General features: G+C 65.7%; 100 protein-coding genes, 2 tRNA genes and 1 other RNA gene (2 of these 103 cut by a window edge). 51 read left to right on the top strand and 52 right to left on the bottom strand.

The window, feature by feature from the left end:
- From F579_RS0107900 to F579_RS0107875, 6 genes are all read right to left on the bottom strand, one after another.
- Nucleotides 1-578, bottom strand: the 5' portion of a protein-coding gene (locus F579_RS0107900; RefSeq protein ID WP_017926208.1) for an SPOR domain-containing protein. The gene continues 7 nt to the left of window position 1, outside the view; the window shows 578 of its 585 coding nt (coding positions 1-578); it begins with the start codon at nucleotides 576-578; its stop codon lies off the left edge, out of view.
- A 3-nt stretch (nucleotides 579-581) separates the two neighbouring features.
- Nucleotides 582-2345, bottom strand: coding sequence for an arginine--tRNA ligase (argS, locus tag F579_RS0107895; RefSeq protein WP_019023680.1), 1764 nt, complete (start codon nucleotides 2343-2345; stop codon nucleotides 582-584).
- 75 nt (nucleotides 2346-2420) lie between these two features.
- Nucleotides 2421-4616: a primosomal protein N' gene (locus tag F579_RS0107890; protein ID WP_019023681.1), complete on the bottom strand. Its 2196-nt coding sequence runs from the start codon at nucleotides 4614-4616 to the stop codon at nucleotides 2421-2423.
- 377 nt (nucleotides 4617-4993) lie between these two features.
- On the bottom strand, nucleotides 4994-6382 hold the full coding sequence (locus tag F579_RS0107885) for an NAD(P)(+) transhydrogenase (Re/Si-specific) subunit beta (RefSeq protein WP_019023682.1): 1389 nt from the start codon (nucleotides 6380-6382) through the stop codon (nucleotides 4994-4996).
- On the bottom strand, nucleotides 6379-6690 hold the full coding sequence (locus tag F579_RS0107880; protein WP_012981664.1) for an NAD(P) transhydrogenase subunit alpha: 312 nt from the start codon (nucleotides 6688-6690) through the stop codon (nucleotides 6379-6381). Before F579_RS0107880 ends, F579_RS0107885 begins: the two co-directional genes overlap by 4 nt.
- Nucleotides 6687-7820 (bottom strand): NAD(P) transhydrogenase subunit alpha, encoded by a 1134-nt coding sequence (locus F579_RS0107875; RefSeq protein WP_019023683.1) that lies wholly within the window; start codon nucleotides 7818-7820, stop codon nucleotides 6687-6689. The genes F579_RS0107880 and F579_RS0107875 overlap by 4 nt, the downstream gene beginning before the upstream one ends.
- Nucleotides 7821-8211: 391 nt before the next feature.
- On the opposite strand from F579_RS0107875, the gene F579_RS0107870 reads away from it, so the two are divergent.
- The 6 genes from F579_RS0107870 to F579_RS0107845 all read left to right on the top strand — a co-directional run bounded on the left by F579_RS0107870 (nucleotide 8212) and on the right by F579_RS0107845 (nucleotide 14570).
- Entirely contained in the window at nucleotides 8212-8793 is a 582-nt protein-coding gene (locus F579_RS0107870; RefSeq protein ID WP_012981666.1) for an HNH endonuclease, read from the top strand.
- A gap of 109 nt (nucleotides 8794-8902) precedes the next feature.
- A complete protein-coding gene (hemH, locus tag F579_RS0107865; RefSeq protein ID WP_019023684.1) occupies nucleotides 8903-9997 on the top strand; it encodes a ferrochelatase in 1095 nt (364 codons plus the stop codon).
- 6 nt (nucleotides 9998-10003) lie between these two features.
- Nucleotides 10004-10783 carry a molybdopterin-binding protein gene (locus tag F579_RS0107860; RefSeq protein ID WP_019023685.1) on the top strand — a complete coding sequence of 260 codons (780 nt, stop codon included), beginning with the start codon at nucleotides 10004-10006 and terminating at the stop codon, nucleotides 10781-10783.
- Nucleotides 10784-10898: 115 nt separating this feature from the next.
- Nucleotides 10899-11618, top strand: a complete 720-nt coding sequence (locus F579_RS0107855; protein WP_019023686.1) for a 2OG-Fe(II) oxygenase — start codon at nucleotides 10899-10901, stop codon at nucleotides 11616-11618.
- 98 nt (nucleotides 11619-11716) lie between these two features.
- Nucleotides 11717-13852: an adenosylcobalamin-dependent ribonucleoside-diphosphate reductase gene (locus F579_RS0107850; RefSeq protein ID WP_019025603.1), complete on the top strand. Its 2136-nt coding sequence runs from the start codon at nucleotides 11717-11719 to the stop codon at nucleotides 13850-13852.
- A 19-nt stretch (nucleotides 13853-13871) separates the two neighbouring features.
- On the top strand, nucleotides 13872-14570 hold the full coding sequence (locus tag F579_RS0107845; RefSeq protein WP_019023688.1) for a hypothetical protein: 699 nt from the start codon (nucleotides 13872-13874) through the stop codon (nucleotides 14568-14570).
- Between the two features lie 21 nt (nucleotides 14571-14591).
- Here the strand turns inward: F579_RS0107845 and ddaH are convergent, their stop codons facing one another.
- Nucleotides 14592-15404: a dimethylargininase gene (gene ddaH / locus F579_RS0107840; RefSeq protein ID WP_369699490.1), complete on the bottom strand. Its 813-nt coding sequence runs from the start codon at nucleotides 15402-15404 to the stop codon at nucleotides 14592-14594.
- 251 nt (nucleotides 15405-15655) lie between these two features.
- Here ddaH and F579_RS0107835 point away from each other — a divergent pair, with 251 nt between their 5' ends.
- Nucleotides 15656-16084: a hypothetical protein gene (locus F579_RS0107835; protein WP_019023690.1), complete on the top strand. Its 429-nt coding sequence runs from the start codon at nucleotides 15656-15658 to the stop codon at nucleotides 16082-16084.
- Between the two features lie 175 nt (nucleotides 16085-16259).
- Here F579_RS0107835 and F579_RS0107830 read toward each other — a convergent pair.
- The 7 genes from F579_RS0107830 to aroB form a co-directional block, all read right to left on the bottom strand.
- A tRNA-Ile gene (locus F579_RS0107830) sits at nucleotides 16260-16336 on the bottom strand.
- Nucleotides 16337-16440: 104 nt separating this feature from the next.
- Complete coding sequence (rpoD, locus tag F579_RS0107825) at nucleotides 16441-18330, bottom strand: RNA polymerase sigma factor RpoD (protein WP_019023691.1); 1890 nt, start codon at nucleotides 18328-18330, stop codon at nucleotides 16441-16443.
- 200 nt (nucleotides 18331-18530) lie between these two features.
- Entirely contained in the window at nucleotides 18531-20315 is a 1785-nt protein-coding gene (gene dnaG / locus F579_RS0107820; protein WP_019023692.1) for a DNA primase, read from the bottom strand.
- Between the two features lie 236 nt (nucleotides 20316-20551).
- Nucleotides 20552-25015 (bottom strand): glutamate synthase large subunit, encoded by a 4464-nt coding sequence (gltB, locus tag F579_RS0107815; protein WP_019023693.1) that lies wholly within the window; start codon nucleotides 25013-25015, stop codon nucleotides 20552-20554.
- Nucleotides 25016-25176: 161 nt separating this feature from the next.
- Nucleotides 25177-27003, bottom strand: coding sequence for an SPOR domain-containing protein (locus tag F579_RS0107810; RefSeq protein WP_019023694.1), 1827 nt, complete (start codon nucleotides 27001-27003; stop codon nucleotides 25177-25179).
- A gap of 11 nt (nucleotides 27004-27014) precedes the next feature.
- Nucleotides 27015-28205: a deoxyguanosinetriphosphate triphosphohydrolase gene (locus F579_RS0107805; protein ID WP_019023695.1), complete on the bottom strand. Its 1191-nt coding sequence runs from the start codon at nucleotides 28203-28205 to the stop codon at nucleotides 27015-27017.
- On the bottom strand, nucleotides 28195-29319 hold the full coding sequence (aroB, locus tag F579_RS0107800) for a 3-dehydroquinate synthase (protein ID WP_019025602.1): 1125 nt from the start codon (nucleotides 29317-29319) through the stop codon (nucleotides 28195-28197). The genes F579_RS0107805 and aroB overlap by 11 nt, the downstream gene beginning before the upstream one ends.
- A gap of 176 nt (nucleotides 29320-29495) precedes the next feature.
- Here aroB and rpsU point away from each other — a divergent pair, with 176 nt between their 5' ends.
- The 4 genes from rpsU to hemE all read left to right on the top strand — a co-directional run bounded on the left by rpsU (nucleotide 29496) and on the right by hemE (nucleotide 33056).
- Entirely contained in the window at nucleotides 29496-29711 is a 216-nt protein-coding gene (gene rpsU, locus F579_RS0107795) for a 30S ribosomal protein S21 (RefSeq protein ID WP_012981683.1), read from the top strand.
- 42 nt (nucleotides 29712-29753) lie between these two features.
- Entirely contained in the window at nucleotides 29754-30197 is a 444-nt protein-coding gene (locus tag F579_RS0107790; RefSeq protein ID WP_019023697.1) for a GatB/YqeY domain-containing protein, read from the top strand.
- Between the two features lie 388 nt (nucleotides 30198-30585).
- Nucleotides 30586-31989, top strand: a complete 1404-nt coding sequence (locus tag F579_RS0107785; RefSeq protein ID WP_019023698.1) for an FAD-dependent oxidoreductase — start codon at nucleotides 30586-30588, stop codon at nucleotides 31987-31989.
- Between the two features lie 8 nt (nucleotides 31990-31997).
- The gene (hemE, locus tag F579_RS0107780; RefSeq protein WP_019023699.1) at nucleotides 31998-33056 is read left to right on the top strand and encodes a uroporphyrinogen decarboxylase; all 1059 of its coding nucleotides are present in this window, start codon (nucleotides 31998-32000) and stop codon (nucleotides 33054-33056) included.
- Nucleotides 33057-33077: 21 nt separating this feature from the next.
- On the opposite strand, the gene F579_RS0107775 is transcribed toward hemE, so the two are convergent.
- Both F579_RS0107775 and F579_RS0107770 read right to left on the bottom strand, forming a co-directional pair.
- Nucleotides 33078-33707, bottom strand: coding sequence for a hypothetical protein (locus F579_RS0107775; RefSeq protein WP_019023700.1), 630 nt, complete (start codon nucleotides 33705-33707; stop codon nucleotides 33078-33080).
- Nucleotides 33707-36079 (bottom strand): penicillin-binding protein 1A, encoded by a 2373-nt coding sequence (locus F579_RS0107770; RefSeq protein ID WP_019023701.1) that lies wholly within the window; start codon nucleotides 36077-36079, stop codon nucleotides 33707-33709. The genes F579_RS0107775 and F579_RS0107770 overlap by 1 nt, the downstream gene beginning before the upstream one ends.
- Before the next feature lie 143 nt (nucleotides 36080-36222).
- On the opposite strand from F579_RS0107770, the gene F579_RS0107765 reads away from it, so the two are divergent.
- The 6 genes from F579_RS0107765 to F579_RS0107740 all read left to right on the top strand — a co-directional run bounded on the left by F579_RS0107765 (nucleotide 36223) and on the right by F579_RS0107740 (nucleotide 41749).
- Nucleotides 36223-37290, top strand: a complete 1068-nt coding sequence (locus F579_RS0107765; protein ID WP_019023702.1) for a pilus assembly protein PilM — start codon at nucleotides 36223-36225, stop codon at nucleotides 37288-37290.
- A complete protein-coding gene (locus tag F579_RS0107760; protein WP_019023703.1) occupies nucleotides 37287-37850 on the top strand; it encodes a PilN domain-containing protein in 564 nt (187 codons plus the stop codon). The genes F579_RS0107765 and F579_RS0107760 overlap by 4 nt, the downstream gene beginning before the upstream one ends.
- Nucleotides 37850-38431: a type 4a pilus biogenesis protein PilO gene (locus F579_RS0107755; RefSeq protein WP_019023704.1), complete on the top strand. Its 582-nt coding sequence runs from the start codon at nucleotides 37850-37852 to the stop codon at nucleotides 38429-38431. The genes F579_RS0107760 and F579_RS0107755 overlap by 1 nt, the downstream gene beginning before the upstream one ends.
- Entirely contained in the window at nucleotides 38431-38973 is a 543-nt protein-coding gene (locus F579_RS0107750) for a pilus assembly protein PilP (RefSeq protein ID WP_019023705.1), read from the top strand. Before F579_RS0107755 ends, F579_RS0107750 begins: the two co-directional genes overlap by 1 nt.
- Nucleotides 38974-39004: 31 nt before the next feature.
- Nucleotides 39005-41125 carry a type IV pilus secretin PilQ gene (gene pilQ, locus F579_RS0107745; protein WP_196800379.1) on the top strand — a complete coding sequence of 707 codons (2121 nt, stop codon included), beginning with the start codon at nucleotides 39005-39007 and terminating at the stop codon, nucleotides 41123-41125.
- Nucleotides 41126-41206: 81 nt separating this feature from the next.
- Nucleotides 41207-41749, top strand: coding sequence for a shikimate kinase (locus tag F579_RS0107740; protein WP_019023707.1), 543 nt, complete (start codon nucleotides 41207-41209; stop codon nucleotides 41747-41749).
- A gap of 27 nt (nucleotides 41750-41776) precedes the next feature.
- Here F579_RS0107740 and F579_RS0107735 read toward each other — a convergent pair whose 3' ends face one another.
- Together F579_RS0107735 and F579_RS0107730 are read right to left on the bottom strand one after the other, a co-directional pair.
- Nucleotides 41777-42214, bottom strand: a complete 438-nt coding sequence (locus F579_RS0107735) for a nuclear transport factor 2 family protein (RefSeq protein WP_019023708.1) — start codon at nucleotides 42212-42214, stop codon at nucleotides 41777-41779.
- Nucleotides 42214-42624: a nuclear transport factor 2 family protein gene (locus tag F579_RS0107730; protein ID WP_019023709.1), complete on the bottom strand. Its 411-nt coding sequence runs from the start codon at nucleotides 42622-42624 to the stop codon at nucleotides 42214-42216. The genes F579_RS0107735 and F579_RS0107730 overlap by 1 nt, the downstream gene beginning before the upstream one ends.
- 115 nt (nucleotides 42625-42739) lie before the next feature.
- Here F579_RS0107730 and F579_RS0107725 point away from each other — a divergent pair, with 115 nt between their 5' ends.
- Nucleotides 42740-43618: a PfkB family carbohydrate kinase gene (locus F579_RS0107725; protein WP_019023710.1), complete on the top strand. Its 879-nt coding sequence runs from the start codon at nucleotides 42740-42742 to the stop codon at nucleotides 43616-43618.
- Here F579_RS0107725 and F579_RS0107720 read toward each other — a convergent pair.
- The 6 genes from F579_RS0107720 to F579_RS0107695 all read right to left on the bottom strand — a co-directional run bounded on the left by F579_RS0107720 (nucleotide 43615) and on the right by F579_RS0107695 (nucleotide 49720).
- On the bottom strand, nucleotides 43615-44181 hold the full coding sequence (locus F579_RS0107720; protein WP_019023711.1) for a TlpA disulfide reductase family protein: 567 nt from the start codon (nucleotides 44179-44181) through the stop codon (nucleotides 43615-43617). The genes F579_RS0107725 and F579_RS0107720 overlap by 4 nt on opposite strands.
- Nucleotides 44178-46547 carry a protein-disulfide reductase DsbD gene (dsbD, locus tag F579_RS0107715; RefSeq protein ID WP_019023712.1) on the bottom strand — a complete coding sequence of 790 codons (2370 nt, stop codon included), beginning with the start codon at nucleotides 46545-46547 and terminating at the stop codon, nucleotides 44178-44180. The genes F579_RS0107720 and dsbD overlap by 4 nt, the downstream gene beginning before the upstream one ends.
- Nucleotides 46535-46882: a divalent-cation tolerance protein CutA gene (gene cutA, locus F579_RS0107710; RefSeq protein WP_019023713.1), complete on the bottom strand. Its 348-nt coding sequence runs from the start codon at nucleotides 46880-46882 to the stop codon at nucleotides 46535-46537. Before cutA ends, dsbD begins: the two co-directional genes overlap by 13 nt.
- Nucleotides 46883-46895: 13 nt before the next feature.
- Nucleotides 46896-47723 (bottom strand): efflux RND transporter periplasmic adaptor subunit, encoded by an 828-nt coding sequence (locus F579_RS0107705; protein WP_038029811.1) that lies wholly within the window; start codon nucleotides 47721-47723, stop codon nucleotides 46896-46898.
- Nucleotides 47724-47762: 39 nt separating this feature from the next.
- A complete protein-coding gene (locus F579_RS0107700; protein ID WP_019023715.1) occupies nucleotides 47763-49025 on the bottom strand; it encodes a TolC family protein in 1263 nt (420 codons plus the stop codon).
- Nucleotides 49026-49165: 140 nt separating this feature from the next.
- Nucleotides 49166-49720, bottom strand: coding sequence for a thioredoxin family protein (locus tag F579_RS0107695; protein ID WP_019023716.1), 555 nt, complete (start codon nucleotides 49718-49720; stop codon nucleotides 49166-49168).
- A gap of 190 nt (nucleotides 49721-49910) precedes the next feature.
- Between F579_RS0107695 and F579_RS0107690 the strand changes: the two genes are divergently transcribed.
- The 5 genes from F579_RS0107690 to F579_RS0107670 all read left to right on the top strand — a co-directional run bounded on the left by F579_RS0107690 (nucleotide 49911) and on the right by F579_RS0107670 (nucleotide 54280).
- The gene (locus F579_RS0107690) at nucleotides 49911-50396 is read left to right on the top strand and encodes an FxsA family protein (protein WP_018139057.1); all 486 of its coding nucleotides are present in this window, start codon (nucleotides 49911-49913) and stop codon (nucleotides 50394-50396) included.
- Between the two features lie 136 nt (nucleotides 50397-50532).
- A complete protein-coding gene (gene groES / locus F579_RS0107685) occupies nucleotides 50533-50823 on the top strand; it encodes a co-chaperone GroES (RefSeq protein WP_018139058.1) in 291 nt (96 codons plus the stop codon).
- A gap of 52 nt (nucleotides 50824-50875) precedes the next feature.
- Nucleotides 50876-52534, top strand: a complete 1659-nt coding sequence (gene groL / locus F579_RS0107680) for a chaperonin GroEL (protein ID WP_019023717.1) — start codon at nucleotides 50876-50878, stop codon at nucleotides 52532-52534.
- A 412-nt stretch (nucleotides 52535-52946) separates the two neighbouring features.
- Nucleotides 52947-53588, top strand: a complete 642-nt coding sequence (locus F579_RS0107675; RefSeq protein WP_038029815.1) for an OmpA family protein — start codon at nucleotides 52947-52949, stop codon at nucleotides 53586-53588.
- 191 nt (nucleotides 53589-53779) lie between these two features.
- The gene (locus F579_RS0107670) at nucleotides 53780-54280 is read left to right on the top strand and encodes a thioredoxin fold domain-containing protein (protein WP_019023719.1); all 501 of its coding nucleotides are present in this window, start codon (nucleotides 53780-53782) and stop codon (nucleotides 54278-54280) included.
- Between the two features lie 73 nt (nucleotides 54281-54353).
- Here F579_RS0107670 and F579_RS0107665 read toward each other — a convergent pair whose 3' ends face one another.
- The 5 genes from F579_RS0107665 to F579_RS0107645 all read right to left on the bottom strand — a co-directional run bounded on the left by F579_RS0107665 (nucleotide 54354) and on the right by F579_RS0107645 (nucleotide 64434).
- Entirely contained in the window at nucleotides 54354-58502 is a 4149-nt protein-coding gene (locus F579_RS0107665) for a translocation/assembly module TamB domain-containing protein (RefSeq protein ID WP_019023720.1), read from the bottom strand.
- Complete coding sequence (locus F579_RS0107660) at nucleotides 58499-60289, bottom strand: autotransporter assembly complex family protein (RefSeq protein WP_051076685.1); 1791 nt, start codon at nucleotides 60287-60289, stop codon at nucleotides 58499-58501. The genes F579_RS0107665 and F579_RS0107660 overlap by 4 nt, the downstream gene beginning before the upstream one ends.
- Before the next feature lie 93 nt (nucleotides 60290-60382).
- Nucleotides 60383-61498, bottom strand: coding sequence for an ABC transporter ATP-binding protein (locus F579_RS0107655; protein ID WP_019023722.1), 1116 nt, complete (start codon nucleotides 61496-61498; stop codon nucleotides 60383-60385).
- 1 nt (nucleotide 61499) lies between these two features.
- Entirely contained in the window at nucleotides 61500-63269 is a 1770-nt protein-coding gene (locus F579_RS0107650; RefSeq protein WP_038029734.1) for an iron ABC transporter permease, read from the bottom strand.
- A gap of 127 nt (nucleotides 63270-63396) precedes the next feature.
- Nucleotides 63397-64434: a Fe(3+) ABC transporter substrate-binding protein gene (locus F579_RS0107645; protein WP_019023724.1), complete on the bottom strand. Its 1038-nt coding sequence runs from the start codon at nucleotides 64432-64434 to the stop codon at nucleotides 63397-63399.
- Between the two features lie 430 nt (nucleotides 64435-64864).
- Between F579_RS0107645 and glnE the strand changes: the two genes are divergently transcribed.
- From glnE to F579_RS0107610, 7 genes are all read left to right on the top strand, one after another.
- Nucleotides 64865-67792, top strand: a complete 2928-nt coding sequence (gene glnE / locus F579_RS0107640; RefSeq protein WP_019023725.1) for a bifunctional [glutamate--ammonia ligase]-adenylyl-L-tyrosine phosphorylase/[glutamate--ammonia-ligase] adenylyltransferase — start codon at nucleotides 64865-64867, stop codon at nucleotides 67790-67792.
- A gap of 13 nt (nucleotides 67793-67805) precedes the next feature.
- Nucleotides 67806-68726, top strand: coding sequence for a branched-chain amino acid transaminase (locus F579_RS0107635; RefSeq protein ID WP_019023726.1), 921 nt, complete (start codon nucleotides 67806-67808; stop codon nucleotides 68724-68726).
- Between the two features lie 302 nt (nucleotides 68727-69028).
- On the top strand, nucleotides 69029-69253 hold the full coding sequence (locus F579_RS0107630) for a zinc-finger domain-containing protein (RefSeq protein ID WP_019023727.1): 225 nt from the start codon (nucleotides 69029-69031) through the stop codon (nucleotides 69251-69253).
- A gap of 76 nt (nucleotides 69254-69329) precedes the next feature.
- Nucleotides 69330-70763, top strand: coding sequence for a bifunctional D-glycero-beta-D-manno-heptose-7-phosphate kinase/D-glycero-beta-D-manno-heptose 1-phosphate adenylyltransferase HldE (hldE, locus tag F579_RS0107625; RefSeq protein WP_019023728.1), 1434 nt, complete (start codon nucleotides 69330-69332; stop codon nucleotides 70761-70763).
- A gap of 87 nt (nucleotides 70764-70850) precedes the next feature.
- Nucleotides 70851-71804, top strand: coding sequence for an ADP-glyceromanno-heptose 6-epimerase (gene rfaD, locus F579_RS0107620; RefSeq protein ID WP_019023729.1), 954 nt, complete (start codon nucleotides 70851-70853; stop codon nucleotides 71802-71804).
- Nucleotides 71805-71819: 15 nt separating this feature from the next.
- Nucleotides 71820-72740 (top strand): Kdo hydroxylase family protein, encoded by a 921-nt coding sequence (locus F579_RS0107615; protein WP_019023730.1) that lies wholly within the window; start codon nucleotides 71820-71822, stop codon nucleotides 72738-72740.
- 2 nt (nucleotides 72741-72742) lie between these two features.
- A complete protein-coding gene (locus F579_RS0107610) occupies nucleotides 72743-73486 on the top strand; it encodes a 3-deoxy-D-manno-octulosonic acid kinase (RefSeq protein WP_019023731.1) in 744 nt (247 codons plus the stop codon).
- Here the strand turns inward: F579_RS0107610 and F579_RS0107605 are convergent.
- The 3 genes from F579_RS0107605 to msbA all read right to left on the bottom strand — a co-directional run bounded on the left by F579_RS0107605 (nucleotide 73456) and on the right by msbA (nucleotide 77445).
- Entirely contained in the window at nucleotides 73456-74574 is a 1119-nt protein-coding gene (locus tag F579_RS0107605; protein WP_018993479.1) for a glycosyltransferase family 9 protein, read from the bottom strand. The two genes, F579_RS0107610 and F579_RS0107605, sit on opposite strands and share 31 nt — an antisense overlap.
- 12 nt (nucleotides 74575-74586) lie before the next feature.
- Complete coding sequence (locus F579_RS0107600) at nucleotides 74587-75549, bottom strand: lipid A biosynthesis acyltransferase (protein ID WP_026296409.1); 963 nt, start codon at nucleotides 75547-75549, stop codon at nucleotides 74587-74589.
- Nucleotides 75550-75651: 102 nt separating this feature from the next.
- A complete protein-coding gene (gene msbA, locus F579_RS0107595) occupies nucleotides 75652-77445 on the bottom strand; it encodes a lipid A export permease/ATP-binding protein MsbA (RefSeq protein WP_019023732.1) in 1794 nt (597 codons plus the stop codon).
- 233 nt (nucleotides 77446-77678) lie between these two features.
- Between msbA and F579_RS0107590 the strand changes: the two genes are divergently transcribed.
- Nucleotides 77679-78518, top strand: a complete 840-nt coding sequence (locus F579_RS0107590) for a glycosyltransferase (RefSeq protein ID WP_018993482.1) — start codon at nucleotides 77679-77681, stop codon at nucleotides 78516-78518.
- Nucleotides 78519-78553: 35 nt separating this feature from the next.
- A complete protein-coding gene (locus F579_RS0107585; protein WP_196800376.1) occupies nucleotides 78554-79804 on the top strand; it encodes an O-antigen ligase in 1251 nt (416 codons plus the stop codon).
- Here the strand turns inward: F579_RS0107585 and F579_RS15045 are convergent.
- From F579_RS15045 to F579_RS0107565, 4 genes are all read right to left on the bottom strand, one after another.
- Nucleotides 79695-80561, bottom strand: coding sequence for a sulfotransferase family 2 domain-containing protein (locus tag F579_RS15045; RefSeq protein ID WP_081616911.1), 867 nt, complete (start codon nucleotides 80559-80561; stop codon nucleotides 79695-79697). The two genes, F579_RS0107585 and F579_RS15045, sit on opposite strands and share 110 nt — an antisense overlap.
- Nucleotides 80562-80576: 15 nt before the next feature.
- Nucleotides 80577-81254: a sulfotransferase family 2 domain-containing protein gene (locus F579_RS0107580; protein ID WP_019023734.1), complete on the bottom strand. Its 678-nt coding sequence runs from the start codon at nucleotides 81252-81254 to the stop codon at nucleotides 80577-80579.
- A gap of 165 nt (nucleotides 81255-81419) precedes the next feature.
- Complete coding sequence (locus F579_RS15040) at nucleotides 81420-82661, bottom strand: glycosyltransferase (RefSeq protein WP_155996899.1); 1242 nt, start codon at nucleotides 82659-82661, stop codon at nucleotides 81420-81422.
- A gap of 38 nt (nucleotides 82662-82699) precedes the next feature.
- Complete coding sequence (locus tag F579_RS0107565; protein ID WP_019023736.1) at nucleotides 82700-83878, bottom strand: glycosyltransferase; 1179 nt, start codon at nucleotides 83876-83878, stop codon at nucleotides 82700-82702.
- A gap of 180 nt (nucleotides 83879-84058) precedes the next feature.
- Here F579_RS0107565 and F579_RS15035 point away from each other — a divergent pair, with 180 nt between their 5' ends.
- The gene (locus tag F579_RS15035) at nucleotides 84059-84799 is read left to right on the top strand and encodes a hypothetical protein (protein WP_231365762.1); all 741 of its coding nucleotides are present in this window, start codon (nucleotides 84059-84061) and stop codon (nucleotides 84797-84799) included.
- Between the two features lie 11 nt (nucleotides 84800-84810).
- Here F579_RS15035 and F579_RS15030 read toward each other — a convergent pair whose 3' ends face one another.
- The 6 genes from F579_RS15030 to waaF are packed head-to-tail and all read right to left on the bottom strand — an operon-like array spanning nucleotide 84811 to nucleotide 90488.
- Nucleotides 84811-85848, bottom strand: coding sequence for a glycosyltransferase family 9 protein (locus F579_RS15030; protein ID WP_231365763.1), 1038 nt, complete (start codon nucleotides 85846-85848; stop codon nucleotides 84811-84813).
- Between the two features lie 3 nt (nucleotides 85849-85851).
- Nucleotides 85852-86643, bottom strand: a complete 792-nt coding sequence (locus F579_RS15025) for a lipopolysaccharide kinase InaA family protein (RefSeq protein ID WP_081616909.1) — start codon at nucleotides 86641-86643, stop codon at nucleotides 85852-85854.
- Between the two features lie 2 nt (nucleotides 86644-86645).
- Nucleotides 86646-87467, bottom strand: a complete 822-nt coding sequence (locus F579_RS15020; protein ID WP_081616908.1) for a lipopolysaccharide kinase InaA family protein — start codon at nucleotides 87465-87467, stop codon at nucleotides 86646-86648.
- Nucleotides 87455-88312: a lipopolysaccharide core heptose(I) kinase RfaP gene (gene rfaP, locus F579_RS0107540; RefSeq protein ID WP_026300997.1), complete on the bottom strand. Its 858-nt coding sequence runs from the start codon at nucleotides 88310-88312 to the stop codon at nucleotides 87455-87457. Before rfaP ends, F579_RS15020 begins: the two co-directional genes overlap by 13 nt.
- Complete coding sequence (locus F579_RS0107535; protein WP_019023741.1) at nucleotides 88309-89445, bottom strand: glycosyltransferase family 4 protein; 1137 nt, start codon at nucleotides 89443-89445, stop codon at nucleotides 88309-88311. The genes rfaP and F579_RS0107535 overlap by 4 nt, the downstream gene beginning before the upstream one ends.
- On the bottom strand, nucleotides 89445-90488 hold the full coding sequence (gene waaF, locus F579_RS0107530) for a lipopolysaccharide heptosyltransferase II (RefSeq protein ID WP_026300998.1): 1044 nt from the start codon (nucleotides 90486-90488) through the stop codon (nucleotides 89445-89447). Before waaF ends, F579_RS0107535 begins: the two co-directional genes overlap by 1 nt.
- Before the next feature lie 280 nt (nucleotides 90489-90768).
- On the opposite strand from waaF, the gene F579_RS0107525 reads away from it, so the two are divergent.
- The 3 genes from F579_RS0107525 to waaA are packed head-to-tail and all read left to right on the top strand — an operon-like array spanning nucleotide 90769 to nucleotide 93189.
- The gene (locus F579_RS0107525; protein WP_019023743.1) at nucleotides 90769-91368 is read left to right on the top strand and encodes a D-sedoheptulose 7-phosphate isomerase; all 600 of its coding nucleotides are present in this window, start codon (nucleotides 90769-90771) and stop codon (nucleotides 91366-91368) included.
- On the top strand, nucleotides 91365-91910 hold the full coding sequence (locus tag F579_RS0107520; protein ID WP_019023744.1) for a D-glycero-beta-D-manno-heptose 1,7-bisphosphate 7-phosphatase: 546 nt from the start codon (nucleotides 91365-91367) through the stop codon (nucleotides 91908-91910). The genes F579_RS0107525 and F579_RS0107520 overlap by 4 nt, the downstream gene beginning before the upstream one ends.
- 13 nt (nucleotides 91911-91923) lie before the next feature.
- The gene (gene waaA, locus F579_RS0107515; RefSeq protein ID WP_019023745.1) at nucleotides 91924-93189 is read left to right on the top strand and encodes a lipid IV(A) 3-deoxy-D-manno-octulosonic acid transferase; all 1266 of its coding nucleotides are present in this window, start codon (nucleotides 91924-91926) and stop codon (nucleotides 93187-93189) included.
- A 27-nt stretch (nucleotides 93190-93216) separates the two neighbouring features.
- Here waaA and F579_RS15015 read toward each other — a convergent pair whose 3' ends face one another.
- A complete protein-coding gene (locus tag F579_RS15015; RefSeq protein WP_081616907.1) occupies nucleotides 93217-93807 on the bottom strand; it encodes a SprT-like domain-containing protein in 591 nt (196 codons plus the stop codon).
- Between the two features lie 28 nt (nucleotides 93808-93835).
- On the opposite strand from F579_RS15015, the gene F579_RS0107510 reads away from it, so the two are divergent.
- On the top strand, nucleotides 93836-94273 hold the full coding sequence (locus F579_RS0107510) for a hypothetical protein (RefSeq protein ID WP_018137963.1): 438 nt from the start codon (nucleotides 93836-93838) through the stop codon (nucleotides 94271-94273).
- 30 nt (nucleotides 94274-94303) lie between these two features.
- Here F579_RS0107510 and rnd read toward each other — a convergent pair whose 3' ends face one another.
- From rnd to F579_RS0107485, 5 genes are all read right to left on the bottom strand, one after another.
- Nucleotides 94304-95482, bottom strand: a complete 1179-nt coding sequence (gene rnd / locus F579_RS0107505) for a ribonuclease D (RefSeq protein WP_019023746.1) — start codon at nucleotides 95480-95482, stop codon at nucleotides 94304-94306.
- On the bottom strand, nucleotides 95475-95777 hold the full coding sequence (locus tag F579_RS0107500) for a DUF1244 domain-containing protein (RefSeq protein ID WP_019023747.1): 303 nt from the start codon (nucleotides 95775-95777) through the stop codon (nucleotides 95475-95477). The genes rnd and F579_RS0107500 overlap by 8 nt, the downstream gene beginning before the upstream one ends.
- Before the next feature lie 97 nt (nucleotides 95778-95874).
- On the bottom strand, nucleotides 95875-96366 hold the full coding sequence (gene mreD / locus F579_RS0107495; protein WP_019023748.1) for a rod shape-determining protein MreD: 492 nt from the start codon (nucleotides 96364-96366) through the stop codon (nucleotides 95875-95877).
- Nucleotides 96363-97295: a rod shape-determining protein MreC gene (mreC, locus tag F579_RS0107490; RefSeq protein WP_155984985.1), complete on the bottom strand. Its 933-nt coding sequence runs from the start codon at nucleotides 97293-97295 to the stop codon at nucleotides 96363-96365. Before mreC ends, mreD begins: the two co-directional genes overlap by 4 nt.
- 128 nt (nucleotides 97296-97423) lie before the next feature.
- Complete coding sequence (locus F579_RS0107485; RefSeq protein ID WP_012981744.1) at nucleotides 97424-98470, bottom strand: rod shape-determining protein; 1047 nt, start codon at nucleotides 98468-98470, stop codon at nucleotides 97424-97426.
- Between the two features lie 143 nt (nucleotides 98471-98613).
- Between F579_RS0107485 and gatC the strand changes: the two genes are divergently transcribed.
- The 5 genes from gatC to F579_RS0107460 all read left to right on the top strand — a co-directional run bounded on the left by gatC (nucleotide 98614) and on the right by F579_RS0107460 (nucleotide 103298).
- On the top strand, nucleotides 98614-98901 hold the full coding sequence (gene gatC, locus F579_RS0107480) for an Asp-tRNA(Asn)/Glu-tRNA(Gln) amidotransferase subunit GatC (RefSeq protein WP_019023750.1): 288 nt from the start codon (nucleotides 98614-98616) through the stop codon (nucleotides 98899-98901).
- A 69-nt stretch (nucleotides 98902-98970) separates the two neighbouring features.
- Nucleotides 98971-100422 (top strand): Asp-tRNA(Asn)/Glu-tRNA(Gln) amidotransferase subunit GatA, encoded by a 1452-nt coding sequence (gatA, locus tag F579_RS0107475; RefSeq protein ID WP_019023751.1) that lies wholly within the window; start codon nucleotides 98971-98973, stop codon nucleotides 100420-100422.
- A 10-nt stretch (nucleotides 100423-100432) separates the two neighbouring features.
- Nucleotides 100433-101866 carry an Asp-tRNA(Asn)/Glu-tRNA(Gln) amidotransferase subunit GatB gene (gene gatB, locus F579_RS0107470; protein ID WP_019023752.1) on the top strand — a complete coding sequence of 478 codons (1434 nt, stop codon included), beginning with the start codon at nucleotides 100433-100435 and terminating at the stop codon, nucleotides 101864-101866.
- Nucleotides 101867-101884: 18 nt separating this feature from the next.
- Nucleotides 101885-102781 carry an Hsp33 family molecular chaperone HslO gene (hslO, locus tag F579_RS0107465; protein ID WP_019023753.1) on the top strand — a complete coding sequence of 299 codons (897 nt, stop codon included), beginning with the start codon at nucleotides 101885-101887 and terminating at the stop codon, nucleotides 102779-102781.
- 100 nt (nucleotides 102782-102881) lie between these two features.
- Complete coding sequence (locus tag F579_RS0107460) at nucleotides 102882-103298, top strand: hypothetical protein (protein ID WP_019023754.1); 417 nt, start codon at nucleotides 102882-102884, stop codon at nucleotides 103296-103298.
- 13 nt (nucleotides 103299-103311) lie between these two features.
- Here F579_RS0107460 and F579_RS0107455 read toward each other — a convergent pair whose 3' ends face one another.
- Complete coding sequence (locus tag F579_RS0107455) at nucleotides 103312-104067, bottom strand: molybdopterin-synthase adenylyltransferase MoeB (protein ID WP_019023755.1); 756 nt, start codon at nucleotides 104065-104067, stop codon at nucleotides 103312-103314.
- Between the two features lie 163 nt (nucleotides 104068-104230).
- Between F579_RS0107455 and F579_RS0107450 the strand changes: the two genes are divergently transcribed.
- On the top strand, nucleotides 104231-104590 hold the full coding sequence (locus F579_RS0107450) for a hypothetical protein (RefSeq protein WP_019025597.1): 360 nt from the start codon (nucleotides 104231-104233) through the stop codon (nucleotides 104588-104590).
- Nucleotides 104591-104647: 57 nt separating this feature from the next.
- Here F579_RS0107450 and prmC read toward each other — a convergent pair whose 3' ends face one another.
- The 3 genes from prmC to hemA are packed head-to-tail and all read right to left on the bottom strand — an operon-like array spanning nucleotide 104648 to nucleotide 107885.
- Complete coding sequence (prmC, locus tag F579_RS0107445; RefSeq protein ID WP_019023757.1) at nucleotides 104648-105505, bottom strand: peptide chain release factor N(5)-glutamine methyltransferase; 858 nt, start codon at nucleotides 105503-105505, stop codon at nucleotides 104648-104650.
- Nucleotides 105505-106590, bottom strand: a complete 1086-nt coding sequence (gene prfA / locus F579_RS0107440) for a peptide chain release factor 1 (protein ID WP_019023758.1) — start codon at nucleotides 106588-106590, stop codon at nucleotides 105505-105507. Before prfA ends, prmC begins: the two co-directional genes overlap by 1 nt.
- The gene (hemA, locus tag F579_RS0107435; RefSeq protein WP_018993506.1) at nucleotides 106587-107885 is read right to left on the bottom strand and encodes a glutamyl-tRNA reductase; all 1299 of its coding nucleotides are present in this window, start codon (nucleotides 107883-107885) and stop codon (nucleotides 106587-106589) included. The genes prfA and hemA overlap by 4 nt, the downstream gene beginning before the upstream one ends.
- Before the next feature lie 528 nt (nucleotides 107886-108413).
- Here hemA and F579_RS0107430 point away from each other — a divergent pair.
- The 8 genes from F579_RS0107430 to pth form a co-directional block, all read left to right on the top strand.
- Nucleotides 108414-110132, top strand: a complete 1719-nt coding sequence (locus tag F579_RS0107430; RefSeq protein ID WP_019023760.1) for a tetratricopeptide repeat protein — start codon at nucleotides 108414-108416, stop codon at nucleotides 110130-110132.
- Between the two features lie 44 nt (nucleotides 110133-110176).
- Nucleotides 110177-110782 carry a lipoprotein insertase outer membrane protein LolB gene (gene lolB, locus F579_RS0107425; protein WP_019023761.1) on the top strand — a complete coding sequence of 202 codons (606 nt, stop codon included), beginning with the start codon at nucleotides 110177-110179 and terminating at the stop codon, nucleotides 110780-110782.
- The gene (gene ispE / locus F579_RS15005) at nucleotides 110779-111672 is read left to right on the top strand and encodes a 4-(cytidine 5'-diphospho)-2-C-methyl-D-erythritol kinase (RefSeq protein ID WP_026301000.1); all 894 of its coding nucleotides are present in this window, start codon (nucleotides 110779-110781) and stop codon (nucleotides 111670-111672) included. The genes lolB and ispE overlap by 4 nt, the downstream gene beginning before the upstream one ends.
- A gap of 206 nt (nucleotides 111673-111878) precedes the next feature.
- A tRNA-Gln gene (locus F579_RS0107410) sits at nucleotides 111879-111953 on the top strand.
- A gap of 33 nt (nucleotides 111954-111986) precedes the next feature.
- Nucleotides 111987-112111: non-coding RNA, RtT sRNA (locus F579_RS15000), on the top strand.
- A gap of 90 nt (nucleotides 112112-112201) precedes the next feature.
- Nucleotides 112202-113158, top strand: a complete 957-nt coding sequence (locus F579_RS0107405; protein WP_026148173.1) for a ribose-phosphate diphosphokinase — start codon at nucleotides 112202-112204, stop codon at nucleotides 113156-113158.
- 124 nt (nucleotides 113159-113282) lie between these two features.
- Nucleotides 113283-113984: a 50S ribosomal protein L25/general stress protein Ctc gene (locus F579_RS0107400; RefSeq protein ID WP_019023762.1), complete on the top strand. Its 702-nt coding sequence runs from the start codon at nucleotides 113283-113285 to the stop codon at nucleotides 113982-113984.
- Nucleotides 113985-114016: 32 nt separating this feature from the next.
- Nucleotides 114017-114190 carry the 5' end (the start) of an aminoacyl-tRNA hydrolase gene (gene pth, locus F579_RS0107395; protein WP_019023763.1) on the top strand. 438 nt of this gene lie beyond the right edge of the window, so only the first 174 of its 612 coding nucleotides appear in the window; it begins with the start codon at nucleotides 114017-114019; its stop codon lies beyond the right edge, outside the window.

Below are 114190 nucleotides of genomic sequence, written 5' to 3'. Positions count from 1 at the left end.
TCCCGGTGACGCAGGCGCAGGGCCTCGATGTTCTCCGAGCGCAGGCGGTCCAGGGCGCGGTTGACGTCGTCCTCCTGGGTGAAGGGGCCGACAAAGACCCGGTGCCAGGTCTCGCCCTCGACCTGGACCTCGTGGACCTGCGGGCTCAGGCCCAGCAGGGAGATGCGCGCCTTCATCTCGTCGGCCTGTTCGAACCGCCGGAACGACCCGATCTGCAGGATCACTGGATCGCCCTCGGCCGGGGAAGCGGGGGGCGGGATCACCTGGTCTTGCGGGACTTCACGTTCGCCCCGAGGGACGCGGACCTCGTCTTCGGGTAGCAGCTCGTAGTAGCGAAACCGCGGCTCGTCATCGGTGGGCAGACGCTCCGGCTCCGCCGCGGGCGCCCGCTCGGCCGGGGGCTCCGGTTCGCCGAACAGGGCGCCGATGTCGGGCGAGCGATCGGCCCCCTGGAGATAGAGCACGGCGGCGATCCCGAGCCCGATCAGCAGGCCGGCGAACATCCATACCCAGCCCGGGATCGGTCGCGAGGAGCGGGCGGGGGTCGTCTTGCGGCGCTTGCGGCGGGCCTGGGCCATGGGCTACATCCGTTCGGGGGCGGTGACGCCGAGCAGGCGCAGCCCATTGTGCAGCACCTGCTTGATGCCGGTCAGTAGCGCCAGGCGTGCGCCGATCACGGTGGCATCCTCCGCGTTCAGGAACGGGACGGCGTTGTAGTAGGTATGGAAGCCGGCGGCCAGCTCGCGCAGGTACTGGGCAATCTGGTGCGGTTCGCAGGCCTCGGCGGCCGCCGCGATCACCTCGGGGAAGCGGTCGAGGCGGTCCAGCAGGTCGTCTTCCTGCGGCTCGGTCAGGCGTGCGGACAGCCCGGTGTCGTCCAGCGCGCTGGCGGTATGGCCGCGCTCGGCAGCGGTGCGCAGCACGCTGGCGATACGCGCGTGGGCGTACTGGATGTAGTACATCGGGTTGTCGTTGGACTGCGACTTGGCCAGGTCCAGGTCGAAGTCCAGGTGCTGGTCGCAGCGGCGCTGTACATAGAAGAAGCGCGCGGCATCCGAGCCGACCTCGTCGCGCAGCTCGCGCAGGGTGACGAACTGCCCGGCGCGGGTGGACATCGGCAGGCGTTCGCCCCCGCGATAGAGGATCGCGAACTGCACCAGCAGCACGTCCAGGCGGTCGTCCTCCAGGCCCAGGGCCTGCAGCGCGGCGCGCACGCGCGGGACGTAGCCGTGGTGGTCGGCGCCCCAGATGTTGATCACGCGCTCGAAGCCGCGCTGGAATTTCTCGCGGTGGTAGGCGATGTCGGAGGCGAAGTAGGTGTAGTCGCCGTTCTCGCGGCGCACCACGCGGTCCTTGTCGTCGCCGTAATCGGTGGAGCGGAACCACAGGGCCCCGTCCTTCTCGTACAGTGCGCCGTGCGTCTCGAGGTCCTGCACCGCGGCGTCGATCGCGCCGGAGTCGGCCAGGCTGCGCTCGGAGAACCAGCACTGGTATTCAATCCCGAACTCGCGCAGGTCGTCGCGGATGTCTTCGAGGATCGCGTTCAGGCCGCAGTCGAACACCGTGCGGTACAGCTCCGGACCCAGCAGCTCGCGGGCACGGGCGATCACCGCGTCGATGTAGACCTCCTTGTCGCCGCCGGCCGGCTCGTCCGGCGGCAGGTCGCGGGTCACGGCCGCGGCCGGGTGCACGGCCTGTTCGCCGATCTGCGCGGTGAGGGATTCGGCGACCGGGTAGATGTAGTCGCCCTGGTAGCCGTTGGCGGGGAACGGAACCTGTACGCCGTGCTGTTCCAGGTAACGCAGCCAGACGCTGGCGGCGAGGATGTTCATCTGCCGCCCGGCGTCGTTCACGTAGTACTCGCGGGTGACGTCGAAGCCACAGAAATCCAGCAGGTCGGCGACGGTGGCGCCGAAGGCCGCGCCGCGGCCGTGGCCGACATGCAGCGGACCGGTGGGGTTGGCGGAGACGAACTCCACCTGCACCGGACGGCCGTTGCCCACGCTGGAGCGGCCAAAGTCGGCGCCCTGGGTGGCGATGCGGCCCAGCACCTGGGTGCGGGCATCCGCGGCCAGGCGGAAGTTGATGAAGCCGGGGCCGGCGATCTCGGTGCCGGCCAGGCCGGGCACCTCGGGCATCGCGGCGCACAGGGCCTCGGCCAGGTCGCGGGGCTTGGTCTTCGCCGGGCGTGCGAGCTGCATCGCCAGGTTGCTGGCAAAGTCGCCGTGCTCGCGGTCGCGGGCACGCGTGACCTGCACCTCGACACCGTGATCGGCGGGTACACGGCCATCGGCCACCAGGGTCTCCAGGGCGGCCTCAAGGGCCTGGGTAAGGGCGTCTTTCAAGGGAACCGAGTCCGTCGTCTCAAAAGCCCGGCATTCTAACCAGAATGCCGGGCCGATGCCTGTTCTGCGCGGGTTTCAGGCGAGCGAGACCGGGTCCACGTCGATCGCGATGCGAACACCGCGCGGCAGATCTTCGGTCTGCCAGGCATGTCGTGCTTGCGCGAGCGTTCGGTGCAGGGCCTGCCGCTCGGCCGCGCGCAGCAGGATCTGCTCGCGGAAACGCCGATTCACGCGATGGCGCGGGGCGGGGGCCGGACCCAGCACGCGCAGGTCTCCGTGCCGTGCCGCGAGCAGGTATCCCGCGACGGTCTCCGCGTGGCGATGCGCCGCCGCGGCCTCGGCGGCCTCGACGCGGACCAGGGCCAGGTGCCCGTACGGCGGCAGCCCGGCCGCCTCGCGTTCGCCCAGCAGGGGTTCCAGCATCGCCGGATAGTTACCGGCATCCAGCCCCCGCATCAGGGGGTGATCGGGGTGGCCGGTCTGCAGCAGGACGCGCCCGCCACCGTCACCCCGGCCCGCACGACCGGCGGCCTGCACGATCAGTTGCAGGGTGTGTTCGGTGGCCCTCAGATCCACGCTGAACAGCCCCTGATCGACGTCGATCACACCGACCAGTCCGACGCGCGGGAAGTCGTGACCCTTGGCCAGCATCTGGGTGCCGACGACGATCGCGGCGTCCAGCTGCCGGATGCGATCGAGTGCGGCCTCCAGGGCCCCCTTGTGGCGCACGCTGTCACGGTCGAGACGGATGATCGGTGTCTGCGGGAAGTGCCGGGCCAGCGCCTGTTCCAGACGCTGGGTGCCCAGCCCGCGATGGGCCAGGGCCTCGCCGCATTCCGGGCAGCGTTCGGCGCGGGACTCCTGGTGCCCGCACAGGTGGCAGATCGCGCGGCGATCATGGGCATGCACGGTCAGGTGAGCATCGCAGTCCGGACAGTCGGCGACCCAGCCGCATGTCTCGCAGGTCAGCACTCGGGCAAAGCCGCGCCGGTTGAGCAGGACAAAGCACTGCTGGCCTTCGGTCAGGGTCTGCTGCATCGCATCCAGCAGCGGTGCGGTCAGGCCCTCGTCCGGGCTGTGCACGCGGGTATCGATGGTTTCCACACCGGGTGGTTGCGTGCCGTCCGGCCGGGTGCGCAGGTGCACATGGGTGTAGCGCCCCTGGCGCGCGGCATGCAGGGTCTCCAGGGTGGGTGTCGCCGAGCCCAGCACGACCGGGGTGTGCTCGAGCTGGCCACGCTTGATCGCCAGATCCCGCGCGCTGTAGCGAAAGCCGTCCTGCTGCTTGAATGCGCTGTCGTGTTCCTCGTCGACGATGATCAGGCCCGGCTCGGGTAGTGGGACGAACAGGGCCGAACGGGTCCCGACCACGATGCGGCGCTCGCCAAGGCGGGCCGCCTCCCAGGCGCGCAGGCGCTCGCCCTCGGCCAGGCCGGAGTGCAGGAGCGCGACCTGCCCGGGAAAGCGCTGCTGGATGCGTCCGGCAAGTTGCGGCGTCAGCGCGATTTCGGGGATCAGGAACAGGACCTGACGGCCACGCGCGACCGCATCGGCGGCCATGCGCAGATAGACCTCCGTCTTGCCGCTCCCGGTGACGCCCTCCAGCAGCATCGGGCGGGGGTCGTTCGGCGACACCGCCGCGATGGCCGCCTCCTGCTCGGGGGTCAGGGTGTAGTCGGTACCGGTGGGGGGCGCTGGGGCGCGCGGATCGGCTCGCGTCGGTTCCAGCCAGCCGCGTGCTTCCAGCTGTCGCAGGTCTTTCGCGGTTATTTGAAGGGCGGCCGTGGTGGCCAGCGTCGCGCGGTCCAGTGCGGCCCCGAGCGCGGGCAGGGCGCGCAGGATGGCGAGTTGGCGGTGGCCCCGTATTCGCCCTTCCGCGAGCGCTGTGTGGCCCGTTGGGGTGAGCCGCCAAAGGGGTTCGGGGCTCAGGGTGGGTAGGGGGTGACCTCGACGCAGGCCCGGTGGCAGCGCGCCGAGGAGGGCCTCGCCCAGCGCGTGGTGATAGTAGCGGGCCCCGAAGCGCAGGAGTTCCAGAACCGTCGGCGTCAGGATGGGCTGCGCATCGGGTGAACCCAGTGTCTCGCGCAGCTTGTTCTCGGGCACGTCGCTTTGGTGCGCGAGTGCGACCACGATGCCGACAGCCTCGCCACGACCGAAGGGTACACGGACTCGTTGCCCGGGCCTCAGATCGGTGTCTTCGGGGATCCGGTAGTCGAACAGGCGGTCCAGCGGTCGGTCGAGTGCGACCTGGGCAATTCCGATCTCGGGCATGCGACTAGTCTACGCCAGTCGGCACGGGCACAAGAGTGTGACCGTTATCCACAAAACCTGTGGATAACTCTGTGGAGGGAATGGGGTGAAAGTCGCTAAACGCCTGTTGCTGCTTGGTTCGTATCAGAATGGCTAAAAAGCGACCAAAGTGTTTTTATTTTTTTATATCAACAAGTTGTGCGTTATTGGTGATATCGGTTGGCTGTTGTGTAACCTAACTGCCATCGTTTGTATCCGCCTGTGGGTATCCTGTACAGGTCGTGTACAGGGATTGGTCTGGTATTGGTGGCTCGGAGGGCTGCACACAAAAAAGCCCGGCCGCCGCAAACGGGGGCCGGGCTCGCAAGCGGGGGCCGGGCACGAGGCCCGGCCTCGGTCTAGCCGAGGGCCTTGACCGAGGCCACCAGTTCGGCGGCCACCTTCTGGCCGTCGCCGTACAGCATCTGGTTGTTGTCGGCATAGAACAGGTGGTTCTCGATGCCCGAGAACCCCGCGCCCTTGCCGCGCTTCACGCAGATGACATTGCGGGCCTGGTCGGCGTTCAGGATCGGCATGCCGTAGATCGGCGATTCCGGGTTGGTCCGGGCCACCGGGTTCACGACGTCGTTCGCGCCGATCACCATTGCGACATCCGCAGTCTTGAACTCTTCGTTGATCTCGTCGAGATCGAAGATGATGTCGTAGGGCACGCCGGCCTCGGCCAGCAGCACGTTCATGTGCCCGGGCATACGGCCCGCGACCGGATGGATCGCGAACTTAACGTCCACGCCGCGCTTCTGCAGCAGCTGGGTGAATTCCCAGATCTTGTGCTGTGCCTGCGCGACGGCCATGCCGTAGCCCGGCACGATGATGACCTTCTCGGCGTAGGCCATCATGATCCCGGCGTCGTTGGCCTGGATCTCCTTCATCGTGCCTTCGATCTCTTCCTCGGCACCGCCGGAGGAGCCGCCGAACTGGCTGAACAGGATGTTCTTGATCGGGCGGTTCATTGCCTTGGCCATCAGCTGCGTGAGCAGCGTACCGGCCGCGCCGACCACGATACCGGCGATCATCAGGGCCGGGTTGTCGAGTACGATCCCCTTCAGGCCGACCGCGAGGCCGGTCAGCGCGTTGTACAGCGAGATGACTACCGGCATGTCGGCGCCGCCGATCGGGAGGGTCATCAGCACGCCGAAGGCCAGCGCCAGTACGAAGAACAGCAGCAGGCTGAACGAGCCGATCTCGCCGCCGCTGGTAGCCATCATGAAGCCCAGCAGCACGGTGATTGCGAAGATCGCGATGTTCACGACCTGCTGGCCACCGAAAGTGAAGGTCTTCTTCATCAGGCCTTCGAGCTTGGCGTAGGCCACCAGCGAGCCGGAGAACGCCACCGAGCCGATCAGCGAGCCGGTCACGGCGATCGCCAGACCGGTGTTGGTGACCGTTTCCGGGGTCGCCTGCAGCAGGTAGATCGCACCGATGCCTGCCGCGGCGCCGCCGCCCATGCCGTTGTACAGCGCGATCATCTGCGGCATGTCGGTCATCGCGACCTTCTTGCCGCTCCACCAGGCCAGTGCGCCACCAATGGCGATACCCAGGATGATCAGGGTGTAGTTCACGCCGCCGGAGATCTCCGGATGCACGAAGGTCACGAGCGTGGCGATCACCATGCCCACGCCGGCCCAGATGATCCCCGGACGCGCGGTGGTCGGGGAGGACATCTGCTTGAGGCCGACGATGAACAGCACCGCCGCCGCGAAGTAGGCGAGGTTGATGATCAGACTCATGCCTTATCTCCCTTCTTGTCGTCCTTCTTGCTGGTCGTGAACATCTCCAGCATGCGTTCGGTGACGACATAGCCACCCACGGCGTTGCCCGCGGCCAGGATCACGGCGACAAAGCCGATGGCCTGTTCCAGCGGCGTCTGGGCATGGCCCAGCGCGACCATGGTCCCGACCAGCACGATGCCGTGGACGAAGTTGGAACCGGACATCAGCGGGGTGTGCAGGATGACCGGCACCTTGGAGATGATCTCGTAGCCGGTGAAGGCCGCGAGCATGAAGATGTACAGCGCGATAAAGCCTTCGATGATCATGATTGCGCTCCCTTCAGGGCCTCACGGGTGGCCTCGTGCACGATCTCGCCGTCGCGGGTCAGCACGCTCTTGGCGATGACCTCGTCGTCCCAGTCCGGCTTGAACTCGCCGCCCTCGGCGATCATTGGCGTGAGGAAATTGAGCAGGTTCTTGGCGTACATCTCGGAGGCATGCAGCGGGACCTGCGAGGGCACGTTCAGTGGGGCGTGGATGACCACGCCCTTGTGCTTGCTGGTCTTCCCCGGCTTGGACAGCTCGCAGTTGCCGCCGCCCTCGGCCGCGAGATCCACGATCACCGCGCCCGGCTTCATGCCCTCGACCATGTCCTTCGGGATCAGCTTCGGGGACTCGCGGCCCGGGATCGCGGCGGTGGTGATCAGCACGTCGGCCTTGGCGATGAACTCGCTCAGCGCGTCCTGCTGCTGTTGCTTCTCTTCCGCGGTCAGTTCGCGGGCATAGCCGCCTTCGCCCTCGGCGGAGACGCCCAGATCGAGGAACTTCGCCCCCAGCGACTCGACCTGCTCCTTGGTCGCGGAGCGCACGTCGTAGGCCTCGACCATCGCGCCCAGGCGCTTGGCCGTGGCGATCGCCTGCAGCCCGGCCACGCCGGCACCGATCACGATGACCTTGGCCGGGCGGATGGTGCCGGCCGCGGTGGTCAGCATCGGGAAGAAGCGGCAGGACAGATCCGACCCCATGATCGCGCCCTTGTAGCCGACCACGGCCGCCTGCGAGGACAGTACGTCCATGCTCTGGGCGCGCGAGATGCGCGGGATCAGTTCCATCGCGAAGCTCAGGATCTTGCGTTCCTGCATCGCCTTGACCACGTCCGGGTTGCGGTGGGCGTGGAACAGGCTGACGACGGTCGAGCCTTCCGGCAGCTGATGGACCTCTTCCACCGTCGGCGGCGCCACGCGGACCATCAGGTCCGACTGGCCGTAGGCCGTCTCGGTGTCGACCACGGTGGCCGACTCGTAAGAGGCATCCGGGAAATGGGCGTTGGTGCCGGCCCCTTTCTCCAGCTGCACGGTGACGCCCAACTGGGCGAACTTGGCCGCCACCGTCGGATCCAGGGCCACGCGGCGCTCGCCGCTGGCACTCTCCTTGGGAACGGATAATTTGATTGCCATGCGCTCTCTCCCCGGGCCAAGCGTTCCCGCAATCCCTCCGGGACGTTCGGCCGCGCTCGCGGGTGGTATTAAGGACGCCGAACAAGGCTTTTGTGGCCCATTCGGCGGAAAAAACGGCCAGCAAGTGTAGCGGAATCGCCTTCGCGCTTAAACAGCCCGTTGATGGGGCGCGTCCTCCGGGCCCGCATCCACGTGCCCAACCGGTGTTCATGCGGCTGTAATTGCGTTGCGGCCTCGGCCTGTTTATTGTCAAGCAAGTTTCGTGCGATCCCGCACCGCGCCAGCGGTCGACTCGGTGAAGGGGACATGGATTTGCTCACGCCCGGCGGCGTCGGGCCTGCTCAAGTTCCGCGTGAGCAAATCCGTGTTTCCTTGGAGACGGGACGAGGTCATGTTGCCGACCGAGCATCAGGTCCTGCGTACGGACGCTGCGGGCATGCCACTGGAATGGATCGGCCTGGAACAGGCCGTGCGCCTCTATTACACCGAGCAGGTCGCCTACGCCTGCGGGAGTCTGCTGTATCGCGTGCGTGGCGGCATCAACGCCCGTACCGGGCTGCAGTCCCGGGTCGAGGTCAACTCGATTATCGCCACCTTCGGCACGCGCCAGTCCCGCTTCAATCACTACATCCCGCCGCTCAACAACACCACGCTGTTTCGCCGCGACGCGCATCTTTGCCTCTACTGCGGCCAGCACTTCTATGAGCGTGATCTCTCGCGCGACCATGTCACCCCGATCAGCCAGAACGGGGCGGACACCTGGAACAACGTGGTCACTGCCTGCAAGCGTTGCAACAACCACAAGGCCGGGCGCACCCCCGAGCAGGCCGGCATGCAGCTGCTGGCGATCCCGTTTACGCCCACCCACGCGGAGTACATCTATCTGAAGGGCAAGCGGGTGCTGGCCGACCAGATGGAGTTCCTGCTGGCGCATTTCCCCCGGACCAGCCCCCTGCGCGGCCGCCTCGGCTGATCGCACCCGCGCGCCCCGTGCGCGGGTCGCGCTATCCTTGGCATGGAACCAACGCAACTGGCGTGACTCCGACAGGAGTCATCCATCCTCTATTGCCGCAGGGAGCACCATGAAGTACTTCGGAGAAGCGGATTACCGCCATGGCCAGCCGCGCAAGGCGGGCGTACTGCTGACCAACCTCGGTACACCGGACGAGCCCACCGCCCCGGCGCTCAAGCGTTATCTGAAGCAATTCCTCTGGGACCCGCGCGTGGTCGAGTTTCCGCGCCCGCTGTGGTGGCTGATCCTTAACGGCATCATCCTGAACATCCGCCCGCGCCGCTCGGCCGCCAAGTACGCCACCGTCTGGACCGACGACGGCTCCCCGCTGCTGGCGATCTCGCGGCGTCAGGCCGAGGGTGTGCGCCGTCGCCTGGCCGAACAGGTCGGCGAGGAGGTCCCGGTCGCGCTGGGCATGCGTTACGGCAACCCCTCCATCGAGGCGGGCCTGGACGAGCTGCGCCGCCAGGGCGTTCGCCGCGTGATCGTGCTGCCCCTTTATCCGCAGTATTCGGGGAGCACCAGCGGCTCCACCTTCGACGCGGTGGCCGACGTACTGAAGGGCTGGCGCTGGGTCCCGGATCTGCAGTTCGTCGCCTCCTACGACGCCGAGCCCGGTTACATCGAGGCCCTGGCCAGCAGTGTGCGCGAGCACTGGAATGCACACGGCCGGGCGGATCGTCTGGTGATGTCGTTCCACGGCATCCCGAAGCGCTATCTAGTCAAGGGTGACCCGTACCACTGCCTGTGTCATGCGACCGGCCAGAAGCTGGCCGCCAGGCTGGGCCTGAACGACGACCAGTGGCAGGTGACCTTCCAGTCGCGTTTCGGCCGCGAAGAGTGGCTGAAGCCCTATACCGACAAGACCATGAAGGCGCTGCCCAAGGAGGGCGTGCGCTCGGTGGATGTGATCTGCCCTGGGTTCTCCGCCGACTGTCTCGAGACTATCGAGGAGATCGGCGATGAGAACCGCGAGATCTTCCTCAAGGCTGGCGGCGAGCGCTTCCACTACATCCCGGCGCTGAACGACCGTTCCGACCACCTCGACTTCCTGGCCGGACTGGTCCGCCAGCACATCGCCCCGTGGCTGGACGATCCGGACAATGCCCCCGAGGCACGCGCCGCCGCCCGCGAACGGGCGCTGGCCCTGGGCGCGCAGCAGTAGGCCGCGATGGACGAGACCACCGCGCCCGGGCGAGTCGGCGAACCCGGCGAGACCGAGATCGGCGCCGTAATCATCGGCGACGAGCTGCTCAGCGGGAAGCGCCGTGACCGGCACCAGGAACACCTCACCGCGGCCCTGGCGGAGAAGGGGCTGGAGCTGGCCTGGATCCGCATTGTCGGGGACCATGCCGGCCGCCTGACGCAGACCTTTCGCGAGACACTGGCAACCGGGGCGGAGGTCTTCAGCTTTGGCGGCATCGGGGCCACGCCGGATGATCGCACCCGCGCCTGCCTCGCCGAGGCGCTTGGGCTCTCCCTGCGGCCACACCCGGACTTCATGGCCATCCTCGAGGAACGTTTTGGCGCAGAGGCCTGGCCGCATCGCGTGCGCATGGCCGAATTGCCGGAAGGGGCCAGCCTGATCCCGAATCCGGTCAACGGCATCCCGGGAGTCAGCTGCCAGCGGCATCACTGCGTGCCGGGATTCCCGGTCATGGCCGAACCGATGGTGCGCTGGGTATTGGACCAGCGTTTCCCCGGGCGCGATGCCGCCGCCGGCTCGGTCGAGGAGGTCCTAGTGCTCGAGAACGTGACCGAGAGCCGCCTGGTCCCGGTGCTCGAGGCCATGGAGGCGGCATTCTCCGATCTGCGCATCTCCTGCCTGCCGCGGATGGACCGCCAGGCCCCGCAGGTCGAGCTGGGCCTGCGGGGCCCCCGCGCCCGGGTCACCGAGGGACAGGCCGCTCTTCGTCAGCACCTGATTTCCGGCGGTTTTCTGAGCCACTGACAGGGTAGTGTCGCGCGGTCCAGTGGGGGCTTGCGCGCCTCTGCTTTCCCGGTATATTGCATTGGGCAGGCACTTGCCTGCGTGCCGCGCGCGGCCCGAATGGAAGACCCCGCCCGTGAATCTGCCTGTTCCCGGCCCCGAGTGGCTGGACCCTGCCGAGAGGCTCCCGGCCCGCGCGCCGGCCGTCATCGAATCCCGTGCTCCCGAAGCCTGCGAGCCGGAGGGCTGGCTGGATGCGCTGGTACACGATCAGCGGTGCGTCTGGCCCGACTTCCTGCCCGAGGAGACGGTCGATGCGCTGCACGACGAGGTCTACGCCCTGCGCGATGCCGCGCAGCTGGCGCAGGCGCGGATCGGTCGGGGGGGCGAGCGCCATCGCGACCGATCCACCCGCGGCGACTGGATCCACTGGCTGGATGGTGCCAGCCCGGCCCAGCAGGCGTTCATGGAGCGCCTGGATGCGATCCGGCTGCAGGTGAGCCGGACGCTGATCCCGGGCCTGTTCGAGACCGAATCGCACTTTGCCCTGTACCCGCCCGGAACCCGTTACGCCCGGCATGTGGATGCCTTCCAGGCTGGTAACTGCCGCCGGCTGTCGCTGGTGTTCTATCTGAACCGCGACTGGCGCGAGCAGGACGGCGGCCAGCTCGCGATCTATGACGATGCGGACCGCGAATGCCAGCGCATCCAGCCGATGGCCGGCACGCTGGTGATTTTCCTCAGCCAGAGCGTGCCGCATGCGGTGCTGCCCACCCGCCGCTGGCGTGCCAGCATCGCCTCCTGGATGCGCGTGCGCGAGCTTGCCAACCCGCTCGCGGGTCTCGACCGCTTCTGACACCGGCCGCGGCGCGTTCTTGCAGCCTGCGGCGCCGGCGCCCATGATCGGGAGAGGGCCTCAGCGCCCTTCGAGCGAGCGCAACGCGGCGGGCCAATATGGGCAAGAGCCGGCAAAGGCAGGACAAGGCGGCCTCACTTCAGGACACGTCCACGGACGTGCCGTTGCAGGCCTCCTCGGCTTCGATCTGGGCCGAGCGCTATCAGCTGCGTGACGCCCGGGGCGAGCCGGTGGATGCCTCGGTCGAGGCGATGTTCGACCGCGTGGCCCGAGCCCTCGCCACCGTCGAGGCGCCGGACAAGCGCGCGCCGATTGAACGCGAGTTTCGTTGGGCGCTGGACAACGGCGCCATCCCGGCCGGGCGCATCCTGGCCAATGCCGGGGCCGAGGCGCACAAGCCGCAGACCACACTGATCAACTGCACCGTATCGCGCACGATCCGGGACTCGCTGCAGGCGATCCTGGATGCCAATACCGCCGCCGGGTTGACGCTCAAGGCCGGGGCCGGGATCGGCTACGACTTCAGCACCCTGCGCCCGAAGGGTGCGCTGGTCGCGGGCGCCGGCGCGCCGACCAACGGCCCGGTCGCGTTCATGCAGATCTTTGACCAGACCTGCCGCACCATCGGCGCGGCCGGTGGTCGCCGCGGGGCGCAGATGGCAACGCTGGACATCGGTCATCCGGATATCGAGCGTTTCATCCTCGCCAAGCGCCGCAAGGGGCGGCTGACCCAGTTCAACCTGTCCGTGCTGGTGCGCGATGCCTTTCTGGAGGCCGTGGAGCGCGACGACGAATGGGCGCTCGCCTTCCCGCTGCTGCCCGTGGAACAGGACGCGGTGGCCCCCTCCGATCTCGTCTATCGCGACTGGCCGATGGTCGAGGACGGCTACCGCGTTGACGACCAGGGCCGGGTCGCCTGCCGTATCTACCGCCGCGTGCGCGCCCGCGAGCTGTGGGACACCCTGATGCGCAGCACCTATGACGTCGGCGAACCCGGCGTCATCCTGATCGAACAGGTCAACCGCCAGAACAACGCCTGGTTCGACGAGGTGATCCGCGCCACCAACCCCTGCGGCGAGGAGCCGCTGCCACCGGACGGGGCCTGTCTGCTGGGGTCGGTGAATCTGACTCGGTTCGTGTCCTCGCCGTTCAGCGCCGATGCTGCCTTCGACTGGGAACGCTTCGCGCGGGTGGTGCGCGTGTTCACGCGCATGCTGGACAACGTCGCGGATATCTCCGGGCTGCCGCTGCCGGAGCAGCGCGCCGAGATGCTGCGCAAGCGCCGCCACGGCATGGGCATCCTCGGGCTCGGGTCGGCTCTGGCGATGCTGGGGGAGACCTACGGTTCGGAGTCGGCCGCCGCCTTCACCGCAGAGGTCTGTCGTCGCCTGGCGCTGGAGAGCTGGCGCGCCGGGCTGGAGCTGGCGCGCGAGAAGGGCCCGGCGCCGATCATGGACGAGGACTTCACGCTGACCGCGGACATGCTCCGGCGTCAGCCGGCGCTGGCCGAGAGCGGCTATCAGGTGGGCGACGTGCTGAAGGGGCGGGAGCTGCATGCCCGCTTCAGCCGCTACATGCAGCGCATCGCCGAGGAGGACCCGGCGCTGGTCGCGGCGCTGGCCGAGGAGGGCGCGCGCTTTACCCACGCCACCTCCATCGCGCCCACCGGCACCATCAGCTTCTCGGTCGCCAACAACGCGAGCAACGGCATCGAGCCGACCTTTCTGCACCACACCACGCGCAACATCCGTCGCCCGGGGCGGCGTACCCGCGAGGCGGTGGATTGTTACTCGTTTGAGCTGCTGGCCTACCGCGCCCGGGTCGATGCCGACGCGGGGCCGGGGGATCTTCCCGTCAACGCGATTACTGCGGACCGGGTCAGTGTGGATGCCCACATCCGCATGCAGGGCGCCGCCCAGCCATGGGTGGACTCGGCCATCTCCAAGACGCTCAACGTCCCGAGCGATATCCCGTTCGAGGACTTCCAGCAGGTCTACCTGCAGGCCTGGCGCGCCGGGCTCAAGGGCTGCACCACCTACCGGCCCAACCCGCAGGCGCAGATGGGCGTGCTCGTGGACCCCGAACGCCTGCGCAGCACCTGGTACACCTTCACCCTGGAGGATGGCCGGGAGCTGACCCTGCGCGGCGACGAAGAGGTCGAATACGAAGGCCAGATCCACACCGCCGCGAACCTCTTCGCCGCGCTGGACGAGGGCTACTACGACGACGTCTGACGCCGTCGGGGAGGACACGATGCACCGGATCGACCAGCCCATCATCGCCTTTCGCCGCTCGGACACCCCGCAGGGTGAGGGCGCGCCCGGCAGTGACGATCATCCGCTGGGCAAGCGCATCCCGTCGCGCCCCGAGGGCGAACTCGAGTCGGTCACCGAGAAGGTGCGCTACTGGACCCAGGACGGGCCGCAGACCGTCTATCTGGTGGTCAGCTTTGTGGCCGTCTCCGGCACGGTCAGCGGCGAACGTGTAACCATCGAGCGCCCGATCGAGTTCTTCCTGCCCACCGGGCAGCACTCCGAGTCCTACCAGTGGATCTCCGCCACCATGCGCAGCCTGTCGCTGGCGGCCCGTGGCGGCTACGCCGCTCGCGCCCTGCGCGACCTGCGCAAAGTCACCTGGGACCGCGGCCCGGTCCGCTGCGGCGAAAACGAATACGGAAAACCGCTTTACCACCCCTCCGAGGTTGCCGCGATCGCCCACGCGCTGCAGCGTATCCTCCAGCGCCGCGGCTTCCTGGATCCCGACGGTCACCCCCGCCCGCTACGCGAACTGGTCGCCGCCTACCGCGACAGGGGAACCCCGGAGGCCTCCGCCATCCTGGAGGCCCCGCACCCGGTGGCCACAGCCGCTGCCCCCTGCCCGCAGTGCGATGGCCATCTCGAGATCATCGACGGCTGCCCCACCTGCCGCGACTGCGGCTACTCGAAGTGCTAGAGCGAGGAATGGGAATCTTGATTATCGGCTTTGTAGTCTCCCTCTGAGGTCCAGTGTCATGCACTTCATGCCGCCACCGGATTTCTGAAATTCGTCGATCGCGACGGGGTATACCTCCATGCCATGCTGTCGGTAGCGTTCGGCGAGCCCCGCGGCCCGGTCGCTCAGGACGATTCGTTCGCCATCACTCACCGCATTGAGGCCGTAAGCCAGCGCATCGGCCTCGTCCGCCTCGATCACATTGGGCACACGATGCCGTACCGCCTCCAGGCTCTCTTGGGTAAAGGCGGGTGGATAGAGCGCAACGGTTTGGCGGTCGACCACCGTGAAAGCTGTGTCGAGGTGGTAGAAGCGGGCATCGGTTAACTGCAGGCTGACGACTTCCAGATCCAGAAACGACGCGAGCTCGGCGTGTGCCGCCTGATCACTGCGCCAGGGGTAGCCGGCGAAGAGTGTATCGTTCCAAATCAGCGCATCCCCTTCGCCCTCGAAATCGTGGCGGGGCTGGTAGAGCGCCGTGAACCCTTGTTCGCGCAGCCAGCTTTCGAACCACCAGGTCTCGCCCTGACGCTCAGGGTGCCGAAAGGTGGGCAGTGCCACCTTGTCATCCACGACGAGCGCGCCGTTGGCCGTGAAGACCATGTCCGGAAACCCCTCGACGGGCGGGATCAGGTGGACCTCCCAGCCAAGGGTCTCCGTATACAGCTGATAAAGGGCCTCCCATTGCCGGGTCGCGGTCTCCGGACACACGGGACACTCAAGGTCCATCCAGGGGTTGATCTCATAGTGGATGGCGAAATATTCCGGTCGACACATCAAAACGGATTTCGCCATCGTGGTGCTCCACTAGTGGCCGGACTCGGCACGAACACGATTTTGACTTGAAACGTGCCAGTAGGGGCGAGCCCCTTCAAGTCCCTTCGTCGAGGTGTGTGAGCGGGCGAGCCGGGTTGGGTAGAGGCCGGCCCAGCATTGCTGCGCATCCCTCACAGTGGATAGCTACATAGCTGGCGGGGGCGTCATGGAAATCTCGCAGGTGGTCTCGTACTCTGGCCCGCCATCTGTCCAACCCCGCTGGAGACATCGTGGCCAACATCCTGAATCCGTACGCCGACGATCAGCCCGAGCCGAAGCACATCGTCCTGCGCGCTCGCAGTGGCCAGGCAGTTTCGGCCAACTTCACCCTGCAGGATCGGCGGGGTCGCCAGAGCGCGGCGGAATATCTGTTCCATCTCTATTCCACGATCAAGCAGAAACTGGACGAGCCGGTCCTGGATACCGCCGCGCCATCGCCGGACGACCAGGCCGCCATGCAGCGGCTGATCCTGTATTCGGCCGGCGCCCACGACACCATGTTCGGTACCTTTAATGCCTCCAACACCTCCTCGGAGATGCCGGAGGAGGAGCGCAACGAGTTCGTGGAGATCTTCCTGCTGGCCTGCGCCACGGTCATCGAGGGCCAACGGATCACCGTTGACCTTCAGCGAGGCCTCGTCACTGCCGAGGCGGCCTGACCGCAACGGCACTGGAATGCCCCCGTGCTGCAAGCAAGGGTTCGAGTGGTGGGCCCGGTTGGGTGGAGGTCGGCCGCGCAGCGGCGCGAAGCACGGCTTCGCGAGGCCGGAACGGCGTGCGCCGGCAGGCGCGCGACTGGAATAGTCCGACCCGCCCAGCGCGAGCGCAAGCGAGTGGTGGGCCCGGTCGGACTCGAACCGACGACCAAGGGATTATGAGTCCCCTGCTCTAACCAACTGAGCTACAGGCCCGTAATCGGGGAGGGTACAAACGACTGCGGCGCCATTCTACCCGGAAAGGGAGAGATGGCGCCGCATCGGCAGGGCAGGTTCCGGCCGTTCGGCCGGAAGGCCGGTTACTCGGCGTCGGTGTAGGTGCGCAGCAGTTCGGCGCGGGTCGGGTGACGCAGCTTGCGCAGGGCCTTGGCCTCGATCTGGCGGATGCGCTCGCGGGTGACGTCGAACTGCTTGCCGACTTCCTCGAGGGTGTGGTCGGTGTTCATGTCGATGCCGAAGCGCATGCGCAGGACCTTGGCCTCGCGCGGGGTCAGCGTGGACAGGATCTCGCGGGTGGCCTCGGACAGGCTCTCGCGCGCGGCGGAGTCCGACGGCGAGGCGACCTTTTCGTCTTCGATGAAGTCGCCCAGGTGGGAGTCTTCGTCGTCGCCGATCGGGGTCTCCATGGAGATCGGTTCCTTGGAGATCTTGAGCACCTTGCGGATCTTGTCCTCGGGCATCTCCATGCGCTCGGCCAGCTCTTCCGGCGTAGCCTCGCGGCCCATCTCCTGCAGCATCTGGCGGGAGACGCGGTTGAGCTTGTTGATGGTCTCGATCATGTGCACCGGGATGCGGATGGTCCGGGCCTGGTCCGCGATGGAACGGGTGATGGCCTGGCGAATCCACCAGGTGGCATAGGTCGAGAACTTGTAGCCGCGGCGGTATTCGAACTTGTCCACGGCCTTCATCAGGCCGATGTTGCCTTCCTGGATCAGGTCGAGGAACTGCAGGCCGCGGTTGGTGTACTTCTTGGCGATGGAGATCACCAGGCGCAGGTTGGCCTCGACCATCTCCTTCTTCGCGCGGCGGGCCTTGGCCTCGCCAATGGACATGCGGCGATTGATCTCCTTGATCTCGGAGATGTTCAGGCTGGCCTCGTGTTCGATCTCGGCGAGCTTTTTCTGCAGGCGCACGATCTCTTCCTCGTGCTCGGCGAGGGCGGTGGTGTACTTGCCCTTGGCCTTGCAGGCCTGCTTGATCCAGTCGAGGTTGGTCTCGTTCTTGGGGAAGCTGTCGATGAACGCCTTGCGCGGCATCTGCGCCTGGTTCACGGCCAGTTCCATGATGCGGCGCTCATGGCTGCGGATGCGGTCGATCGTGCCGTGCAACCGCGTGGTCAGCTGGTCCACCATGCGCGGCACCAGCTTGAACTCCATGAAGTACTTCGCAGTGGCCTCGCGCGCGGTGGCGTAGGCTTTGCGGTCGCCCTTCTCGAAGGCCTTGTGCGCCTTGGCGTGCAGCTTGCGCAGCTTGTTGAAGCGCTCGCGGGCCTCTTCCGGGTCGGGACCGGTGTCCACCGGTTCGGCGTCTTCTTCCTCGGCGTCTTCGACCTCTTCCACGATCGCGTCCAGCTCCGGTGAGGCCTCGGCGGCCGCGGCCTTCTGGGCCTCTTCGGCCTTCTGGGCGTCTTCCGGGGAGACCAGGCCGCGTGCAACGGCTTCGCCGTCCAGCGGGTTCTTCGGGTCGATGAAGGAGACCACGAGATCGGTCAGGCGGCCGTTGTTCTCGACGATCTGGTCGTACTCGCGAATCAGGTGTTCGATCGCGCCCGGGTGATGGGCGAGCGCGAACAGGACTTGCATCAGGCCCTCTTCGATGCGCTTGGCGATGCGGATCTCGCCTTCGCGGGTCAGCAGCTCGACCGTGCCCATCTCGCGCATGTACATGCGCACCGGGTCGGTGGTGCGACCGAAATCGGAATCGGCCGAGGCGAGCGCGGCCACGGCGTCCTCGGCGTCCTCGTCGGCGGAGACGGAGCCGTCGGACAACAGCAGGCTGTCGGCGTCCGGGGCCTGTTCGTGCACCGCGATGCCCATGTCGTTGATCATCGCGATGATGTCCTCGACCTGGTCGGAGTCGATGATCGAGTCGGGCAGGTGGTCGTTGACCTCGGTATACGTGAGGTATCCCTGCTCCTTGCCCTTGGCAATCAGTTCCTTGAGCTGGGATTGTTGCTCTTCACGGTTCATTGACGTCGTACTCCGAGGTGCCTGGGTCGCTGAATGGGTCGTAGAAAAATCAATCCTACATTGTAGCAGAAGATTCTTATATTGCCGGGATTCGCCCGCCAAACCCTCTGTCGGGTCACGGAAATCCCGACAAGAGATCTGGGGGCAGGTTTTTCGATTTCAATGAGTTACGGCCTTCGATGGGCGCACTTCGGGGGAGCCTAACCGGTGTTTGTCTTCTGCAGTAATGCAGTAAGACGCGCGAGTTCCTCGCGTTGTTCCGTAGCGAGCCCGCCGTCTGCGCGAGTGAGTTCACGAATCCGCGTGCGTGCCTGCTGCAGCAGGAGCTGGCGGGCACAGTCCATGGCCACCTGCTGGGTCACCTTCGGGTCGCCATCGCCAAGTTCCCGGGCGGCCAGGGCCTGCAGGCGGTTGAAGTGGCGATCATCACGGAAGCGTTCCAGCAGATGGGCGCTGCTGCAGCCGGGGCGCTCTTGCAGGGCCGTGAGCAGCTTGCCCAGCGTTTGCGCGGCGGTGCCGGGGAAGGCCGTGAGGTCGGCCAGTTCGGACTGGGACCACTCGAGCTCGGGGTGCTGCAGGATGCGCGCAAGCAGCGCCCCCCACAGGGCGGAGGGTGTCTCCGGCGCAGCGCCCGCCGGCTCGGCGGCTGGTGCCTCGGGGATGTCCGTTGGTGTAGAGGCCGGGCCCGTCGCACGGGCGTTCCCGTCCTCGGCCTCGCGCAGTTGCTCACCCAGCCGCTCCGGGCTCAGGTGGGTCTCCTGAGCGACACGCTCGACCAGCTGGTCGCGGAACAGCGGGTCACGGGTGGTGGCGACCAGCTTCATCGCGGCATGCGCGAAGCGGGTGCGGCCTTCGGCGGTGTCGGTCGGGTGTTCCTCGCGCAGTAGCCGGACAAGCGTCTCGGACAGGGGCAGGGCACCGGCTAGGCGTTCCTCCCAGCCGGCGAGACCATCGCGCAGGACCAGGCTGTCGGGGTCGTCGCCCTCGGGCAGAAACAGCACGCGCACCTCGCGCAGGCCCTGGATCGCGGGCAGGGCCTCGGCCAGCGAGCGCCAGGCCGCCCGGCGGCCCGCGGCGTCGCCATCGAAGCACAGTGTGATGCGCGAGACCTGGCGGAACAGGCTGTCCAGGTGGGCGCGGGTCAGCGCGGTGCCCATGCAGGCCACCGCGCGACGAAAACCGGCGCGCGCCAGCCCGACCACGTCCATGTAGCCCTCGACCACCACGATGTCATCCAGCCGGGTGCTGGCCTTGCGGGCCTCGAACAGGCCGTAGATGGTCTGTCCCTTGTGGAAGACCTCGCTCTCCGGGCTGTTCAGGTACTTCGGCTCGCCGTCCTCGATCAGGCGCCCGCCGAAGCCGGTGATGCGCCCGCGCCGGTCGCGGATCGGGAACATGATGCGCGCGCGAAAGCGCTCGCGGATGCCGCCGTCGTCGCGTCGTGCGGCCAGTCCGGCATCCACCAGCTGCTGCGGGGTGAAACGTGGTTGGAGTGTCTCGAGCAGGCCCGAGGGCGGGGCCCAGCCGATCTGGTAGTCGCGGGCGGTGGCGCCGTCGATGCCGCGGTTCTTCAGGTACTCGACGGCCTTCGGCGTCTGGCGCAGCTGCTGCACGAAGTAGTCGGCGGCCGCGTTCAGGGCCTCGTACAGCGGCGCGTGGGCCTCGCGTTTATCGTCCGCTCCGGCCTCGCGCGGCACTTCCAGCCCGGCCTGTTCGGCCAGCTGCTCGACTGCCTCGGGGAAGCTCAGGTTCTCGTATTCCATCAGGAAGCTGATGGCGGTGCCGTGCGCCCCGCAGCCGAAGCAGTGGTAGAACTGCTTTTGTGGGGAGACATAGAACGACGGCGTCTTCTCGCCGTGGAACGGACAGCAGGCGGCGAACTCGCGCCCGGCCTTCTTCAGGCTCACGCGGCGCTGGATCACCTCGACGATATCGCTGCGCTCAAGCAGCTCGTCGATGAATGCCTGGGGGATGAGACCTGCCATGGTGTCGCCGGCTATTCCTCGGGGGTGTGCTCGTCGTCAGGTTCGCATGATAGCCCAGCGTTGGGCCGCAACACGTCATTGCGAGGAGCCTTGGGCGACGAAGCAATCGCTAGATGCGGTGTTCTGGTGGCAGTTTCTGGAGATTGCTTCGCTGCGCTCGCAATGACGGGTTTTCGGCACTGAAAATGAAACGGGCCCCGTGAGGGGCCCGTATCTGCGTTCCGCCGGGTGGTGGGTCAGGCGGCCTGGCGCAGGTTGGCCAGCAGGCCCCGGAGTTCGGAGGCCTTGGGCTTCACCAGCCAGAACGAGCCCTGGTAGTGGTCGAACTGCTCGAGGATCTCGCGGCCCCAGGCGCTGTCGGTCTCGTGCACGAACTCGGTGATGAGTTCCTCGAGATAGTTGCGGTGCGCCTCCATGTCCTCGGTGTCGAGGCGGTGCAGGTCGATCAGCTCGTTGTTGATGCGGTCCGGGAAGTCGTTCTCCCGGTCCAGCACGAACGCGAAGCCGCCGGTCATGCCCGCACCGAAGTTGATGCCGGTGTTGCCCAGCACCACCATCACGCCGCCGGTCATGTACTCGCAGCCGTGGTCGCCGATGCCTTCCACCACGGCGATCGCGCCGGAGTTGCGCACCCCGAAGCGTTCGCCGCACTGGCCGGCGGCGAACAGCTTGCCGCCGGTCGCGCCATACAGGCAGGTGTTGCCCATGATGGTGGTGTCCTGGCTGGCGAAGCCCGAGCCTTCCGGCGGACGGATCACCAGCTTGCCGCCGGTCATGCCCTTGCCGACGTAGTCGTTGGCATCGCCTTCCAGGTACAGGTGCAGGCCGCCGGCGTTCCAGACGCCGAAGCTCTGCCCGGCCGTGCCCTTCATGCGCACGGTGATCGGGGCATCGGACATGCCCTGGTTGCCGTGACGCTTGGCGATCTCGCCGGACAGCCGCGCGCCGATCGAGCGGTCGGTATTGGCGACGTCGAAACGGTACTTGCCACCGGCTTTGTTCTCGATCGCCTCGAGCATCTCGGCGACCATCTTCTCGGCCAGCTCGCCCTTGTCGAACGGCTCGTTCTTCGGCTCCTTGCAGAAGCGCGGCTTGTCGTCGAGATCGCCGCTGGCCAGCAGGCCGTTCAGGTCCAGGTGCTGCTGCTTCGGCGTCTCGCCCGGCAGGATCTCCAGCAGATCGGTGCGGCCGATCAGATCCGTCAGGCTGCGCACGCCCAGCTTCGCCATCCATTCGCGGGTCTCGCGGGCGACGAACTGGAAGTAGTGCATGACCATTTCGGGCAGGCCGATGAAGTGGTTCATGCGCAGCACCTTGTCCTGCGTGGCGACACCCGTTGCGCAGTTGTTCAGGTGGCAGATGCGCAGGTACTTGCAGCCCAGCGCGACCATCGGACCGGTACCGAAGCCGAAGCTCTCGGCACCCAGGATCGCCGCCTTGATCACGTCGAGCCCGGTCTTCAGGCCGCCATCGGTCTGCAGGCGCACCTTGTCGCGCAGGTCGTTGCCGCGCAGGGTCGCGTGGGTCTCGGTCAGGCCCAACTCCCACGGGGTGCCGGCGTACTTCACCGAGGTCAGCGGGCTGGCACCAGTGCCGCCGTCGTAACCGGAGATGGTGATCAGGTCGGCGTAGGCCTTGGCCACGCCGGCGGCGATCGTACCGACCCCGGCCTCGGAGACGAGCTTCACCGAGACCAGCGCATCCGGATTGACCTGCTTGAGGTCAAAGATCAGCTGCGCCAGGTCCTCGATGGAGTAGATGTCGTGGTGCGGCGGCGGCGAGATCAGGGCGACGCCCGGATTCGAATAGCGCAGCTCCGCGATCATCTTGTTGACCTTGTGGCCGGGCAGCTGGCCGCCCTCGCCGGGCTTCGCGCCCTGGGCGACCTTGATCTGCAGCACCTCGGCGTTGACCAGGTAGTGCGGGGTCACGCCGAAGCGGCCGGAGGCCACCTGCTTGATCTTGGACATGCGCTCGGTGCCGTAGCGGGAGACGGCCTCGCCGCCCTCGCCGGAGTTGGAGCGCCCGCCCAGGCGGTTCATCGCGGTGGCCAGGGCCTCGTGGGCCTCCGGCGACAGCGCGCCCAGGCTCATGCCGGCGGAGTCGAAACGCGGCAGGATCTCGGCCTCGGACTCGACCTCGTCGAGCGCGATCGGCTCGATGTCGTCGCGGACCTTCAGCAGGTCGCGCAGCACGGTCACCGGGCGCTCGTTCACCAGGTCCGCATATTCCTTGTACACGCCGTAGTCGCCGGACTGCACCGCGCGGTGCAGGGTCTGGATCACGTCCGGGTTGTAGGCGTGGTACTCGCCACCGTGGACGTACTTCAGCAGGCCACCCTGGCCGGCGCTCTTGCGCGGGTTCCAGGCGCGCCTGGACAGCGTCTCCAGGTCCGCCTCGATATCGGCGAAGCGGGTGCCCTTGATGCGGCTGGTGGTGCCGGTGAAGCAGGTGTCCACGACCTCGTCGGCCAGGCCGACGATCTCGAACAGCTGCGCGCCGCGGTAGCTGGCGATGGTGGAGATGCCCATCTTCGACAGGATCTTGAACAGGCCCTTGTTGATGCCGCGGCGGTAGTTCTGCGCCAGGGTCAGCGGGTCGGCGTTCGGGATCTCGCCGGACTCGCACATGCCGTGCAGGGCGGAGTAGGCCAGGTACGGGTAGATCGCGGTGGCGCCGTACCCGAGCAGGACCGCGAAGTGGTGCGGGTCGCGCACGGTGGCGGTCTCGGCGACGATGTTCGCGTCGGTGCGCAGCTTGGCGCGGATCAGCGCGTGATGCACCGCGCCCACGGCCAGCGCGGCCGGGATCGGGCGGCGTTCCGGGTCGATGCCGCGGTCCGACAGCACCAGCACCACGGCACCGCCGCGCACGGCCTCGACTGCGTTGGCGGTCAGGGCCTTCACGGCGTCTTCCAGGGAGCCGGTATGGACGTCGTAGTTGAGGTCCATGCGCTCGACGCGGAAGGCGTCTTCGGTCTGGTTGCACAGTTCGCGGAACTTGGCCTCGGACAGCACCGGGGAGTCGGATACCAGGCGGTGGGCGTGGTCCGGGGTCTCCTCGAACAGGTTCTGCTCGCGGCCGAAGCAGGTCTCCAGCGACATCACGATGCTCTCGCGCAGCGGGTCGATCGCCGGGTTGGTGACCTGGGCGAACTGCTGGCGGAAGTAGTCGAACAGCGAGCGGGTGTGGCTGGAGAGCACGGCGAACGGGGTGTCGTCCCCCATCGAGCCCACGGCCTCCTGACCGGCCTCGGCCAGCACGCGCAGGATCTGATCGCGCTCCTCGAAGGTCACGTCGAACAGCTTTTCGTAGGTCTCCAGGCGCTCGGCCGGCATCGGCTCGCCGGAGAACAGCTGGTTGTCGTCCAGCTGGCTCTTCAGGTGCTTCACGTGGGCGCGCAGCCACTGGCGGTAGGGCTGGCGCGTGCGGTTGATGCGGTCGACGTCCTCGGGCTGCAGCAGCTCGCCGGACTCGGTATCCACGGCCAGCATCTGCCCGGGCTTCAGGCGGCCCTTGGCGACCACGTCCTCCGGGGCGTAGTCGTACACGCCGATCTCGGAGGCCAGGGTGATGTGGCGGTCCTTCGTGATCACGTAGCGCGCCGGGCGCAGGCCGTTGCGGTCCAGGGTGCAGGCGGCATAGCGCCCGTCGGTCAGCACGATCCCGGCCGGGCCATCCCAGGGCTCCATGTGCATGGAGTTGTATTCGTAGAAGGCGCGCAGGTCGGAGTCCATGTGCGCGACGTTCTGCCACGCCGGCGGGACCAGCAGGCGCATCGCGCGGAACAGGTCCATGCCGCCGGCCAGGAGGACCTCCAGCATGTTGTCCAGGCTCTGCGAGTCGGAGCCTTCCAGGTTGACCAGCGGCTCCAGCTCGGCCAGCTCCGGCAGCTTCTCGGTGGCGAACTTGTGCTGGCGCGCGACCGCCCAGTTGCGGTTGCCCTGCACAGTGTTGATCTCGCCGTTGTGGGCGAGGAAGCGGAACGGCTGCGCCAGGCCCCACTGCGGGAAGGTGTTGGTGGAGAAGCGCTGGTGGAACACGCAGATCGCGGTCTCCAGTTCCGGGCGCTGCAGGTCGCGGTAGAACACCGGCAGGTTCTCCGGCATCACCAGGCCCTTGTAGGAGACCACGCGCGCGGACAGGCTCGGCACGTAGAACACCGGGTCGTCGCCCATCGCGATCTCGGCGCGGCGGCGCACCACGAACAGTGCGCGCTCGAAGGTGTCGCCGTCCATGTCCGCCGGGGCGTTGATGAACACCTGCAGGATGTGCGGCTGGCTCTTCAGGGCCTCGGCGCCACAGGCGTCTTCCGGGTTGACCGGGACCTCGCGCCAGCCGGCAAGCGTAAGCGGCCCGCGCTCGATCGCGCCCTCCACGGTGGCGCGTGTCTCGGCGATCTTGTCCGGGTTGATGAACACGATGCCGGCGGCGAAGCGCTCGGCCAGTTCGATGTTCGACTCCGAGGCCAGGGTGCGCAGGAAGGACTCGGGGGTCTTCATCAGCAGCCCGCAACCGTCGCCGGTCTTGCCGTCCGCGGCGATTGCGCCGCGGTGGGTCATGCGTTCCAGGGCCTTGATCGCGGTGTCCACCACCCAGTGGCTGGCTACGCCGTCCATGTGCGCAATGAGGCCGAAGCCGCAGTTGTCGCGCTCGAATTCGGGGCGGTAGAGGGTGCCGTTCAGTTGGTTCTGTCGCATCGGTGAACTCCGGTCACGGCGCGCGAAGGGCGGGCCGTCGGGCTGGAAAAGAACACGAAAAAAGGCGCAGGAATATAGCCGAACCGTCATTCTCCCGGCAAACCGGGGCCGGTCAAGTAGGCACGGGGAGGTGCGGGTTGGCGGGTGCGAAGGCGGCGAGTCTATTCGCGTGCCACGCCTTGTACGGAGCCGATGGAGCGGATCCAGGGGCCTTCGTTGCGGACCGCCTCGGGCAGGTCGGATGCCGCGCTTTCGGCGGCCTCGCGACTGGTAAACGATCCAGCCAGCACGACCACAAAGTCGCGATTGTTCACGCGCGTGGGGATGTAGCGGATGCCGCCAAGGTTGTGGCGATCCGCATAGCCGCGGGCAGTGGACATGTCCGGAGCCGCGATCAACTGGATGGTGAACGCATCGGAGGACTGGTTGCCGAGCCACTCCAGATCGCCGCGCAGGCGCTCGCCGTCACCATCCTCGTCGGCCAGGGCCTCGGTGGTCGTCTCTGGTTCCGGTTCCGGTTCCGGTTCCGGTTCCGGTTCCGGTTCTGGCTCCGGCTCCGGTGCTGGTTCGGGCTCGGGTTCAGGCTCAGGTTCAGGTTCCGGAGCGGGTTCTGGCTCGGGCTGTGGCTCGGGTTCCGCGGCCGGTTCGGCCTCGATGCCGGCAATCGGATCGCCGCTCGGGCGTTCCTGGCCGGGCAGGGGTTCGATGTCCGGGCTGGTCAACGTGTCGTCGGTATGCTCCAGCGGGTCGGGCGCGACCAGGTCGTCCTGGTCGGGGGATGCAGGGGGCCGGGTTTCGGGCAAAGGGAGTTCGACGACCTCCTGTTCCGCCTCGGTATCGCCACCGTCCATCAGCTGTAGCGCGACGGGGGCGGCGATACCGATCGCGACCGTGGCGGCAACCGCCGGCACGAACCAGCGCTGATTCCAGAAGGGCGGTGTGCGCTTTTCCTCTGGGGGGTCGTCGAGTTCGTGGTCGGGCTCCGGCGGCCACTCCGGTTCGTCAGCGGCATCCGTTTGCGCGAGAGCCTCGGCGGCCGGAGTGAATTCGTCCTCTTCGCGCTGGGCGCGAAGCACGGGTTCGGCGTCGGTTTCGCGGTCGAGGCCGGCATCGGAGTCAATGGTGACGCCGGCGGCCTCGGGTGTCGTGGGCAACGGCGCCTCTTCGCGCTCGGCCTCGTCACCCAGCGCGATGCCGGGCGCTGTAGTGCCGGCTGCACTGGCGGCATGGCGTTCGCTGCGGCAGTGGCGCTCCAGGACCTGGTTGGCCTCTCGGTTCAGGTTGCCGGGCAGGCCCTGGCTGGTGGTCTGGAGATGGTGGATCGTTTCCTGGTCGAGCAGGCGCTCCGGGTCGTCGAGGCCCGCCGCCTGCAGGCGGTGGCGCAGGTAGGCCGCCGTTTGCTCGAGGTTGAAGGCGCGCAGGTTGACGCGCGTGACCTGGTCCTCGTCGGAGGGGTCCGGGAGGTACAGGCGGCGGCGGAGCAGGCCGCCGGAGCCCACGAGTACCACGCGTGGTGCGCGGCCCTGGGACTCGAGCACCTCGCTGCGCATGCGCATCAGGTTGTTCACGATGTCGGTGCCGACCAGGTGGGCGTCGTCCATCGCGATCACCGGGTCGCGGCCGACGGCGACGCGTTCGGCCAGCAGTTCGGTCAGGGGGCGATCCGGGTCATCGGCGTTGTGCGAACGCAGGTAGTTGCGAATGGTGTTGTCCACCGATTCGAACTGGGTGTTGATGCGGGCGCGAAAGGCGATCAGCTCGAACGGCTCGGGCAGCATCGCCAGCAGGCGCATCAGCTGCAGGCTGCGCCCGGAGCCGTTTTCGCCGGTCATGATCACGATGGCGCCCGGGGCGTCGAGTGCGGTGCGCGCCGACTCCAGCAGTCCGTCCAACAGCGGGTCGCTGTAGATGAAATGTTCGTCCGGGGTCTCGTCGAACGGCGCCGTGTGCAGGCCGAGCTGTTTCAGGCATTGGTCGGAGAGCGCCATGGGTCTCAGTCTCAGGTCAGCGTGCCCAGATCGAACAGGCGGTGGTGTTCACGGATGGCGTGGCGGTCGGTCATGCCCGCGATGTAGTCGGCAATCGCGCGCTGCGGTGCATACGGGTCGGCCTCGGCGATCTGCTCGGCATGCCGCTGGAAGTGCTCGGGCATCAGCCGCGGCTCGGAGTCGAACGCGGCGAACAACTCCTGAATCAGCTGGCGGGCCTTGTGCATCACCGCGTGCACCTGATGGTGGTGGTACAGGTTCTCGCGCAGGAAGGCCTTCAGCTCGCGCGCCTGGTCGGCCATCTCCGGGCTGAAACGGATCAGCGGCTGGCCGGCCTGGCGGACGTCGTCCGGGGTGTCGGGCTGGTGATGATCGATCGCGGCCTGGCTGCTCTCGATCAGGTCGGAGACCAGGGCATCGATCATGCGGCGAACGGTCTCGTGCTGAACCCGTCGCGGCTCGAGGCCCGGGTAGCGTGCGCGAACCGTTTCCAGGCACTCGCGGAACAGGCGGACCTCCGTCAACTGGTCCATGTCGAGCAGCCCGGAGCGCAGGCCGTCGTCGACATCGTGGTTGTTGTAGGCGATCTCGTCGGCCACGTTGGCCAGCTGTGCCTCTAGCGAGGGTTGCTGCTTCTCGAGAAAGCGCACCCCGATCGCGCCCAGTTCTCGCGCACGCTGCGGCGAGCAGTGCTTGAGGATGCCCTCGCGCGTCTCGAAGGTCAGGTTCAGACCGTCGAATTCCGCGTAATGGCGCTCCAGCAGGTCGACGATGCGCAGCGACTGCAGGTTGTGCTCGAAGCCGCCGTACGCCTTCATGCAGTCGTTCAGGGCATGCTGGCCGGCATGGCCGAACGGGGTGTGGCCGAGGTCGTGCGCCAGGGCGATCGCCTCGACCAGGTCCTCGTTCAGGCGCAGGGCGCGCGCGATCGAGCGCCCGATCTGCGCGACCTCCAGCGAATGCGTGAGACGGTTGCGAAACAGGTCGCCCTCGTGGCTGATGAAGACTTGGGTCTTGTATTCCAGGCGGCGAAACGCGCTGGAGTGCACGATGCGGTCGCGGTCGCGCTGGAAATCGCTGCGGTGGCGCGGCGCCGCTTCCGGGTGGGCGCGCCCGCGCGAGGCTGCCGGGTCGGCGGCGTACGACGCGAGCCCGGAGGCCCGGTCGACCCGGGGTGTGGTGGCCAGGGCCTCAGGCGACACGGGCGCCCTCGTGCAGCGTCGCATCCAGCGCCGACACGTCGAACTGGTCGGTGATCTCGGCCTGGCCGATCCCCCGCAGCAGGACCAGGCGCAGGCGGCCGCTCGCGACTTTCTTGTCGATCGCCATCAGCTCGCGGAAGCGCTCGGCGCTCATGCGGTCCGGTGGGTCCAGTGACAGGCCGGCGCGCTGGATCAGGGCCTCGGCGCGTGCGCGCTCGGCCGGGCTCAGCCAGCCCATGCGTTCCGACATGCGCGCAGCCATCGCCATCCCCGTACCCACGGCCTCGCCATGCAACCATTCGCCGTAGCCCATCCCGGCCTCGATTGCGTGGCCGAAGGTGTGGCCCAGGTTCAGCAGGGCGCGGATGCCGCCTTCGCGTTCGTCGGCGGCGACGATCTCGGCCTTGCAGGCGCAGGAGCGGTGGATGGCCCAGGCCAGCGCCTCGGGGTCCAGGGCGCGCAGTTCGTCGATATGAGCCTCCAGCCAGGCGAAGAACTCGGCGTCGCGGATCAGCCCGTACTTGATGACCTCGGCGAGCCCGGCCTGCAGCTCGCGCTCGGGCAGTGTCTTCAGGGTGTCGGTGTCGATCAGCACCGCGCGCGGCTGGTGGAAGGCACCGATCATGTTCTTGCCCAGCGGGTGGTTGACCCCGGTCTTTCCGCCCACCGAGGAGTCGACCTGGGCCAGCAGGGTGGTCGGGACCTGCACAAAGTCGATCCCGCGCTGGTAGATCGCGGCGGCGAAGCCGGCGATATCGCCCACCACACCCCCGCCCAGCGCGACGATGCGGCTGCCCCGGTCGAGCCGGGCCTCCAGCAGCCGGGTGATGATCGATTCCACTGTGGCCAGGGTCTTGTGGGCCTCGCCATCGGGCAGCTCGATCCACAGGATCTCGCCAGCGATCCCGCACTGGCCGAGTGTTTCGCGCAGGGCCTCGCCGTACAGCGGGCCCACGGTGGTGTTGGTCACCACCGCTACGCGGCGGCCCTCGAGCGCCGGGCGGAGGGTGTCGGCGGCGGCGAGCTGGCCCGGTCCGATCCGGATGGGGTAGCTGCGTTCGCCCAGCTCGACGTTCAGGTTTTGTGTGCCGGGTGTGTTCATCAGGGGCATCATAGCGTGCGTGCCGCTTTGGGCGTAAGCGTGTGCGCGGTCAGGATGGGCATCGCTTCACGGACTTTTGCAAATGGCGCCGGTTGGATTACCATAGGGAGTTCTGCATGGCTGCCCGGAGTGTTTCGGGTGGCGTTTTTGTTTTGGTAGACGAATCAGCATTCGCATCCGGAGATTGTATGCCGCACGTACGAGTTCGCGAGAATGAGCCCTTCGAGGTTGCCCTGCGCCGTTTCAAGCGCACCTGTGAGAAGGCCGGCGTGGTCGCGGAAGTCCGCCGCCGCGAGTACTACGAAAAGCCGACCACCGAGCGCAAGCGCAAGGCCGCCGCAGCGGTGAAGCGCCAGCTGAAGAAGAATTCCCGCGACATGACGCGTCGGGTGCGTCTGTACTAAGAATCGTCTCTCGGGCCTCTGGCCCGGATCGAGGACCCTTCGATGTCGCTCAAGGCCCGTTTGCAGGATGACGTCAAGCAGGCCATGCGGGCCCGGGAGAAGGAACGCCTTGCGGCGTTGCGCCTGATCCAGGCCGAGGTCTCGCAGTTCGAGGTCGACGAGCGGCGCGAGGCCGACGACGACGCGGTGCTGGCCATCCTCAACCGGATGCTCAAGCAGCGCCGCGACTCCATCGACCAGTACCGCAAGGGCGGTCGCGAGGACCTGGCCGAGCGCGAGGCCGCCGAGATCACGGTGATCGAGGCCTACATGCCCGAGCAACTGGGCGACGCCGAACTGGACCAGATGATCGGCGAGGCGATCGCCGAGACCGGCGCGGCCGGCCCCAGTGATATGGGCAAGGTGATGGGCGTGCTCAAGCCCCGGGTTTTCGGCCGCGCGGACATGGGCGTCGTCAGTCAGAAGGTCCGGTCCGCGCTAGGGTAACGCGGGTGAATGTACGCATTCGCGTTGGTGCTGCCTGTTTCCCGAGACAAGGCGCGTCGTGCAGCGGGTAGTGGTTCTACCCGCAAGTGGCGCAACGCTGTATCGGGGAACAGGCAGCTCCAACCCCACCATTTTATTGGGCGAGGGGCTCGGCCGATTTTGCCTGCTGACGGCGTTGCGGCTCGCTTATGTAGCTCGGCTACACCGCGCTCACCGCGCCTTGTCAGCAGGCAAAATCGACTCGAGCGCGAATGCGTACATTCACCCGCGTTACCCTGGAGATTTCTTGACCGTTACGCTCGGTTGAGCGAAACGTTCCTTTTCTGAACGCATGAACGGTTGAACCCCGTGGCGTCATGCCGCCGGTTCCCGTCGGAGCGAGTGATCCATGGCTTCCAATCCGATGCAGTTCCTGGACCTGCCGCGCCAGGACCCTCAGAAGACCCCTGCCGAGATTCGTATCCACGAGTTCGGCGAGATCATTGGTCAGTTCGACCCGGCGACCGCGGGGCAGCAGGCGGGCCGCTGCCTGGCCTGTGGCAACCCGTATTGCGAATGGAAGTGTCCGGTTCATAACTTCATCCCGAACTGGCTGAAGCTGGTGGAAGAGGGCAACCTGTTTGCCGCCGCCGAACTCTCGCACAAGACCAACTCCCTGCCCGAGGTCTGCGGCCGCGTCTGCCCGCAGGACCGCCTGTGCGAGGGCGCCTGCACGCTGAACGACGGTTTTGGCGCGGTCACCATCGGCTCGGTGGAGAAATACATCACCGACGAGGCCGTGAAGGCCGGCTGGCGCCCGGATCTCTCTGACGTCACCCCGACCGACAAGCGCGTGGCCGTGATCGGCGCCGGACCGGCCGGCCTTGGCTGCGCCGATATCCTGGCGCGCAACGGCGTGCAGGCCGTGGTCTATGACCGCTACCCGGAGATCGGCGGCCTGCTGACCTTCGGTATCCCGCCGTTCAAGCTCGAAAAGCAGGTGATCCGCACCCGCCGCGAGATCCTCGAGGGCATGGGCGTGGAGTTCCGTCTCAACACCGAGATCGGCCGCGATATCCAGATGGATGCGCTGCTGGAGGAATACGACGCCGTGTTCCTCGGCATGGGCACGTACACCGCGATGCAGGGTGGCTTCCCCGGCGAGGACCTGCCGGGGGTGTACCCGGCGCTGCCGTTCCTGATCTCCAACATCCGCCAGGTGATGGGCTGGGAGCACGATGAAGACGGCTTTATCGACGTGGCCGGCCAGCGTGTGGTGGTCCTCGGCGGTGGCGACACCGCGATGGACTGCAACCGGACCTCGATCCGTCAGGGTGCGGCCTCGGTAACCTGCGCCTATCGCCGTGATGAAGAGAACATGCCCGGCTCGCGCAAGGAAGTGGTGCATGCCCGCGAAGAGGGCGTGCAGTTCGAGTTTAACGTGCAGCCGGTCGAGATCGTCGGCGATGGCAAGGTCGAGGGCGTGAAGGTCGTGCGCACCCAGATGGGCGCGCCGGACGAGCGCGGCCGCCGCCGCCCCGAGCCGGTGCCGGGCTCCGAGCATGTGATCCCGGCCGACCGCGTGCTGATCGCCTTCGGCTTCCGGCCGTCCCCGGCGGACTGGTTCGCCGAATACAAGATTGGCGTGGACGAAGGCGGCCGCGTGCAGGCCGTTGGCGAGCACGCCTTCCAGACCGGCAACCCGAAGGTCTTTGCCGGCGGCGACATGGTGCGCGGCTCGGACCTGGTTGTGACCGCTGTCTTCGAGGGCCGGGAGGCCGCCGAAGGCATCCTTGAATACCTCGGCGTTTGAGCTTTTCGATGTCCCAGACCCTGAAGAATGACCGTCTGCTGCGCGCGTTGTTGCGCGAGCCCGTGGACCGCCCGCCGATCTGGATCATGCGCCAGGCTGGACGCTATCTGCCGGAGTACCGCGAGACCCGCGCCCAGGCCGGCAGCTTCATGAACCTGTGTCAGAACCCGGAGCTGGCCTGCGAAGTCACGATGCAGCCGCTGCGCCGGTTCCCGCTGGACGCGGCGATCCTGTTCTCGGACATACTCACCATCCCGGATGCGATGGGGCTGGGATTGTACTTCGAGACCGGCGAGGGGCCGCGCTTTCGCGACCCGATCCGTTCGCTCGAGGCGATTGAGAACCTGCCGGTGCCGGATCCGGAGCAGGAGCTGCGTTATGTGATGGATGCGGTGCGTCTGATCCGTCGCGAACTGAATGGCGAAGTGCCGTTGATCGGCTTTGCCGGCAGCCCGTGGACGCTGGCCACCTACATGGTCGAAGGCCAGGGCTCGCGCGACTTCGCCGAGACCAAGCGGCTGATGTACGGCGAGCCGCAGGCGATGCATGCGCTGCTGCAGAAGGTCGCCAGCGCGGTCACCGAATACCTGAACGCGCAGATTCGCGCCGGTGCGCAGGCCGTGATGGTCTTCGATACCTGGGGCGGGTCGCTGACGCCGCGCGGCTACCGCGAGTTCTCGCTGGCCTACATGCAGCGCATCGTCGATGGTCTGATTCGGGACCACGACGGCCGTCGCGTGCCGGTTACCCTGTTCACCAAGGGTGGCGATGCCTGGCTCGAGGCGCAGGCCGAGACCGGTGCCGATGCGCTGGGGCTGGACTGGACGATCGAGATTGCCGAGGCGAGCCGCCGTGTGGGCGATCGCGTGGCGCTGCAGGGCAACCTGGATCCGTCGGTGCTGTACGCGCCGGATGCGGTGGTGCGCGAGGAGGCCCTGCGGGTGCTGGACGGCTTCGACCGGGATACCGGTCATGTCTTCAACCTGGGGCACGGGATTCATCCGGGGATCGACCCGGAACGGGTGGCAACCCTGGTCGAGACCGTCACCTCCTACCGCCGCGACTAAGGCAGCGGCGCCTTCCTGGCGTCAGGACGCGTCGGCCGCCGCTGGTGCGTCGGCGTTCGCGGCGGCCAGCAGCCTGTCCACGTCCGCGCGCCCTGCGCGGGCCATGGGCTTGCCGTCCACCGGCGACGGCGGCGCCTGGCGCAGCCCGTCCAGCGGGAATACGGTCAGTTCAATGTCCGTGTCATTCGGCCCGCGAAAACTCAGAAACGGTACCCGCTGCTCGCGCCCCTGCCGGCTGCGATAGCGGCGTTCGCCCGTCTGGCAGCGAATTCCGCGCTCACCCAGGTCGAGGATGACCTCCTCCACCGTCTCGGCAAACGCATGGAGGTTGACCAGCGGCTGGCGCTCGACGATGCCGTCCAGCAGCGGGCCGACCAGGCGCGGTTCCAGTTCCGCCAGCCGCTCCATGACGATCCGGGCGGCCTCGAGGCGGTCACGGTAGGCCTGGCGGCTGCCGTCCGTTGCGAACAGGCGGCTGCGCTCGATCGCGGCCTCCTGGATCTCGATATTGCGCGGCATTTCGTGGCGTGGTTCGACACCCAGATGCTCGGCGGCCTTGCGCTTGGCCAGCGCGAAGTCGCGGATGCCGTCGTCGAGCAGGATCCGTGCGGCCTCCTGGGCCAGTTCCTGGCGAATGCGCGAGGCGCTCATCAGAACACCGACTCGGCCGGGCCCTGACCATTCTCCCCGCGGGGGGCCACCGGGGCCTGGCCGCGCTCCGGCACCTGCTGCGGGATGAGCCACTGGATATTGGCCCCCGGGGTCTCCTCGCTTGGTGCGCGGCGCCCGTCTGGCAGGATCGCCACGCGCTGCAGGTCATCCGGGCGCTCCACGGGGCGTTCCGGTGCATCGGTCAGCACCGAGTCCATGAATCGAATCCAGAGCGGGAGCGCCGTGCGCCCGCCACTCTCGCGACGGCCCAGTTCGCGGTTGTCGTCGAACCCGACCCAGGCGGTCGCGACGATGTCGGCGTTGAACCCCGAGAACCAGGCATCGCGATAGCTGTTGGTCGTCCCGGTCTTGCCGGCGAGATCCGAGCGTCCCAGCTGCTGCGCCTGACGCCCGGTGCCGGCGGTGATCACGTGCCCCAGCATGTTGCTCATCTGCCAGGCGACACCCGGCTCCAGTACCTGTGCCGGGTCGGTGTACTGCAGCGGACCGCCGCTGGCGTTCAGGTAGAGGTCCTGGCCGGCCGGACTCTCGCAGGGTTCGGGGCAGGCGCGTTCGGTCGGCGCTGTGTAGAGGACCTCTCCGTCGTCCGTCTCGATGCGCGTGATGATCCACGGGCTGTGCAGCTTGCCGCCGGAGGCGAACACCCCGTAGGCATTGTTCAGCTGAAGGGGCGTGACCGCACCGGTACCGAGCACCATCGACAGGTTGCTGGGGTGCTTGTCCGGATCCAGGCCGAAGCGCGGCAGCTGTTCGTGCACGCGCTGCGGTCCCAGGCTGTTGAGCAGGCGGATCGATGCCAGATTGCGTGACTGGGCAAGGGCATCGCGCATGCTCATTTCGCCCTGGAACTGCCGGGAGTAGTTCTGTGGACGCCACTCGGCCCCGAGTGCCGGATCGTCAAAGACCATCGGGGCATCGACCAGGACGCCATCCGGGCGGTAGCCATCCTGCAATGCCAGCGCGTACACCAGCGGCTTGAATGCGGAGCCGGGCTGCCGTTGCGCCTGGGTGCTGCGATCATAGCGATTCTCGAAGAAATCGAAGCCTCCCGCGAGCGCAACGATAGCCCCATCGGCCGGCGACTGGGCGATCACCGCGCCGGTCACCTCGGGTTTCTGCGCCAGGCGCCAGCGCCCGTCGGTATAGGGCCTGACGCGGATCACGTCGCCCGGCTCGAATTCCGGGTTGCGTGCCCATTCCTGGTCGCGGGGGTCGATGGTGAGTTCGCCGATCTGGCCGCCATCGACATGCAGCGTGCCGTCTCCGTCGCGTTCCATAACGACTACGGGAAACAGCAGGCGCCCGTGTATGCCCTGTGCCTTGAGGGCGCGGTGGCGCGCCTCGGCGTCGGCCATGGTCTCCTCGCTTAGCTGATCCTCGGGCCCGCGATAACCGTGGCGTTCGTCGTATTCCAGCAGGCCCTCGCGCAAGGCCTGGTTGGCGGCTTCCTGGTAGCGGGAGTCAATCGATGTGTGGACCTGCAGGCCGCGCCGGTAGGCGTCCTCGCCCCAGAGGTTGAAGACGATCTGGCGGGCCGCCTCCGCCACCCAGTGGGCGTCGACCTCGGTCGCGGCCACGTGCCGCTCGGACGATACCGGGCGGGCCACCGCCTCCTCGTATTCCGACTCGCCGATCACGCCGGTATCCAGCATGCGGCGCAGCACGTAATTGCGACGGATCTCTGCGCGCTGGGCACTGGCAACGGGGTTGGTCGTGGACGGCGCCTTGGGCAGCGCCGCGAGGACCGCGATCTCGTCCAGTTCCAGCTCATCGATGGAGCGGCCGTAGTAGACCCGAGCGGCGGCCTCGATCCCGTAGGCGCGCTGGCCCAGGTAGATCTTGTTCAGATACAACTCGAGGATCTCGTCCTTGCTCATTTCCTGTTCCATGCGAATGGCCAGGAAAATCTCGCGCAGCTTGCGCTCGTAGGTGCGGTCGCGCGTCAGAAAGACATTGCGCGCCAACTGCATGGTGATGGTGGAGCCCCCCTGGCTGCGTTCGCCGCGAGTGGAGATCTCGTTGATCGCCGCTCTTGCCAGGCCAACGATGTCGACCCCGGGATGGTCGTAGAAGCGCTCGTCCTCGGCCGCGATGAAGGCCTGGCGGACGCGCTCGGGAATTTCGTCGATGGGCAGGGGGATACGGCGTTCTTCTGCGAACTCGCCCATCAGCAGACCGTCCGCCGTGCGGACTTGCAGTGGGGTTTGCAGGCGCACGTCGCGTACCGCCTCCGCTTCGGGGAGGGTCGGGGCGTAGTGCACGTACAGGGCCGCAATGGCTGCGGATACGCCGATTCCGGCCGCCAGGATCAGCGCCAGCAACGCCGCAAAAATCTTGAGAATCGGCTTCATGACTGTAGAAAAAGTGGGGCCAAGTTAAGAATCAGCTTTCAAAGCAACTTGCAACCCGGATTTCGGAGTGTATATTGTGAACGAGCTAGCATACTTGATTGTAACGCTACCAGTTACTTTCATTGGGGTATACAGGGGGATGTGTGCTGAGTCTCGGAAAGAGCAAGCAGGGACTGCTGGGCGTGGATGTCAGCTCCGCCGCCGTGAAGGTGCTGGAGCTGGCTCGGCAGGGCAAGGGCTACCGGGTTGAGGCCTTTGCGGTGGAGCCGCTGCCGGATGGTGTGATGGTGGACAAGGTCTGCCAGGACACCGAGGCGGTGGGGAACGCGCTCGCCCGCGCGGTCAAGCGTTCCGGCACAAAGCTCAAGCACTGTGCGATGGCCGTGCCGTCTTCGGCCGTCATTACCAAGACCATCCAGATGTCGGCCACGCTCAGCGACACCGAGCTCGAGGGCCAGGTCTTCGTCGAGGCCGATCAGTACATCCCCTACACCCTGGAAGAGGTCAATCTCGACTTTCAGGTCCTCGGCACCAACGAAAAGAATCCCCAGCTCGTTGACGTTCTGGTCGTCGCCTCGCGGCGCGAGAATGTCGAATCGCGTGTGGCGATCGCCGAGTCCGCCAAGCTCACCCCCGAGCTGGTGGATGTCGAGGCCTACGCGATCGAGCACGCCTCCGAACGCCTGGTCGAGCAGATCCCCGATCGCGAGAACAAGCCCATCGTCGCGATTGTGGACGTCGGCTCCTCGGTGACGGCGGTCTATGTCGTCAGCCAGACCGAGGGCGTGATCTATACCCGCGAGCAGAATTTTGGCGGCCGCATGCTGACCGAGGAGATCATGCGCCGCTACAGCATGAACTATCAGGAGGCCGGCTCCGCCAAGATGAGCGGCGACCTTCCGGCCGACTACGTCAGCAACATCCTCGAGCCATTCAAGCAGACGATGATGGATCAGATCCAGCGTCTGCTGCAGTACTTCTACGTGACGCGCCCGCAGGACTCGATCGACCACATCCTGCTGGGTGGCGGCTGTGCCGCGATCGCGGGTGTCGACGAGATGCTCGAGGAAAGCTCCGGGACCCCGGTGTCCGTCGCCAACCCGTTTCGCGGCATGGCGCTTTCCCGCCGGGTGAATCAGCAGCGCTTCGCCAATGACGCCCCCGCGCTGCTTACGGCCTGTGGCCTGGCCATCAGGGGGTACGCCGGATGATCTACATCAACCTCCTCCCCTGGCGCGAGAAGGCCCGCGAGCAGCGGCGCAAGCAATTCTTTGGCGCCGTGGGTGGCGCGGTCGTGGTCGGCGTGTTGCTGGCTTTCGGCGCGCATACCTTTATGAGCGCGCTGATCGACCATCAACAGTCACGTAACCAGATGCTGGAGAGCGAGATCCGCGAGCTGGACCGCAAGATTGCGCGCATCCGCGATCTGGACGAGCAGCGCCAGGCCCTGATCGCGCGCATGGAAGTGATTCAGACCTTGCAGGCGCGCCGCCCCGAGGCCGTGCACCTGTTCGATCAGCTGGTGGAGACGTTGCCGGACGGCACCTATCTCAACGAGGTGCGCCAGGAGGGCGAACGCATTCGCCTGACCGGGCGTGCCGAATCCAACACCCGGATCTCGACGCTGATGCGGCGCATCGACGCCTCGCCGTGGCTGGCCGATTCCAACCTGCAGATCATCGAGACACGTGAAGACGGCAGCCTGCAGGTGCGTGACTTCCGCCTCGACGCCAATCAGACACGGCCTTCGGATGTCGAGGAGGATTCCTGATGAATATCAAGGAACTCAACGAGATCGACTTCAATAACATTGGCGAGGCGTCCTGGGCCGTAAAGGCGCTGATCCTGATCGTCATCGTTCTGGTCATCCTGGGGCTGTCCTATTACTTCTTCATCGGCGATCAGCGCACCGACCTGGAACGCGCCGAAAATCGCGAGGTGCAACTGCGCGCCGAATTCGAGGACAAGCAGGAGCGAGCCGCGAATCTCGAGGCCTACGAGGAACAGCTCGAAGAGATGGAGCGCATGTTCGCCTCGTTGCTGGAGCTTTTGCCGAGCAGCGCCGAGATCCCCAGCCTGCTGGTGGATATCTCGCAGACCGGCTTGCAGGCCGGGCTCGAGATCGAGCTGTTCGAGCCGCGCGGCGAAAACCGACGGGACTTCTATGCCGAGGTGCCGATTCGTCTGCGGGTGCGTGGCGACTACGAGGATCTGGCCGAATTCGTCAGCGGGACCTCGGCGCTCCCGCGCGTCGTCACCATGCACGACATGCACATTCGTCGGGGCAATTCCGATAACGATCTGCTGATGGACGCCACTGCGCGTACCTACCGCTACCTGGAGGACCACTGATGCGGAACCCTGCACAGCGATCCCTGGGTGCGGCCCTTGCGCTGGGCCTGGTGGCCACATTCGGGTTGTCAGGTTGCGCCCCGGACAAGAGCGACCTGGAGCGCTATATCGCGGAGATCAATGAGCGTCCGGGCAGCGGTATCGACCCGATCCCGACGCTGGAGCCGCACGAGCCCTACCTGTATCCGGGGCATACCCGCTCCCCGTTCGATTCCTCCGTGATTGCGCAGCCCGAGCTGGCGGCAGCCCAGGGCGAGCCCGGCGACGCCGAGGTGGACCCGGATCGCCCCCGCGAATTCCTCGAGAGCTTCCCGCTGGATTCCCTGCGCATGGTGGGATCGCTGGAGCAGGACGAGGTGCGTTATGCCCTGGTCCGTACCCCCGATCGGGGTATTCAGCGCGTGACGGTTGGCAATTACATGGGCGAAAACCACGGCCGTATCGTCGAGATCACGGCTACCCGGGTGAAGCTGGTCGAGGTGGTCCCGGATGCCTTCGGCGGGTACGTGGAACGCGAAAACTCCGTGGCGCTGGCCGACTAGCGGTTGGGGGAGCAGAACAATGATGAACCGAATGGGCCGCAAGACCGGCAACAACTACAGGGGATTACACATGGGTTCTTCCATGCGCGCGCTGGCGGGCACCGTGATGGCGGCTTTGCTGTTCATGGTTTCGCAGGGGGTGGCGGCGACCGAACTGGAAGAGATTCGGGCGGCCAGCATTAGCGGTGACCGGGTGCAGGTGAATCTGCGCTTTTCCGGGACTCCGCCCGAAGACGTGCGGGCCTTTGCCATCGACTCCCCGCCGCGTATCGCACTGGACCTGCCGGATGCTGGCAATGCGCTGCGCAGCCGCGAGACGGACCTCAATGTGGGCCCGCTGCTGACCGCCACGGCGGTCGAATCCGGTGATCGCACGCGCGTGGTGCTGAACCTGACCCAGCCCTCCGAGTACCAGACCCGGGTCGAAGGCAACAACCTGATCCTGACGCTGGGCCGCGGGGTTTCCGAGGCCGACAGCGATGTCCAGCAGGTGGTCGATCGGGCCGGCGAGCCCTCCGAACGGGCGACGCGCAGCGCGCGCCCGGTCGAGATTACCGGCATCGATTTTCGTCGCGGTTCCGAGGGCGAAGGCCGAGTCGAGATCGACCTGTCGCGCTCGGGGGCCGAGGTCAATGTGCGCGAGCAGGCGGGCAAGGTTGAGCTGACGTTCCCGCGCGCTCGCGTGGACGAATCCCTGGAGCGCCGACTGGACGTGCTCGATTTCGCCACACCGGTCCGCACCATCGACACCGTGGCCGAGCGCGAGCGTGTGCGCATGGAAGTGGGCGCGCATGGCGAATACGAAGTCCTCTCCTATCAGAGCGATCGCCGTTTTGTGCTGGAGGTGGCGCCGATTACCGAGGCGGAACGCGAGGCGCGGCGCCGCGAGGAGGAGCAGTTCGAGGGCGAGCGCCTGTCACTGAATTTCCAGGATATCGAGGTGCGTTCGGTCCTGCAGCTGCTGGCTGACTTTACTGATCTCAATATCGTGGTCAGCGATACCGTGGGTGGCAATATCACCTTGCGCCTGAACAACGTCCCCTGGGATCAGGCGCTGGATATCATTCTGCGCTCCCGCGGGCTCGACAAGCGTATGGACGGCAACGTGCTCTACGTGGCCCCAAGCGAAGAGATTGCGGCGCGCGAACGCCTGGAGCTGGAGGCGCAGCGCGATCGCCAGGAACTGGAGCCGTTGCGCACCGAGTTCGTGCAGATCAACTTTGCCCAGGCCGAGCAGATCGCTTCCCTGATCCGTGGCGACGAGACCGGCCAGTTCCTGTCCGATCGCGGCAGCATCACCATCGACAGCCGCACCAACACCCTGCTGGTGCAGGACACCCAGAACCGTATCGAGGATGTGCGGCGTCTGGTGCAGACCCTCGACGTGCCCGTGCAGCAGGTGCTGATCGAGACCCGCATCGTGATCGCGGAGGACACCTTCAACCGCGAACTGGGGGCACGCTTCGGCATCTCCGGGACACGAGGGGATCGCCGGACTCGCATGGGTGGCGCGGGTTCCATCGAGGGTGCAGATGCGGCCCGTGACGCAACAACGGCGGGGGTTGGGGGTATCGCGATTGGCGATCGCCTGAACAGCTCGCTGCCCGCCAGTGGCAACGCGGGGCAGGCCGGGATCAGTATCCTGCGTAGCGGAGTACTGCTTGATCTCGAGCTGTCGGCCCTGCAGGTCGAGGGCCGCGGGGAGATCATCTCCAGTCCGCGTGTGATCACGGCCAACGGCCAAACGGCGTCCATCAAGCAGGGTGAGGAGATCCCGTATCAGGAGGCCACCGCCTCCGGTGCCACCTCTACCCAGTTTATCGAGGCGGTGCTGTCCACCGAGGTGACGCCGCAAATCACGCCGAACGGTAACGTAATCCTGGATATCAACGTGACCAAGGACGAGCCCAGTCAGCGCGAGGTGCTGGGTGTGCCGGGGATCAACAAGCGCGAAGTCCAGACCCAGGTGTTCGTCGGTAACGGCGAGACGGTTGTGCTCGGTGGCGTCTACGAGATCGACAGCCGTACCAACCTCGAGAAGGTTCCGTTCTTCGGCGATATCCCGTTCCTGGGCAATCTCTTCCGCAATCGTTCGACCCAGAACACCAAGGCGGAGTTGCTCATCTTCGTGACGCCGCGCGTTCTCGACTGACCACGAAATGCGCATTGGCAGAGAAAGCCGGGGCCTGTCCCCGGCTTTTCTTTGTCCAGCGAGGCCAGTAGCCTTGCCGCCATGCAGAACATTGTCCTGGTAGGGCCCATGGGGGCCGGCAAAAGCACGATTGGGCGCGGGCTGGCGGGGCTGTTGCGGCGCCCGTTCTTCGATACCGATCAGGAGATCCAGCGGCGTACCGGCGTGGATATCCCCACGATCTTCGAGTTCGAGGGCGAGGCGGGTTTTCGCAAGCGCGAGTCGGCGATGCTGCAATCGCTGCTGGAGCGCGATGGAGTGGTCATCGCCACGGGCGGCGGGATCGTCGAGCGCCCGGAGAATCGCGATCTCTTGAGTCAGCACTTCGTGATCTACCTGCGCGTCCCGGTGGACGAGCAGTTCCGGCGTACGCGCCGCAATCGCAAACGCCCCCTGCTGAACGAGGTGGCAGACCCACGGGCCAAGCTTCAGGAGCTGTTCGAGCGCCGTGATCCGCTTTATCGGGAGATTGCGAGTATGACGCTGGAGGGGCGGGGGCGACGCGTACGCGATGCCGTTCGCGGGGTCTGTGATGCCCTGAAGGTCCAACGCCCGGATCTGTGCCAGCCCCGCTCGGAGGGCTGAATTTCTCGCGCCAGGGCCGCTTGTCCGTCAGTGCCGGGTGGAGCCGCCCCCATCCGGTACGAACATCCCCTGCTGCGAGGGTGGGGCACGGCGTCCGTGCGAGGCGTGGTGAAACTGGAGCCGCCAGCCATTGCCACTGCGGCGCCAGGTCTGGCTGATCAGGATGGTCCCGGTGGCCGCGACATCACCGGGACGGGTAATCGCCTCCTCGATCACGAGACTCAGGCTTTCGGTCGTTTCCTGGCGCCCGACGATGCGCGGCTCGATCCCGATGTTCAGCTCGCGTGCGAATACCAGCAGCCAGCTCTCCATTACCTCGGAAACCCCGCGATGGGCCCGAGGGCTGCCCGGGTGCACGCAGACGATATCCGGGCGTTCTGCCCATAACCGCATCATCCGCTCGATGTCTGCGGCACGAAAGGCCTCGTAGTAGGCCATCAGGCATTCGTCGCTCGCCCCGCCCATCAGTGCACCCGTCCCGTATCCCAGGTCGGCGGTGGGTCCGGGTCGGGGCTGGCATGATGCAGGAACATCCGCCAGCCCTCGCCCTCGAGGCGGTAACCATTCGTGGCCAGCATCACGCCGCGGCGTTCGCCGCTGACGTAGAGGTTTTCGCGCAGGGTGTGGATCACCAGGTCTTGCCCCGGGATGACGTTCAGCTCGGTGCGGTGGATCACGACGCCACGCATGTTCGGCAGGATGTCGTCCCAGCTCTCGAGGATGACATCGGTCCCAAGCAGGCGCTCGCCCCCGGGGTGAATACAAACGCATTCGGGGCTGTCCAGCCAGATCGTGCGCATGGCGTCGGAGTCGCCTGCCTGAAAGGCCTCGTAGAACGCCGCCTCGGCGGTTTCCGGGGAGGGGAAGGTTGCCATGCCACTCGTCGTGATCGGGTGAGGCCACATTGTCGCAGGCTGTCGTCGGGATGTCGCGGATGACGCCGGGCCTCGAGGCCCGCACAATACAGCCCGGTCGAATGACGAGAGCAACATGGCGCGCATCCTGACAACGGGCATCGCAACCCTGGACCACAACCTGGACGTCGAGTGCTATCCATGTGAGGACGCAGAGATTCGCGCCCTGGCCAGCTCCTCTCAGCCGGGGGGCAACGCGACCAACACGGCCTGCATCCTCGCGCAGTTCGGTCATCGTGCGGCCCTTGCTGCCGTGTTTGCGGAGGATGGGTCAGGCGACTGGCTGCGCGAACGCCTCGTGGCGCGCGGCGTCGATACCGCCGCCTGTGCGCGATATCCGGGCGCGACCCCGACATCCCATATCCTGCGTTCGCGCGACTCGGGTAGCCGTACCATCGTGCACCACCGTGACCTGCCCGAGCTCAGTGCAGCCGATCTGCGGCGGATCGCGTGGGAGGAGTACGACTGGCTGCATTTCGAGGGACGCCAGCCAGAGACCCTGCGAACGGTCCTGCCCCGGGTCCGTGAAGCCGTGACGGACCAACCGATCTCACTGGAACTGGAGAAGCGACGCCCGGGTCTGGAGGCGTGTCTCGAGTGGGCCGATGTCCTGATGCTGTCGCGGGACTGGGCGCAGGGAATTGCGGCACGCCCTGACGAGGCCGCGGCCGAACTGGCCCGCCGTTACCCCGGGCGTATCGTGACCGTGACGGCCGGAGCCGAGGGGGCCTGGCTCGCACAGGATGAACTACAGGTCTATTGCGCGCCCACCCCGGGTTTGCGTGTCGTCGACAGCGTGGGAGCTGGCGATACCTTCAATGCCGGGCTGATCAATGCACTGGTCTCGGGCGAGCCCCCCGAACAGGCGCTCGTGGCGGCCGTGCGCCTGGCGGAATGCAAGCTCCAGCAGGCGGGATTCGATGGCCTGGCCGCCGCTGCCGTCGCACGCCCTTAGAGGTAATCGTCCAGCCAGGCCTGCAGGTCTTCTTCCTCGACCTCGCCGCGATGGGTGTCACGGATAATGCCATCGCGGTCGATCAGCACCGTGTAGGGCAGTGCGCCGATGCGGTTTCCGTACTTGCGACCGACTTCCACGGCCTCGTCCTGGCCGATCAGGATCGGAAATTCGATCCCGAAGTCATCGACGAAGTGCTGGGTTGCGCTGAGTTCGTCCACGGCGACGGCGACGATGGTGAAGCCATCGTCCCGATGCTCTTCCCAGGTCTCCTGGAACAACGGCATCTCTTTCTTGCACGGCGGGCACCACGTCGCCCAGAAGTTGAGCACGATCAGGTCGCCATCCCACTCGCTCAGCTGGCGGTCGTTACCGTCCAGATCTGGAAGGGTGAAGTCGATGCGGGGGTCACCCTGGGCCTCTTCGGCGGCGGCCTCCGCGGCTTCGCCCCCATTTGCCTCGGCGGTATCCATTTCCGGTGTCGGTTCCTCGCAGCCGGCCAGCAGGAGGGCACCGGCGGCGGCAAGGGCGATCCAGCCAAATGTGTGCGAGCGATGCTTCATGGCGTCACCCCGAGCGCATTTTCTACATGGGCCAGGAAGCGGTCGGCGTTCAGGTAGCCCACGTTGCGATAGTTGCGCAACTCGTTGCCGTCGGAATCCCAGAAGATCATCGCGGGCGGCCCGAACAGGTTGAACTCGCGCATCAGGTTGCGGTGCTCGGAGGTGTTGTCGGTCACATCCACCTTGAGCAGGTGCACGTCCGCCATCGCACTGATCACGCGCTGGTCCTGGAAGGTCGTCCGTTCCAGGCGCACACAGTCCACGCACCAGTCGGCATAGAAGTCCAGGAACACCGGCTGGTTGTTGTTCTGGGCCTGTTCCAGCTCGCGTTCCAGGTCATCGAGGCTGTCGATGTAGGTGAACTCCATTTCTGTGGGGCCAGAGCGTTCGCCACTGGCCGTCATCGTCGGCTGGTTGAGCGTGGCCAGCGGGCGGAAGACGTCCTTGCCGCCGGTGGCCGCGCCCAGCATCAGCAGGACGCCGTAGATCAGAAGGACCACACCCAGGCCCTTCCACAGCGTGTACCAGCCCGAACTTCCCTCCGGCAGGGTGCGCAGCGCGCCCATGTACACTGCAGTGACGATCAGCAGAATGGCCCACAGGAACATCGCCAGCTCGCCGGGGATTACCCGCTCAAGCAGCCAGATGCCGATCGCCAGCAGGCCCACACCGAATACCGCCTTGATGGTGTCCATCCACGGGCCGGCCTTCGGCAGCAGACGGCCGGCCGAGGTGCCGATCGCCAGCAGCGGTGCGCCCATGCCCATGCTCAGGGAGAACAGGGCGATGCCGCCCAGGACGGCGTCACCGGTATGGCTGATGTAGAGCAGGGCGCCAATCAGCGGCGCGGTTACGCACGGACCGACGATCAGGGCCGACAGGAAGCCCATGATCCCGGCGCCCATGTAGGTGCCGCCTTCCTGGCGGTTGCTGATCTGCGACAGCTTGCTCTGCACGCTGGCCGGCATCTGCAGTTCGTAGAAGCCGAACATCGACATCGCCAGCGCGACGAAGATTGCCACGAACGTGCCGATGATCCAGGGGTTCTGGAAGGCCGCCTGCAGGTTGGCCCCGGCCAGCCCCGCGAACACCCCGGCGATGGTGTAGGTCAGCGCCATCGCCAGCACGAACACCAGCGAGATCAGGAATGCCTTGCGGGTGGTCAGGTTCTTCTGCCCGATGATGATATTCGACAGGATCGGGATCATCGGGAACACGCAGGGGGTGAACGTCAGCAGCAGCCCGAAGCCGAAGAAGGCCAGCGCCACCAGCCAGATCTGGCCATCGGCGAGCTGGGCCGCGATGCGGTCCTGCTGGGTGACGGGGGCTGCCGCCTCGTCGTCCTCTTCCGGGGCGGCGTCGGTGGTTTCGATCTCGTCCAGGGCTTCGTCGCCGGTCTCCGGCAGGGCGTCCTCGTCGGCCTCTGCGGCCAGGTCGGAGTCGAAACTGACCGAGACCTCCTGGGTCAGCGGCGGGTAGCACACGCCTCCATCCCAGCAGCCCTGGTAGTCAATCGCCAGGGTGATCTCGGAGACATCATCCTCGTCGCGCAGCACCGGGACCAGGATCTCGACCCGATCGCGATAGATTTCGGTCTCGCCGAAGAACTCGTCCTCGTGCTTCTCGCCCTCGGGCGGATTGACCGGTCCCAGCTCGATCCCGTCACCTTCGGCGATGCGCACATCGAGTTGGTCGCGGTAGAGGTAGTAGTTCTCGGCGATTTCGAAACGCAGGATGACCGCATTCTGGCTGATGGCCTCGAGCGAGGCGGCAAAGGCCTCTTCCGGCTCGAGCAGGTCGTCGGCGGTACCCAGATCGCCGGAAAGGTCGCCCATCTCGTCCAGGGCGCTACGTTCCTCGTCTGCGGCTTCGTCTTCTGTGGTCTCTCCTTCGGTCGCCTCTTCACCGTTCTCGCCCGGCAGGCCCGGGAGCTCCAGCGAGACGGTCTGGAAGTGGGGCGGATAGCACACGCCGAGGTCGGCGCAACCCTGAGAGCGCGCGGTCAGTTCGATCTCGGTGCTGTCGGCCGCGAGGATCGGAAGCTCGATGCTGATCTCGTCGCGATAGGTCTCGACCTCGCCGAAGAACTCGTCAGTCTTCTTCTCGCCGTCGGGGATGTTCGGTTCGCCGAGCTCCAACCCTTCGCTCTCGGGTTCGAACTCGAACTGCTCGCGGTACATGTAGTAGCCGTCCGCGATCTCCCAGGTCAGGCGGATCGTGTCGGCGTCAATGGCCTCCGCGCTCAGGCTGAACGCGTCATCCGGGTCCAGCAGATCGTCATCGAAGATGGCGTTCGCCAGGGCCGGAGTCAGCAGGAATGCGACCAGGAAGGTCGCCAGCCAGTTGCGCAGATTCAGGAGGTGCATTGCGTTATCCAGTTCAGGTAATCCGGGGACCCGTGCGTGATCGGCACGGCGATAATCTCCGGGGTTTCGTATGGGTGATGTTCCGTCAGGTGGGCCTGCAGCTCATCGCGGGCATCGACGGAGGTTTTGATCAGCAGTGTGACTTCGGAATCGGTCTCGATATTCCCTTTCCACACATAGACTGAGCGTCCGGCCGGGAGGATATGCACGCAGGCCGCCAGCCCGCGCTGGACCAGTTCACCCGCCAGGCTCTCGGCCTCTGCGGCGTTGTCCAGTGTGGTGAGTACCAGCCAGGCGCGCACATTCGCGTTGTCGGGTTCCTTGTCCGGCATCATCGACTGTTGGGCATCAGGAGTTTGTGCGAAGTTCGATCCGGGCCGGCTGGCCGGGGCGCAGCACGGCATCGTCGCTCGGCGAGAATTCGGCCTCGACCCGATATCCCTGATCGTCGTCTTTGCCTACAAGTTCCCAGCCGATCCGGTCGATCGTGCCAGAAAACTCGTAGTCGCCAACCGTAATCGTGACCTCCTGCCCCTCGCTGAGCGACTGGATACGCTCCGGTGCCACCAGGGCGCGGACGCGCATGGTGTCTCCCGATCCCAGTACCGCCAGTACGGCCGGCGCCAGGGCGGGATTCACGAACTGGCCGGGGGAGGCATCGATGCGCGTGATGCGGCCGCTGGCCGGGGCGCGGATTGTGGCGTCGTCGCGATCGGCGCGCGCCCGGTCGCGCTGGGCGCGGGCCTCGGCCAGACGCGCGGCGACGGTGGCCTGCTGGATGCGTGCCAGTTCCACCTCGCGCAGGGCGATCAGGGTCTGGTCGTACAGGTCCTCCGCCTTTTCGACCTCGCGATTGGCCTCGTCCAGTTCCAGTTGCAGGCGCTCGATTGCGGCCTGCGCGGCACGCAGGTCGGCCTCGACCCTGCGCGTATCCAGGCGGAACAGGGCGGCGTCCTGGTCGACATGCTCGCCCGGGCGGACCTCGATCGCCTCGATCTTGCCGGCCACCGGGGCCGTGATGCGGTAGGTCTGGCCCCAGTCCAGCTGGCCCTCCAATGCGCCGTTGTCGTCGGCCGACAACCCCGCGGGGGGCAGTATCAGCAGGGCACAACAAGCGAGCGTCGAGAGCAGCAGCCGTCGGCCTGGGGTGTCCGGGATCAGGCGATCGATGGACATCGGGTGTTCTCCCTCGGGGCGCCCGTGGGCGCGCATTCGTTAGTCCCCTTCCGCGATGGCCGTGCCGGCCAGGCGGAAGGGGCTCAGGTCGCTACGGCCGGTCAGCAGCGCCAGGCGCTCGTAGACCATGGCCAGTTCGAACTCGGTCTGGGCATTGAAATAAGCCGCCGCGCTTTGCTGGACCATCGAGTCGCCGAGATCGGCCTGGTCCTCGATGTCGTACAGGTAGCGGGCGCGGTCGATATACAGCTGGCGATAGTCCATGCGCCATTCGGCCTCGTCACGTTGCATTCGCAGGGCCTGGGCCTCGTGATAAAGCTCGCGCAGCCGGTTGCGGGCCTCGATGCGCGCCTGCCCCAGATCGGCCTCCGCGCGCTGGCGGGCCGCGACCGCATGCCCGACCCGGCTGTCCTGGCGGCGCCCCTCGTACAGCGGTACTTCCAGCACGAGCCCGGCGGCGAAGGGGTTGCGATCACCGCCAAACTCGCGGTTCCAATAGCCCGTCTCGGCCTCCGCATACAGACGTGGACGGCGCTGGGCGCGGGCCGCATCCACGCCACGTGCGGCGGCCTCCACTTGCAGGCGCTCCGCGGCAAGGGTCGGATTCGCGCTGTCGAGTTCGGCCATCAAGTCGTCCAGGCCCGGGAGTTCCGGGAGATCCAGCGGCAGGGCGGGTGCCAGCACGGTGCGAATGCGCTCGCCGGGGCGGTTCAGGGCCTCGGCGAGCTCGTCGCGGGCGCGGCGCTGATTCTGCAGGGCGCGCTGGCGCTGCACGCGCAGGGTCTGGTACTCCGATTCCAGGCGAAAGACCTCGATATCCGAGACCTGTCCACGTTGTGCGCGTTCTTCCGCACGCTCCTTGCTGACGAATGCGGCCGCCATGGCCTCGGTGTCGCGGGCAAAACCGAGGTCGGCGAGCAGGACGTTGAAGTACCGCTCCATGACATGCAGCGAGTGCCGGGCGTGCGCCAGGACCTCCATCTCGCGGGCGGCCTCGAGGCGCTGGGTACTGGCGGCCTCGCGCGCGTTCGACTGGCCAAAGTCGCTCAGCAGCTTGCGGGCGACGATGGTGGCCCGCGAGTCGTTGCGGCTCTGATCCGGGGCGAGGTCGTTGGGCTCGATCCAGCGAGCCTCCAGCCGCGCATTCACCGTGACGTCGCGCCCGGCCTGGGTGCCGGCCAGTTCCTGTTCGGCGATCTCGCGTTCCGCCCGCGCCCGTCGGACCTGGGGGTGGAGGGCGTCGACCGCGGCCAGCGCGCTTTGCAGTCGCAATGGGTCGGGCAGTGGTTCGGGATCGATCACGCCATCTGCCGGAGTGTCCAGTGCGCCACCGGTGGCAGGAAAAAGCGCAACGCCGAGTGCGACGAGACTGGCCAGAAGGGGCGTTGCGATTCGAAGCCGCGCCGTTCGGGGCGCCGCAGGGCCTGGATGCATTGGAGTACCTATCGTCCAGCGCGTTCGCGACGGAAGCGGGTGAAATTCCCGTCTTCGTAATGCCCTTCGGCGACGAATTCGCCCAGCAGCAGGAATTCGTCGACATCCCGGGTGGCCCCGGTGAAGCGAGCAATGGGTTCGCCTTCCAGGTTAAAGAACTGGAATACCGGCGTTGCACGTACCCGAAAATCGCGGGTGGCGAAGTCCATCATCGTCTTGGTATTGCCCTCGAACGTGACGACCTCAATCGAGCCCTCGACATCCACCGCGAAGATGCGGAAGCGCTCCTTGTAATACTCCTGTACTTCCGGCTGATTCAGGACCTGATTCTTCATGCGATGGCAGAACGGGCAGTCATCCATCTCGAAGAACAGCAGGATGCCTTTCTTGCCGGCCTCGCGAGCTTCTTCCAGCTCTTCCTGGAAGTCGCCGAAGGTCGGGTCGAAGAAGTGGTGGTTCGGATCACGTGGGTCTTCCACGCCAGCGCTGCCCAATCCCGGGAGCAGCAGGAGCAGGGCAGCCAGCAGGGCGGGGAGCAGGGAAATGATGCGGCGCGGTCTCATGCGGCTGGGCTCCGGATTTCTGAAGACGTTCACAGTTAAGACGGGCAAGAGCGTCCCTCAATTCCCTCCCGAATGCAAGGAAAAAGAGAACAAGTATGAGCGCTGGTGGCATGCCCCCAAGAGGGCTGTTCGACAGCGGTTTGAGGGCGTGTTCCAATGTTTTGCTCTTCTTGTCTGGAACCCGTTATTCATGCGCAGCCCGTTCCTCCCGTTGTTTGTTTTTCTCGGGTTGGTCTTGCTCGAGATCTTCGGCTTCGCCTGGGTGGGCGACGCCGTCGGGGCGCTGGCCACGGTGGCGCTGGTGATCGCGACGGCCGCGGCGGGTCTGCTGCTGTTTCGCCTGCAGGGGTTCTACCACTGGCGGCGCCTGCAGCAGAGCCTGGCCCGCGGCGAGATGCCTGCGCGCGGGCTGGTCGAGGGCTGGCTGCTGATGTCGGCGGCGGTCCTGTTGCTGCTGCCCGGATTTTTCACCGACGCGGCGGGCTTTGTATTGCTGGTGCCGCCGCTGCGGCGCTGGGCGGCCGAGGGCATCCTGCGTCGGGGCATGATCCGGGCACGCACGAGTGGCTCGGGTCCGGCCGGGCCGGGCGGCCCGATCGAGGGCGAGTTCCGTCGCCACGACGCCGGTGACGAGTCCGCGCCCGACGATCGCCTGGACCACGACGACCGCCGCTGAGAATTCTCCTCCTCTTGTGCCCTTGACTCGGCTTGGTGTGCCCCTATTATTAGCACTCGTTCGGGGTGGGTGCTAACAGGGCGCCTACCCGACATCCTCCAACCTGTTAAGAACATCGATATAAGGAGTTCGCACCATGAACCTGCGGCCTTTGCACGATCGCGTCATCGTGAAGCGTATGGAAGAAGAACGCACCAGCCCCGGCGGCATCGTGATCCCGGACTCGGCAGCCGAGAAGCCGATTCGCGGCGAAGTGGTTGCGGTCGGTAACGGCAAGATCCTGGAAAGCGGCGAAGTCCGCGCCCTGGACGTGAAGGCCGGCGACAAGGTGCTGTTCGGCAAGTACTCCGGCACCGAGGTCAAGGTCGAAGGCGAAGACGTCCTGGTGATGCGCGAAGACGACATCATGGCCGTGATCGAGGGCTAAGCCCCGCGCGGTCCGCCCCCTATCCCCATTTTTTGCAGGAGTAGAACGAGACATGAGTGCTAAAGAAGTCCGTTTTGGTAACGACGCCCGCACCCGCATGGCCAAGGGCGTGAACACCCTGGCCAACGCCGTGAAGGTCACCCTGGGTCCGAAGGGCCGCAACGTGGTCCTGGACAAGGCCTTTGGTGCTCCGACCGTGACCAAGGACGGCGTGTCCGTGGCCAAGGAAATCGAGCTGGACGACAAGTTCGAGAACATGGGCGCCCAGCTGGTGAAGGAAGTCTCCTCGCAGACCTCCGACGCTGCCGGTGACGGCACCACCACCGCGACCGTGCTGGCCCAGTCCATCGTCCGTGAAGGCATGAAGGCGGTCACCGCCGGCATGAACCCGATGGACCTGAAGCGCGGCATCGACAAGGCCGTGAAGTCCGCGACCCAGGAGCTGAAGAAGCTGTCCAAGCCGTGCACCGAGCACAAGGCGATCGCCCAGGTCGGCTCGATCTCCGCCAACTCCGACACCGCGATTGGCGAGATCATCGCCGATGCGATGGACAAGGTCGGCAAGGAAGGCGTGATCACCGTCGAGGAAGGCTCCTCGCTGGAAAACGAACTGGATGTCGTGGAAGGCATGCAGTTCGACCGCGGCTATCTGTCGCCGTACTTCATCAACAACCAGCAGAACATGAGCGCCGAGCTGGACGACGCCTACATCCTGCTGTTCGACAAGAAGATCTCGAACATCCGTGATCTGCTGCCGATCCTGGAAGGCGTGGCCAAGTCCAACAAGCCGCTGCTGATCATCGCCGAGGACATCGAGGGCGAGGCCCTGGCCACGCTGGTGGTGAACTCCATGCGCGGCATCGTGAAGGTTGCCGCCGTGAAGGCCCCGGGCTTTGGCGACCGCCGCAAGGCTATGCTGCAGGACATCGCCGTGCTGACCGGCGGCCAGGTGATCTCCGAAGAGGTCGGTCTGTCGCTGGAGAAGACCACGGTGGAAGACCTGGGTCGTGCCAAGAAGGTGCAGGTGACCAAGGAAAACACCACGATCATCGACGGCATGGGTCAGAACAAGGACATCAAGGCCCGCGTCGACCAGATCCGTGCCCAGATCGAGGAAGCGACCTCCGACTACGACAAGGAAAAGCTGCAGGAACGCGTGGCCAAGCTGGCCGGCGGTGTTGCGGTGATCAAGGTTGGTGCCGCCACCGAGGTCGAGATGAAAGAGAAGAAGGCCCGCGTCGAGGACGCCCTGCACGCCACGCGTGCGGCGGTCGAGGAAGGCGTGGTCCCTGGCGGTGGCGTGGCCCTGCTGCGTGCCTGCGCGGCGATCGCCAAGCTCAAGGGTGACAACGACGAGCAGACCGCCGGCGTGAACATTGCCCGTCGCGCGATGGAAGAGCCGCTGCGCCAGATCGTCTACAACACCGGCGAAGAGCCCTCCGTGATCCTGAACAAGGTCCTGGAAGGCAAGGGCAACTACGGCTACAACGCCGCGTCCGGCGAGTTCGGCGACATGATCGAGATGGGCATCCTGGATCCGACCAAGGTGACCCGCTCGGCGCTGCAGAACGCCGCGTCCGTGGCCGCCCTGCTGATCACCACCGAGGCCATGGTGGCCGAGCTGCCGAAGAAGGATGACGGCGGTGCCGGTGGCGGCATGGACGACATGGGTGGTATGGGCGGTATGGGAGGCATGGGCGGCATGATGTAAGCCGCTCGGCCTTTTGATACGCCAAGCAACAGGAGACCCCGCTGCGGCGGGGTCTTTTTGTCTGGGGCGCGTCGCCCTGTTCTTGTACACCGGAACCCACAAGTAATCTGTGTGTCCTTAAGGGAACAAGGTTCTTGGTGAGGTCGGCGTTTTTATGGGCAGTTGGTTGCCCTAGCCAGACAGAAGAAGGGAGTCGCCTGATCGCAGGCAGGTGTTTCCTTAATGTGACAACGTTGTGATGCCGATACAATTCTTGACTGGAATGCGTGCAAAACCGGAAAGCATGTGCCACTATCAAGCTGCTGTAGAGGGCTTGGCGCTCGCTGCTCCAGATTCCGGTCGGGAGTCAACCGTTCGGCAACGCGCTTGTCTCTGATCAGTCGTCGTTTGTTTTTACAAGGAGGCTATGAACATGAATCACAAGCTGGTTAAGAATATTCTGGCCGCGTCCGTGGCCACGCTGCTGATCGGTACCGCGAGCCAGGCAGTGGCTCAGGAGCCGCCGGCGGCCAACGTCACCGACCGTAGCGGCAATGTCGTAATGGATCGCTCCGGCGAGTGCGTGCGCACCCGTTCCTGGGCACCGGAAAACGTCCGCCATTCCGAGTGCGCCGGTTACATCCAGGAAACCGCCGAGGCCCCCGAGCCGGATCCGGCCCCCGAGCCCGAGCCCGAGCCCGAGCCCGAGTTTGAAACCACCACGCTGAGCGCCCAGGCCCTGTTCGATTTCGACAGCGCCGAACTGCGTCCGGAAGGCCGCGATGCCCTGCGTGAACTGGCCCGCAGCCTGACCGCCGACGACGCCGAGTACAGCTCGGTGCTGGTCGAGGGTCACACCTGCACCATCGGTCCGGCCGACTACAACCAGGGCCTGTCCGAGCGTCGCGCCCAGTCCGTGGCCGACTTCCTGGCCAGCGAAGGTGTGCGTGAAGATGATATCCGCACCGTGGGTTATGGTGAGGAACGCCCGACCGCCGACAACTCCACCCGCGAAGGCCGCGAGGCCAACCGTCGCGTGGAAGTGACCTCCGACGTGCGTCAGCGCGCCGACTAAGGTCTCCATAGCTGTCGGTATCCGGCCATCGGTTCGTCCGATGGCCCGGGAATCAGGCCCCGCTTCGGCGGGGCCTTTTTTATGAAGGGCGGTGGAGCTCTGCTCGTGTGGTTGGGGCGCGGCGCGGTCGTTAAGCTTTGGTTAAGCCTCTCGTCCTAGACTGAGTCCAAAACCGGAGGACCCTACTGATCATGAATCTGCATACGCTCAAGCTACAAAGGGACACCTTTCTGGTCGGCCTGACGGTCGTCTTGATGCTCGGGGGCATGTTGCTGTCTGGCGCCGCCTCCGCGCACGGGATCGAGCGGGCCACGGATCTGCAGTCTCTGACGCAGAATGGGGACGGCAAGCCGACCCTGATCATGTTTGCGTCGACCAGTTGCCCCTATTGTGACCGGGCGGAACACCAGCACCTGGGTCCGATGAGCGAGGACGCGAGCTACGAGGGTATCCATATCCGCAAGGTCATCCTCGACCGCGAAGAGGTGCGCGACTTCGACGGCGAGGTGCGCCGCGGTCACGAGCTGGGCCGTGCCTACGGGGCGCGTGTGGTCCCGACCATCATGGCCTTTGACGCCGAGGGGAATCCGGTGGGCGAACCGCTGATTGGTATCCCCAACGAACAGCTCTATCGCAGCCAGATCCGTCAGCGCATACAGCAGGTGATCCGCCACAACGGAGAATCGAGCTAGCTAGACACGTACCAGGCCGTTACGCGTGAAGAAGCTGTAACGCCCCTGGCCGGCCCCGGACCAGGATTCGGCCTTAGCGTTCGATCCGGTAGATCAGGTCCACGGTCTGCTCGGTGGTGCCGGAGGAGGTCTCCAGCGTCAGCCGCCGGCTGAGCTCATAGCTCAGCAACACCCTCGAGGTGTTGTCGAACAGGCCCACCGAGTAGCGCAGCAGCAGGCGCGGGGACAGATACAGCCCCAGGGTCAGGGCGCTCTCCTCGATACCGCCTTCGGTATCAATCGTGACCTCGTCCAGCCCCAGTTCCGTCCCGATCCGCTGGGTGATCAGCGCGCTTTGCTCCAGGCCGTAGGCCGCGGCCGCCGACGCGATCATGTTGCCGTCCGACTCCGACGCCCCCGACAGGGGCCGTCCGGTCAGCAGGAATGCCATGGCCTCGGTCTCGTCCATCGCGGGTTCCGAGAAGACCCTCGAGCGCAGGTTGTCCGGGGTGCCGCCGATCTCGAGGCCCACCGTTACGTTGTACTCGCGTACCGTGCGCACGGCGCGCAGGTCCAGTTCCGGTGTTTCCGCAGGCCCCTGGAACAGCAGGATGCCGCGGTCGACTCGCAGATCCTGTCCGTAAGCATTGAAGCGCCCCTCGGGGATGCGAATCTCCCCGAACAGCTGGGTGGGGCGCCCGGCAATCTCCTCGACATCCACCTCGCCGGCAAAGCGGGCAGTAAGCCCGTGGCCGTCAAAGCGCACGTCGTCACCCAGGCGGATCCGGATGCGGATATCCGTCTTCAGCGCCTGCGCCTCTTCCAGTTCCTCACCCAGGATGATCTCGTCTCCGGAGACGCGGATCGCGCCCGGGGGCAGGTCCGGCGGACGGATCCGTGCCCAGGGCAGCAGCACCTCCCCGCGCACGCGGATGCCATCCTCGGGGGTGAACACCAGCTCCAGGTCCGGTGTGATCGTCGCCTCGGCGTCCACCCGATTCACGGCGAGGAAGTCTTCTCCACGCAGTTGCATTTCGGCACGCGGTCCATCGTCCCCCAGGTCCACGCGACCCGCGAGGTCGATGGCACCATCGCCTGACTCCAGCCGCCCGTCCAGGGTCATCTCCTCGGCGGAGACGACGTTGGCGGTGACCTCGGGGATCAGGATGTCGATCCCGGCATCCGGGATCAGCACGCCCCCGTCGGTAAAGCGCACGGCGCCCTCGACCAGCGGGGCGACCAGGCGTCCACCGAAGGTCAGCCGGGCATCGAGCACGCCGCGAAGGCGCTGAATGTCGGGGCTTGCCGCCGCAATCCAGGAGAGATCATCCAGGCGGGCCTCGAGGTCGCCGTCGATGCGCATATCGTCGCCGTCGGGGCGCAGTTCGAGTGTCGCGCGTGCGATACCGCCATCGAGGAAGCCGAGCCGAAAATCGACATCCACGTCGCGGTCGCGTACCCGCGCATTGAGGTGGGCATCGCGATAGGGCACATCCTGCAGCTCCCCATCTTCGTCGCGAACCATCAGGCGACCGTCCGTCGGGCGCACGGCCAGGTCTGCGTCGATGCGCCCCTGGTCATCCAGGCGACCACTGGCCTCGGCATTGATCTGCCCCTCGATGCCCAGTTCAGGCGGCAACAGGGGCTCCAGCCAGCCAAGCTCCAGGTCCTCCAGCAGTGCACTGAAGTCTCCACCAGACGCCTCCTGCCAGCGGCCTTCTGCGCAGATGCGCCCGCCGTCCCGGGTCAGGCACAGGCGCTCGAGGCGTGCGGACTCCGGGCCGCCTTCCAGGGCGACCGGGGCGGGCAACGACCAGTCGCCCGCCTGGGGCTGCGTCAGGTCCAGCCGCGCCAGCCGGCCGCTCCAGTGCGTGGTGTCGAGGTCGAAGCCCCCCGCCAGTGCCAGTGTCAGCGTCCCCAGGTCCTGGCCGTCCACGTCCAGATCCAGGCGATGATCATCAATGGTCCCTGTGGCTCCGAGGCGCACGCTGGCCAGCTGAATCCCTGTGGCCGGTTCCAGGTTTTCAAGTCGCAGATCCAGCCGGGCGGGGGCATCTTCCGCGAGCCCGGCCTCGGCATTCAGCTGCAGCCGCGCCAGCGCGATATCCCCCAGCCGGAGCCCGGCACCGTCGCCCTCGGCCGCTATCTGTGGCGCCTCGGGAGACCCGGTTACGTGCGCATCCAGGTTCAGTCGTCCCGCAAGGTCGGGCCATAACTGGTGCAGTTCCGGGGCGTCTACCCGCAGGCGGAAATCCAGCGCCTCGGTCCAGCGGCCCTGTGCGCTCAGGGTATTGGCGCCGAGCGCCAGCTCCAGTTGTTCGACGGTCAGGGCATCGCCTTCCAGCTCGGCCCGTCCGTGCCCTTCGACCGGCTGCTCGCGCAGGGTGCCGGTCAGGCGTTCCAGCTCGGCCTGCAGCTGCAGGACGCCATCCTCGGCCTGCCGGCCGCGGGTGGTGAGTGTCAGGTCGAGGCGGCCCGGCGCCTCGGGCGTGATGATGGCCGGGTCCAGCGCCTCGGCCTGCAGTGCGAGGTCCCAGTCGAGACCCTTGGCCCAGCCCACGTCCCCTGCCAGATCCAGAGCCCCGCCGTCGTCCATCGCCAGGCGCAGGCGATCGATCCGGGCGCCGCTCTCGGTCAGGTCCACGCGCCCGTCGCCGGTCACGCCAATGCCATGACTTTCGGCCCGCAGGGGGGCCAGGTACAGCCGGGCCTGGAGCTGTCCCGAGGCAGGGGTGTAGCGACCCGACACGGCGATGCGCAGCTGCTCCAGGTGGCCTTCCAGCTCTTCCTGCAGGCGAGCGAGATCCGGTGCGGCCAGTGCCAGATCCATTTCGAGATCCAGCGCGTGCCCCGGATCGGCCAGGTCCCCGTCCAGCCCCGCGACCTGGCCACTGAGGGCAGCCGTCAGGGCGTCTTCGTCGACGTTGAGTTGGCTCTCGCGCAGGCGGGCCGTCCCGTCCGCGAGTGTCAGGCCCAGCTGCCCGGTCAGGGCATGGTCCTCGAAGTGGCCTCGCAGTTCGTGGATGTCGATCGCGGCTTCCAGGGCCGCGAGTGGTGTCTGTTCGGTATCCAGCGGGAGGTGGCCCTGCAGGTCGGCCCGCAGGCGTTCCAGGCCGGCGTCCATTTCCAGACCCAGGGGGGTGGGGTCGAGGTCGTCGAGCGCCAGTTGCAGGTCCCAGCCGAGGGCCTCGTCGAAACGGATGGGTCCGGCGAGCGTCAGCCGGCCAGCCCCGGAATCCAGCCTCAGTGTCTCGATCTCGGCCATGGACAAATCGCCGTGGGCCTGCAGCACGAGTTCGACTGCGGGCATTTCGTCCAGCCGGGCGCCGCCATCCAGGCCCAGCGACCAGTCGTCGGGCTCGCCGGAAGCACGCAGCCGTCCCGTGGCGACATGTGCGGTCTGGTCGGGGGCGAGGCGGTAGGCGAACGGGGTCCAGGTGGCCTCAACGTCGAAGCGCGGGTCCTCCAGCGCGTTGGCGACCTCGGCCTGCAGGGTCAGATCCACGCCGGCGCTCAGGACGTGATGCAGCCGCAGGCGCTCACGCAGGTGTCCGTCCAGCTCCAGTCGCCCCTGTGCCTCGTTGGTGTCGAGGCCTTCGGCCACGGCGTCCGGCAGGGGTGCGGTCCAGGTGCCCTCGGCGTTCACCGCGTAGTCACCTTCGGTTTCGATCCGCGCCTGTAATCGTGCCTGGATCTCTGGCATGTCCAGGGCGAGGTGCTGGAGTTCGATCAGGGCGCCGCTGGCGCGGGCCTGGGCCGCGATCTGCGTGATGGTGACCAGAGGCTCGCCTTCGCGGTAGACCCGCAGGTCACTCAGCAGGACATCCTCCAGCTGCACGGCCAGCGGGAGGCGGATCGCATCGGGCAGTTCGAAGGGCTCTTCGTCGTCATCGATCGCCTCGGGTGGCAGGTCAATCAGCAGCCCGGTCGCGTGAACGACCGGGATCCGCAGCTCGCCGCGCAGGCCCGCGCGGGCGTCGATGCCCAGGCGGCCCTCGTCCAGTTCGATGCGGGGGCCGTCCGGCAGGGACAGAAAGAGACCGTGGATTGTCAGCTCGGTGAACAGCGTGCCTTCGACACGTTCGATGCTCAGATCCACGGGCGCGTGCCGCTCGGCCTGTTCGGCCAGCCAGCGCGTGCCGCTCTCGGAAGTCAGTAGTGCGACCACGGACCCCACTGCGAGGACCAGGAGCAGCAGGACCCCGCCGATCAGCCACAGCAGTGCTTTGCCCAGGCGCCTCACAAGTCCGGTCCCATGGAGAAGTGGATGCGAAAGTCATCATCGGAGTCCGGACCGTGGGCGATGTCGACGCGGATCGGTCCCACCGGCGAGCGCCATCGCACGCCCATGCCGACACCGTAGACCGGGTCGAACTCGGTCCATTCGTTGACGACGTTGCCGGCGTCCACGAACGCGGCGGCGCTCCAGTTGCCGCGTACCGGGATGTCGTACTCCAGGCTGCCGACCACCTTGTGGCGCCCGCCGATCACGTCGCCGTCCTCGTTGGTCGGGCCGACCGTTTGGTAGCCGTAGCCGCGGATGCTGGCGTCCCCGCCGGCGAAGAAGCGCAGGGAGCTGGGCAGGTCGCGGACCGAGTCCACCTCGGTGAATCCGGCATCGGCGCGGGCCAGCACCCGTCCCGGGCCCATGGCACGTACGAACTTGCCACTGGCCAGCACCTGCGCGAACGAGGTGCTGGACAGCAGCTCTTCCTGGGCCCCCTGCACGGTGATGTCGAAGCGGTAGCCGCGACGCGGGGTCATCGGGTCGTCCGCCTCCATGCGGCCGATGCGGTAGGACGGGATCAGCAGACGGCTGCGGTCTGTTTCCTCGCCGACGGTGTAGTCCTCGTACTCGTAGCGCAGGCCCTCGGTGGTCTGCCAGCCGCCGGTTCGCTGCAGCACGCGGTTGGCCCCGATCTGGAAGCGGTCGGACTGCTGGGTATCGGTGTCCTCGGTGCGGTAGGTCGTGAACAGATTCAGCTGCTCGCGCAGCGGGTCCCGCAGCGGGATGGCGTAGTTGAAGCCCACGCCGGAGCGTACTGGCGAGGCCTCCAGCTCCGCGTGATAGCGGTGGCCGAGCTGGTTGGCGTAGCGGTTCTCGAAACGAAAGCGCAGGCGTGGGCCAATGTCGGTGGAGTAGCCGATGCCGGCCTCGTAGCTGTGCCGCCGACGGGGTTCGAACTCGGCCACGATCGGGACGTGGCGGTCCTCGGCCTGGTCGCGCAGGGGGCGTACCCGTACCCCGGAAAAGTACCCCGAGTCGTTCAGGTTTCGCTGCAGTGCGATGATCTGCGAGGAGCTGTAGGGGTCGCCCTCCTCGAACGGGATCATGCGTTCGACGAATTCCGGCGCCAGTATGTCCTGGTCCAGCGTGACCCGGCCGATGCGGTAGCGATCCCCCGTGTCCATGTGCAGGCGGATGGTCGCGGTGCGGTTTTCGCGGTCGACCTCCAGGCGGCGGGTGTGCAGGTCCGCGTCGAAATAGCCGCGATCCGCGGCAATCCGTGTCATGCGGTTGCGCAGGGTGTCGTAGCGGTCATGGCGCAGGACATCGCCTTCCTGGATGTCGGTCTGGCTGAGAACGGCCTCGAACGCGAGATCGCCAACCCCCTCGCCAGTGATCTGGATGTCGACGGTTTCCACGGTGGTCGGGGGGCCGGGATCGAACGTCAGATGCAGGTCCCAGCAGCCGTCGTCGTCGCGTTCCAGACTCAGGTCCAGTTCCGCGTCGTAATGGCCGACGGCGCGCAGGGCGTTCTGGGCACGCTGTTCCGAGTCGCGCAGCAGGCGGCGCTCGCGAAAGCCGGGCAGGTCGCAGGGCTGGCGCGCCAGGTTGAGGCTGTTGCGAATGTTCTCGCGCTGGAGCTCCGTACCGCCCTCCAGCACCAGACCCGGTACCGGGCCATCGTCCTCGTCGGCCGCCAGGGGAAACGCCAGCAGCACCAGGAGGATCCCGATCCATCGAACCTGCCGAACCGCGTGCGCATGTGACAGGGAAAACGGATGCGGGCGAGGGAAAAGGGTCATGAAACGATGATACCGGCTACCCGCGTGGATTCGGCAAAGAGCGCGTCCCTATCAGTGTCTCGTCGCGGGTACGAGTTCCCCGGCAATGTTTCCCTAGACGCTCGGGCAGTCCACCCCGCTCCCGCGCGAGAACACCACCAGATGGGTGAAGTCCAGGCGCAGGCGCACATGCTCTCCGATCACGAAGTTGTCGTGGCTGGGGGCAATGCACAGCACGCTGATCCCGTCCGGGAGCTTCAGGGTGTAGAGGAAGTCGGCCCCACGGAAGGCCTTGTCGAGGATCTCGGTTTGCACCGTGCCCTGTTCGTTGTCGATGGCGATATCGTCCGGGCGTACCAGCACGTCCACCGCGGTGCCCGGCGGGAGCTGCTCGGACATCGAACCCTGGATCTCGCCGAAGGCCGTGTCGACCCGATCCTCGGTGCAGACCATGCCGGGGATCAGTGTGCCCTCGCCAACGAAGTCCGCGACAAAGCGGTCGGCCGGGCGATGGTAGAGGTTGTACGCGGTATCCCACTGTGCGATGCGACCCTGGTGGATCACCGCGATGCGGTCGGCAAAGGCAAAGGCCTCGTGCTGGTCGTGGGTCACCAGGATCGCGGTGGTGTGCTCCGCGCGCAGGATGCGCCGCACCTCGCGGGCCAGGTCACCGCGCAGCTCCACGTCCATGCTGGAGAAGGGCTCGTCCAGCAGCAGGAGCGCGGGCTTCGGCGCCAGGGCGCGCGCCAGCGCGATGCGCTGCTGCTGGCCACCGGACAGGGCGTGCGGATAGGCCTCGCCGTACCCGGACAGGCCAACGAGCTTCAGCAGCGTCTGCACGCGATCGGTGCGCGCATCGCGGCTCCAGTCGCGGATGCCGAAGGCGATGTTGTCGGCGACACTCAGGTGCGGGAACAGCGCGAAATCCTGGAACACCATGCCGACGCCGCGCCGTTCCGGGGGCACCGTATGTCCGGGTTCGCTGACGGCTCGCCCGCCCAAGTGGATGACCCCGCGCATCACCGGTTCGAAGCCCGCAATCGCGCGCAGCAGGGTGGTCTTGCCGCAACCGGAGGGGCCCAGCAGGCAGCCGATCTGCCCCTCGGGCAGGGCCAGCGAGACCCCGTGCACCACGGCCGTGCCGTCGTAGCCGATGTCGATGTTATCCAGTTCCAGCAGCGGCGTATGGGTGACCTGGATGGCGGCGTTGGAAGTAGCGGCTTGTGTCATGTCAGGTCGTACCGGCGGGCATGGGGAGCGGTTTCTGTGGCGCGTCGGCCTCGGCGTCCGGGCGCTGGTTGGCCGCGCCCTGACCGGGCCGCGACCGACCGATGGTCATCGACAGCAGGATAACGGGAACCAGGCCGACCAGCACGATGGCCAGTGCGGCACTGGAGGATTCTGCCAGCCGTTCGTCGCCGGCCAGCTCGAAGGCGCGCACGGCAAGGGTGTTGAAGTCGAACGGGCGCAGGATCAGCGTCGCGGGCAGCTCCTTGAGTACATCGACAAACACCAGTAACAGCGCCGTCAGCAGGGTGCCGCGCATGATCGGCAGGTGCACGCGGGTCAGCGTCTGCAGCGGGCGCATGCCCAGCGAACGGGCGGCGTCGTCCATGCTGGGCTGGATCTTGCCCAGGCCTGCTTCCACGGTCTGCAGCGAAACCGCGAGAAAGCGCACCGCGTAGGCGAACAGCAGGGCGAACACGGTGCCGGACAGCAGCAGCCCGGTGGACAGCCCGAAGGTGTCGCGCATGAAGCCATCCAGGGCGTTGTCAAAGGCGGCGAACGGGATCATTACGCCAATCGCGATCACCGTGCCGGGGATCGCGTAGCCCATGCCTGCCACGCGCACGGCGAGGTTGGTAAAGGTCCCGCCCTGCATGCGCTTGGCATAGGCCAGTACCAGGGCCAAAACGACCGCGATCACGGCCGCGGCGACCGCCAGCCAGAAGGTGTTGAACACCAGCTCCGCGAAGCGGGCGTTCATCCAGTGGTCGGTGGTTTGTGCCGCCCAGATCGAGAGTTGCGCGGCGGGCAGCAGGAACCCGAGCACCACCGGCAGCAGGCAGGCGGTGAACGCCGCCGCGGCCTTCCAGCCCTGCAGGCGATAGCGCGGCAGGGTGGAATAGCGGCGGCTGGTGTGGTGGAAGCGGGCCTTCGCGCGCGACCAGCGCTCCAGCACGATGAGGATGAATACGAAGGTCAGCAGTACCGCCGAGAGCTGCGCGGCGGCGGCCGGGTCGCCCAGCCCGTACCAGGTGCGGAACACGCCAGTGGTAAAGGTGCTGATGCCGAAATAGGCGACCGTGCCGTAGTCCGCGAGCACCTCCATCAGCGCAAGGGTCAGCCCCGCGATAATCGCCGGGCGGGCCAGCGGCAGGGCCACGCGGCGAAATCCGCCGAATGGCCCCTGACCGAGCGTGCGCGAGACCTCCAGCACACAGACCGACTGCTCCAGAAAGGCCGCGCGACTGAGCAGGTACACATACGGATAGAGCACCAGCATCAGCATGACCATCGCCCCGCCGAGCGAGCGGATCTCGGGGAAGAAGTACTCCCCGTAGCCCAGCCCGGTCAGGTCACGAATCAGGCTCTGCACCGGCCCGGAGAAGTCCAGCATGCCGGTATAGGTGTAGGCGATGATGTAGGCCGGCATCGCCAGCGGCAGCATCAGCGCCCACTGGAAGATGCTGCGTCCGGGGAACTCGCACATGCTGACCAGCCAGGCGACCGGGACGCCGATCAGCAGCACTCCGATGCCGACGCCGACCAGCAGGGCCAGGGAGTTGGTGACGTAATCGGCCAGTACCGTCTGGCGCAGGTGTTCCCAGACCTCGCCCGCGGGGATGAATATATGCCCGAAGATCACCAGCACCGGCAGCGCGAGCACCAGCGCCACCGTGATCGCCACGACCGACCACAGACTGAACGACAGTCGCGGCCGGCCCCGGGAAATGGTTCGCGTAGCGGGCAGGGCTGGGTTGGAGGGCTGGGCGCTCATGGAGTGCGAATAATAAAGGTTCTTGTTTCGAATACCACCAAGACCGCTTCCCCATTAAAGGCTTCGCAGAAACAGCAAGCCCCCGGACGGAGCCGGGGGCTTGCGAAACGCGTGGGCCCGAAGGGCATCAGCGCCAGCGTACGCGGTCCATGATTCGCACTGCCTCGCTGTTGTTGTCGCCCAGCAGGTGCAGCTCGATGTCGTCGGACTTGAACTCGCCAAAGCCCTGCAGGATCTCGCTGGCCGGCACATCATCCCGGATCGGGTACTCCTGGTTGGCCTCGGCGTACCACTCTTGCGCCTCCTGCGAGCTGAGATACTCGATCAGGCGGATGGCGTTGTCGCGGTTCGGGGCATGTGCCGTCACGCCCGCACCACTAATGTTCACGTGCGTACCGCGGTCGTCCTGGTTGGGCCAGAAGACGCCGATTTGTTCGGCGACATCGCGGTCGCTGCCGTCGCCGTCGAGCATCAGCCCCAGGTAGTAGGTGTTGGCGATCGCAACATCACAAACCCCGTCGGCCACCGCGCGAATCTGGTCGCGGTCGCCGCCCTGCGGCCGGCGCGCCATGTTGTTCACGATGCCCTCGGCCCAGGCCTCGGCAGCCTCCGCGCCCTCGGTCGCGATCATCGCGGCTACCAGCGACTGGTTGTAGACGTTGTCGGACGAGCGGATGCAGATGCGGCCTTCCCATTGCTCGTCGGTCAGGGCCTCGTAGGTGGACAGGTCATCCGGATCGACCCGGTCCTTGTGATAGAGGATTGGGCGCGCGCGCAGCGACAGGCCGTACCACTCGCCTTCGGGGTCGCGATAGCGCTCGGGGATGTTCTCGTTCAGCGTGTCGGATTCCACAGCCTGCAGCACACCCGCCTGCTGGGCGTGGTGCAGGCGGCCGGCGTCCACGGTGATCAGCACGTCCGCGGGCGAATTGCGCCCCTCGTGACGCAGGCGCTGCAGCAGGCTGTCGGCACTGCCGGTGACCAGGTTGACCTTGATGCCGGTCTCCTCGGTGAATTGCTCGAGCAGGGGCTGGATCAGGTTCTCCTGCCGCGCCGAGTAGAGATTGACTTCATCTTCGTCAGCCGGGCTGCAGCCGACCAGGGGCATGGAGACGGCCACGGCCGCGGCGGCCATTACTAGCCAGGAAAGGGGGCGAAACGACATGCTGAATCTTCCATTTGGCAAATGAGACGAGAACGATTGTTATTTGTGTTCTCATCCGTGTCAACGATTATCTGCTACCGAGTTGGGGCTTTGCGCCTTTCTAAGGGGCTGGCATGCACGTCGGCCGCCGTTTCGAAGGGAAACACTGATCCATGTACACGCTCGCTGCTTCGTCGCTTTTGCGTGCGAGCAAGGCGCGGTGACTGCCGTACAGCATTCTGCACAAGGGAGCCGCAACGCCGAGCGCACGCCCGTTTTTGATAACAACGGGCGGCCGAGCCCCTTGGGGTTGGCATCCCGGGTTCCCCGATCCGGCGTTGCGTCACTTACGGGTAGAACCACTACCCGTGGCATAACGCGCCTTGCCTCGGAAAACCTGGGTTACCAACGCGAGTGTGTAAATTGATCAGTGTTTCCCTAAGCTTGGCCCATGGACAAGCCCCTGCCCGAGACCCCCGAAGCCCTGCCCCCCGTCCTGGATGAGGAGGTCGCGCATCTGCTGGACGACCTCGGCGGACTGGCCGAGTGGCCCGACAGCCTGACGGGCGATGCGGCCAGTCCGCTGGCGTTCAGTCACTACCTGGCCCAGACGCTGCGGCGGCATCCGGACTACCTGCTGGACACCCTGGACGCCGAGGGACGAGTGCCCGCGTGCGACGACGCCGCCTTTGCCGCGATGCTGCGTGCCGCGCTGGAGCAGGCGGAAGGCGAGGGGCAGTTGAAACAGGCGCTGCGAGAGGTTCGCCATCGCGAGATGATCCGCATCGCCTGGCGGGACCTGGAGGGGCGCGCGGATCTGGACGAGGTGATGCACGACCTCAGCCGTCTTGCCCAGGGCCTGATCCAGGGCGCGCTGGACTGGCTCGATTGCCACTACCAGGGGCGCCACGGGCAGCCGCGCGGGGCCGACGGCGCACCGCAGTCGCTGGTCGTGCTGGGGCTCGGGAAGCTCGGTGGCGGCGAGCTGAATTTTTCCTCCGATATCGATTTGATCTTCGCCTACGCCGAGTCCGGCGAGACCGATGGCGAACGGGTGCTGGATAACGGTGCGTACTTTCAGAAGCTGGGGCGAGCTTTGATCGCGGCGCTGTCCGAGGTGACCGCGGACGGCTTCTGCTATCGCGTCGATATGCGTCTGCGCCCATTCGGCGACTCGGGCCCGCTGGTGATGCACTTCGATGCGATGGAGGACTACTACCAGGCGCATGGCCGCGAATGGGAGCGCTACGCCCTGATCAAGGCGCGCCCACTGGCAGGGGACGCGGCCGCGGGCGATGCGCTGATGAAGCGCCTGCGCCCGTTCATCTACCGCCGCTATCTGGACTACGGCACGCTCGCGAACCTGCGCGAGCTAAAGCAGATGATCAACGACGAGTCCGCCCGTCGCGGCCGCTACGAAGACGTGAAGCATGGCGAGGGCGGGATCCGCGAGATCGAGTTCATCGCCCAGTCGTTCCAGCTGATTCGCGGCGGGCGCGACCAGGCCCTGCAGCGGCGGGACCTGCTGGGCGTGATGGAGGTGCTTCGGGCGCGCGAGCTGCTGCCGGGCTACGCGGTCGACCAGCTGGAGCGCAGTTATCGCTTTCTGCGCCGGGTCGAGAATCGCCTGCAGATGCTCAACGATCAGCAGACCCACCGTCTGCCGCGCTCTGCCGGCGACCGGACCCGCCTGGCCCTGTCGCTGGGATTCGACAGCGAGGTGACCTTCGAGGCGGCGCTGGTGCGCGAGCAGCGCCGGGTGCATGCGCACTTCGAGCAGGTGTTCACCGCCCCGCAACGCGATGACGCCGAGTCCATGGACAGCTCGCCCGAGGCGGATCGCGAGCAGCAGTTGCATCGCCTGTGGCAGGGCTCGCTGGACGACGACGTGGCGCGGGAGGTTCTCGCCTCCCTCGGGTTCGACGACCCCGCGGCGGCCCTGGAGGGGCTGGTGGATCTGCGCGAGAGCCCCGGCGTGCGTGCGATGAGCACCACCGGGCGCCAGCGACTGGACCGCCTGATGCCGCTGTTGATCGGGGCCCTGGCCGAGCTGGATGCGCCGGGCACGGTGCTGCCCCGCGCCCTGCAGATGGTGCGCACCATCGCCCGCCGCTCGGTATATCTGTCGCTGCTGGTCGAGAACCCGCTGGCGCTGTCGCAGCTGGTCAAGCTGGTCGCGGCCAGTCCCTGGATCAGCGAGCAGCTGACGCGCTTTCCCGTGCTGCTGGACGAGCTGCTCGACCCGCGTGCCCTGTACGCCCCGCCGGACCGGGACGGGCTGCGCGAGGAACTGGAGGCCGAACTCGCGCAGTTCCCGGGCGAGGACCACGAACAGATGCTGGACCGCCTGCGACAGTTCAAGCAGGTGCAGACGCTGCGCGTGGCGGCGGCCGACATCATGGGCTTTCTGCCGCTGATGAAGGTCTCCGACCATCTGACCTGGCTGGCGGAGGTGATGCTCGAGCGGGTGCTCAAGCTGGCCTGGGACAAGCTGATCGAGCGTCACGGCGAGCCGCGCTGTGGCGAGGGCGACGACCAGCGCCCGGCGCGCTTCGCGGTGATCGGATACGGCAAGCTGGGCGGCTTCGAGCTGGGCTATGGCTCCGATCTGGACGTCGTGTTCCTGCATGACTCCGAGGGCGAAAACGCGCAGACCGCCGGGCCGAAGGTGATCGACAACGCCGAGTTCTTTGCCCGGGTCGCGCAGCGTGTGGTTCATCTGCTGGGGGCCTTTACCGCGGCCGGCAGGCTGTACGAGGTGGATACGCGGCTGCGGCCGAGCGGTACGTCCGGTCTGCTGGTCAGCGGGTTGCAGGCATTCCGCCGTTATCAGGACGAATCCGCCTGGACCTGGGAGCATCAGGCACTGGTGCGCGCCCGTTTCGTCGCCGGTGATCCTGCGCTGGGCGAGCAGTTCGATGCCCTGCGCCGCGAGGTGCTGACCCGCGAACGCGACACCGATGCCCTGCGGGCGGAGGTCGTCGAGATGCGCCAGCGCATGCTGGCCGAGCACGCCTCGAAAAAGGGCCAGGGCTTCCATCTCAAGCGCGATCGGGGCGGTATCACTGATATCGAATTCATGGTTCAATACTGGGTTTTGGTATCCGCCCACGACCATCCCGCCGTCTGCGACTGGCCGGACAAGATCCGCACGCTGGAGACCCTCGGGCGCGAGGGCGTGATCGGCGAGGATCTGAGCGAGGCGCTGGCGGATGCCTATCGGGATCTGCGCAACCGCATCCACCGCCTGACGCTGGCGGGCCGGGAGGCCCGGGTCGAGGAGCCGGACGACGATTTGCTGGCAGTGCGCGACCGCATAATCGAAACCTGGAATGACCTGTTCGGTGCGCCGGATCCGGTCGCCAACAAGAACGCCTAGAGGGATACAAGACATGTCGATGGCCGACCGCGACGGGGTGATCTGGCTGGACGGGCAGATGGTGCCCTGGCGCGAGGCGCAGACCCACGTACTGACCCACACCCTGCATTACGGCATGGGTGTGTTCGAGGGTGTGCGCGCCTACAAGACCGAGCGGGGCCCGGCGATCTTTCGGCTGCAGGACCACACCCGGCGCCTGTTCAACTCCGCCAAGATCCTAGGCATGACCATCCCGTACTCGGCCGACGAGCTGAACGACGCGCAGGTCGCCTCGGTGCGCGACAACGGCCTGGAGAGCGCCTACCTGCGCCCGATGTGCTTCCTCGGCTCCGAGGGCATGGGCCTGCGCGCGGACAACCTCAATGTGCACGCGATGGTCGCGGCCTGGCACTGGGGCGCCTATCTGGGCGACGAGGGCATGGAGAAGGGCATCCGCATCCGCACCTCGTCCTACAGTCGGCACCACGTGAACGTGACCATGTGCAAGGCCAAGGCCAACGGCAATTACATGAACTCGATGATGGCCCTGCAGGAGGCGACCCGCTGCGGCTACGACGAGGCGATGCTGCTGGATACCGAGGGCTACGTGGCCGAGGGCAGTGGCGAGAACATCTTCCTGGTGCGCGATGGCGTGCTGCTCACCCCGGACCTGACCTCCGCGCTGGACGGCATCACCCGCCGCACGGTGATCACCCTGGCCGAGGAGGAAGGCCTGCGTGTGGTGGAGAAGCGCATCACCCGCGACGAGGTCTACATCGCCGACGAGGCCTTCTTCACCGGTACCGCCGCCGAAGTGACCCCGATCCGCGAGGTCGACGACCGACCGATTGGCTCCGGCACCCGCGGGCCGATTACCGAACGCCTGCAATCGCGCTATTTTGATGTCGTACAGGGCCGCGACCGTCAGCACGACGGGTGGCTGACCTACCTCTAGGGAAACACTGATTAATGCACACGCTCGCGTTGGCACCCCAGGTTTTCCGAGACAAGGCGCGTCGTGCAGCGGGTAGTGGTTCTACCCGCAAGCGGCGCAACGCAGGACCGGGTAACCTGGGGTGCCAACCCCCACAAGCTATTGAAAGACGGGGCTCGGCCGCTTTTGCGCGCGCACGGCGTTGCGGTTCCCTTGTGCAGAATGACTGCACGGCAGTCACCGCGCCTTGTTCGCACGCAAAAGCGACTCGAGCGCGAGCGCGTGCATTAATCAGTGTTTCCCCAACACGCGAGACGAAAACCATGGTCAATCCCGATACCGCCCATCACCAGGACCAGTACGAGACCGCGAACGCGCAGCCGGAGATCACGGTCACCAAACAGGACCTGCCGCTGCACTGCCCGACGCCAAAGATGGCACTGTGGGCCTCGCACCCGCGCGTCTTTCTGCCGATCGACGAGACCCCGGACGGCCGTTTTCAGTGCCCGTACTGTGGCACCCAGTTCATCCTGAAGGACGACGCCTGATCGCCGTGGGCCCGCGCCCCGGCATCTGCACCGGGGTGAATCGTGCCCGCCCCGGGCGCTCCCGCGCACGCATCCGATGAAGCTCTCCTTGCCCCCGTTCGATCAGGCCCGCGTGCTGGTGATTGGCGATCTGATGCTGGATCGCTACTGGCACGGCGGCACTGACCGCATCTCGCCCGAGGCCCCGGTCCCGGTAGTCCATGTGCGCGACATCGAACAGCGCCCGGGCGGGGCCGGCAACGTTGCACTGAATCTCGCCGCCCTGGGTGGTCACGCCGATCTGGTCGGTGTCACCGGCGAGGACGAGGCCGCGGCCGAACTGTCCGGTCTGCTTGAGGGCGCGGGAGTGGCCTGCCACTTCCGTCGCCAGCCCGGGGCGGCCACCATCACCAAGCTGCGCGTGATCAGCCGCCACCAGCAGCTGATCCGGCTCGACTTCGAGGACGGCTTCCCCGGCACCCGCGCAGCCGACCTGCTGCCACAGGTCGAGCCCCTGCTGGCCAACTGCGGCGCCGTCGTCCTGTCCGACTACGCCAAGGGCGCGCTGCGCGATCCCCAACCCCTGATCCAGGCCGCCCGCGCCGCCGGGGTCCCCGTACTGGTCGACCCCAAGGGCCGCGACTTCTCCCTTTACCGCGGGGCCACGCTGATCACCCCGAATCTGACCGAATTCGAGGCGGTGGTCGGGCACTGCGTCGACGAGACGGAACTGGTCGCGCGAGGCGAGACGCTCGCTCGGGACTGCGGAATCGAAGGGCTGCTGGTGACGCGTGGCGAAGACGGCATGAGCCTGATTCGTCCGGGTGCGGTGCCGGTGCACCTGGCGGCCCGGGCACGGGAGGTGTTCGATGTGACCGGTGCCGGCGACACCGTGATTGCGACGCTGGCGGCCGGGCTCGCAACCGGCCTGGAGCTGCCTCAGGCGATGGCCCTGGCCAATATTGCTGCCGGTATCGTGGTGGCCAAGCTGGGTACCGCGACAGTCAGCGTGGCGGAACTGCGCCGTGCCTTGCAGGATCAGGAGCAGACTGGCCGCGGGGTGCTGACCGAAGATGAACTGCTACACGCCGTGGCGGATGCCCGCGTACATGGTGAACGCATCGTGATGACCAACGGCTGCTTCGATCTGCTGCATGCGGGGCATGTCGCCTATCTGGAGCGGGCGCGCAGTCTGGGCGACCGCCTGATTGTGGCGGTCAACGACGATGACTCGGTACGCCGCCTGAAGGGAGAGGGACGCCCGGTGAACCCCGTCGAGCAGCGCATGGCGGTCCTCGCCGGGCTCGCCTCGGTGGACTGGGTCGTGCCGTTCTCCGAAGACACCCCGGCGCGCCTGATCGGAGAGGTCCTTCCGGATCGGCTGGTGAAGGGCGGGGACTACCGCCCGAAGGACATCGCCGGGCACGATGCCGTGGTGGCACACGGCGGACGCGTGGAGATCCTCGACTTCCTTGATGGGTGCTCGACCTCGTCGATGATCGAACGCATGCGCAAGCCCTCGGAGTCCTGACGCCCACCGTCCTGCGCCTCGCTTTCCCCGTCTTCCGTGCGCCGCGTACAATGCGGCGCATCCCCAGCTTTTTCAGGAGTCGTCCCCGTGATTATTGTTACCGGCGGTGCCGGATTCATCGGCAGCAATCTGGTCAAGGAGCTCAATCGTCGTGGTCGCACCGACATCATTGTGGTCGACAACCTGACCCATGGGCAGAAGGCGCTGAACCTGACCGACTGCATCATCGCCGACTATCACGACAAGGAAGACTTCCGTGACCTGGTCGAGGGCGATGCCCACCTGGGGCCAGTGGAGGCAGTGTTCCACATGGGTGCCTGCTCGGCGACGACCGAGTGGGACGGGCGCTACATCATGCGTAACAACTTCGCCTACACCCGCGAGCTGTTTCACTGGTGCCAGGATCGACGTATCCCGTTTATTTATGCCTCGTCGGCTGCGGTGTACGGCGGTAACGACACCTTCCGCGAGGACCCGACTCACGAGCGCCCGCTGAATGCATACGGTTATTCCAAACTCGCATTCGACCAGTACTTGCGCCGGCACATGGATCAACTGACCGCCCAGGTGGTGGGGCTGCGCTACTTCAATGTCTACGGCCCGCGCGAGGGCTACAAGGGCGGGATGGCCAGCGTGATCCATCACTTCAGCAACCAGCTGCGCGAGGGCAACACGGTCCGGTTGTTCGAGGGTTGTGATGGTTACGCCGATGGCGAACAGCGCCGCGACTTTGTCGATGTGCGTGACTGCGTGAACCTGAAACTGTGGTTGCTGGAACATCCGGAGGTCAACGGGATCTACAACTGCGGGACCGGCCACGCGCGGACCTTCAACGACATGGCGCGTGCGACGATCGACTGGTTCGGCCGCGGCGAGATCGAATACATCCCGTTCCCGGATCACCTGAAGGGCCGCTACCAGAGCTATACCCAGGCCGACCTTTCGCAGCTGCGTGCGGCCGGCTGCGACCTGGAATTTCACGATATCGAGGAAGGCGTGCGCGCCTACCTTGATGCGGTCGCGGCCGATCAGGCCGACTGACCTCGGAGAAGTAGCATGAGTGACCAGCCCCTGCATCGCGTTCGCGCGGACGAGTATGAAACCCCCGGTGATCGCCTGGAGCGCTCGCTGGAGGAGGGGCACGTGTTGTTGTTCGAGCCGGGACGCCTGCCGCTGCCGGACGAGCAGGACCTGGCCTTTCTGCGTGACGAGGTCGGCCGGCTGCTCAGTCTGAAGAACATCAGTTATCACCCGCATGGCGACTTTATCAGCGGCCTGAAGAATGAGGGCGACGCAGGCGCGCGCGTGCGCCGCATCCTGCGCGAGTATGGCCAGCGCGTGGAGGACTTTCTGGGGCATCTGCTACCGGGATTCACCAGCGGCTGGAGCCCGCGCAAGATCAACTTCCGTCCGGTGCAGGAGAAGGGCCGGGTGATCAAGCGGCACTCCAACAACGAACTTCTGCATGTGGACGCCTTCCCGGCCGGAGCGACTCACGGATGGCGGCCGTTGCGCTTCTTTACCAACATCAACCCGGAAGAGGTACGCATCTGGCGGGTGGCCGAGGAGTTCGGCGAGCTCTATCGCCAGTTTGGCGCCGCCGCCGGCATTGACCCTCCACCGCGCTTGCGCCAGGGGCTGGCGGAGCGCGCCTGGACGGGCAGTCTGCGTGCGCTATCGGCCCTCAAGTTGCCGCAGCTCGAGGTCGTTGGTGATACCTCGCCCTACGATCGCGCGATGCGTCGCATGCACAACTGGATGAAGGACAGCGACGAATTCCAGAATGCCCCGGAGCGTGGCACCGAGCTGGTCTTCGAGCCGTATTACAGCTGGTGCGTACTGACCGACCAGGTCAGTCATGCGGCGCTGTCCGGCCAGCACGCGCTGGTGGCCACCTTCTACGTGCGTCCCGAGGCCTGTCATATGCCCGAGCGTTCCCCCTGGGGTGTGCTGGAGGCCGCCGGCCGGGCAGCCTGAGCGTGGAAGCCCGCCACTGGCGTCGCGGGCGGATCCGCGTGCTGCATGATGCGGCCCTGCCCGCCGTCCCGGAATCCTGGTGGTTCGATTTCGGCGAGCTGGAGCGTCGAGGTCTGGTGACGGGCCGCGGCGGTGGCCGAGGCAGTGTGGTGTTCTTCCGCAGCCCCTTCGATTCCGACGAGCAATGGGTGCTGCGCCACTACATGCGTGGCGGGACTGTTGCGCGCATTCTCGGCGATCGTTACCTGTGGCAGGGTCTTGCCGAGACCCGTCCCTGGCGCGAGTGGAGCTACACGGCCCGGCTGTATGATGAAGGACTGCCCGTGCCGCGCCCGGTGGCCGGGCGCGTGGTGCGTTCCGGGCCGCTGTATGCGGCCGATCTGATTACGGTGCGGGTACCGGGGGCGCGTTCACTGGATGAGAACCTTGGCGAGGCCGGGGTTTCGGATACCACGTGGCGGGCGGTGGGCGCCTGCATCCGGCGCTTCCACGATGCCGGGCACTGGCATCCGGACTTGAACAGCCGCAACATCCTAATCGCCTCGGATGGACGGGTCAGCGTCATCGACTGGGATCGTGGGCGGCATCGAGCCGGAACGGACCCGGACTGGCGCGAGGCCAATCTGCAGCGGCTGCGCCGCGACCTGGAGAAGCGCCTGCGGATTCGCAGCCGCTGGGTCTACACCGGTGCCTGCTTTGTGGCCCTGCGTGCCGGTTATGAGGCGGGCGCGTCCTCGGGCGACTGAGCCGCGGCCATCGGCGGCCGGGCGCGGGGCGCGCCCGCTGCCATCAATGCATCCAGGCGTTCGATTGCGTCTTCGGGCCGGATCAGCTCCATTACACCGGGTCGCTCGATCTTGGTGCCCCAGCGGATCGCGCTGGCCGGTTTGCCCAGTTCCCGTCGGGCGGCCTCATCGTAACGATCCACGCACCACGGTCCGCTGTAGTAGGGGCGTGCACGGCCCGGGTTGGTGCAGGCGTACAGGCCGATCACTGGGGTACCCATCGCGTTCGCCATGTGGGCTGGGCCCGAATCCGGGCTGACCACGGCGGTCGCGCGGCCGAGGATGGCCAGCATCTCCTTGATCGATGTGGCCCCGACCAGGCTCCGGTGAGAGAACTGGCTGTGCTTCAGGGTGGCCTCGCCCATTTGGCGCTCCAGTTCGGAAGGCCCCCCGGTAATCAGTACCTGCAGGCCGTGTGTTCGAAACGCGTGGTCGGCCACCTGCGCGCAGCCCTCGGCGGTCCAGTTGCGCAGGGGGTGACTGGAGCAGGGGCTGATCACCAGCGTCGGGGTGTCGTCGGGAATCTCGTCGCGGGCGCGCGCTGTGGCGTCCTCCGGTACGGGAATGTCCCAGACCATGTGGCGACGGCGGATCCCCAGTGTCTCGATGAAGCTGAAATAAATGTCGATTACATGCTGACCGGGGTGCGGCGGGATGCGCGCGTTGATGAACAGACCATGCAGATCGCGCGAACGGGCGCGGTCATAGCCCAGGCGCAGGTCAGCCCGAATGCCCAGGCTGGCGATATTGGCGCGCATGGCGAACTGGTTGTGCAGCAGCACGTCGAAGCGCTCGCCGCGCAGTTGCCGCCAGAGTTCGCGGTAACCGGCCCAGCCGGCCGTCTTGTCGAAGATCCGAAACTCCACATCCGGGATATCACCTACCAGAGCGTGCTCAGCGCGCCCGACGACCCAAGTCAGCCGGGTGTCCGGCCATTCGTGTTGCAGGGTGCGGACCACCGGTGTCATGTGAGTCACGTCGCCCAGCGCCGAGAAGCGCAGGATGCACAGGGACTCGGGCGGGCTGGTCAGGGGTAGTACGCGGGGCATGGTCGCTGCGGCTCACTTGTGAGACTTGCGGCGCCCGGAGCGACGGGCTCGGCGGTGATCCTTGACGCCGGGGTACATGTCTACCTCGGGGTCCGGTTGGCTCTTGAAACGGCGGTGTGCCCAAAAGTACTGCTCCGGGTGTTCGCGTACGGCCTGCTCGATAATCTGGTTCATACGTGCGGCGTCCGCCTCATCGTCTCCGGAGGGATAGTTCTCCAGCTTCGGCCCGAGCACCACTTCGTAGCCCTCGTGTCCGGGCAGCGCGTGATAGAAAAGCGGCACGACACGTGCCTTGCTCATTCGCGCAAGACGCGGGAGTCCGGTCACGGTGGCGGCCGGGATGCCGAAGAACGGAGCAAAGACGTTCTGTCGGCTGCGATAGTTCTGATCGCCCGCGTACCAAACGGGTCGACCATCACGAAGGGTGCGCACGATGCCGCGCAGGTCATCTTTGGACAGTACGGGCCCGATCCTGGCCCTTCCCTGCCTCATGGTGGCATCCGCCTGGGGCCGGCGATCCATGGGCTTGTAGATCACGGCCATGTCGATTTGCCGACTCAGCAGGCGGCCGGCGATCTCGATTGGCGTGAAATGACCCGAGAGCAGGATTACAGGCGACCCGTCGGCCTGTGCCTCCTCCAGATGCTCCAGTCCGCGGACGCGCAGCGGGATGTTGTCTACACGTGGTCCGCCGAACCATGCCAGCGCCAGTTCGGCAAAGCCGCGACCGGTATAACGGAAGTTGGAGCGTACCAGGGCCTCGCGTTCGCGGGCCTCCAGTTCAGGGAAGCACAGTTCGAGGTTGCGACGGATGATCAGTCGTCGCTGGCGGGCCAAAATATAGGTAACAGGCCCGAGCGTCTCGCCCAGACGCAGCACGAGCGGCGCGGGCAGACGAGCGATAAGCCATAGCAGGCCTACGCCGAGCCTGTGGCCCCAGTTGGAAAAAAGTGCCAGGTGAGCGCTCACGGGGATGGCATCAAGTGGGAGTTGATGGCAGAGCCGCTCAGTATATCAGGGGCATCCGGGCCCTTGGTGTGTCGCAGGGATCAGGTGACGTTCCGCGCTGATGTTTCTTCACCGGGGCCCCTCTTTTCCGTCTTCGAACTGGACCTTGTGCAATGCAGCGTATGCACCATTGCGGCCCAGAAGCTCGGCGTGGGTGCCGGCTTCGGTGATGCGTCCGGAATCTACGACCACGATGCAATCGGCATCTTCAATAGTCGAGAGGCGGTGAGCGATCACAAGAGTGGTGCGATCGCGCATGAGAGTCTCCAGTGCGAGCTGGATCTTTTGCTCCGACTCGGAGTCCAGCGCCGACGTGGCCTCGTCAAGGATCAGAATGGGTGCGTTTTTGAGGAGCGCTCGCGCAATGGCGACACGCTGGCGTTGCCCGCCGGACAGCATGATGCCGTTTTCACCAACGACCGTGTCAAAGCCATTCGGGAGCTTGTCGATGAAATCGAGCGCATTGGCCGCTCGCGCCGCTTCTCGGAGCTGGTCTTCCGAGGGTGGTTCTTTCATCCCATAGGCGATGTTGTGTGCCAGTGTGTCGTTGAACAGGACCACGTGCTGGCTGACGACAGCTATTTGGGAACGGAGATCCTGAAGGCGGTATTCCTGAATTGGGTGTCCGTCCAGGCGGATTTCACCTTCGTCGATCTCGTAGAAGCGGGGCAAGAGCCGAGCCAGCGTTGTCTTGCCGCTGCCTGAGCGGCCTACTAGGGCAACGGTCTGGCCTGGTTGGATGACCAGGTTGATATCCTGGAGTACTCGTTGGTGGCTCGTCGGGTACTGGAACCCTACGTGATCGAATTCGATCAGCCCCGTGGCGCGGTGCAGGGGGCGCTTGCCGTTATCTGCCTCCGGAGGGGTGTCCAGGACCTCGAATACACTCTCGCCTGCGGCCAGTGCTTTCTGGATCTCGGCATTGACGCCCACGATGCGCTTGAGTGGGGGTAGCAGCAGGAGCATGGCGACGACAAACGAGACCATCCCTCCAGGCGAAATCGTCTCGAGTACCAAGTCCATGGTTGCGAGGTAGACGATGAGGGCCAGGGCAATGATGGCTCCGAATTGCGATAACGGCTGGGCGGCGGCCTGTACGGCCTTATGGCGCATGGCCTGGCGGTGAAACCGCTCGTTGGTATCACCAAAGCGTCGGGCTTCATAGTCCATCGCGCCGAAGATCTTGACCTCCGTCTGGCCTCGAATCCCGTCTTCAGCGATTTGCGCGTAATCCCCGGTTGACTGCTGCATGCGGCGGCTGATCTTCCGGAATTTGTGGTTGGCGCCAGTGATCACCAGGCCGACGATGGGTGCCACGGTGAAGACGATGAGCACGAGCCACCCGCTGAGGTATGTCATGTAGGCCAGAAGAAACAAGACGGTGAAGCTGTCCCGAATCAGGACGACGATGGCCTTGGACGCGGCCGAGCTGATCTGCGTCACGTTGTACGTGAGCTTGGCCAGCAGGGTGCCGGGCGAGTGCCGGTCGAAAAACGACGATGGCAAACGGAGATAATGTTCGAATACCGCTTGGCGGATGTCTTTCACGACCTTGCGCCCGATCCAGGCGACGCTGTAATCGGAAGCGAAGGTGGTCAGGCCGTGAAAGAGGAAAATCCCGATCAGGGCAGCCGGTACCCACAGGCGAGCGCCGGGGTCTTGCTCGATAAAGGTCCCGTCAACGAGTGGCTGGATAATCCAGGCGAACGCGGCCTGCCCGGCGGCGGCGAGGATCATCGCTGTGATCGCCAGGACGCCCAGGCGCCAGTAGGGCTTGATGAACGCAAAAATGCGTTTGTAGAGGTGCCAGGACTCGCCAGCGGTCGGGTAGTTCGGGTTCTGATCGGTCGAGCGTGCGCCCATCTGGGTTCCTTGGCAGGCTAGTGCTAGGCTTGGCGACACTGCATTGATGTGCGGCGCACCTGGGCAAGCGGAGTGCAAGCCGGGTCAGTAAGCCGAGATGGTGCGCATGATAACAGACGTCCGGATCCGCCCCAGGATCAGGGACGCGATATTGGCCGCATGGTAGCATGCGCGCCTGACCTGCCATGCCCCCTGATATGGGCGCTTGTGCGCAGACTTACCCGGAGTAGTTTATGTCGAGCCATACCATTGTTCCCGGCCGTATCAGTATCTCGATTCCTCACTGGCAGGTGCTGCCTCTGCTGCAGCCGTGCCTGCGTTCGATCCGCAAGAACACGCGCGGCAAGGATGTGGAGGTCATCGTCATCGACAATGGTTCGAAAGACGAAAGCCTGGAGTACCTGCGTTCGCTGGAATGGATCCGCTTGATCGAGCGACCGGAAGAGGGGCTGTTCAATTTTCCGCACAACGTCTGGACCTCGCACGATATCGCGTTGAAAGAGGCCACAGGCGAGTTTCTGGTCACGATGCATACGGACCTGTTTGTAAAGCGCGAGGACTGGCTGGACGAATACCTGAAGGCGATGGGGGATGATCCCCGTCTTGGTGGCGTGGGCACATGGAAGCTGGAGCTGAAGAACCCCGTCTACGAGTTCCAGAAGCGTGTCTTTCATGTGATCCGCAGCAACATCAAGTACGCTCTTGGGCTGCGCAAGAAGCGCTACGTGTGGAAGCAGGGTCACTATCCCAAGGACTTCTGTGCGATGTATCGCCGCCAGATTCTGCTGGACGAGGGGCTCACTTTCCGCAGTGTTGAGGGCAAAAAGGGTTTCTACGACCAGAGTGGTGGCTACTCGATTTCCGCCCAGCTCTGGGACAAGGGGTACCCGACCAAAGTTGTTCCAGTGCGTACCATGATGCCGCGCATCGTCCACCTTGGGCATGGCACTGCTGCTGTCTCCCCCGAGAAGACCCATCGCCGGAACCAGCAGAAGCTCGAGACCCGACGTGACTCATTATTTGACGAGGCTTGGGTGCAGGAGCTGCAAACCAATGCGGCTCTTGATCGATGAGCGCAGAAGTCCGCTGATCGGCCGAGGCTGATGCCGTGAATGCAGGCGCATTCTTCCGGGTGCGCGGATCCTGGTCTTTTGCCCGGTTCCGCGCCGGGGTCAGGGATTCCCGGTGGCTCGGCTGGGCGCTGGCTATATTCCTTGCGGGGTTTCTTGCCGCCTGGAGTACCCGCTTTCATCGCGATGTTCTGTACCTCCTGATAGTGTTGCCGTTCCTGCTGGCCATGAGGTGGCAGGACTGGGGCCTCCTTCTTTCTTCTCGCGTCTTCCAGTTTCTGATCCTGTGGGTCGGAGTGCTCTCGGCCTCGATGTTGTGGAGTGACCCAAGTCTGGTCGACGCCGACGAAGTTTATGACAAGGTCCGTTATGCGCTTCTGACCCTCATTTTTGTCTCGGCGACAGCCTGGGTTGTAGCGACCCGCGACGACTGGTTCGATCGCCTGGTTCTGGTATTGATACCCATAGCGGCGGTTGTTCTCGTGTATTCCATCGGGGTTTACTACGCGGATCATCCGTTTCCCTCGACGCGACTGAACAACATGGTCTTTTACCGCGACAGTCCGAATCGCGGTTCCGTCGGCTTCTTGCTGGTGGCGCTAGTCGGATTGGCCGTCGCCTTGAATCGAGACAAGGGATATCTGCGGATTCTGGGCTGGGTCGGCGTTGCGGTTGGGGTGGCGTTTATTCTTCTTGCGCAAAGCCGTGCGCTACTGCTCGGATTCTCGGTCGGGGCGGTCGTCCAGCTTGCATATTTTCGCTACTGGAAGGTGCTGTTGGGGCTCGTCTTCGGGGTGGGGGCCTTTGTAGTCGTAACTCACGTCATGGATTTTGGGTTCCGAAGCTTTATCGAACGTGCGGATGCTAATCGCTTTACTGTCTGGTTGGCCGTTGTCGATCGCATCATGCAGAACCCCTGGTACGGCGAGGGGCTCATCCTGGATCGTGCCGTCATGGGCGGTGATGGTCGAACGTATTACAGCCCACACAGCATCTGGCTGATGTCGACGCTTGTGGCGGGGATCCTCGGAGTTGCCGCTTGGGTGCTGCTGGCCCTGGTCGCCATGCGGGAGGCCTTTCACCAGTCGCGTCGTGAGTTCTGTGGGCGAGCTACTGCAGTCTTGGGCATATCGATGTTTTTTGCCGGTGTCTTTCTGCTGTCATTTGCGGGTCATGAGATCATTTATCAGGTGAACCCGCATTTTTGGCTAGGTCTGTGGTTCCCCCTTGCGCTGCTCGTTGGTCATGAGCTTCGCCGTCGGCGGGCTCTGCAGAACCCCAGGCGTTGAAATCATAGCCAAACGCTTCTATCTCGCGCGCGAAGATTTGGCGCAGACGCTGCCTCTGCTCTCGGCTAAGAAATTCATGGGGAGGGTCGGTCTTCGTATTTCGATGGCCTTTTTTTAGGCTGGGAAGCCAGCCATCAAATGGGATGCCGATCATCTGCGCTGCATGGTCCAACGACTGGCCGAGCTCTTCGTAACGATATACTCGGTCCATCACGATTTCGTTGTCGATGGTGTAGATCGGCCAGTTGCTTCCATGGGAGGCGCCATATCGTTTCTGTGTCTCACGGTGGTCCGATTCCAGAGCGTCCAAGAACCGATCGAAAGGGAATTGGGACCCTTTGACGTGCTGCCGCCAGACCCAAAGGGAGATAGCCCTGTCGAACGGATTACGCTCGAAGCAGAATTTATAGTAGCTATCCCACATCGATGGCGGCAAAAAATCCCGAACCTCTTGCGCGGTCATGTGTTCGGGTATTACTTCAAGGAAACGCTCCAGCCTCGGGCGGCGATCATTTTGTGGTCGGATTCGGTCCAGGCACCATGCGCGCCAGCCGCGCATTTTGTCGCTCGTGGATAACGACGCCCAGGGACGGAGGTTGTTTTTCGGCAAGACCCCGTATTTTTTTCTGGCGTCTGGCACATGCGCAATAAGATCGCTTGGCCCCGCGTAACGGGCAAGCGATGCAAACACGCTAGAGCTTGCGGTTTTTCGAGTTCGTAGAAATATGAATCGGTGCTGGTGGGAGATGATCGTCATATGGTGTCGTTTTGTCTATCGCTGCCACTTGGGCTCTAGCGCTTGTGAGGGCGGTTCGGCATGGTGGTCGAGGGCTTTCGAGTATCCGAGTGTCTCGAAGTCTTTTCCGTACGTTTGTGAGATGTACTCCAGGCTGGTGTTGTCGTAGAGCTCGAAGATCCGAGATGACGCTCCTGTCTTGCCACGTGCCCAGTCAGATCGTTCACTGTGATGTGGAAGCGCGAGTCGGGTGCGGATGGCGTTCAGATCCTTCGTGAGTGTTTCGACGGAGCCCAGGTAGTCTAGACGGTCAATTCCGCACGGAATCAGATCCGTTTGGCGAAACCAGTGGACGTCGTCGCGATACCCGCCTTTCGCGAGGTATGCGCAGAACTCGTTGAAGGTGATTGGCGCGGTGCTCGCGCGACCCAGCGCTCTCGCGACGGGGACTCTTTGACGCTTTTGGCCTTGGATTTTGTCCAAGTATGCTGACGCTACGCGGGTATATGGGTTTCGAACAACCGAAAAGAGGAAGAACCGCTGGTGAAGGCGGTAGGTCTCCAGGAACCCCAATGAGCTCGCACGATCGTATCCGGATTTATAGGCTCCGGCGCTGTCGCCGTTTTCGGTTTCGATATTGCTGATGGCATAGCTGACAGTGGAATTGGCCGCTTTGGGTATGCGGAAATAGATGAAACGCCGTTCTCGGTCCACGGCAATTCGAGTGTCGACCTTGGTGGTACCGTATCGACACGGATAGCGGAGAAAGAAAGGCGACAGGTGGACTTTCAGATGCGTTCGCAACCCCATGGTCGGTACCTTTGCTTCATCTGGCGCAACAGTTGGAAATAGGCTCGATCAGATTCGTGATGTCGCCGGTCAGGGGGACAGGTAGTGTTCTGCGGCCCGGGCGGCGGTGAACTGGGAGGCCCGGTCTTTCAGGAGCAAGCGATCGGGGGGGGCGTCGATCGTGGCCAGCAGGGCCTCTGAAATCTGTGCCGGGTCGGATGGCACCATGGTGCCGAAGCGACCGTGATCCAGGATTTCAGCGGGTCCCCCCGGGCAGTTGGTGGCAACAACAGGGCAGCCCGATGCCAGCGCTTCGACGAGCACGTTACCAAAACCTTCCCAGCGCGAGGTGAGGACGAAGACTGATGCCCGAACCATATACTTTAGCGGGTTCGCGGCGAACCCCGGCATGTGGATGTCCTGTCGAATACCGAGTTCGTCAGCCAGTCTCTCCAGATTGGCGCGCTCTGGCCCGTCACCCAGGATTATTAACCGGAGTGGGCGCGTTTGTCGCGCGGCTGCGAATGCTCGGATGAGCGTAGCCTGGTCCTTCTGAGCGGTCATCCGCCCGACATTCAGGATCACTGGGGGGGGGCTTTCGGCGAACCAAGGGTGATCGAATGGTTCGCGGATCCGTTCCCACAGGGCATCCGTGACTACCGGGTTGTAGACGGTCTTGATGCGTTCTCTTGGCAGATCGAGCGTGCTTGCCAGGTCATCGGCTACTGCGTCAGAGATCGCCACGAGCGAGTCGGCCTGCGAATACATGCGCCGCAGCAGGGGGCGCAGGTGGTGCCAGCGCCAGAGTCGACGATGTTTTTCTGTCGTAAGCGTGTTCGACAAAGGGTTATGTTCGCTAAGGGTCAGGCGAGGTTTGTGCGTTGTTCCGGATCGAGCGATGGCAAGTGTCAGGTTTTCCTGGGTTCCTCCTCCGATTATCCGGTCTGGGCGATACCCTTCGATATATTGTTGGACGCTTCTTAGGTAGCGAAGCGGCTTGGCACCTTTGGCCGGGAGAATCACGGGTTTGAGTAATTCCTTCCAGCTGTCGGGCGCGCTGTTGAGCGCGCGGATGCGCGTTGCTATTGGGTGTTCGCGCCGCAGACGAATGGCATGCCGATCGGGTTGGTCGGCAAGGTGTTCCAGCCCGTCCGGATTCAACACCAGCAAGTCCACCTTGATGCCCATGCGGAGAAACTCGTTGGCGAGGTTCCAGCGATTTCGTTCGAGTCCTCCACCGGCGCCGTAAAGGTGGCGCATGTGGGCAAATACGATCCCCACACGCTCGGGGTATTCGTCAGGCCCTTGCGGCCCCTTTTCAGAAGGTTTCATCGCTGGGTCAGGCGCAGGCGCAAGTGATCGACAGGCACCTAGATGCCATCAGGCTGAAGCGCTCGAGCTTGCATCATGCTCCCGCTCAGGGCGCCGAGTAGCTGATGTCGGAGCCCCTCCCGCGTGAATCGGGTCTCCGACTCCTCCCGCCCCTTCCGCCCAGCAGCGCATCGCTCATCCGGAGAAAGGCGGATGAGTTGGTCGAGGATCTCGGACAGCGCGGCCGGATCGCGGGGAGGGGCGAGGTAGCCGGTCGTTCCGAGGACTTCGGGTGTTCCGCCGCCGTGTACCCCTACGACAGGGATCTCGGCCGCCATCGCTTCGAGGAAGACTCTGGCGAAGTTGTCACCTTCGGAGGGCAGAACGAATACGTCGAACGCCTGCATGTACCGGTTGGCACCTGCTAAAAAGCCTGTGAACAGGGTGCGTGAGTGAATACCCAGATCTCTGGTCTCGGCATGAAGAGCTGCGCGCTCTTTTCCGTCGCCTATAATGACGAGTTGGGCCTGAGCGGCGTCTCGTGTCTGCAGCTTCGCAAAGGCCTTTAGTAGATCAGTGATGCGTTTGTAGCTGTCAAAACGGGCCACACAGCCGAAGACGAACTGGTCTTCATCCAGTCCGAGTCTTTCGCGCGCCTCCGTTTTCGACAGCATTGTCGTGCGCAGGCGGTGGGCGTCGATATAGTTATGGACGACGGAGATACTGTCTGTTGGATACCACGGCATGTTCGCGATGAAGCGATCTCTCTGCGCGTCGGTCAGGGTCAGTATGCCCGTGAGGCGCTTGCGGAAGGCTTGGTAGTAGCGCTGACGGCTTCTGGAATCCGTTGCGTAGTATCCGCGCAGCAGTGCGTAGATCGGGCGACCATGGCGAGCGATGACGCTGGCAAGTAGCAGACTCGCGACGCATTTGTATTGATCCCCAATCATGACGTCTGGTCGGTCCCTTCGCAGGATTCGCGCCAGGCGCCATGCGGTTGCGATTCGGTTCCGTCTGCTTGCCTTGTCGCTGAGACGCAGTCCGGTAACGCTGTCAGCTGGACAGTCAGACTGGTACTCCGAGCCGTCGCCGGTCAAGAAGCACAGAGTGAGGCGGGCGCCTGCCTCGCGGTAGACGCGAAAGTGTTCCCGGACGTTTGCACCCACATGGCCCTTTTTCTCCAGCACGATGAGGATATGCTGGTTGGCGAGGGGCCGTTCTTCTGGTGTATCGGTCATGACATCATGTAGTGGCTTGGTGGCCCGCTATAATCCGCGCGCTTTCGCGGGGGGTGCCGGGGCAGCGAGTCGTTATTGGGAGAGAACGTGCAATCGTCAACGCGAATGGATCGAACGCAGAGTCTACCATCTGGCGTTCGCGATCGGCTGTCCGAGCAACTCCGTACTCCGGCTATTCAGGTGGAGCGTCTGGTTCGCGAGGTATTTCTGGTGCGAGCCGGCCAGGAGACCCTGGTGGTCAAGAGAGCAGTTGATGCTGACAAGGAGGTCATCGTTAGCGAGGTGCTCTCCGCGCTGAAAGTGCCCGCTTTCCCGGTTCAGGTGATCGATGCTGGCTGGGTGGCCATGCCTTACAGCCCCGCAAAGTCCGTCGCTGCCATTGTCGATCGGGAGCCTGGCGGCCTTGAACGAGAGAAGCTGTTTTATGGCCTGGGGCAATCGCTTCCAGCAGCCTTCATTGCGGGAATGAAGGACCGCAATATGGACAATGTGCTCTTCGATGTCAGCCGCGGCCGTGCGATGCACCTGGATTATGCGGCCGCATTCGCTGAACCCCTCTGGCGTCGAACTCTTGCTGGCCACCGCCTGCTGGGGTACCTGTACCGGCGTTTGCTTCTGGACCCGCTAGTTCATCTCGATGAAGGGGATCCGGTGGAAGCTCAGCGAGCCTTTCTGGAGGGAGTTCGAGAAGAGAGTTCTCGGCTGGCGGCCATTCCGTTTCGCACCTTTCGGGGGGTGGCGTTTCGCAGAAGAGTGTATTGCACCCTGGGGCTGGCTCACGCCTCACGGATTCCACGGGTCTGGCCGCGGGCAGCCAGGTTGATCCAGCGAAAATACCTGCCCGGCATTCGACGCGCGGTACAAGAGCCGCTGCGAGAGAATTTGGTGAGTGGTGGCCACGCGCTTGGTCGAAGGACTTAAGGTTCTTCCAGCTACTTTGCAAAGCGCTTCTCGGAGAGGCGAATGGCGTTCACCACGTCATCGACCTGGACGCTGTCCATTCGGCGACCGTCGGCAAACTTCTTCTTTCCTTGTTCCGGCGGTATATGTTCCGTGCCGCGAACGATCAGGGCCCGGTTGGTTAGAGGGCCCCAGCGGACGGGATCCGTCGGCCCGAACAACGCAACAATCGGTGTGCCCGTTGCGGCAGCCATGTGCATGGGGCCACTGTCGTTGCCAATGAAAAGAGACGCGCGCTCGAAGAGAGCGATGAGGCTTCCAATGCCCAGTCGCTGCACCAGGTTGACCGGCGGGTCCTCGCACAGAGCCTGAACCTCCTGCGACGCTGTGCGGTCAGGCCCCGCACCGATCAGAATGGGCTGTTTCCCTTCGCGGCGTAATGTGTCGATTACCTGAGCATATTTCGGCAACGGCCAGTGCTTGTATTCCTTCCCTCCGGCTACATGCAGGCAGATCATCGGGCGCTCCGAGTCTATTTCGTGCGCACGCAGAGTCTCTTCAAGGTTTGCGTGGTCCGAAGACAGTGGCTCAAGCTTGGGCCATCCCCATTCCAGTTCGGGTACGACAGCTCGCCCTATGGCGCCGTAGATTTCGATGCGGTGTTGCATCCCCTCTGGCTTTGCTACGTGCTCACTGAAGCGCCGAGCATACGGTGCGCTGTCTCGACAGATTCGCCGTGGGGCGCCACTCATGGCTCCGAGCCAGCCCCCGCTGCCGCTGCCGCCGAAATCGAGGGCAATCGTGGGTCTTGTGGAGCGGACTGTATGGAGTAGCTTGATGAATCCGATGAAGTCCCTTGCCGGGCTGCCCGTTCTGGGCAGTGTGACAATCGGGCCCTTTAGCGTTGGGATCCGTTTCGCGAGTTCGGCGTGAGGTTCATGAATGACGAGGAGATTTTTCTCGTGTTGGGCCAGAGCAGAGAGGACCGGTGTGGCGACGAGAAAATTTCCCAGGTGCCGATCCAGCATGAGTTGTACAAGTCGATCTTGGTTTTTCACTTCGATGTCCAAAGCTCAGGTCAGGCTGACAGGGGGGCGACGATAGCGCTTCTGGTGCCGTTTGCTAATGACGGTGACGGAGCGGGCGACCGCGGGAAGAAGTCGTTCAACGGGAATGCCGCGAATCTTGCAATAACGGCCGACGAAGGACCGCGCCCAGCTTTGCGTCAGGCCAACCTCGAGCCCGTTAACGGCGAAACGGGCTAGGTCGCGGGCGAGATCCGCCCGGCGCGGCTGGTGATGAAACCGCGCGCCATCCAGGTCGGCGATGATGACGTCTCCTGTGGCTGAGAACAGCACGTTTCCCCACTTGAAATCACGGTGTACAACCCCCGCGTTGTGCAACGTGGCGATCGCTTGAGCGGCCTGTTCACTGAGTAGGGCCGCGTCCGGTAGCGCATCGTCTTCTAGCCATTGATTCAGGCTTGGGTGTTGGGGCAGAGCCTCGCAGAAGAACCAGCTTTCCGCCGAGCCGTCCAGGTAGGCCAGAGGTTTGGCAACCGGCGCGTTATGTCCTTTCAGGTAGTTCGAGAACTCCCAAACCCGGCGGGCACGGGAGCGAATGCCAAGATGCCCAAGAATCCGGTTTCTCCATCGGGATGGATACCGCTTGTAAAAGACAGGGTCGGGCGAGAAGTCCGAGAAAAGGAGCCCGCTCTCGGCCTGGGCATTGGTCTTCAGGCATTCGCGCCGAGCCCCGTCGAGTACGGGGTGCCCCGCCTGGAGCGCTTTCACGACAGGGTGGTCGGGATTGCCGGCACCGCAAAACCCGGAAGTTAGCCGGATGCTTTGGCTGTTCGAGTTCATTGCTATTTGGCTGAAAAACGCGCTTTGGAACCACCACGTCGTAGCCGTTCCTGGTGGCGCGCCTCGGTTGCCTGGGCAATCCGAATGGCAAGGTGGCGGAATGCGACCCGCCCCATGCCGCGCTGTGTTGCATAGTGGCTCAGAAACCGAACACGACTGGTTCGAGGCAGAAAAGACGGATGAGTCATGTTGAGTTGGACCAGGTTTTTCTGGCCGTCACATGGTCTGCCATGTTTTTTGCTTCTTTCGTTGTCCAGGAACACCAACCGTCCGGTTGCGGAGGGGGGTGACACGAGGATATTCCCAAGTCGGAGGTCGCCATGGGTCCATCCGGACTCATGGAGGTGAGCAACGGTTTCTGCGAGTCGGCGGTGAACAAGATGACGGTCCGCAATGGCCAGGAACGGTTCCCCATGGCGGGAAGTGATCAGGTGTGAAAGGCTGGCCCCATTGATGTCCTCCATTACCAGGCACTCGTTCACCCCGATCCAGCCATAGGCGAGTGCGCGTGGTGTATCGAAACCATCTTCACTCATTTGGCGCCCATGCCGAATGGCCCGCATGCCGCGACTGCCCCGGCCGATGGACTTGACGGATTCCCATGGCCCCCTTGGAAGAAAGATCTTTATTACAACTGCCTGACTTTGCCACTGGCCGCGCGCGACGCGGGCCTGCGCCGAGCTGTCCAGGACGGTCCAGCCCGCCTTTGGTTGGTTTTCCAGGAGGGTGAGGCCGGCGTTCTTCAGGTCTTCGTCAAGAGGGGCGACTCCTTTCACGCTTGAACCTCGCCCGATGCCTGCGAGCCATTGCATCAGCCATGACATGGGAGGCGCCCGTGTTCTTTGCGGTATTGCGTTCGGGCTCGCTGTGCCACCCGAGCCCAGAGCGTGTGTCTTTCCAGCAAGGTGGCACGGAGTCTGGTGCCATGATAGAGGCGCATGAAACGGAGGATATCTCGTGGCTTGAGGCCGATATCCATGGCGGAGAAGTACAGACCTCCGAGATCCTTGATTTGCGCGCGGGCCGGCAGGCGGGCGTGGAACTGAACGCGGTGCAGATCCATCAGGTGCAGGCGCGGCGGGATGCGGCCGGACCGGATGGCGTTCTCGTTCGAGTTCAGGTCGAGTCGGAAGTGGCACAGGTAGAAGTCGCGGTGATTCATGCCGCTCCCGTGTAGGGTGCGGGCAATGCGGGCGACCTCTCGGGTCAACTGCAGGCGAAAGGCGAAGGCCGGTGGCTGTTCGGGCCAGCTCAGGCATTCCTGTTCCAGGGTGCGGGTGCGCCCCAGGTCGCGGGTAATCACGAACGAGCGTTCCCGTGCCGGGTTCAGTCCGCGCCGGATGCCGAATGCGACTGGAGGCGTGGTCGGGATGCCGAGTTCCTGCAGGCGGTGGATCGCGCGCCATTCAGGGGCGGCGCCCAGAACCGGGATGCGGAACTGGCTCAGCTTGCGCAGGATGCGTCGCCACGGCATGCCGTTGTGCACCTTGGCGAAGTAGGGCTGCCCGCCCAGTTCGAAACGGAACGTGCGCCGCCCGTCGACGTTGCGGACGACCTCGCCATCCAGCGCCATGGCCTGCTCGAAGGGGTCACCCGGGCCGTAGCGTGCGGTTAGCGCCGCGTGGAAGGCATCGTCCATCACCAGTTCATTGCGCCTGAGCACGCTCACGCCGCCACCTCGCCATAGCGGGGGCCTTCGATGACCCGTAGCGCGTGCTCGGCGCGTGCGCCGAGTTCGGTGCGCTTGCTGTAGCGCAGGGCCGCATCACGCCAGGCCTGCAGTTTGGGCTGGCTCAGCATGCGGGCCAGGGCGGCGTCCATCATGGGCTGCTCGAACGGCGTGGTCAGCACCTCACCACAGTTGGCGCGCTCGACGTGGAAGGCGTATCCGCAATTGGCTGTAACCAGGGCGGGCAGACCGGCCGCGATCGCCTCGACGATCGCGGTCCCGGTGTTCTCCTGGTAGGCGGGGTGCAGAAGCAGGTCGGCTGCAAACAGGAAGTCGGCCACGTCGTCGCGGCCCTGCAGGAAATGCACCTGCCTCGAGACACCGAGACTTCGGGCCAGTCGCATCAGTGGGGCCGCACGCCCCTTGCCCAGTACGTATAGCGATGCCTGTTCCCGCATGCCGTCCGGCAGGGCGGCCAGCGCCCGGATGCTGCGGTCCACACCCTTGCGTCGGAAGTCCGACCCAACCATCAGGAGCATGAGCGAGTCGTCCCCAAGGCCGAGCTGTTTGCGAAGAGCGCGCCTTCGTTGCGGGGTGTCGGCATTGGCGAAGCGGTCAGCCGAGACATACGGTGGCATCAGGTGGAAGCGGTCCTCGGGAGTCGCATACCAGCGCTGGAACAGGGGCTTCTCGGCCTCGGATAGCAGCAGGATGTGGTTGTTCGCCTCGGTGCGAAAGACCGCCCGCTCAAGGGCCGCATGTACGCGGTAGCGCCCGGAGAGGCGATAAAACTGGCTGCGCGCCTGCGCCCGTTCGATGAAGCAGGGGTCTGCGTTGTAGTAGACATCCAGCCCGGGAAGCTTGTTGAACCCGACGATGCGATCGGGCTGTAGTGCCTGGACCTCCGATTGAACGCGGCGGGCGAAATGGCGATAGCGTGTGTGGTTGCGCCAGCCAGGCACCCGCAGTACATGCAGCTTCAGGTGCGGGTGCTCCGGGATCCAGCCCTCCCAGGCGAGTGTGAATACGTCGATCTGATGGCCGCGCTCCAGGGCGAGCTCGGTGATTCGGCGGAAGTTGCGCTGCAGCCCGCCATGCGGGAAGTACTTGAACAACACGAATGCGAGATGCATCAGTGCCTCTCCGCATGCAGGGCGTCGGCGGCCTCCAGTACCTGGTCGGGCGTCAGCTTGCGCAGGCAGTTCAAATGCCCCAGGGGGCACTCGCGCTGAAAGCAGGGGCTGCATTCCAGACCTAGATGCAGGATGCGCCGGCGGGAGGTTAGCGGCGGCGTGTAGCCAGGGTCGGAGGACCCGTAGACAGCGATCACCGGGCGGCCAGTGGCCGCCGCAATGTGCATGAGACCCGAGTCATTGGTGATGACCAGGTCTGCGCAGGCAAGCAGGTCAATCGCCTGGCCCAGCTGCGTGCGCCCGGCCAGGTCTGCGCAGCCCGGGGCGGCCTCCGCAATCGCCTGGGTCACTGGGCGGTCCTTCTGCGAGCCGAACAGCCAGACCTGCCATCCTGCTGTCAGGCGGGCCCGAGCAATTTCTGCATAGTGCTCGGCAGGCCAGCGCTTGGAGGGGCCGTACTCCGCGCCGGGGCAGAGTGCCAGGACCGGTGCGTCCTGATTGCCCAGTCCCAGTGCAATGCGTGCCTCGTCCCGACCGCGTTCGGAGATCACCAGCCTGGGTTCCGGAATCGGGGGCGGTTGTGGTGCATCCGGGGCGTGCCCGAGCGCGACGAACCGATCGACCGTGCGATACAGGCGCTGACGGTCCAGTGGGCGGATGTCGTTGAGCAGGCCGTAGCGGAACTCGCCGCGGTAACCGGTCCGTCGGGGTATCCCGCTGGCGAAGGCCGGCAATGCCGCCTTTGCTGAACGCGGCAGTACGATCGCCTGCTGATAGTTCGCGCCCCGTAGTGAACGCCCTAGATGCCAGCGCCGGCCGAGTGCAAGCTCCCCGTGGCCCACAGGCAGCGGAATGGGGCGGCGCACCTCGGGCATGCGCTCCAGAATCGGCAGGCTCCACGCGGGCGCAATCACATCCACAGCGGGTGCGGGTTCGCGTTGCTTGAGCGTCATGAACAGGCTCTGGGCCATCACCATGTCACCCACCCAGGCCGGGCCGACCACCAGGACAGCCGGGATGTGGGCGCCGCTTGAACTCAACACGATCCCCCGGCCAGCACGAAAGCACACCCGGTCGCCCCCGGGGCTTGCTGGGCGGCAGGGGCCGCGGAACATGGGGCAAGGCTGCCCGGCATATGGCTTGCAGCTGGCACGAAACTCGGACTGGCGCTGAGAAACATTCCCAAATTGTACATGGCCCTGTGATACCGCGACGTGCGGTTGCTTGTGGCCTCGAGGATACGCGGTGTACTTTGCCCAGCATTGGCGGGCGTGCCCCGCTGACCTTTTACATTGTTCAGTGTTTCCCTGGCGGAGAGCGCAAGTGCGGGAAGGAATCATCGAGGAGCTCACGGCGGCCAGCCGGCTGTTCGGGCGGCTGGCGGAGGACCGGGCGTTTGTAGCCGAGGTCGAGACGGTTGGGCAGCGCTGGCTGCAGTGCATCCGCGAAGGCGGCAAGGTGCTGCTGGCCGGTAATGGCGGCAGTGCGGCGGATGCGCAGCACATCGCGGCGGAGATTGTCTGTCGTTATCGGGCGGTGCGCCCGGGTGCGGCGGCGATCGCGTTGACGACCGACACCTCGGTGCTGACGGCGATCGGCAACGATTTTGGCTACGAGCATGTGTTCTCGCGTCAAGTCGAGGCGCTGGGGCAGCCGGGTGATGTGTTCGTCGGGATCAGCACATCCGGGCATTCGCCCAATGTGCTCGAGGCCATCGGGATGGCGCGCAAGCGTGGGCTGGTCACCGTTGCCCTGACCGGCGAGAAGGGGCTGCCAGAGGCACATCCCGCAGATCATGTGCTGCGGGTGCCCGATGCCGCTACCGCGCGGGTGCAGGAGGTCCACGGGCTGATCGGGCATCTGTTGTGCGGGATCGTCGAGGATGCGCTGGTGGCCGATCAGGAACGTTCGGGGTCGGCGTGAGTGCGCGTGCCCTGTTTCTCGACCGCGACGGGGTGATTAATGTCGACCATGGCTATGTGCATCGGCCCGATCAGGTCGAGTTCGTCCCCGGCATCTTCGAGCTCGTGGCAGCCGCCACTGCCCGTCAGTGGCCGGTGGTGGTCGTCACCAATCAGTCCGGGATTGGCCGCGGCTACTACGGTGACAGCGATTTCCGCCAGCTGACGGACTGGATGCGCGAGCGCTTTGCCGAGCGCGGAGGCCGCATCGAGGCGGTCTACCATTGCCCCCATCACCCCCATGATGCGCAGCCCGACTATCGTCGCGCCTGTCCGGATCGCAAGCCGGAGCCGGGCATGCTGCTGCGAGCGCGGGATGACCTGGATCTGGATCTACCAGCTTCGGTGCTCGTAGGGGATCGCCCATCCGATCTCGAGGCGGCGCGGCGCGCCGGCGTTGGCGCCCGATTGCTGTTTGATCCCTTGGGGACGGAACCGCTGCCCGCTGAAGACGGAGACATCCGTATCCGCACCCTGCCCGAGGCCATTGCGTGGCTCGGCTGAGCTGCTAGCCGCGATGCGCCATATTTTTTATACGGCCCTCCTGCGACTGGCTTCTCCGGCCTTGCTCGCGCGGCTGGTGCGCCGCGCCCGGGCGAACGCGGTACCGGTGGCCCGCTGGCGTGAATGGCTGGGGGCCGGGGAGTCGCTGGCCCCCGGCTCCATCTGGCTCCATGCCGCCTCGGTGGGTGAGGTGGAGGCGGCGGTACCGCTCGCACGTGCCTTGCGCAGCCGCTATCCGGGGCGTGCGCTTCTGATGACGACCACGACACCGGAGGGAGCCGCCCGGGTGGAATCGGCCCTCGGGGGCGATGTCCAGCACGCCTATCTGCCGCTGGACCTGCCCGGGGCCGTTCGCCGATTCTTGCGGCGGACTCGTCCGGTTGTCGCGCTGATCGTGGAGACCGAGCTCTGGCCCAATCTGTATCGTGCCTGCGACCAGGCCGGTATTCCGCTTTGCGTAGTGAGTGCGCGGCTGTCGCCACGGTCGCTGAATCGGTACCGGCGTCTGCAGCCACTGGTGCGGGAAACCCTTGCGCGTGTCGAGAAGGTCCTGGCCCAGGACGAGTCGGCCGCCCGGAGCTTTCGCGAGCTGGAGGCGCCGCACACGCGCGTCCAGGTGATGGGGAATCTGAAGTTCGATCGCGCATTGCCGCCCGGCCATGAGCAGGCGGCGGATCTGCGTGCGTCCGTTGCGCCTGAAGGCGTGCCGGTCTGGGTGGCGGTCAGTACGCGGGAAGGCGAGGAAGAGGCCGTGCTCGAGGCCCATCGCGTGGTGCGCGAATCCTATCCCGACGCCGTGTTGCTCTGGGTGCCGCGCCATCGCGATCGCTTTGATGTGGCTTTCGAGGCGGCCAGGCAAGCCGGGTTTTCTGTCGGGAGGCGCACGCAATGTCCGGGGCCGCCACTTGATGTGCTGGTGGGCGATACGATCGGCGAGATCGGGGCCTATCTGGGTGCTGCGGACGCCGCTTTTGTCGGGGGCAGCCTGGTTCCCCTGGGGGGGCAAAATGTACTCGAGCCCGCCGCACTCGGACGGCCGGTGCTTGTAGGGCCCAGTACCGAGCATTTTACATTTGCCGTCGAGCGCCTTGAGGAGCGAGGCGCGTTGTGGCGTGTGCAGGATGCCGAGGCGCTGGGCCGCGCCGTCGCAGACCTGCTGGGAGACTCCGAGCGTCGGAGAACCATGGGTGATGCGGCGCGCACGGTGATCGAGGAAGGGCGTGGCGCAGTGGAGCGCGTCCTGGTCGAGTTGGAAAGCCGGATGCATGATGCGCGCTGACCGTCCCGCCAGGCTTTGTATGGATCTTTATTTCTCCTGCCGTAGCCGCTGTCCGCACTCTCGGCATTCATAGCGGTATCGGCGCCGCTGAATCAGATAATGCCGACGCGCACTCAGCGCGTGGGCCTGGCAGGCGCAACGGTAGGTATAGGTCCTGACGTTTCTGCCTTTCAGGGGGGTGCTGTGCGTAACGCGTGGCTGGCAGCCGAATGCTTCCATCCAGGCCCGCCATTCCGGACCGTGCGGGCGTACGCGGCGTAACCCGAACGTCCGGTACACGAGTGAGTGCGCCACCTCGTGGGCGACGGTATCCGGGAAGTGTGAATCCCAGTCCTGACAGAACGCCTCGGGGTTGAACCGTAGCTGCTCGTGCCCGTTGCGCAGCCGCCATTGTCCGGCGGCTTTGCCCCGCAGGTTAAAAAGAACTTCGGGGGTCGTGTTCGACTGTTCCGGGCGCGCCTTGATGTAAAAGTCGCACACCTTTTGTCGGATTTTCGATTCCTCTTCGAGTGTTAGTTTATTTCTCGGGTCTTGTAATTTACTTCCATTTTTATCATATTCACCCGTGCAATATGTGCCGTCCAGGGCGTGCGAGGGGTTGGAAGCCGTTCTGGTCATTGAGAAGTTCCGAACGAGGAGACGAGTAATGAGTCTGGATAGCAAGAAGGCCTCCGAACTTTCCGCCGAAGAGCTGTATGCACTGGCCCGTCAGCGGGAAAAGGAAGAAGCCGAGCGCCAGGACGCCGAACGCCGCAAGAAGCGCGAAAAGCTGATGGAAAAGCGCAAGGAGATGATCGCGCGTCATCGCAAGGAACTCAACGAGCTTGAGCGCCAGATCCGTGAGCTGGGTGGTCGTGTCGGTCGTGCTGGTGGTGGTCGCCGTGGTGGCCGGGGCGGCAGCTCGGTCAGTCAGCAGCTGGTCGAGATCGTAGCGGAGAAGTCCGAGATGGCCACCAAGGAGATCAAGGAGCGTGCCGAGAAGGCCGGCCTGGATACCAAGAACATCTCGCAGACGCTGGCCTATCTGAAGCGCCAGGGCCGTTTGAAGTCGCCGCGTCGCGGCGTGTACAAGTCCGCCGCGTAAGCTGTTTTCTACTGCGAACGATTGCGGTGGTTATTCCGCCGCAATCGTGTCGTCGCTGGCCGGTTCCATTTCAAGCCCCCCGCTCGGGCTGCAGACCAGGCGGCTCTCGCCGCTGAACCAGCGCTGGATGGTCTGACCCGCGATCTCCCGGCGCCATCCACTCGCCAGGCGGCCATTCGTGCCGTCGCTCTTCAGCAGTTCGATCACATCTTTGCGTTGCGCGATCGCTGCGGCGCTGATCTGGTGTTCGCGTGCACATTCGCGCAGCAGCGCCATGCCGATATCGACCAGTACCTCTTCACGCTCGTCCAGGCGTGGTTTCTCCGGCAACTGCGGCCATTGTTCGCGCGGCAGGGCCTGTCCTTCGCTGATGGCGGCCAGAAGCGATTCAATGTGTTCCGGCTTCATCCCGCCGGGGAACTGGCGCAATTCGCGCAGGCCCTGGGCATCGTCGGGTGTGCGGCGGGCGATATCCAGCAGGAGGTCATCGGACAGCACCCAGCGCCGGGGACGATTGCTGCTTTGCGCGGTACGCTCGCGCCAGGCCGCGACGCACTTGAGTACCGCGCGCTCTTTGGGCTTCAGCCGCTTGACGCCCGATACGCGCTGCCAGCTTTGCTCCGGGTCCGGTTCGTACAGGGCCGGATTGCTGAGCGCCTCCATCTCCGGGCGCAGCCAGTGCATGCGGTCGTGGGTATCCAGCTCGTGCAGCAGGCGGTTGAACAGTGTCGCGAGGTGGCGGACGTCGTCGGCGGCATAGCGGATCTGGTCCGCGCTCAGAGGGCGCCGGGACCAGTCGGTCCGGGTCTGGCTCTTGTCGAGATCGCGATCGAGCACGTTCTTGACCAGGTTGGCATAGCCGACCTGCTCGCCGTAGCCGAGCATGCTGGCCGCAATCTGGGTGTCGAACACAGGGCTGGGCACAAATCCCAGCTCGCGATACAGCAACTCCATGTCCTGCGAGGCGGCGTGGAAGACCTTGGTAATGCCCGGGTCCCGGAACAGGGGGGCGAGCTGCTGAATGTCGAGACGCAGCGGGTCGATGCAGGCGAGCTGATCCAGCGTGGCGGCCTGCACCAGGCAGAGCTGCGGGTAGTAGGTCTTCTCGCGCAGGAACTCGGTGTCCAGCGCGATCCAGTCCGTCCCGGCGATGGAATCGAGGAACGCCTGCAGGGCCTCGGGCGTCTCGATCAGCCCGTGGTCATGCATGGCTCGATTTCTGGCTCGCCTCGAATGCCGCCTTCTGCTCGGTGGTTGCTTCCTTCTGGTAGCGCTCCTTCCATTCGCTGTAGGGCATGCCGTAGACGATCTCGCGGGCCCCCTCGTAGTCGATCGACTCACCGCGTTCCTCGGCCGCCGCGACGTACCACTTGGACAGACAGTTGCGGCAGAAGCCGGCGAGATTCATCAGGTCGATGTTCTGCACATCCTTGCGCTCATCAAGATGCTGCAGCAGCCGCTGGAATACGGCGGCCTCGATTTCGGTGCGGGTCTTCGGGTCCATGGTGTGTCTCTCCATTCGTTAGTGAACTACTGATCAATGTACACGTTCGCGCACGAGTGGCTTTTGGGGGCGTTCGACCAGAACGGGTGGCTCGTGTTCAGCTCAGGTGGAGCAGCCAGCGCCGACGCATGTCCCTTAGCAGCACGAAGATCAACGGCCAGACCAGTGCGCTGGTCGCCACTGGCGCCCAGTACCAGGCGCTGCCGGGTGGCAGTCCAATCGCACCCTGCGGCCACAGGGCCAGGAGCTTGTACAGCGCCGTGAGGACGGCCACCACGATGGCCTGTTGCCAGACGGGGTAAACCCGCAGGCGTGGATGAATCTGCAGCACGATGTACGCTACCACCGCCAGGGCGATGGCGTTCTGCCCGAGCAGCTGGCCGTACAGGGCGTCCAGTAGCAGCCCCATGATAAAGGCCGTCAGCACCCCGAAGCGCTGGGGGAAGGCCATGATCCAGTACACCAGCGCCAGCAGGAGCCATTCAGGCCGGGCCGGGGGCAGTGCATCGGGGATGGGCACGATGGACAGGGCCAGCGCGACGACCAGGGTCAGGGCGATCAGCCAGGGGATGCCCAGCGCGCGATTCATGGGTTGTCAGCCGCCTCCGGCATATCGGCCTCGCCCTCCGGTTCTGCTTCACGCTCGGTCGTTTCCCCTTCTTCTTCCGGGTGGGCATCGGTGTCCGCGTCCGGATGTTCGCTGGTCCACAGCAGCAGGACCTCGCGCGAGCGATCCAGGGCCGCCAGAGGCTCGGCCTGGATATCAAGAAACGGTTGCCCCGGCTGGCGTTCGACCGAGATCACTCGGGCGACCGGGTAGTCCGGCGGGAAACGTCCACCGAGCCCGGAGGTCAGCAGGAGATCGCCCTCCTCGATGTCCTCCTGGGGCGGGACGTGTCGCATTTCGAGGCGCCGCGGGTTGCCGGTGCCGACGACAATGCCGCGCAGGCCGGTACGGGCACTGAGCACAGGCAGGGCGTGGCCGGGGTCGGAGATCAGCAGCGCGGTGGAGCTGGCCATTTGGGTGGACAGGACCTGTCCGATCACGCCATCGGGGTGGATGACCGGCTGCCCCGGGTAGACACCGTGTCGGTTGCCCTTGCTGAGTACGATCTGCTGGCGGAAGGGGTCCAGGTCCACGGCCAGGAGCTTGGCGATCTCGACGCGCTCTTGTGCGCGTTCGGCAGTATTCAGGAGTGCGCGCAGGCGGTCGTTTTCCATCTGCAGTGCATCGAAGCGCAGTTGTCGGGCCCGCAGCTCCGCGTTTTCTTCGCGCAGGATGCGGTTCTCGGTAATCAGGTCTTCGCGGCTGGTGAAGGATTCGAGCAGCCGGCTGCCTGCCCGGATCGGCGCATCGACCGCGACCTGCAGGGGATAGGCCACCGTGGACAGTGCATTGCGCACGGTCTGCAGCTCGTTCAGTCGGTGATCCAGCGCCATTAGCGCCACACCCAGCAGGATCACCGCGAGCAGGCGCAGAGTGGGCGATACACCCAGTCTGAACAGCGGCTTGCTGATGGCTTAACCTCCGGTTGCGGGTCGTGATTGGGTCAGGGGCGCGCCACGGTTGGCAGGTGCGATGGGAAGAGCCCCGCCAAATTCCCAGGATGCGGGGCGACGCCCCATCCCCCGATCCAGCCCGGAGTCTACTCCATGGACAGGAAGTCCACCTGCTTCTCGTCGAGCATCTCCAGTACGCGGCCGCCGCCACGCGCCACGCAGGTCAGCGGATCGTCGGCGATGACCACCGGGATGCCAGTCTCTTCCATCAGCAGGCGATCGATCTGCTGCAGCAGCGCGCCGCCGCCGGTCAGCACAATGCCGCGCTCGGCGACATCGGAGCCCAGTTCCGGCGGGGTCTGTTCCAGTGCGGTGCGCACGGCGGAGACGATCCCGTACAGCGGGTCCTGCAGGGCCTCGAGGATCTCGTTGGAGTTCAGCGTGAACGAACGCGGCACGCCCTCGGCCAGGTTGCGGCCCTTGACCTCGATCTCCAGCAACTCCTTGCCCGGATAGGCGGAGCCGACCGCATGCTTGATGCGCTCGGCGGTGGCTTCGCCAATCAGCACGCCGTAGTTGCGGCGTACATACGACATGATTGCCTCGTCGAAGGTGTCACCGCCGATGCGCACGGACTCGGAGTAGACGATGCCGTTCATCGACAGCACCGCGACCTCGGAGGTCCCGCCGCCGATGTCCAGCACCATGGACCCGACCGCCTCATCCAGCGGGATGCCGGCGCCGATCGCGGCCGCCACCGGTTCCTGCAACAGGTAGACCTTGCGTGCCCCGGCGCCGAACGCGGATTCGCGGATCGCGCGGCGCTCTACCTGGGTCGCGCCGCAGGGCACGCAGACCAGTACCCGCGGGCTGGGGCGGAAGATCCGGCGCTCGTGCACCTTCTTGATGAAGTACTGCAGCATCTTCTCGGTGGTGGTGAAGTCGGCGATCACGCCGTCCTTCATCGGGCGGATCGTCACCACGTGCTCAGGCGTGCGGCCAAGCATCTTCTTCGCCTCGATCCCCACGGCTTCAATGGAGCGTGGGCCTCCGGGCCCCCGGTCCTGCCGGATGGCAACCACGGACGGCTCGTTCAGGACGATCCCCTGGCCGCGCATATAAATAAGGGTGTTGGCGGTGCCGAGGTCGATGGAGATGTCGTTGGAGAACAACCCCAGGAGGCGTTTGAACATGAAGAGGAAACCTGCGTTGGTGGTCGGGCGGGAAAGCCCGAGACTCTAGCAACTGCCCGGGGTTTGGGCAATAACGGCTTTGTGGTAACTTTGCCGGCCGCATCCCGCATCACCATCGACTGATACAGGGGTCCTTGCCGATCATGTCTGTAGAAGCCTCCGAAGTTCAGCGCATCGCGCATCTCGCTCGTCTGGCCATGAGCGACGAGCAGGCCCGCGAGTTTGCCGGCGGTCTGAGCGATATTTTTGCCTTCGTCGAGCAGCTCGACGGCGCCCCCATCGACGGTGTGGAACCCATGGCCCACCCGCTGGACGCCGAACAGCGCCTGCGCCCGGACGCCGTCACCGAGACCGATAATCGCGAGGGATTTCAGGCGATTGCGCCGGCCGTCGAGGGTGGGCTCTACCTGGTGCCGCGCGTCATCGAGTAACCCGCCGGCGTCACCGGTACGATTCCGCCGAATTCATCACGCTTTTTGTCGACAAGAGTTCTCGAAACCATGTCCCAGGAAACCCTGTCCGGTTGGGTGCGCAAGCTTCAGGCCCGCGAGATCAGCTCGCGCGAGCTGACCCGGCTGTATCTGGACCGGATCGAGCGCCTCGATCCGCAGCTCAACAGTTTTATTACCGTGACCGCCGAGTCCGCGCTGGCGCAGGCCGAAGCGGCCGACGCGCGTCTGGCCAATGGCGAGCAGACGCCGCTGCTGGGCGTGCCGGTTGCGCAGAAAGACATTTTCTGCACCGAGGGCGTGCGCACCTCCTGCGGCTCGCGCATGCTCGATCCGTTTGTCTCGCCCTACAACGCCACCGTTGTCGAGCGCATGAACGCAGCCGGGGCGGTGATGCTCGGCAAGACAAATATGGACGAGTTCGCGATGGGCTCGTCCAACGAGACCAGTTTCTACGGCCCGGTGCGCAACCCCTGGGATACCGAGCGTGTCCCGGGCGGCTCGTCCGGCGGCTCCGCCGCGGCGGTGGGCGCGCGTCTGGTGCCGGGGGCGACCGGGACCGATACCGGCGGCTCGATCCGTCAGCCGGCCGCGTTCTGCGGCATTACCGGGCTCAAGCCGACCTACGGGCGCGTGTCGCGCTACGGCATGATCGCCTTTGCCTCCAGTCTCGACCAGGGTGGGCCGATGGCCGTGACCGCCGAGGACTGCGGTCTGATGCTGAACGCCATGGCCGGTTTCGACGAGCGCGACTCCACCAGCGTCGAGCGCCCGGCCGAGGACTTCACCGCCGGTCTGAACCAGGACCTCACGGGTCTGCGTATCGGCCTGCCGAAGGAGTTCTTCGGCGAGGGCCTGGACGAGAAGGTGCGCGGCGTGATCGACGCGGCTGTCGAGGTGCTCAAGGGCCGCGGTGCCGAGATCCGCGAGGTGAGCCTGCCCAACAGCCACTTGTCGGTGCCGGCCTACTACGTGGTCGCCCCGGCCGAGTGTTCCTCGAACCTCGCCCGCTTCGACGGCGTGCGCTACGGCCACCGCTGCGATAACCCCGAGGATCTGATGGACCTCTACACCCGTTCGCGCGGGGAGGGGTTCGGCGACGAGGTGAAGCGCCGCATCATGGTCGGCACCTACGTGCTGTCCGCCGGCTACTACGACGCCTACTACCTGAAGGCGCAGAAGGTCCGCCGCATCATCGCCGACGACTTCCGCAACGCCTTCGAGGACGTCGACGTCCTGCTCGGCCCGACTACGCCGGAGTTGCCATTCGCGCTGGGGGCTAAGGCCGATCCGGTCAGCATGTACCTGTCGGACATCTACACCATTGCCGCGAACCTGGCGGGCCTGCCGGCGATGTCGCTGCCGGCCGGCGAGATCGACGGCCTGCCGGTGGGCCTGCAGCTGATCGGCAACTACTTCGACGAGGCGCGCCTGCTCGGTGTCGCCCACCAGTACCAGCAAGAAACCGACTGGCACACCCGTGTGCCGGCGGCCTTCGCCTGAGGATCGCCGCATGGAATGGGAAACCGTCATCGGGCTGGAGATTCACGCCCAGCTCAACACCGTCTCCAAGATCTTCTCCGGGGCGCCGACCGCCTATGGCGCCGAGCCCAACCGCCAGGCCTGCGCGGTGGATCTGGGTATGCCTGGCGTGCTGCCGGTGCTGAACCAGGGCGCGGTGGAGAAGGCCGTGATGCTGGGGCTGGCGATCGACGCCGAGATCACCCCGCGTTCGGTGTTCGCGCGCAAGAACTACTTCTACCCGGACCTCCCCAAGGGCTACCAGATCTCGCAGTACGAACTGCCGATCGTCGCCCGCGGGCATCTGGATATCGAGCTGGAGGACGGCACGATCAAGCGCATCGGGGTGACCCGCGCGCACCTGGAGGAAGACGCCGGCAAGAGCCTGCACGAGGGCTTCGAGTCGATGACCGGCATCGACCTCAACCGTGCCGGTACCCCGCTGATCGAGATCGTTTCCGAGCCGGAGCTGCGTTCGGCGAAAGAGGCCGTCGCCTACATGAAGAAGCTGCATTCGCTGGTGCGGTACCTGGATATCTGCGACGGCAACATGCAGGAAGGCAGCTTCCGCTGTGATGCGAACGTCTCGATCCGGCCCAAGGGACAGACCGAGTTCGGCACCCGCGCGGAGCTGAAGAATCTGAACTCCTTCCGCTTCGTCGAACGCGCGATCAATCACGAGATCGAGCGCCAGATCGACGTGATCGAGGGTGGTGGCAGCGTGGTTCAGGAGACCCGCCTGTACGACCCGGATCGCGACGAGACGCGCTCCATGCGCACCAAGGAAGAGGCCAACGACTACCGTTACTTCCCCGATCCGGACCTGCTGCCGGTGGTGGTGGATACCGCGTTCGTGAACCAGATGCGCGAGAAGCTGCCGGAGCTGCCGGACGCCAAGCGCGCCCGCTTTGTCGAGCAGTATGGCCTGTCCGACTACGACGCCGGTGTGCTGACCGCCGCGCGCGAGATGGGCGACTTCTACGAGGCTGTGGCCGCCGGCTGTGGAGCGCCCAAGCTCGCCGCCAACTGGGTGATGGGCGAGTTCTCCGCGGCGATGAATCGCTCCGAGGTTGAGCTGGCCGACGCCCCGGTGAACGCCGAGGGCCTGGCCGGGCTGCTGGCGCGCATCCAGGACGAGACCATCTCCGGCAAGATCGCCAAGGAGGTCTTCGAGGCGATGTGGAACGGCGAGGGCGATGCCGACGCGGTGATCGAGGCCAAGGGCCTCAAGCAGATCACCGACACCGGCGCGATCGATGCGATCATCGACGAGGTCATGGCCAACAACCCGCAGCAGCTCGAGCAGTACCGCGGTGGCAAGGACAAGCTGTTCGGCTTCTTTGTCGGCCAGGTGATGAAGGCCACCCAGGGCAAGGCCAACCCGGCCCAGGTGAACGAGCGCCTGAAGGCCAAGCTGGACGGATGATGCAGGGCTGCGCACTCCATGCGTGAAACCGACACCCTGCACCGCTTCATGCTGGAGGAGGCCGGCGTGCGCGGCGAGTGGGTGCACCTGGATGCCGCCTGGCAGGCCCTGCTGGAACGCCACGAGTATCCGCCGGTGGTGCGCGATCTGCTGGGCCAGGCCTACGCGGCCGTGGCGTTGACCGCCGCCACGCTCAAGTTCGACGGTTCGCTGATCCTGCAGGTGACCGGCACCGGTCCCGTGCACATGATCGTGGCCCAGGCCGATGGCCAGGGTCGGCTGCGCGGCCTGGCGCGCTTTCGCGAGACACCCCCCGAGGATGCGACGCTGACCCAGTGTGCCGGCGACAACGCCCGGTTGATGCTGACTCTGGACCCGGGCGATGGCGGCGAGCGCTACCAGGGCGTGGTCGAGCTGGAGGGCGAGACCCTGGCGGATGCGATGAATGTCTACTTCGAGCGTTCCGAGCAGCTGCCCACCCGGTTGTGGCTCGCGGCCAACGGCCAGTCCGCGGCCGGGATGCTCCTGCAGGCGGTACCGGGCGAGGGTGGTCATGCAGTCACGCGTGACTCCGAGGACTGGAACCGCGCGAACATCCTGGCCGATACTACCACCCCCGAGGAGATGCTGGAGCTGGATGCCGGCACGCTGCTCGGCCGGCTGTTCGCCGAGGAGCGCGTGCGCCTGTTCGACGGGACCCCGGTCCAGTTCCATTGTCCCTGCTCGCGCGAACGGGTGGCCGAGACCCTGCGCGGCCTCGGGCAGGACGAGATCCGCGGCATCATCGAGGAACAGGGCAAGATCGAGGTGACCTGCGAGTTCTGCAACGCGCAGTACCACTTCGACCCGGTGGATGCCGAGGCCCTCTGTGCCACCCAGACGGTCCAGCCGCCGACACCCGATACGCGTCAGTAACCGCTTGCGGAACAATCGGGCGCGGAATCTTCCCGCCGAGCGGCGGTCTTTGCTATAGAGATAGCAAAGGCAGCAGTGTTTCCCTAGCGGGGGGCTGGTCATGTATTCCCGGCATACCGAGATTCCCACCCTGGATACCCGGCCCGGATGGCAGGTCGAGGCCCGCTATTACAACCAGGCGGCCCTGGCCCTGCGGCGGCTGGGCCCCGAGATCCGTCTGCCCCTGCCGATTCTTAAGCACCTGGACCTGATCCTGCAGCCGGATGCCTGGGTTGTGGTGGATCGTGTGCTCAACGACATGCCGGTGGTGGCCTGGACGGCCTTCCGCGCCGCCCACCGTCATAACCTGCATCGCCCGGTGGCCTGCGAGCTGCGCCTTTATCACTCCATGGCGACCATGGTCACCAATCGCGCCCTGGCCTGCATGGCCGATCGCCTGACCACTGCCCTGGCCCAGGAGGATCAGCGTGTCCCCCGGGGGCAGGTGGTCGCCTTCAGGCCCCGCTCCAGCGACTGACTGAGCGTCTTCCTCAGGCCCGGGCCGGGCGCTGTGCGCAGACCGGGCAATCCGGATCGCGGCGCAGCCGAATCTCGCGAAACTGCATACGGGTCGCATCCACGATCAGCAGCCGCCCGCTCAGGGTCGGGAGCCCGATTAGCAGCTTCAGCGCTTCGGTGGCTTGCAGGCTGCCGATCACCCCCGGCAGGCTGGCCAGCACGCCGTTCGCCGCACAGGTGTCCTCGTCCCCGCCGCCCTCGCCATACAGGCAGTGGTAGCAGGCGGCCTCGGGGTCGCGGTAGTCGAAGGTGGTGAGTTGTCCCTCGAAGCGGATCACCGCGCCGGAGACCAGCGGTGTACCGCTGGCGACGGCCGCGCGGTTGATCGCGCCCCGACTGGCGAAGTTGTCGGTGCCGTCCAGGACCACGTCGGCCTTTGCAAACAGGGTGGTCATGGCATCCACATCCAGGCGTTCGGCGCGGGTCTCGACGCGGCAGTTCGGGTTCATCGCCGCCAGGCGCCGCGCCGCGGACTCCACCTTGTCGCGACCGATATCTGCATCGGTGTGCAGGATCTGCCGCTGCAGGTTGGTGACCTCGACGTGATCCGGATCGACGAGCGTGAGTCGCCCAACCCCGGCGGCCGCGAGGTAAGCGGCCACCGGCGAACCTAGTCCCCCCAGGCCCATGATGACCGCGTGCGCTTCCTGCAGGCGCTGCTGCCCCTCGACCCCGACACCGGGCAGCATGATCTGGCGGCTGTAGCGCAGCAGTTCCGGGTCATCCACGGGGCGTTCTCCAGTGTGAATCGGGTCAAGGCTTAGTCACGTAGTACGGCAAAGTGTAACCGGCGTCACGCTTCTGCGGCGCCTCGGTTAGGAACCGTTCAGGAAGCGTACGTAATCTTGATCGTGGCAATTCTGCCAGTTGCGCAGTTCAAGGAGGTACACGATGAAACGCATGATGATCGCCCTGGCGCCGGCGGCGTTGCTGGCGTTTGCCCTGGCGGCCCCGGCGCATGCGGCCCAGCCGGTCTCCGGCTTTGTGCACACCGGTGCCGCGGCCTTCGACCCTGATGCCCTGCAGCATGTGCATCACCGCCCGGGCCATTATGGCGGCCCGCCGCATGCCCGCAGCCATCCTGGCTATCGTGGCTACAAGTATTCCAAGCGCTCGCATAAACGCGGGCGTGGCCATCAGCACCGGCACTACCACAGCTACCAGCAACACCATCATCACCACTACCACAGCCGTCCGCGACACCGTTCGCCCAGCGGCTCGATGAACTTGCACCTGCATATGCCGTTCTAGGAGCCTGCCAGCACCCGCATCACACGGTTGGCCCCGGCGTTCGCGCCGGGGCTTTTTTTACGCGCGGATCCCGATCGTGATGCGCTCGTGCCCGGCCGAATCACAAAGGCTCCGCACCTCGCGATAACCCGCCTGGGCCATGCGGGCTCGCACGTCACGGGCCTGGTCGAACCCGTGTTCCAGCAGCAGCGGGGCGCTCTCGAGCAGGTGGGCGGGAGCCGTATCGATGAGGGTGTACAGGTCTCCGAGCCCGGCTTCCGGCGCAGCCAGCGCCTCCCGTGGCTCGAAGCGCAGGTCGCCGTGGGTCAGGTGGGGGTCGTCCGGGGCGATGTAGGGCGGGTTGCTGACGATCACGTCGAAGACGTCCTCGGGCTTGAACGGGGCGAGCCATGTCCCCTGCAGGAAGGCCACGTCCAGTCCCAGGGCGCCGGCGTTGGCGCGGGCCTGGCGCAGGGCGTCCGGGCTGCGGTCGGTGGCGACGGCCTCGATGGCCGGGCGGTCCGCCTTCAGCGCGAGGATGATCGCGCCGCTGCCGGTGCCCAGATCCAGTACCCGGGGATGCGCGCGGTCGCAGGTGTCGATGGCCGCGAGGGCCTGCTCCACCAGCAACTCGGTCTCCGGGCGCGGGATCAGGCAGGCGGGGGAGATCCCGAGATCGAGGGTCCAGAAGGCGCGGCGGCCGAGGATGTGGGCGATCGGTTCGCCCGCCTCGCGGCGCCGGCACAGGGTGTCGGCGCGTTCGCGCTGCGATGCGGTGGGGGTATCGAGCCCGCGGGCGATCAGGGCGCTGGTGTCGAGGCCGGTCGCCGCGCCGAGCAGCAGGCGGGCCTCGAGCCCCGGCTCGTCCGATCCGGCCGCCTGCAGACGGCCGCGCAGCTCGCGCAGCAGGGCATCCAGCGTCGCGGGCGTTTCCATTACGCGTCCGCGAGAGTGGCGAGCTGCTCGGCCTGGTATTCGTGGATCAGCGGTTCGATTACCGGGTCGAGGTCACCGGCCATCACCTGTTCCAGCTTGTACAGGGTCAGGTTGATGCGGTGGTCGGTCACACGGCCTTGCGGGAAGTTGTAGGTGCGGATGCGCTCGGAGCGGTCGCCGCTGCCGACCAGGCTCTTTCGCTCGGCGCTCTGCGCGGCGGCCTGCGCCTCGCGCTCGGCCTCGAACAGGCGGGCGGCGAGGTAGGTCATGGCCTTGGCGCGGTTCTTGTGCTGCGAGCGTTCTTCCTGGCACTCGACCACGATGCCGGTGGGCAGGTGGGTCAGGCGGATCGCGGAGTCGGTCTTGTTGACGTGCTGGCCGCCGGCCCCGGAGGCGCGGAAGGTGTCCACGCGCAGGTCGGCCGGGTTGATCTCCGGCATCTCGACCTCGTCCAGCTCCGGCAGGATGGCAACCGTGGCCGCGGAGGTGTGGATGCGGCCCTGCGATTCGGTCTCCGGGACGCGTTGTACGCGGTGGGCGCCGGATTCGAACTTGAGCCGCGAGAAGGCGCCCTGGCCGGCCAGGCGCCCGATCACCTCGCGGTAGCCGCCGTGTTCGCCCTCGCTGGCGCTGAGGATCTCCAGCTTCCAGCCCTGCTGTTCGGCGTAGCGGGTGTACATGCGCAGCAGGTCGCCGGCGAAGATCGCGGCCTCGTCGCCACCGGTGCCGGCACGGATCTCGAGGAACACGTTGGCATTGTCGTGCGGGTCCTTCGGGATCAGATGGCGATGGAGCTCGGCCTCCAGCGCCTCGGCCTGCTCCGTCAGGGTCTCGATCTCGGCCTCGGCCATTGCGCGCAGCTCGGGGTCGTCTTCCGCGAGCATCGCACGGGCCTCTTCCAGTGCGGCCTGGTTGTCGTGCCAGGCCTTCCAGGCGTCGGCGACCGGCTCGAGCTGGCTGTATTCCTGCGACAGGCGGCGCAGCTGGTCGGCGTCCTCGGCGGCGTCCGGGGTGGCCAGCAGCTGCGCGATCTCGGCATGACGCTCGGCCAGGCCCTCGAGCTTGGTACGGAACGAGGCCTTCACGAACGGGTGCCGGACTCGGGGTCGTGGCCGGGGTCGTCTTCCGGGCTGGGCAGCTGGAACAGCCGGTGGGCGGCGTCGAGCAGGCGCGCGTCACCCTCGTGGGCGGCGGTGTTCAGCGACTTGCAGGGGGCGTGCATCAGCTTGTTGGTCAGGCTGTGGGCCAGCAACTGCATGGCCTCCTCCGGCGACTTGCCGGCGCGCAGCATCGCCTCGGCCCTGGCCAGGGATTCGGCCTTGACGGCCTCGGCGCGCTGACGCAGCTGGCGGATGCTGTCCACGGAGTCGCGGGCGCGCAACCAGCGCATGAATTCGCTGGCGCGCTGGGTAATGATCTCCTCGGCCTGCGCGGCGGCGGCCTGGCGCGAGGCCATGTTCTCGTCGATCACTTCCTGGAGGTCGTCCACCGTGTAGAGGTAGACGTCCTCGAGCTGGCCGACCTCGGGCTCGATGTCGCGCGGGACGGCGATGTCGACCATGAAGATCGGCTTGTGCCGGCGCTTGCGCAGGGCACGTTCCACCGCCCCCTTGCCGAGGATCGGCAGCGGGGCGGCGGTGGAGGAGATCACGATGTCGGCCTCGGCCAGGCGATCCGGCAACTGGTTCAGGCTGATCGCCTGGCCGTCGAAGCGCTCGGCCACGGCCTGGGCGCGTTCCTCGGTGCGGTTGGCGACGATCACCTGCCCGATTCCGTGGCCGGACAGGTGCTGCAGCGCCAGTTCGATCGTCTCCCCGGCGCCGATCACCAGCGCGGTCAGCGGCTTCAGGTCGCCAAAAATCTGGCGCGCCAGTGAGACCGCGGCAAAGGCCACCGAGACGGCGCTCTGGCCGATCGCAGTCTGGGTGCGCACGTCCTTCGCGGTGGCAAAGGCATGCTGGAACAGGCGCTCCAGCGAGCGGCCCAGCGTGCCGGCGTCATGGGCATGCTGGTAGGCCGTCTTCATCTGCCCGAGAATCTGGGGCTCGCCGAGGACCAGCGAGTCCAGGCCGCTTGCCACGCGCAGGGTGTGGCGCACCGCGGAGCCGTCGTGGTGCAGATAGAGATAGGGCCTGAGTTCGTCGCGGTCGATGCCGTGGTAACCGCCCAGCCAGTCCAGCACGCGGTGTTCGGACTGCTTGCCGCCCTCGCGGAAGTACACTTCGGTGCGGTTGCAGGTCGACAGGATCGCGGTTTCCGGCAACAGGACACCCGAGCGCAGCGAGTGCAGGGCCTCGCCGAGCTGGCTTTCATTCACCGACAGCCGTTCGCGGATCGCGACCGGAGCGGTCTTGTGATTGATACCAAGAGTGAACAGCATGCTGACGCTATTGTGCCGCAAATGCCCGGAAAAGGCCCCCAAAACATACAAGTCACCGAGGGAGAAGTGCATTCCCTCGGTGGTGGGTGCGTAGTGTACTGGCCCGTGCCGTCCGTTACAGTGTCCAGCCGGTGTGCCGCTCGGTTGCCAGTTTGGAACCGTGGCACGGGATGGGCGTCCAACAGGGAAACACTGATCACTGTAAACGCTCGCGTTGGCACCCCAGGTTTTCCGAGACAAGGCGCGATGCGCAGCCGGTAGTGGTTCTACCGGCAAGGGCCGCAACGCAGGATCGGGGAACTTGGGGTGCCAACCCCACAAACCATTGAGAAGAAGGGGCTCGGCCGCTTTTGCGTGGGAACGGCGTTGCGGTTCCCTTGTGCAGAATGACTGCACGGCAGTCACCGCGCCTTGTTCGCACGCAAAAGCGACTCGAGCGCGAGCGTGTACAGTGATCAGTGTTTCCCTAAGTGATGCACTTATCCGAGTCTCCCCTGAATGCAACGGAGTAATCCGATCGGACCCGAAATGATTCGACCCCTATTTGCGGCGCTGGCCGCGCTCGTGCTGGTGGGCTGCGCCCACATGCCTCTGGGCGCCTCGGAGGGCGAGGCCCTGGAGACGGATCGCCCCGTGATCCTCCCGATCATGCCGGCTCAGGACCCGGAAGCGGCCCTGATGCTGGGGGTGCTGGTCGGCGAGATCGCCGTGCGCTCCGGGCAGTACGAAGAGGCCGCGCGCTACTATGGCGCCGCGGCCCTGCTCAGCGACGACCCGGCCATTGCCGAACGGGCCACCCGCATTGCGCTGTTCGCCCGGGATCGCAACCAGGCCCTGCAGTCTTCCGAGCGCTGGCGCCAGCTGGCACCGGAGAGCCTGGATGCCTTGCAGTTGTCCACGGTGCTGCGTCTGGACCTCGGGCAGCCGGATCCGGCTGCCGAGCAAATGGGAGCGGTGATCGACCTGCAGGCCGTGCAGGGTGGAGACCCCTACGCGGCGCTTGGCGCGGTTGTCGGGCAGACACACAACCGCGAGGCCGCGCTGGAGGCCCTGGAAAAGCTGACGGATCAGCGTCAGGACGACGTCGGTGTGCATCGCGTATTTGCCGAGGCGGCACTGCGCTTCGCGCCCGGCGAGCCGGCACTGGAGGCGACCGCGCGGGGTGTGGAGCGCTTCCCGGAATCCGTGTCCCTGCGCCTGCTGCGCGCCCGCGCCCTGGACGAGGCGGGGCAGTCCGACGAGGCGCTGGAGGAGCTGCGCGCGACGGTGGCCAACCACCCGGAGAGCCGCGAGGCCCGTTTTGGCTATGCCCGTATGCTGGCGGAGCACGATGATCGCGAGATGGCGCGCGAAGAGATGGACCGCCTGGTCGAGCAGGACCCGGAGGATGTGCAGCTGCTGCTGGCCCTGGCGCTGATGAACCTCGAGGCCGAACAGCTGGGGCCGGCCCGGACCTATCTGGAGCGTCTGGACGCCCTGGGCGAGCGCGCGGACGACATCGCCTACTACCTGGGGCGGCTGCACGAGATGGAAGACGACCCGGAAGGCGCGCGCCAGGCCTACGAGCGGGTCGGGGGTGGCGGCCACGCCGATGATGCCCGCCTGCGCGCGGCGCGCATGACGCTGGAGATCGAGGGCGAGTCGGCGGCGCGCGAACGCTTCGAACAGATGCAGCAGGGCCCGGATGCAGAGCTTGCCCGACGTGCCTATGTTGGCGAGGCGAACGTGCTGCGCGAAAGGGGCGAGTACACGGCTGCGCGCGAACGCCTGAATCGGGGACTGGTGCAGTTCCCCGGCGACACCCGGTTGCTGTACATGCGCGGCCTGGTGCACGAGCGCCAGGATGACATTGAGGCCGCCGAGGCGGATTTTCGCGCGATCCTGGACAACGATCCGGAGAACGTCGCCGCACTGAATGCGCTGGGCTATACGCTGGCGGACCGCACCGACCGCTATGACGAGGCGCTGGACCTGATCGAACGGGCCTACGCACAGGAGCCCGACGACGCGGCGATCATCGACAGCTATGGCTGGGTCCTCTATCGCCTCGGACGGCTGGACGAGGCCGAGGACTTCCTGCGCCGCGCCTACGATCTCTCCGACGACGGCGAGATCGCGAGCAACCTTGCCGTGGTGCTCTGGGAGCGGGGCGAACGCGACGAGGCGCGCTCCATTCTGGAGGCGGCGCTGGAGCGCGAGCCGGATCACGAGCGCCTGCTGCGGGTGCGTGACGAACTCCTCGAGTGATGTTGTCTGGATCCCCAGAGTCCCGTGCGCCCTCGTGGGCGGGAGTGACCCGCTGGGTATCGGGTGTCGTCGTGGCGCTGGTGCTGATCGGTTGTACGGCCCCGATGCCTCGTACCGAAGACCCCGCTGCACGACAGGCCTTCGACGAGCGCGCCGAGGTGGTGAAGGCCTTTGACGAGTGGCGCCTGGCGGCCCGTCTGGGGCTCTCCACCGAGACGGAATACTGGTCCGCGCAGCTGAACTGGCGCGTGCAGCAGGAGCGCCATGTCCTCGACTTGTCTGGCCCCATGGGGCGCGGGGGTGGCCGTCTGACGCTGGCCCCGGATCAACCCGCGGTGCTGGTCACGCGGGCCGGCGAGCAATACCAGGCCGAGGACCCGGATGCCCTGGTCGCCTACCTGACGAACGAGTCGATACCGGTTTCCGGCATGCGCTACTGGGTGCGGGGATTGCTTGCCCCGGACGCCGAATACGAGCTGGCGACGGACGAGGACGGCTTGCCCCGCCGTATCGAGCAGTCCGGTTGGGTGATCGAGTTCGGCGAGTTCGATGAGGTTGACGGTATGGCGCTCCCGGTGCGCATGGACCTCGAGCGCGAGGGCGTGGAACTGCGCGTGCGTATCGCCAACTGGCATATGGCGACGCGATGAGCGGCGATTTCGATGTGGCCTTCCCCGCGCCGGCCAAGATCAACCGATTTCTGCATATCACGGGGCGCCGTCCCGATGGCTACCATGAGCTGCAGAGCGTGTTTCAGTTCGTCGGGTTGGCGGATTCGCTGCGTTTCGAATCGCTGGAGCAGGGGCGATTCGAAATGTCGACCGAGGGAGTCGACGGGGACAACAACCTGTGCCTGCGTGCCGCGCGGGCGCTGGCGGATGCCGCCGGTTCACCGTTTGGCGTACGGGTGCACCTCGACAAATGCATCCCGATCGGGGGCGGCCTGGGTGGGGGCAGCTCCGATGCCGCGACCACGCTGGTGGCACTGAACCATCTGTTCGACCTCGGGCTGTCGGAGGATAAGCTGGCCGCGATCGGATTGGGACTGGGGGCCGATGTGCCGGTGTTTGTGCGCGGCCGGGCGGCCTGGGCCGAAGGCGTCGGGGATCGCCTGGTGCCGGTGGAGCCCGATCTGGCCTGGTTGCTGTTGCTGGACCCGGGGGTTTCGGTCGCCACTGGCCCCATGTTTGGCGCGGCGGAATTGACACGCGACTGTCCCGCCGAGACAATTTCGCCCGAAATCGATGCCGCGCGCTTTCGTAATGTCTTCGAGCCGCTGGTTCGCCGGCAGTACCCCGCCATTGGCGAGGCACTGGACTGGATGGGCGGGCAAACGGAGCGCGTGCGGCTGAGCGGCACCGGGGGCTGCATCTTCGGGATGTTCCCGAATGAGGCCGCCGCCCGCCAGGCGCAGGCCGCACAGCCCCGTCCCTGGCGGAGCTGGGTGACGCCGCTGGCGAATGTCTCGCCCCTGCGGCAGTGGCTCCCGCGCAGTGCCGCCGCAGACGAAGGTGCCGAACAACGAGTAATTGGGCCGTAGCCAAGCGGTAAGGCAACGGGTTTTGATCCCGTCATGCGCCAGGTTCGACCCGAGCGGCGCAGCCGCGAGAGCACGCCACCGCAGGTGGCGCCCGAAGGGTGGCGCGCAGCGCCATCATCCTGCCGGCCCGGATCGGCGGCAGCCGATCCGCCATCGGTTCCGGAAGTGGAACCCGGGCAGGGTCGGGGAAGGCAACAACGAGTAATTGGGCCGTAGCCAAGCGGTAAGGCAACGGGTTTTGATCCCGTCATGCGCAGGTTCGAATCCTGCCGGCCCAGCCATACAACGAGACCCGCGGCGCTTGCCGCCGCGGCACCGGCCAAAGGGCCGGCAGGATGAGAACCGGGTTCGACTCGAGCGGTGTAGCCGCGAGAGAACGCCGCCACCGGCGGCGGCCCGAAGGGCGGCGCGCAGCGCCGTAATCCTGCCGGCCCAGCCATACACCACAGGTCCCGGCACCACGCCGGGGTCTATTTTGGAGCCAGGTGACCCGTTCACCCGCTCCGCACCACCCAGACCGGAAAAAACCGTGGTCGACAAGAGCCGAATGATGGTCTTCGCGGGGAACGCGAACCCCCGCCTGGCACAGAGCGTTGCCGAGCACCTGGGCCTGCCGATGGGCAAGGCGATTGTGGGCCGCTTCAGTGACGGCGAGGTGCAGGTCGAGATCCTGGAGAACGTGCGCGGTCGCGACGTGTTCCTGATCCAGCCGACCGGGCAACCGACCAACGAGAACATCATGGAGCTGGTCATCATGGTGGACGCGCTGCGACGCGCCTCGGCCGGCCGCATTACCACCGTGATCCCGTATTTCGGCTATGCCCGCCAGGACCGCCGGGTGCGCTCGGCGCGGGTGCCGATCTCGGCCAAGGTGGTCGCGAACATGATCGAGGCGGTCGGTGCGGACCGCGTGCTGACTATCGATGTGCACGCGGATCAGGTGCAGGGCTTTTTCAACGTCCCGGTGGACAACATCTACGCCTCGCCGGTGCTGCTGGGCGACGTCTGGCGGCATGTCTCCGGCAATCTGACCGTGGTCTCGCCAGACGTTGGCGGTGTGGTGCGTGCCCGCGCGATTGCCAAGCGCCTGGATGACGCCGATCTGGCGATCATCGACAAGCGCCGTCCGCGTGCGAACGAGTCTGAGGTGATGCATATCATCGGCGATGTGCGCGACAAGTCCTGCATCATCATCGATGACCTGGTGGATACCGCCGGCACGCTGTGTCAGGCGGCCAAGGCCCTGAAGGCGCACGGTGCGGCGTCGGTCAGCGCATATGCCACGCACCCCGTGCTTTCTGGTGCGGCAATTGATAATATTAACGGTTCGGCGCTGGACGAGCTGGTGGTGACCGACACCCTGGCCCTGCAGCCGAATGCCCAGGCCTGTGCGAAGATTCGGCAGCTGTCGGTGGCGGAGATGCTGGCCGAGACCATTCGCCGGATCAACCGCGAGGAGTCGGTCAGTTCGCTATTTGTAGATTGACGCGTAGTAGTGGACTGACGGCCCGGGCGCAGGGCGTTCCGGCGTCACGATTTCGGGGGATTGTCCCCCAACTTCACGCCTCATCTGGTCGCGGATGAGGCGTGTTCATTTGGAGAAAGCAACGATGAGCATGAGTTTTACCATTGAAGCCGAGAAGCGGGACGAGCAGGGATCGAGTGCGAGCCGCCGCCTGCGTCGCGCCGGCAAGCTGCCCGCCATCCTGTACGGTGGCGAGAATGACGCACAGCCGATCACCCTCGACCACAACGCGATGGTGCACAACCTGAAGCATGATGCGTTCTACTCGCACATCCTGACGGTCAAGCTGGATGGCAAGACCGAGAAGGCGATCCTGCGCGACGTGCAGCGTCACCCGTTCAAGCCGACCATCTACCACGTCGACCTGCTGCGTGTGTCCGCGAACCAGCCGATCCGCGTGCACGTGCCGCTGCACTTCCATAATGAGGAAGAGTGCAAGGGCGTGAAGCTGGGTGGTGGCATGGTCAGCCGCATGCTGAACGACCTCGAAGTCGAGTGCCTGCCGGGCGACCTGCCCGAGTCCATCGACATCGATGTGGCCGAGATGGACGTCGGTGACACCATCCACATCTCCGAGATTAAGCTGCCGAAGGGTGTAGAGAGCGTGGCCCTGATGCATGGGGAGGACTACGACTACGCCGTGGTCAGTGTCCTGCTCCCGCGTGCCGCGAAGGCCGAAGAGGAAGAGGGCGAGGAAGTCGAAGCCGCCGAGGCCGAGGGTGCCGAGGCCGAGGGTGGCGAAGAGGCAGCCTCCGGCGACGAAGGCGAGTCCGAGGACAAGGAATAAGCCTCACGGCCATTCCTGAGCCCTTCTGACCCATGGCTATTCGCCTGATCGTCGGGCTGGGCAATCCGGGCCCGCGTTATGCCGAGACCCGGCATAACGCGGGCTTCTGGTTTGTGGATGCCCTGGCTCGACGCCATTCCACCGAGTTCCGCAGCGAGAGCCGCTTCGATGGCGAAGCGGCGCGGCTGACCCTGCCCGAGGGCGAT

Source organism: Thioalkalivibrio sp. ALJ21 (genome assembly GCF_000378605.1).
Taxonomy (GTDB): Bacteria; Pseudomonadota; Gammaproteobacteria; order Ectothiorhodospirales; family Ectothiorhodospiraceae; genus Thioalkalivibrio.
This window is presented reverse-complemented; position numbering and strand designations above follow the sequence as displayed.

Excerpts from the sequence above, each read along its gene's own strand:
- F579_RS0107630 (WP_019023727.1), top strand. The coding sequence starts at position 69,029 with ATGGTCAATCCCGATACCGCCCATCACCAGGACCAGTACGAGACCGCG.
- F579_RS0107565 (WP_019023736.1), bottom strand. The coding sequence starts at position 83,878 with ATGACCGATACACCAGAAGAACGGCCCCTCGCCAACCAGCATATCCTC.
- F579_RS0107400 (WP_019023762.1), top strand. The coding sequence starts at position 113,283 with ATGAGCATGAGTTTTACCATTGAAGCCGAGAAGCGGGACGAGCAGGGA.
- pilQ (WP_196800379.1), top strand. The coding sequence starts at position 39,005 with ATGGGCCGCAAGACCGGCAACAACTACAGGGGATTACACATGGGTTCT.
- F579_RS0107845 (WP_019023688.1), top strand. The coding sequence starts at position 13,872 with ATGCACCGGATCGACCAGCCCATCATCGCCTTTCGCCGCTCGGACACC.
- ispE (WP_026301000.1), top strand. The coding sequence starts at position 110,779 with ATGAGCGGCGATTTCGATGTGGCCTTCCCCGCGCCGGCCAAGATCAAC.
- F579_RS0107875 (WP_019023683.1), bottom strand. The coding sequence starts at position 7,820 with ATGGCAATCAAATTATCCGTTCCCAAGGAGAGTGCCAGCGGCGAGCGC.
- F579_RS0107500 (WP_019023747.1), bottom strand. The coding sequence starts at position 95,777 with ATGGACCCGAAGACCCGCACCGAAATCGAGGCCGCCGTATTCCAGCGG.
- F579_RS0107655 (WP_019023722.1), bottom strand. The coding sequence starts at position 61,498 with ATGACACAAGCCGCTACTTCCAACGCCGCCATCCAGGTCACCCATACG.
- F579_RS0107755 (WP_019023704.1), top strand. The coding sequence starts at position 37,850 with ATGAATATCAAGGAACTCAACGAGATCGACTTCAATAACATTGGCGAG.
- F579_RS0107635 (WP_019023726.1), top strand. The coding sequence starts at position 67,806 with ATGTCGATGGCCGACCGCGACGGGGTGATCTGGCTGGACGGGCAGATG.
- rnd (WP_019023746.1), bottom strand. The coding sequence starts at position 95,482 with ATGCATGACCACGGGCTGATCGAGACGCCCGAGGCCCTGCAGGCGTTC.
- gatC (WP_019023750.1), top strand. The coding sequence starts at position 98,614 with ATGTCTGTAGAAGCCTCCGAAGTTCAGCGCATCGCGCATCTCGCTCGT.
- F579_RS0107880 (WP_012981664.1), bottom strand. The coding sequence starts at position 6,690 with ATGATCATCGAAGGCTTTATCGCGCTGTACATCTTCATGCTCGCGGCC.
- F579_RS0107790 (WP_019023697.1), top strand. The coding sequence starts at position 29,754 with ATGTCGCTCAAGGCCCGTTTGCAGGATGACGTCAAGCAGGCCATGCGG.
- glnE (WP_019023725.1), top strand. The coding sequence starts at position 64,865 with ATGGACAAGCCCCTGCCCGAGACCCCCGAAGCCCTGCCCCCCGTCCTG.
- hldE (WP_019023728.1), top strand. The coding sequence starts at position 69,330 with ATGAAGCTCTCCTTGCCCCCGTTCGATCAGGCCCGCGTGCTGGTGATT.
- aroB (WP_019025602.1), bottom strand. The coding sequence starts at position 29,319 with ATGATGCCCCTGATGAACACACCCGGCACACAAAACCTGAACGTCGAG.
- F579_RS0107650 (WP_038029734.1), bottom strand. The coding sequence starts at position 63,269 with ATGAGCGCCCAGCCCTCCAACCCAGCCCTGCCCGCTACGCGAACCATT.
- rpoD (WP_019023691.1), bottom strand. The coding sequence starts at position 18,330 with ATGAACCGTGAAGAGCAACAATCCCAGCTCAAGGAACTGATTGCCAAG.
- F579_RS0107720 (WP_019023711.1), bottom strand. The coding sequence starts at position 44,181 with ATGAAGCATCGCTCGCACACATTTGGCTGGATCGCCCTTGCCGCCGCC.
- F579_RS0107740 (WP_019023707.1), top strand. The coding sequence starts at position 41,207 with ATGCAGAACATTGTCCTGGTAGGGCCCATGGGGGCCGGCAAAAGCACG.
- F579_RS0107735 (WP_019023708.1), bottom strand. The coding sequence starts at position 42,214 with ATGGGCGGGGCGAGCGACGAATGCCTGATGGCCTACTACGAGGCCTTT.
- F579_RS0107870 (WP_012981666.1), top strand. The coding sequence starts at position 8,212 with ATGTTGCCGACCGAGCATCAGGTCCTGCGTACGGACGCTGCGGGCATG.
- gatB (WP_019023752.1), top strand. The coding sequence starts at position 100,433 with ATGGAATGGGAAACCGTCATCGGGCTGGAGATTCACGCCCAGCTCAAC.
- F579_RS0107730 (WP_019023709.1), bottom strand. The coding sequence starts at position 42,624 with ATGGCAACCTTCCCCTCCCCGGAAACCGCCGAGGCGGCGTTCTACGAG.
- mreD (WP_019023748.1), bottom strand. The coding sequence starts at position 96,366 with ATGAATCGCGCGCTGGGCATCCCCTGGCTGATCGCCCTGACCCTGGTC.
- F579_RS0107810 (WP_019023694.1), bottom strand. The coding sequence starts at position 27,003 with ATGGCGCTCTCCGACCAATGCCTGAAACAGCTCGGCCTGCACACGGCG.
- F579_RS0107760 (WP_019023703.1), top strand. The coding sequence starts at position 37,287 with ATGATCTACATCAACCTCCTCCCCTGGCGCGAGAAGGCCCGCGAGCAG.
- F579_RS0107660 (WP_051076685.1), bottom strand. The coding sequence starts at position 60,289 with ATGACCCTTTTCCCTCGCCCGCATCCGTTTTCCCTGTCACATGCGCAC.
- F579_RS0107430 (WP_019023760.1), top strand. The coding sequence starts at position 108,414 with ATGATTCGACCCCTATTTGCGGCGCTGGCCGCGCTCGTGCTGGTGGGC.
- F579_RS0107675 (WP_038029815.1), top strand. The coding sequence starts at position 52,947 with ATGAATCACAAGCTGGTTAAGAATATTCTGGCCGCGTCCGTGGCCACG.
- F579_RS0107590 (WP_018993482.1), top strand. The coding sequence starts at position 77,679 with ATGTCGAGCCATACCATTGTTCCCGGCCGTATCAGTATCTCGATTCCT.
- F579_RS0107850 (WP_019025603.1), top strand. The coding sequence starts at position 11,717 with ATGGGCAAGAGCCGGCAAAGGCAGGACAAGGCGGCCTCACTTCAGGAC.
- F579_RS15020 (WP_081616908.1), bottom strand. The coding sequence starts at position 87,467 with ATGTCATGGCTGATGCAATGGCTCGCAGGCATCGGGCGAGGTTCAAGC.
- F579_RS0107775 (WP_019023700.1), bottom strand. The coding sequence starts at position 33,707 with ATGAGCGCCTCGCGCATTCGCCAGGAACTGGCCCAGGAGGCCGCACGG.
- F579_RS0107615 (WP_019023730.1), top strand. The coding sequence starts at position 71,820 with ATGAGTGACCAGCCCCTGCATCGCGTTCGCGCGGACGAGTATGAAACC.
- F579_RS0107770 (WP_019023701.1), bottom strand. The coding sequence starts at position 36,079 with ATGAAGCCGATTCTCAAGATTTTTGCGGCGTTGCTGGCGCTGATCCTG.
- hemE (WP_019023699.1), top strand. The coding sequence starts at position 31,998 with ATGTCCCAGACCCTGAAGAATGACCGTCTGCTGCGCGCGTTGTTGCGC.
- F579_RS15045 (WP_081616911.1), bottom strand. The coding sequence starts at position 80,561 with ATGACGATCATCTCCCACCAGCACCGATTCATATTTCTACGAACTCGA.
- F579_RS0107750 (WP_019023705.1), top strand. The coding sequence starts at position 38,431 with ATGCGGAACCCTGCACAGCGATCCCTGGGTGCGGCCCTTGCGCTGGGC.
- F579_RS0107885 (WP_019023682.1), bottom strand. The coding sequence starts at position 6,382 with ATGAGTCTGATCATCAACCTCGCCTACTTCGCGGCGGCGGTGCTGTTC.
- groES (WP_018139058.1), top strand. The coding sequence starts at position 50,533 with ATGAACCTGCGGCCTTTGCACGATCGCGTCATCGTGAAGCGTATGGAA.
- ddaH (WP_369699490.1), bottom strand. The coding sequence starts at position 15,404 with ATGGCGAAATCCGTTTTGATGTGTCGACCGGAATATTTCGCCATCCAC.
- gltB (WP_019023693.1), bottom strand. The coding sequence starts at position 25,015 with ATGCGACAGAACCAACTGAACGGCACCCTCTACCGCCCCGAATTCGAG.
- F579_RS0107670 (WP_019023719.1), top strand. The coding sequence starts at position 53,780 with ATGAATCTGCATACGCTCAAGCTACAAAGGGACACCTTTCTGGTCGGC.
- F579_RS15015 (WP_081616907.1), bottom strand. The coding sequence starts at position 93,807 with ATGACCAGAACGGCTTCCAACCCCTCGCACGCCCTGGACGGCACATAT.
- hslO (WP_019023753.1), top strand. The coding sequence starts at position 101,885 with ATGCGTGAAACCGACACCCTGCACCGCTTCATGCTGGAGGAGGCCGGC.
- F579_RS0107510 (WP_018137963.1), top strand. The coding sequence starts at position 93,836 with ATGAGTCTGGATAGCAAGAAGGCCTCCGAACTTTCCGCCGAAGAGCTG.
- F579_RS0107460 (WP_019023754.1), top strand. The coding sequence starts at position 102,882 with ATGTATTCCCGGCATACCGAGATTCCCACCCTGGATACCCGGCCCGGA.
- F579_RS0107450 (WP_019025597.1), top strand. The coding sequence starts at position 104,231 with ATGAAACGCATGATGATCGCCCTGGCGCCGGCGGCGTTGCTGGCGTTT.
- groL (WP_019023717.1), top strand. The coding sequence starts at position 50,876 with ATGAGTGCTAAAGAAGTCCGTTTTGGTAACGACGCCCGCACCCGCATG.
- F579_RS0107725 (WP_019023710.1), top strand. The coding sequence starts at position 42,740 with ATGGCGCGCATCCTGACAACGGGCATCGCAACCCTGGACCACAACCTG.
- F579_RS0107705 (WP_038029811.1), bottom strand. The coding sequence starts at position 47,723 with ATGTCCATCGATCGCCTGATCCCGGACACCCCAGGCCGACGGCTGCTG.
- F579_RS0107695 (WP_019023716.1), bottom strand. The coding sequence starts at position 49,720 with ATGAGACCGCGCCGCATCATTTCCCTGCTCCCCGCCCTGCTGGCTGCC.
- F579_RS0107485 (WP_012981744.1), bottom strand. The coding sequence starts at position 98,470 with ATGTTCAAACGCCTCCTGGGGTTGTTCTCCAACGACATCTCCATCGAC.
- hemH (WP_019023684.1), top strand. The coding sequence starts at position 8,903 with ATGAAGTACTTCGGAGAAGCGGATTACCGCCATGGCCAGCCGCGCAAG.
- hemA (WP_018993506.1), bottom strand. The coding sequence starts at position 107,885 with ATGCTGTTCACTCTTGGTATCAATCACAAGACCGCTCCGGTCGCGATC.
- F579_RS0107605 (WP_018993479.1), bottom strand. The coding sequence starts at position 74,574 with ATGCCCCGCGTACTACCCCTGACCAGCCCGCCCGAGTCCCTGTGCATC.
- F579_RS0107860 (WP_019023685.1), top strand. The coding sequence starts at position 10,004 with ATGGACGAGACCACCGCGCCCGGGCGAGTCGGCGAACCCGGCGAGACC.
- F579_RS15040 (WP_155996899.1), bottom strand. The coding sequence starts at position 82,661 with ATGAAACCTTCTGAAAAGGGGCCGCAAGGGCCTGACGAATACCCCGAG.
- F579_RS0107690 (WP_018139057.1), top strand. The coding sequence starts at position 49,911 with ATGCGCAGCCCGTTCCTCCCGTTGTTTGTTTTTCTCGGGTTGGTCTTG.
- F579_RS0107535 (WP_019023741.1), bottom strand. The coding sequence starts at position 89,445 with ATGCATCTCGCATTCGTGTTGTTCAAGTACTTCCCGCATGGCGGGCTG.
- prmC (WP_019023757.1), bottom strand. The coding sequence starts at position 105,505 with ATGGAAACGCCCGCGACGCTGGATGCCCTGCTGCGCGAGCTGCGCGGC.
- F579_RS0107890 (WP_019023681.1), bottom strand. The coding sequence starts at position 4,616 with ATGCCCGAGATCGGAATTGCCCAGGTCGCACTCGACCGACCGCTGGAC.
- rpsU (WP_012981683.1), top strand. The coding sequence starts at position 29,496 with ATGCCGCACGTACGAGTTCGCGAGAATGAGCCCTTCGAGGTTGCCCTG.
- F579_RS0107785 (WP_019023698.1), top strand. The coding sequence starts at position 30,586 with ATGGCTTCCAATCCGATGCAGTTCCTGGACCTGCCGCGCCAGGACCCT.
- F579_RS0107645 (WP_019023724.1), bottom strand. The coding sequence starts at position 64,434 with ATGTCGTTTCGCCCCCTTTCCTGGCTAGTAATGGCCGCCGCGGCCGTG.
- msbA (WP_019023732.1), bottom strand. The coding sequence starts at position 77,445 with ATGGGCGCACGCTCGACCGATCAGAACCCGAACTACCCGACCGCTGGC.
- dsbD (WP_019023712.1), bottom strand. The coding sequence starts at position 46,547 with ATGCACCTCCTGAATCTGCGCAACTGGCTGGCGACCTTCCTGGTCGCA.
- waaA (WP_019023745.1), top strand. The coding sequence starts at position 91,924 with ATGCGCCATATTTTTTATACGGCCCTCCTGCGACTGGCTTCTCCGGCC.
- gatA (WP_019023751.1), top strand. The coding sequence starts at position 98,971 with ATGTCCCAGGAAACCCTGTCCGGTTGGGTGCGCAAGCTTCAGGCCCGC.
- dnaG (WP_019023692.1), bottom strand. The coding sequence starts at position 20,315 with ATGGCAGGTCTCATCCCCCAGGCATTCATCGACGAGCTGCTTGAGCGC.
- cutA (WP_019023713.1), bottom strand. The coding sequence starts at position 46,882 with ATGATGCCGGACAAGGAACCCGACAACGCGAATGTGCGCGCCTGGCTG.
- F579_RS15025 (WP_081616909.1), bottom strand. The coding sequence starts at position 86,643 with ATGAACTCGAACAGCCAAAGCATCCGGCTAACTTCCGGGTTTTGCGGT.